Source organism: Falsiphaeobacter marinintestinus (assembly GCF_007923355.1).
Lineage (GTDB): Bacteria > Pseudomonadota > Alphaproteobacteria > Rhodobacterales > Rhodobacteraceae > Phaeobacter_A > Phaeobacter_A marinintestinus.
Map to the genome: position 1 here is coordinate 1 of NZ_VOGO01000007.1, position 115,343 is coordinate 115,343.

Below are 115,343 nucleotides of genomic sequence, written 5' to 3' on the forward strand. Positions count from 1 at the left end.
CTACGACAGATGCCCCAAGGTCTTCCTGTCAGCCTGTGCCCTGGCCGCTGTCGTCATGTTTTGGTTATGAATCCTGACCCTAGGCTTATTCTAACAAGCCTTATTCCTTCTTGGTCTCCGTAGCCTCGGTACCTTAAAACTCTGAGGGCAAGAAGCGTTGACCCTCGCGGAGGTATTTCCGAATCGCATCAAGGTCCAAAGTCATGTGCGTATTGCCGGTGTCCCTCCCCCTTAGAACTGGGCGATTACACTGGCCGCAAGAGGCGGACTGGGCATGGCAAGGAAGCGACACTCAGACGAAGACGTATTGAAGCTGCTGCGTGAGGTCGAACTCAAGCTGGCTTCGGGCGATGAGAGGGCGTTCAATGGGCTGCAGTCGGGGACTCGTCGCTCTTGTCAGAAGGCTGATCAAAGAATGAAGTCTGTCACGCTCAGATCTGAAAGGTTGATATCTTTCAAAGTCACTGTACCGACTTGTAGGAACGTGGCCGGGTTTTCGAATGTGAAACGAACGTCGCTACCAACTTGTTCTGCATCGTCCAGGTGATCCAAAACTGTGCCCGGCAGGGACCCAAAGTCCAGTTTGTCGATACCTGGCTGGAAGTCAGTCACAATATCATCGCCAATGCCACGATCTCCCGATTGCCCCACATATCCATTCTTGAACCTGAACGTATCAGCGCCGCGATCATTGTCAGCGACGTCGCCATCGCCAGTCAGAATGTCGTCGCCTTGTCCGCCATCCAAAAGATCGTCGTGTTCGCCTCCAATTAATTCATCGGCCCCGATGCCACCGTACAAATTATCAGTACCGGCTTCCCCATGCAGGACATTACTTCCGCCGCCACCGTACAGATCGTCATTACCTGCACCGCCGCGCAACACGTTGCCGGTTAGATCCCCAATCATGATATCGTCAAAACGGCTTCCTCGGAATTCCTCGACCGCGATGAACGTATCGCCCTTCGCCTCCCCGGCACTAAGGCTGGGTTGCGCAATAACCAGTGTCACCGCCGTCTGAAACACCGCGATGTCATAGCCTTGTCCACCATCTATCAGGTCGGCACCGCCGCCCCCGGTTAGCGTATCATTACCGTCTCCGCCTAGAAGAGCGTCGTCTCCGGCCTTTCCGGTCAAACTGTCGTCACCAGTGCCGCCGACAAACCGGTCATCGAGGTTCGAGCCAACCAAAGTGTCGTTTCCTCCGTACCCATAGATCTCGGCACCAAAATCGTTCAGCCAGACCTGATCTTTTCCGTCCGTCAACTGCAAGATTTCGATGTCTTGCAATGTGTCCTGACCTCCGCCAGATCTGCGAAGGTCCAGACTAACTGCCGTGCGAAGCAATTCGTAACTAACCGTGTCAGTGCCATTGCCGCCGTCAAAATTGTTCTGGCCAGCACTGCCAAAAAACAGATCGTCGCCGTTACCGCCGAACAGATCGTTCTCACCCATGCCGCCGTCCAGAACGTCATCCCCGTCACCGGCATCAAGTATGTCGTCACCCCCTTCACCCTGCAGCCAGTCATTACCATCATGCCCAAAGATGACGTCATTGCCCGACCCGCCTTTAAGGGTTTCGGTTGGTTCGCCTTCCTCAGCGATTTCGATGCCACTGCCGTGAATGATGTCATCACCGCCACCCGCATTGATTTCGGCAAAGCCCGGACGGTTGAACATCATGTCGTCGCCTCCGGTTCCGCGACGCGCAATCAACGGCTCGATCTCGACGCCGTCGACGATGACTTCGAGGACCTCAATGTCCCAAGCAAGGATCAGACCACCAGCCAGAGAAACAAAGTTGTCGGCCCCCAATTCGGTTGCGGGATTGAAGCTGAGCAGGAAATTCCATGCGTGGGACAATTCGACGGCATTTTCTGGGGTCACGTCGGACGCGCGGAGTTCCAACCGCAGCGTATCTTGCCCGGCGTCGCCAGTAAAGCTGACAATGTTGCCTACGGTTTTCGCAGAGTCCCAGACCATAAGATCATCACCCGCACCGCCCGAAAAACGCACCCCGCCTTGGTGCGCATAAAGCTCGTCGTTACCATGTGACCCAATGAATCTGAGGTCGCCGGTCGATGCGTGAACCACATCATCTCCCAAATAGCCGTAAATAGTTATCAGTCCAGCCAACGGTGCGGCCTCAATTCTGTCGTCCCCACCCCCAAGGGCAATAACGGCATTAACTGTTCCGTCCGGGAACAGCAGCTCGATTGAGTCATCGGCCAGTCCCGTACTTAATACGTATTGCCCATTCCAGTCGGGACCAACCTGAGCGGTTTCAACGATAACGGTAGGTGGATTTGAAAAACCGTTGAGTTCCACTCTGCCACGCTGGTAGTGCGTCCCCCCGATTCCACCTGAATGCGAAAGATTGAAAGGTATGAAGTTCGCAGTCGGCGCAGGAAACCCAAAATCCCATTCAGTTGAGTATTGACCATCCGTAAAGCGGATCGACCCCCCATCGGGCAGTATTGCGTGTACTTCATAACTCCAGACCCCATTCCAATGCGACGGTTCACCATCGTCGTAATGAAGGTATGCTTGGAAACCGGTCTGAACGGCAGTCCAATGAATTTCGTTTAGATTTACCGTCTGCGGGAACTGGAGATTGACAAGTGCTGGTACATTGGACAACGAAACAACATCGTCGCCTCCTTCATATCGAAAGGCTTGTCGGGAAGAGCCCACAAGCTGCACGATATCATTTCCCAATCCTGAGCCTTGATAGCCAAAGAAATTGGTCCAGCCTACCGCGCCTGTTGTCCAGGTGTCCCCATGCTTTGATCCTACAGTTGAGTAGATTGTTGACCCGGAGTAGTCGAGAAATGCGCCACCTCCGTTGATCTCATCGCCGAAGATCAACGAGTGCTCGCTTTCTGAAAAATCGAGATGAATGAATGCCCGATCCCCAGTGATCTTGGGTGCTGTGGCAAGATTTTCGATAGAAAGATCAAAACGAAAAAAAGTGTCTGCGCCAGTCAGCCGGATTTCCTCGACTGACTCGATGATGGTACCTACCTGAAACCCGCTTCCATCATTCGAACCGGAAAGCTGGACGTCCCCATTGGCCAGGATCCTCACATCGCTCACGAAGTCGGGGATTTCCAGAACGTCATACCCGTCGCCTGCGTCAATCTGGTAGTAGTCGGTCGATCCGACAATCTTGATCGTATCGTTGCCACTGCCCAACTCCAAAAGCTCGACATTGTCCATCGTATCAGTGTTGCGTCGGCTATCTTCGACGGTCATGCCTCGGTCGACACTCACGGTCAGCCCGCCGGAAGCAAAGAAATAGTCCGCGTAACTGACCGTGTCGTGACCCAACCCCCCTGCGATAAAGTCGGACCCGCGATCGGCGTGAATGAAATCATTGCCCCGCCCCGCATATATCCAATCGTCCTGGTTCGATCCGTAGATCGTGTTTTCACCATCCCCACCGAAGATCACGTTCTTTGCGTTGGCCTTGGCCCGGATCGTACCGCTGTCACCTTCTCCGATAACCAGCACGGTTTTCCCCCGCACGCGCGGATCTAGACCCAGTTCAAGCTCATGACCGTTCGCCGAGCCGTCTGACCGGAGGATCGCCGAGACTTCATGGTTCAGAGCACCGTCAAGGTCATAGCTAGGTAGAATTATGGTCGGGTCAAAAACCGTTCCGTTTTCGGCCATCCAGAAATAAAGATCATGCAAACCGTCACGCGCGACGAAATGGTCGAAATTGCTCACTTCGTTTTCCGAGGCATTTATCAGCGTCGAATGCGCGACACCTAGCAGGTCCGCGACCTCTTCCAACACGGTCGCATCCTGCACCCGCGCCCAGGTTTTCGTGCGGTTGAATACACCTGCAGGCCCCTCAATGTCAGCTTCCTGGAATTCCGACTGGCTTTGATACAGCAAATGCAGGACGGCTCCGAGTTCTGTCAGATCACCCAGCCCTTCGGCCCAAACCTCACCTTCCACAGGCGTATTGCCGTTGATGGAGAGACCCAAGTTGAACGGAGCGGTTCCAGTGGCCCAGGTAACCCCCAAATCGGCGCCTGCCTCGCCGATGGCCTTGCCTAATGAATACATGCCATAAAGGACCGCCGTGACCAAAGCGGGGGCGGCAGTCGTACTCAGTGCCAGCAAAGCGCCGGTCGTGCCGATACTGCGCACGAAGTAACCTATGCCGATATCGACGAAAACATCTGCCGTAAGCTCCGTCAGGTCCAGCACTCGCCCTCTGTCGAATTGCAGGGTCTGCGCTTGAGCATCATAGGTGGCTTCGACCGACACCGTTTCGGCAACGTAATCGCCGGTCCGGGAGGCTCCGGCACCCAGTAAAACGTTGAACGTTGACTTGAAGATGTAGTCATCAGCGGTGACAAGCGGGAGGTGGCGGCCAACGGACTGCTCGAACAAATATCCCGCTAAGGCCTCCAGAATGAAATCTCTGGCATCGCCAGCTACATCGATTGTGCCATTTCTATAAAGTTCCGGAGAATAGCCAGTTTGATAATACTGAGGCATGTTCGGTCATTTCCAATCGAAGAAAAAATCTCTCTATCACATGAGTAACGTTGCCTTTGAGACGCGGTCAAGCATCCTCCTAAGCACATATGGCCATGATCCGAGTTTCTCCGGAACCGAACAGCCCCCCAAAAAAACGAGATTCCCCACGTATCTAACTAAACCAATCCAAACAGGAGTTTAGTTATGAACACCCTTCGCACCCTCGGCGGTTTCGCCGGGGGGGTTCTTCTAAGCCCGCCCCCAAGAGCTGGTCTTCCCCCACTGAAGTGATCCTCCGCTATGTTTACCGGCGATGATCGCAGTCATGAAGGCGTAAGTGGCCTCGTGTGCCCTGAAAATTGCGCCAAAATATGTCCGATCCGTCTCAGGTCACCACCACGACCCTGCAATCCATCGCGCCCGCCGAAATGACGATCTCACGCCAAAATGGACACAAGCGTCGAAAACGACTGTGGGCATCGCGATCACCGGATTTTCGACACACCATTTCCGTTTAGCGGACCAACGCAATTTGCCGCCCCCCTATTCATTCTTGGTCTCCGGAGCCTCGGTGCTGTAGAAGTCTGAGGGCAAGAAGTCGCTGCCTTCGCGGAGATATTTTCGAATCGTGTTGAGGTCCAAGTTCACGCCTAGCTGATCTAAATCGTTGCGGATCTCTTTAGGGATTGAGCTACGAGTAGTCCTTGGATCATATCTGTACCCAGCTACAGCTAAGCCAATGATGAGGCGCAACATTGTTTTGCGCTCTCGCGGATCAAAGGCTTTACTCTCAGTTGTTCGATTTTTTTTCTGCTTTGACCTCCAGCCTAACCTCTGACCAGCTTCAAGCAGTAGACCTTCCGGGACGTCCAGCTCGATATCACGCATCCAATTGCAAAGAGCTTCAACCTCTTGCTTGCCTTCCCATTGGGGCGCCGCCCAATTGAAATTGTCCTTAATCAGGGCAGTTCGCTTCAGATAAAACTGGACGACGTCTTTTTGACACCCACGCCCATCAATCCCGTCAAAAATGTCACCACAGGGTTCAAAACCAATCGACAAGGCAACAGTTTCGAGCAAACTCCAGCGTTTCATTTTGGTCCAATGCTTGAAGTCAGCCTCTCGGCCAGAAACACTAAATCCCCCTGCAAACCAGACAGGTTCCATTCTGCGAATGCGATCATCAAGTCCTTTAAGAACCTGCTCCGTAAAGCGTGAATCATTGGAATTTGGCCAGCCGGAATGGTCATATTTTTCTTCCAACTCGCTAAGAGAAAGCCTGTTCAATGCTTCGCGAGAGGTTTCCAGCGCTGCTCGAACATTCGCGTTGAATTCATCAAATACGGTGGGATGACTCGGGCCGATACCATTAAGGATTTTTGGTTCTTCCCACTTTCGAAAATCTTGATGTCTGCGTTCGAATACGGATTTGATGATATGTGCTCTTAGGTCGTCCCCCGTGGTCATCTGCAAAACTTCCTTGTTGGTTTTTGCGCTTTACGTTGCCTTTACTTCATCGAGATATCCAGCCCACCACTTTGCAAGCCTGACCCTTTCTTCCCAGTGGTCACCCCTGGCATAAGCCCGCCTTACTTCGTTCTTTTCCACGTGAGCCAGTGCCCGCTCTATCGCATCTGGATGCCATAGCCCGCTTTCGTTAGCCAAGGTAGAGAAAGACGCCCGAAATCCATGCGCCGTCATTTCTTCGCCGGAATAGCCCATTCGCCGCAGCGCCGCGTTCAGCGTGTTTTCTGACATCGGACGTTTCCAAGTGCGCAAAGAGGGAAACAGATACTCGCCGGTGCCGTTCATGCGCCGCAGCTCGTCCAGCAGGGCAATCGCCTGAGCGGGCAGGGGGACCACATGATCTTTCCGCATCTTCATCTTCTCGGCGGGGATCGCCCAGACCTTTGCTACGAAATCAATCTCCGACCATTTCGCATGGCGTATCTCGCCGGGGCGTTGCGCCAGCAGTGCTAGCAGTGTCAGCGCAATGCGGGTGGTGGCTTGGCCGTCAAAGCCGTCGATCTCGTTCATCAGCCTGCCCAGCGCCTTTGGGTCGGTGATCGCGGCACGGTGGACGCGGGTCGGACGGATCAGTGCATCGCGTAGGGCATAGGTTGGATCGATCTCGGCCATTCCACTCGCAACGGCATAGCGGAAGACCGACCCGATTCGGGCGCGCAGGCGGTGAGCGGTCTCATAATTACCTTTGGCTTCGACCTTGCGGAGGGTCTTGAGGATCATAGGGGCAGTGATCTCAGTTATCGGGCGGCGTCCAAAATCTTGGTTTGCGAGTTTGAGGTGATATGCAGTCTTATCAAGCGTGGCCTTTGTCTTGCCTTCCTTGCGTTGCTTGTCGAGAAACGCCTCTCCGATCTTTTCGAATGTCTGGCCAGCCTCTTCGCGCTTCACACGCTTTTCAGTTTGCTTTGCTTCGCTGGGATCAATTTCTGCCGCGACTTTGGCCCTTGCGTCCTCTTTAGCTTTACGTGCTTGAGCCAAGCTGACGTCTGGATAGACGCCTATCGAAAACAGGCGTTCTTTACCGAAGAGGCGATATTTCATCTGCCACAACTTGGAGCCGTTGGGCTTAACCAAGACGAACAACCCTTCGAAGTCAGAAACTTTGTAGGCTTTTTCACGCGGTTTGAGGTTGCGGACCTGAATGTCTGACAGTGGCATCGCTGGGGGTGCTACTTTTCCGATTCAAACTCGATACCCCCAAAAGCACCCCCAAACTGGGGGTATCGTATCAGATGTAGATAGATGACATCGGACAAAGAAGTATCGTAAAACCCATATAACACAGGGATTTTAGGATGTCTTCGGATCATTTTGGATAAGGAAGTGGTGCCCCCACACGGACTCGAACCGCGGACCTACTGATTACAAATCAGTTGCTCTACCAGCTGAGCTATAGGGGCAATCGAGAGGTCGTTTAACCGGTCATGCGGGCGGGTGCAAGACGTTGATTGCGAGTATTTTGCCAAGAATGGAATTGCGACCGGCGGCAGTCAAAACCGGTGGCCCACGGCAAGGACTGCAGGCGGTCCCGTCTCTGACGGACCCGCTTGGGGCCACGAATTTGGCATTGCCACTGACGCGGGATTTTCCCAGAGTAAGGTCAACCAAAACTGCCGGGGGCCTCACCGTGTCATTTCTGAAAGAACCCGTTTTTCACTTTGCTTTGCTGGGTGTTGCGCTGTTTGTCTACTTCAACATGACGGCGGATGAGACCCCGGGTGCGACCGCTGAAAATGAGCTGATCGTGGAAGAGCCGGACGTCGAACAGGTAATCGGTGAATACAGCGCGCTCTGGCGGCGACCTCCAACGGCGGATGAGCTTGATGGGTTGATCAATGCACAGATCCGCGAAGAAGTTCTTGTGCGCGAGGCTCTGGCATTGGGGTTGGATCGCAACGACGCGGTGATCCGGAATCGCTTGCGCCAGAAGATGCAGTTTCTGATGGAATCGGCGGCGCAGTCCATGCAGCCGACTGAAGCCGATCTGCAGGCCTATCTGGACGACAACATTGACCGGTTTCGCAAGGCGGGCAGCGTTGCCTTCCAACAGGTGCTGGTGGAAGACGGCGTGACAGACAGCGATATCGCCGCGACGCTGGATGCCCTGAACAGCGGGGCCTCGCCCATTGAGGTGGGGCAGCGCACGCTATTACCGGCAGCTTTGCCCCTGACGCCGCTGCAACAGACGGATGGCATGTTCGGGCGCGGGTTTTCTGACGGGCTGCGCGTGGCGGAAACCGGCATCTGGTCCGGCCCTGTGGTCTCGGGCTATGGGCAGCATCTGGTGCGGGTGACCGAACGGGTTGAGGCGCGGGTGCCCGAGTTGTCTGAAATCCGCGACAAGGTTGCGTTGGAGTGGAAACAGACCCAGGCCAAGGATCTGGCCGAGGCACAAGTGAAGGCCCTGATGCAGGGGTATGACATCCAGCGCCCGGATGATGCCGCGCTGACCCGGATTCTGACACAATGAAGCGGCTGATCCTATGGCTGGCCTGTTGGGCGCTGCTGGCGATCACACCGATCATGGCCGGTGCCCATGCGCTTGATCCCGGGTATCTGCAGGTACAGCCGCTCAATGGCGACACATGGCGCGTGTTCTGGCGCAAACCGGCTGTGTCCGGCGCTCCGATGGAGATTGATGCGCGGCTGCCAGACAGCTGCACCCCTGACCGGGCCGAGGCCGAATCGACATTCGACGGGCAAGCCTTTGTGACCCAGTGGCTTGCGACATGTCCGGACGGGCTGGCGGGCGGGCAGATCACAATCGCCGGGCTTGAAGCAACGCGCACCGACGCCCTGATCCGGGTGACGCTGGCCGACGGAACCGACCTGACGGCGCGCGTCACACCTGACAATCCGTCCTTTGATATCCCTGCCGAGATGAGCGGCTGGGCCGTGTTCCAAAGCTATGTCGCGCTGGGGTTTGAACATATCCTCGAAGGCTGGGACCATCTGTTGTTCGTCTTTGCGCTGCTGGTGCTGATCCGCAGCCCGGGGCGGCTGGCCGGTGCCATCACGGCCTTTACCCTGGCGCATAGCCTGACACTGGCTTTGGCAACTATGGGGGTGCTTGTCGTGCCATCTCCACCGGTCGAAGCCGCGATTGCGCTGTCTATCGTGCTGCTGGCCGTCGAAATCCTGCGCGGCGGAACATCGGGTGATCAACTGACGGCGCGGTTCCCGTGGATCGTGTCCTTCGCCTTTGGCCTGTTGCACGGGTTGGGCTTTGCTGGCGCGCTGACCGAGATCGGCTTGCCCCAAGGGGACATTCCGCTTGCGCTTCTGGCGTTCAACGTCGGGGTGGAAGCGGGGCAACTGACGTTTGTCTTCGGTGTGCTGGCTTTGTACGGCATTTTGCGCTGGATCTGGCCGCGCATGGTGGATGTGCTGCGCGGTCCCGGCGCCCCGGGCACCGTGATGCTGGGGTATGGCATCGGGATCGTATCGACCTATTGGCTGGCAGAACGCGTGGCGGGCTTCTGACCGGGTCAGCCCAGCAGATAAAGCCACATCCACACGGTCAGGATCGAAGCACCAGTGGCCAGCAAAACCGAGGATGCCGCCACGCGTTTGGCGTGCCCATACATGTTGGCGAAGATATAGACGTTCATCCCCGGTGCCATCGAGGCATTCAGCACGGCCGAGCGGAACAGATCCTGCTGCAGGCCAAAGGATTTGCCGAAGATCCAGACAAGGGTCGGGTGCACCAGAAGCGTCACGCCACAAACAAAGGCAATTGCGCGCAAATCGCCCTCGGGACGGTATTGCATCAACACGCCCCCCAGCGCGAACAACGCGACGGGCAGGGCCGAGCGGATGACAATCGACAAGGCATGATCTGCCGCTTCGGGGATGGCGATGCCCGACAGGTTCACGATGAACCCAAGGCCGATGCCAAGGATCAGCGTGTTCTTGAACATCGCCGTCAGGACGGATCCCATCACATGGCGGCTGCTGCGGCCCCGGTTGCGCACGAACTCCATCACGGTGATGCCGATGCCATAGCAAAACGGCGAATGGAACGCGATGATAGCAAAGTTGCCGGTCAGGTTGTCGGGCCCATAGGCGCGCTCGGTGATCGGCAGGCCCAGCAAGACGGTGTTGGAAAACATGCAGCAAAACCCGATGGCAACGCAGTCTTCCCATTCGCGCTTGAACAGAAGGCGCGCGCCAAACACGCCGATCATGAAGCACAGCAACGCGCCGGTATAGAAACTGGCCAGAAGGGCCGGTTCAAAACTGGCTTCCAGATCCAGCGTCGCAATCGCGCGGAACAAAAGGCAGGGAATTGCAAAATTCTGCGCGAATTTCATCAGCCCGTCTATGTGGTTTTCGGTGAACCACCCGGCCCGGGTCAGGGCATAGCCCGCACCGATCACCAGAAAGACCGGCAGGATGACGTTCAGGAGGGTCTGAAACATGCTGATGTCGCGTTGGTGGTGAAAACAGAATTCGAGTATTTAGAAAGAGAAGAAGCGGGCAGGCCCGCTCACAACGGGACGGTCAGCGTCATTCCGTCATAAGCGGCGGTGATATGCGCGTCGGTTTCGTTGCAGACGGTTTCGTAATCAAGATCGATATGCATATTGGTCAGAACCGCGCGTTTCGGGTTTACCCGGTCGATCCAGCCAAGCGTTTTTTCCAGATGCGCATGTGTCGGGTGCGGCGTGCGGCGCAGGGCGTCGACGATCCAGCACTCCAGGTCCTGCAACGCGTCCCAGGCGTCATCATACATATCGGCGACGTCCGGGAGGTAGGCCAACCCGCCCATCCGGAACCCCAGTGAATCGATAGAGCCGTGGTTGACGCGGAACGGGCGGAACGGGATCGGGCCGCCAGGGCCATCAATTTCGAAGGCGCCGCTGATGGTCTTGAGCTCAAGTATCGCGGGATAGGGCGAGCCTTCGGGTTGCACGAACGCATAGCCAAAGCGGTTAAGAAGTGCATCCTGCGTATCGCCATCGGCCCAGACCGGAACGCGGGCCCGCATGTTGAACACGATCATGCGCAGATCGTCGATCCCGTGCACATGGTCCGCGTGTGAGTGGGTGTAGACCACACCATCCAGCCGCCCGGTTTCAGTATCCAGCAACTGGCTGCGCAGGTCGGGCGAGGTATCGATCAGAACCGTGGTCGTGCCATCCGGCCCATCGCGTTCGACCAGCATCGAACAGCGGCGGCGCGCGTTCTTCGGGTTCGTGGGATCGCAATCGCCCCAATGCCCGCCCAGTCGGGGCACGCCGCCAGAAGACCCGCAGCCAAGGATCGTGAAGCGCAGCTGGTCCATCAGGCGGCCATCCTCCAGGAGGCGGCCTTGGAGAACAGCCGGTCGAAATTGGCCTGCGTCTGAGCGGCGAAATCGGCGTAGTCCATGCCGAAAACCTCGGCTCCGACCCTGGCCGTATGTGCGGTATAGGCCGGTTCGTTGCGCTTGCCGCGATAGGGCGGCGGGGCCAGATAGGGCGCGTCGGTTTCCACCAGTACCCGGTCGACCGGGGCGGCGGCAAAGATATCGCGCAGTTCCTGGCTTTTCGGGAAGGCAGCAATGCCCGACATCGACAGATAAAAGCCCAGATCCAGCGCCGCGCGCGCCAGTTCGGCCGACGAGGAAAAACAATGCATCACGCAGGAATAGGGTGCGTTGCGGTATTCATCGGTCAGGATGCGCGCCATGTCGTCATCGGCGGCGCGGGCATGGATGATCAGGGGCAGGCCGGTCTTTTGGGCGGCTTCGATATGGACCCGCAGCGATGCCTTTTGCACATCGGCGCTGTCGGCCGTGTAATGATAATCCAGCCCGGTTTCGCCAATGCCGACGAATTTCGGATGCGCGTTCAGCGCGACCAACTGGTCGACCGTGGCCATCGGTTCTTCGGCGGCGCTCATCGGGTGGGTGCCCGCGGCATAGAACACTGGGTCATGCGCCTCGGCGATGGCGCGCACGGAGGGTTCGTTCTTCAGCCGGGTGCAGATCGTCACCATCCGGGTGACGCCCGCCGTGGCCGCGCGCGCGACGATCATGTCCAACTGTCCCTCGAAATCGGGAAAGTCGAGGTGGCAATGGCTGTCCGTGATGTCGGGCTGGGTCTGACTGTCGCTCATCGGTTTTCGCTTGGGTCTTGCGCCCGGAGGCGGGCGGCGGGGGTCACCCCGCGGCGGTTTCCTTGATCTTGAAAACCGTATCTAGGACAAGTGCTGCGGGGTCAAGGTTCACCGCCTGCCCGTGGCGGGCGCGGGCGGTGATCGTTGCGGCAGTATCGGCCCAGATGCGCGCCTTTCGGGCATCTCCTGCCAATCGCGTCAACACCTCGGATTCATTCGGGGCGGCTTCGGGCTGGGGCGGCTGGCCCATGGCGCCGGTACGGGCCAATCGGGTCAGGGCCATGTCGGTCAGGGTCAGCAACAGCTCGAACTTGTCGGCGGCATTGCGTTGCGCCGCCGCCTCGGCCAGCGCAAGTGAGCGGGACCGGTCCAGCCGGGGCAGGGTGCCCAATATGGCAATCAGTTCCGCATAGATCCGAAGCCCGTCCAGATTAAGCAGCCGCAGCGCATCGCCCACCGATCCGGCAGCCAGGGCCGCCAGCCGTTCCGGGTGGTCGGGCAGCACGGCCCCGGCCTGCGCCAAGGCAGCCTTCATATCCTCGGGCGACAACGGCGACAGACGCAAGGTGCGGCAGCGCGAGCGTATTGTTGGCAACAGGCGCGAAGGCTGGTGCGAAATCAGCAACAAGGTGGTGCGGGCCGGGGGTTCTTCCAGCATCTTCAGCAAGGCATTCGCCGCGCTCACGTTCATCTCATCCGCAGCATCCACGATCACCACGCGCCGCCCGCCATCGGTGGCCGACAGACCAAAGAACCGGTTCAGCTTGCGAATGTCGTCAACGACGATCTCGTTGCGCAGTTTTCCGGTCTTTTCATTGACCGAACGGGTGATCGGCGCCAAACCCGGCTCGGCCCCGGCGGCCATGTGGCGCGCAACGGCATGCTCTGGGTCGATGTCCAATGTGGTCGGCGGGGGAGGCGCCCCGAACAACCCGTCTTCTTCCACCGGAGGCGTCGCCAGCAGAAACCGCGCGATCCGCCACGCCAAAGTCGCCTTGCCGACACCACGCGGCCCCGTCAGCAGCCAGGCATGATGCAACCGGTCTGATGCGTATGCGGTCAAAAAAGCCTGTTCCGCCGTGTCCTGCCCGATCAGGCGTGCTGTCTCACGCGGATGTGGCGCATCCGGGGCCTGGTCCGGAGCAGCGAGGTCATCGCTCATACCAGTTCAGCCTTGGCTGTCTCCAGCACCCGTTCGGCCACGACGTCCATGTCCGCGGCCCCGTCAATCACGCGGAACCGGTCGGGGTTGGCTGCGGCCAGGTCCAGAAACCCGGCGCGCATCCGGTGTTGCAGGTCGGCTCCGAAGCTTTCGAAGCGTTCTTCGGTACCTTGCCGCCCCAACGCACGCGACAGGCCGATATCGGGATCCATGTCGATCAGGATAGTCAGATCGGGTTCGCGCCCGATCATCAGTATGTGCAATTTGTCGACCAGATCGCGCAGATCGCCGCGCGACAGGCCCTGATACATCCGGGTGCTGTCGGCAAACCGGTCACAGATCACGGTCTTGCCCGCAGCCAGCGCCGGTTCGATTGTGCGTTCCAGGTGGTCGCGGCGCGCGGCGGTGAACAACAGGATCTCGGTCTCAGCCGACCAGCGATCCGGATCGCCTTCCAGCACCAGACGGCGGATTTCTTCCGCGCCGGGCGATCCGCCGGGTTCGCGGGTCAGAACAACCTCAAGCCCCTGCGCCTTCAGCGTTTCGGCAAGACGGCGGGCTTGCGTGGATTTACCCGACCCGTCAATGCCCTCGAATGTGATGAACCGGCCTGGGGCGGTCACAGTGCCCCCTCGGGACCGTTCAGAAACGTCGTAACCAGATCCATCGCGGCGGTCTTAACGCGTACGCCAAACCCGCCTGCCGCAACGTCCTGTGCCGCAACCAGAGGACGGCGCATTTCGGGCAGACCTTCGGGTTTGATGACAAGTTCGCCCAGTTGCTGACCCTTGGTGATCGGCGCACTGATCGGCCCGTTATAGATGACTTCGGCCTTGATCTTGTCGCTTTCCAGCACCGGAACAAGGATCTCAAGATCGCTTTCGGTGACCAGACCTACCGATCGCCCGCGCCCCATCCAGACTTCGGCTTCGGCGATCGGCGCACCGGCTGTGGCGATGGTTTTTTGGGCAAATTGGCGAAACGACCAGTTAACGAAGGCCTCGGCCTCCTCTGCGCGCTGGGCAGCATTGTCGAGCCCCGACAACACGAAAACCACGCGCCGGTCGCCCTGTTTGGCTGATCCGACCAAACCATATCCGGCCTCAGAGGTGTGGCCGGTTTTCAAACCATCCGCGCCAATGCCCAGTTTCAGCAGCGGGTTCCGGTTGCGCGTGTTTGACGGCGCGCGCCCATCAAAGGCAAACTCGGTTTCAGCGAACAGCGGGTAATACTCGGGGAAATCTTCGATCAAACGCTGCGCCAGAATGGCCAGATCCTTGACCGACATCCGATGCCCGGCGGCTGGCCAGCCGTTCGAGTTGGCAAAGTTCGAATTCAGCATGCCCATGTCCTGAGCGCGCCGTGTCATATACCGGGCGAACCCGGCTTCGGTACCATCGGGGCTCAGCGCTTCGGCGATCACGGCGCAGGCGTCATTGCCCGACAACACGATGATCCCGCGGATCAGATCTTCGACCCGGACCCGGTCCTGCGTGTTCAGGAACATGGTTGACCCGCCATAATCCATCGCATGCTGCGATACGGGCAGGCGTTCATCCAGTGTCAGCCGACCGTCCCGGACCGCCTCAAATGCGACATACAGCGTCATCAGCTTTGACATCGATGCGGGCGGCAGGGGCTCATCCGCGTTCTTCGACATCAGCACCGTCCCGGTGGTCTGATCCAGAACATAGGCGGCCCTGGCCTTCGTATCGAAGGCCAGGGCCGTTGAAGTCGATGCACAAAGCAGAAGAACGGCAAGGGTAGAACGAAGTAAGATGTGCACCGGTTAAGGCTCCTGTTAGTTTCTGACCACGTACGCGTCCGAGAACCCGGTGGTCTTGATCTCTTTCAGCAAGGCCGAGCGTTCCGAAGTGGTCTTGGCCGGACCAACCACAACGCGCCAGTACGCTTTGCCGTTGGTGTCTTCCTTGAACACGGTCGGGATCATCCCGGCATTGCGCATCTGATCCGCTGTGCGGTTGGCATTTGCTTCGACGCTGAAGATACCGATCTGGACATAGGGCTTGTCCAGCGACGAACTGATCGGTTTGGCCGGAACCGGGGCGGGGGCCTCGGTCGCGGCGACAATCGCTTCGGTTGTGGCCTGCGGTTCGGGGGCGTCAATCGCGGCTGCGGCCCCGGCAATCGGGTCCAGCGCGGCTTCGCTGATGTCGCCGCCATCGTCCAGCATCGCGACCTTTTCTTCTTCTGGCGGAGTGGTCTTGACGGCTTCGCGGCGCAGTGCTGTCACGTTCAGCTCAACCGGCGCACCGGCCAGCATGCCAAGCGCCACGGCGGCATCCGAAGACGCCTGCACGCGTGGGCCCGGAATATCGCGTTCGCGCCGGAACAGGGCACCAATCACGAACTTGCCGTTTGTTGGATTGCGGATAATGACCCGCTCGGGCTCGGTCACATCCGGATGCGCGACCCAGACGCCGCCCAGCGACGGGCGACCATCCCACAGACCGGACTCGGTCACTTGGAACACATCCGGCGCTTCAACGTCGCGTTCAACCAGCGTCGTGCTGGCCGAAGAACTGGTCGAGGCCTCAGTCTGGCCTTTTGGTTGCAGAAACGCCATTTTCGGCCCTTCTTCGCAAGCGGCCAGCAATCCTGTGGTGGCCAAGACGGCGATCAGACGGGCTGAGCGCGCCGATCTCACTATTGCTCGTGTCATTTTCTGTTCCCTTGCCTGTAAGCGGGACGCCTTGTCTTGTCGGGTATCCCGTTTTGCCGGATTTCCGGTCATTTGCCTCGGTTTGCTGATCAACAGACACTGGTCCTGCCGCCAACAATTGCCGTCATCCTAACCCGTAAGTTGCTGCAATGAAAGTCTGCTGCGCAAGGTCAGGCAATTTTCCCCTTGTTTTGACTTGCCTGTGATGCGGCCAAGCCCTAAACCCTCATTTTAACGGGGAGGTGGCAGAGTGGTCGAATGCGGCGGTCTTGAAAACCGTTGAACGTGAGAGCGTTCCCAGGGTTCGAATCCCTGTCTCCCCGCCACTTGCCCCAGTCTCATCTCAGTAATGTTTCCCGCCACGGATTTGTGACGCAAGTCCCGTGGGTTAGGCCGCAGGTTTCAAAGGCTGTGACAGGGAAATGGCTTGTTTTATTGCAATTTCAGGCGGAAGCCGCTGTTCGGTTAAGTCCAAACAAAGGGTCCGGCTGACCGATCGCTTCAGGCAAAGCTCCGCTGGTTGCTCTCCCCAAGAAGGCTGATTGAGCTCTCAAAGAGACGCCCGCGATCTGCGCGCTGTTTGGATCGGGGTTGGCAAGTGAGTTACCGGCAGCCGTTACGGTTCACCGCGAGGGATGCGCAGATCGAACGACGCAGTGCCCGGCAACACTTTGCACAGATCTGTGACCAGAATGACACGTCCAGGCTTGGGCCATCACTCCAATCCGGCGGTTAACACAATACGTCAAATCCCGGCAAAGTGCCGCGCGCTTAAGCTGCGCGGGCCCCGGGTGGTCGTGCAGGCCGAAGACAGCCGCGCCCAATCCTCCCGAGCGACCCTTCCATGACTTACATGTTGGGGAAATAATCCTCGCAGCCGCCTTCGCGGTACACATCTGCTGTACAGCAATGCAGCCCGCCCCCAAACGCATAGGCATCGCGCAATTCGACCTCGACAACGTTCATGCCCAGCTTGTCCATCTGCTCGGCCTGATAGACTTCCGATTTCTCGACACAAACGGTTTTGGGGTCCAGCACAAGCACGTTCATCGACAGCCATGTGGAAGAATAGCACAACGGCGGCGGCGTGTTATGCGCCGGCTGGGCAGCATCCACGATGTCCCACCCATTGGCCTCGAACATCTTGCGCTGATCGTCGGGCAGGCGGCGTTGCGGGTTGTTCAGGATCAGTCCGGGGCGCAACGGCGTAAACGTTGCGTCGATGTGGATCGGATAGGGGTCCCCCGGGAAATTGACCGTATGCACCCGGTGATCGGGGAAGTGCCGGCGCAACCATTCGATGCCCTTCAGGTTCGTGGTGAACCCATGCTGAACCACCAGATCGCGGCCAAACCGCAGCACATCCGCAGCATCAAACAGCGGTTCTTCTTCCGTGGTGACAAAGAACTTCTCAGCCGTCCACTGCAGGCGCTTTTCAACACCGATTTTGTCGCTCAGATAGTCCGCGTGATAGTCCTTGTCCGTCAGCCGGGGCTTGGGTGCGCTTTCATGGCGAAAGTTCGGATCCTCGTCGAAATACTTCTGCATCAGCGGGCGATAGTTCAGATATTCGAACCAGCGACAGCGGTATGACATCGTCGCTTCCAGCATCTCTGATCCAACGGTCAGCAATACATCGCGCGGCGGCATGCAGCCAAACTGGCTTTCGGTGTGAAAGTCGGGCGTCGTGGCGGGCAGCGCGTGGTCAATCGGCGTGGGCCGGTCAACGCGCACACCGCGCGCCTCAAGCTGGGCGGCAAAGGCATCCAGCAGTTCATTGGCGCGGTCGATCGTCTCTTGCGGGCGGCGTCCCCACTGGCCTCGCATGTCGCTGTCTTCCGGCACTTTCGCTTCCAGCGCGGGCTCTTCGGGGGGGATGTGACAGTCATCGGCACGTCCGACAATGACATGCTTCAGTGGATCCCACTCATTCCAACTGTTCACAATTGTATTCTGCATGCCCGTCTTGCCTCCTCGCGTTTCCACCCGACCTCTTAGGGGCAATGCTAATTGTATTCAAGCGGCTCAAACTTGCGTTTAGGACGGTGATCCTGACACCGCTCCAGCCAGCCAGATTTCGTCAGAACCCGTACAACCGCGCCGGGTTGTCGACCAGGATCTTATGGATGGTGTCAGGATCATCGGTCCAGTCGCTGATCTGATCCAGCAGATAGCCGTCATTCGGCATCGTGCGATAATGCCATGGATGCGGCCAGTCCGATCCCCACAACACCTGATCCGGCGCCGCCCCGATAATGGCCTGCGCCAACGGCACGACATCGTCATAGGGCGGCGCATCCCGTTCGGTCACCCGGTAAGCGCCGGTCATCTTCGACCAGCATTTGCCATCCCGCAGCAGGCTCAGGAAATCCTGAAACCCCGGGTTTTCAACACCGCGCGACGTTTTCATGTACCCCAGATGGCCAAACACAACGTCGGTTTTGACCCGCGCCATCTGCCGCGCCAGATCGTCGAACGCATCGACATGCAACAGGAATTCGACATGCCATCCCAATGGCACCAGCCGCTCTGAAAACGCCACGACCTGATCAAAACTGTCAAACGGCATCCCGCCCTTATCGACCAGATTAAACCGCACCCCCCGCGCACCGGCGTCATGCCAGTCCTGCAACTGACGATCGGTGACATCCCCGCCCACCGCCACAATCGCGCGGTACTTGTCCGGGGCGGTCGCCATCGCATCCATCATCGCCCGGTTGTCGGTGCCGTACACGCTGGGCTGAGTCAGCACGCAACGCTCAATCCCCAACACCCCATGCAACCGCTCCATCGCGGCCAGTGACGCATCGGGAGGCGTATAGCCGCGCCGGGGCGAATAGGGGTAAAGGCGCTCTGGCCCGAACACATGCGTGTGCACGTCACAGGCCAAAGCCTGAACAGCAAACCCCGGTTTGCGCGTATCGGCCACCGGGCCCGGGCAGGCAGGTATGTCATTGGTCTGGGTCATTGCGTCCTCGTCAATCTTCTATGGCCCGCGTCCCCCATGATGTCCGATAGACGGGCAGGGGGCAGGACCACTCAGCAGATAATCAATCAACCTCGGCCAAGGTCAACCACGCAATCAGACCATCATTCTGGTCGCAGGATCGTCGGGGGGCAAAGCAGATGGTCTATGATTTGTGTCGGACGCACACCTTATGAAAGGATCGGGCCAACGAACAGAACGTCACCCCACCCGGCTTTGCGTTCAACGACCCCACAATGAAGACTTGCACCAGATGATCGGGGCGTTTCTACTGCCGTTTGAAACAGCAAAACCAGTGTCAGCATATGAACATCGAAAACCCGCCCAAGACATCACTTTCGACGTGGTTTTTTGCACTCGGAATCATGGCGATTTCAGTTGGTGTCTTGTGGGTCGGACGCGGTTTCCTGATCCCGCTCGCAATTACCGGATTGCTGTTCATCCTGTCTTCTGCACTCGTGGAAAAAATCGAACACACAAATCTCTTTGGATGGTCACCACCCGCCTGGCTGGCCCAACTCCTCAGTGTCATCGTCGTCATCGGAACCCTTATGGTTCTGGGCCTGATCGTTTCCTCCTCGGCGGACGACGTGCAAAATGCGCTGCCAAAATACCAGGAACGGCTGCTGCGCCTGAGCGAAAAACTGGAAGCCTTTTTGGGCCCTCGCATTGTCGCGGCCGTGCAAGAGGCCACAAAAGATATCGATGTCGGGGCATGGGTGGCTGCCGCTCTGGGCCAATTGGGGGGGGCGGCGTCCCTGCTTGGCCTTGTTGCGCTGTATCTTGTTTTCCTGGTGACCGAACGCACCGCCTGGATTGAAAAGCTGCCCCGGCTTGCTGCAACCGAACAGGAAACACGCCGCACCCAAAAGGTTCTGACCCGGATTTCTGACGGCGTGCAGCAGTATATGTGGGTCAATGCCGTGACCAGCGCGATGAGCGGGGTGGTCGCGTTCGCGATTTTCAGCTGGGTTGGCCTCGACTTCGCATCGCTCCTTGCGCTCACTGTGTTCATCGCTGGGTTCATCCCGAACATCGGTGCCTTTATCGCGATTGCCTTGCCTTCACTTGTGGCCATTATCCAGTTTGACAGCCTGACTCCCTTTCTGATCGTACTCTTCGGGTATGGCTGTGCGGATCAGTTCATCGCCAATGTGATCCAGCCGTCCATGCAGGGGCGGTCTTTGAATCTGAGCACATTTATGGTCATGGTTTCGTTGACGTTCTGGGCGACGCTCTGGGGCGGCATTGGGGCTTTTCTTGCGATTCCGATGATGGTTGTCAGCATGGTCATCTTTGCAGAATTTCCTGCCACGCGCTGGATTGCCGTTTTGTTGTCAGGCGACGGTCAGTTGAAAGACTCCAGTGACCTCGATGAACAGGACCAGAATGCGGAACCTGCACAGCCCGGTCGCTCCAAGAACGCCAAACAAGCCGCGTTTGATGCCGAGATGGAACAACTTCGCACCGAATTTGAGCATAGAAACGACTAGCCGCATCGCCCCATCCAGACACACCAATTCGACCGCCCCCATGCATTTCCTGCTGGCCGATCCGGCCAGCTATGGTACTCACCAGATAAGGGTGGGTGGGGGATGATCCGGAGCACCTGAACCCATGTCCAATTCCTACCCCGAAACGTCCCGCCACGGTGGCAAGATCCTTGCCGATCAACTCGCCATCCTCGGCGCGGAAAAGGTCTTCTGCGTCCCCGGCGAAAGCTATCTTGGCTTGCTCGACGGGCTCTATGACCATCAGGACCAGATCGAGGTCATCACTTGCCGCCACGAAGGCGGCGCGGCCAACATGGCCGACGCCTTTGGCAAGCTGACCGGCAAACCCGGCATCTGCGCGGTGACCCGCGGACCCGGGGCCACCAACGCTTCAAACGGCGTGCACACCGCGTTTCAGGACAGCACCCCGATGATCGTGCTGATCGGTCAGGTCGCCACGTCGATGATGGACCGCGAGGCGTTTCAGGAAATCGATTACCGCCGCATGTTCGGTGAAATGGCCAAATGGGTTGCCCAGATCGACGATGTCGCCCGTATCCCCGAATACCTGTCCCGTGCCTGGCACGTCGCCCTGTCCGGGCGTCCCGGCCCGGTGGTTCTGGCGCTGCCCGAAGGCACGCTCAGCGACACCGCCATCGTCGCCGATGCCCGCCCGGCCCATGTCGGCTATGGCGCGCCCGATCCCGCCAGCATGGCCCAACTCGGACAGATGCTGGCCGAGGCGAAGAAACCCATGCTGGTCGTCGGCGGCCCGGATTGGAGCGCCGAGGCCGCAGACCTTGCCGCACAACTTGCCGAGAAATTCGACCTGCCCATCGCCACCACCTTCCGTTGTCAGGATTATGTCGACAACGGCCACCCGAACTATGCCGGGGTCATCGGCATCGCCGCGCTGCCCGAACTGACCCGCAAACTGCGCAACGAGGTCGATCTGCTGATCACCATCGGCAGCCGCTTTGGCGAGATGACGACCCAGGGCTATACCCTGATCGACACGCCCGTTCCGCAGATGCGCTTTGTCCACATCCACCCCGGACCTGAACAACTGGGCCATGTTTATGCACCCGACCTCTCGATCGTGTCCTCGCCGCTGAACTTCCTGCGCGCCGCGCTGGACATGCCTGTGCCAGAAGCCGACCGCAGCAACTGGACCCCCACCTTCCACCCCGATTACGAGGCCTATCGCATTCCGACCGAGGTCCCCGGAGACCTCAATATGGGCCGCGTCATCCGGCATCTGTCCGACACCCTGCCGGACGACACGATCTATACCAATGGCGCGGGCAACTACGCCGTCTGGCTGCACCGCTTTCATGCCCACCGCCGCTACCGCACGCAATTGGCCCCCACCAGCGGGTCGATGGGCTATGGCGTGCCCGCCGCCGTGGCCGCCAAGCTGCAGCACCGTGACCGCACCGTGGTCTGCGTTGCAGGCGATGGCTGTTTCCTGATGACCGCGCAGGAGCTCGCCACCGCCAAACGCTATGGCCTCGCCATCATCTTTCTGGTCGTCAACAACGGCATGTTCGGCACTATCCGCATGCATCAGGAACGACACCACCCCGGCCGTGTGATCTCGACCGATCTCACCAACCCCGATTTCGTCGCCTATGCCGCGTCGTTTGGTATTCCGGGCGAACTGGTGACAAACGACGATCAGATCGCCGACGCCCTGACCCGCGCTCAGGCGTCACCCGACGGCTACCTGATCGAACTTCAGGTCGACCCCGAGGCGCTGACACCCGCGCAATCCCTCTCTGGTGTGCGCAAAGAAGGCGAAGCAGCCCAGACTATTTAAGGGACAGACCCTGCTCCTCAACACGTGCGACCGCTGCCTGAAAATGGCGGTCGCTGACAACGCTGTGCGTCCAAAAAAGAGCAATTAAACCGTATCGTCCGGCAGATCCTGGCGAGCCACGCGAAGTTGCAGATGTTCGGCAAGGTGATGCCAGACCTGTTCCGCGTGGCCGGTCCGGGCTTCTGACAGGCGGACCATCCTGATGATCAGGGTTTGCGCTGGCAGCACGTCGTCCATCCGCACCAGCCTGCCATGTGCCAGGTGATCGGCAACCAAAGATTGCGGCAGCCACGCCATGCCGATCTCGGTCAGCACCAATTGCAGCATGGCCAGTGTCAGGGCCGTTTCGGCAATGGTCGACACGGTGATGTCCTGGGGAAGTCGCGGACTGATCATCCGGGCAAAGACCTGCCCCAGAAAGACCTCGTCGGGGTAACTGATCGACGGAATAACCGGACCCGAAGACGTTTGGCGGATGTTTGGGGTCGAGACCGGGATCAGAACATCCGTGCCCAGCGTCACCGCCTCGAAGGCTTTGCCGGGCGCGGGCGCGTCGTCATCGGGCAGCGCGTACATGATGGCAAAATCGACATCCTTCGAAATCAGGTGCATCAGGCATTCATCCTGATTGCCCGACCGCACCCGCACCGAAGCCCCACCATCTGCCGTCAAAGCCCGCACCACCTGTGGCGACACGGTGGTGGTCAAAGCGTGCTGACAGACGAAACTCAGGGAGGCCCCGGCCTGATCGCTGGCCGTTTTCATACTATGGCGCAGCTTGTGAAGTCGCGCGCTGAGGTCGCGCAATTCGGGCTCAAGCGCCTGAACCCCGGGCGTCAGCGTGACCGGTTTGCGGCGGCGGTCAAACAGCGTGGCGCCGATACTGTCTTCGATAATCCGCACCCGGCGCGTAAAGGCCGACTGGGTCAGCAGACGTTTTTCGGCAGCCCGCGCCAGCGAGCCGCCATCAAGCACCGCCAATATGTCATCAATCCATTCCAGTCGCATGGGTTGCAGATACAGCAATCCACCATAACTTGCAAAATCCGCAATTTAGGTGCCGGATTTCGCAATTGGAACCCGCAATTTAGGCGGGTAAGTTGATGGAAATCAAAATTAGGAGCCGTCCCATGCATCTCGCCCGTTTTCCTCGCCTGCACCTCGCCCACCTGCCGACGCCCTTGGAACCGATGAAACGGCTGTCGAAAGAACTGGGCTGCGAGATCTGGATCAAACGCGACGACTGCACCGGCATGTCGACCGGCGGCAACAAGACCCGCAAGCTTGAGTTCCTGATGGCCGAGGCCGAGGCTCAGGGGGCCGACATGGTGATGACCCAGGGCGCGACGCAGACCAACCACGGTCGCCAGACTGCCGCGTTTGCCGCCAAACTGGGGGTCGATTGTCATATCCTGCTGGAAGATCGAACCGGCTATCAGGATGCGAACTACAACCACAATGGCAACGTGCTGCTGGATCACCTGCATGGCGCCACGACCGAAAAGTTCCCCGGCGGGCACAACATGGTCGAAGAGATGGAAAAGGCCGCCGAAAAGAAGCGCGCTGAAGGGCGTAACGTTTATGTCATTCCGGGCGGCGGATCGAACCCCACCGGCGCACTTGGCTATGTGAATGCTGCATTTGAATTGTTGTCGCAAGCCAACGATGCCGGTTTGCGGATCGACCGTCTTGTCCATGCCACCGGGTCGTCGGGCACGCAGGCCGGGCTGGTGACAGGCATGTGCGCGATGAATTCCCTTGTGCCGGTTCTGGGCATCGGCACGCGCGCGCCGCAGCCCAAGCAGGAACAGATGGTTTATGATCTCGCCTGCAAAACAGCCGAGAAACTGGGCTGCGCGGGCGTGGTCAAGCGCGAAGACGTGATGGCCAACACCGACTACGTTGGCGAAGGCTATGGCCTGCCGACGCAAAGCGGAATTGAGGCGATCCAGATGTTTGCCGAACTGGAAGGCATCCTGCTTGATCCCTGCTATTCCGCCAAGGGTGCCGCAGGTCTGATCGATCTGGCCCGCAAGGGTGAATTCAAAGATCAGCGGATCGTCTTCCTGCACACCGGCGGGGCGGCGGCCTTGGGTGGCTATGACTTTGCTTTTGACAATGCCAACCGCTGGGTCCACCTCTGAACGATGCCCAGGCCGCGCACCATCGGTATTCTTGGGGGCATGGGCCCCGAAGCAACCATCCTCCTCCAGCGCAAGCTGGTCGAGGCGGTGCCGGCGCGCGACGACGGCGATCATATCCCGCTGTTCATTGACATGAACTCGCAGGTGCCGTCGCGGATTGCGCATCTGATCGACGGCACCGGTATTGATCCGGGGCCGACGCTTGCCGCCATGGCGCGTCGGCTTCAGGCCGCTGGCGCCGTGGCGTTGGCCATGCCCTGCAACACCGCGCATCACTATGCGGGGGCGATCACCCAAGCGGTGGATATCCCGCTTCTGAACATGGTCGACCTGGCGGCAGATCATGCGGCCGAAACGCTTGGGGCCGGGGGCTGTGTCGGCATGCTGGCTTCGCCTGCTGTGCGGCGCACGGCTCTGTTTGAAAAGGCGCTTTCCAAACGTGGGCTGTCTGTCGTGTGGCCTGCCCAAGATGCCCCCATGCTGGCCGCGATCCGTGCGATCAAGGTTGATAGCCAAAGCGCGCAAGCCCGTGAAACACTGCTGGCCGCCTCGCACGAACTTCTGGCCGCCGGGGCAGGCCTGCAATTTGTCGCGTGCTCCGAGTTTTCGATCATCGCTGACAGTGTCGCCCCCGACGCCAATGCCGTGGATACGATCGACCTTTTGGTGCGGGCGATCATCGACACCTCCCAGTCAGATCACATCAGGCCCTGAACGGGCCATTCCCTTCCCGGCTCCGGGCGGCTAACTTCCCGGATAACAACCTGCCCAAGGACATCTCATGACCCAGATCGAACGCATGCACAGCACAGGCCGGATGAGCCGGATCGTCATCCACGGCGACACCGTTTATCTGTGCGGACAGGTTGGCGAAGCCGGCGCCAGCGTTGCCGACCAGACCCGGCAGACCCTTGCCAAGATCGAAGACCTGCTGGCCGAAGCGGGCTCGGACAAAACCAAAATCCTGCAGGCGATCATCTGGCTGGCGTCGATGGACGACTTTGCCGAGATGAACGCGGTCTGGGACAATTGGGTTGTGCCCGGCGCTGAACCCGCGCGCGCCTGTGGTGAGGCGGCATTGGCCCGGCCAGACCTGAAGGTCGAGATCATCATTACCGCCGCACGCTAAAAGCATCTGCTCTGGCCGGACCGCGCGGTTACAGCAGGTCCCACAATGTATGCGCCGTCTGATCAAGTGTTGCCGGATTGGACAGCGCGGAAATCGTCAATGTCGTGCACCAGGGGTCATCGCCGATCGGCACCAGCACCCCTGCGGCAAGTTCGGCCGATATGGCGGTTTCGGGCATCCATGCAAACCCGCCACCTTTCAAAAGCCGCCGTTTGATCGTTTCGACCAACCCATCAACATAGATCGTTTCGGCATTCAGCGTTTGCCGCTGTACCGTGTTTTCAACCACCATGCCCAGAAACGACGACCGCTCATAGGCCAGATGCGGGATCGGCGGGCCGTCCGGTCTGGTCAGGTCCCACTGATTGGCGCGTGCCGGTTCGGCGGCAGCCACCGGGATCAGGCGGTCGGTCAGAAGATCCTTTCGGACAAAGGCAGCTTCGTCGATCATCGGCGAAACCGAATGGTGATAGTAACACAGCATGACATCCACAGCGCCCTCGACCAAAAGCTCGCAACAGGTGCTAAGCGAGTCAGACACAACGCTTGTGCGCAATTCGGGAATCTGAAGTTGCAGCTCATCAAGGCGTGGTGCCAAAAAATTAGTCGAAATCGTATGCAGCACCGAAAACCGGATGAACCGGTTGTCGCCACGATCTGCATCGCGCAGCGATTGGCGGGTTTCAGAAAGCTGTGAAATCGCCGTCAGGGCCACGGGCAGGAACTGTTGCCCTGCTTCGGTCAGTTGCACCGGATAGGTGGCTCGGTTGACCAAAGGCAGCCCGACCCAGTTTTCCAAGGCTTTGATTCTTCGACTAAAAGCCGATTGCGTGATGTTTCGCTCGTCCGAGGCTCGGGTGAAACTCAAGGTCCGGGCGAGGCATTCAAAGTCTCGAAGCCAGTTCAAATCCACGCGCGGGGCTCCTGCCTGTTTTTCTCCACCAGCGTAACGCACGCAAAACTATGCGTAAACGGAATGGTTTGATGAAATGTTCGAATTGGCCCGCGTAAAACTCTTTGACTTAGACTTTCATCAGGAATCGGCGGTCTGACCCTGTGTCAGCCCATCGTCCACATCGCCAATCGCGCGGCGGATCGCCTGCGTCACCCGCGCAACGTGGGACCCAAAAGACAAAACAGACCGACGTCGGAACACGGCGCATCCCAACAGAGGAGAAGACCATGAAAACCAAACTGAAAACACTGGGCCTGGCGGCCGCAGTCTGCGTCGGTGCGATGCCGGCGCTGGCTGCCGAAGAGGTCAAGATCGGCGTGCCATCCTGGACCGGCGCCCAAGCCATTGCCCATCTTCTGGGCGCGGTTGTTGAAACGCGCATCGGTGGCCAGGTCGAATACGTGCCCGGCAACAACGCCACGATCTTTCAGGCGATGGATCAGGGCAAGGGCGACATCGATGTCCACCCCGATGTCTGGCTGCCAAACCAGGAAAGCTTCACCAAGAAATATGTCGATGGCGCGGGCACTGTGACACTGTCGTCCAACCCATATGAGGGCAACCAGGGCTTTTGCGTGTCGAAAGACTTTGGCGAGGCCAACAACATCACCGACATCGCCGATCTGGGGCGCCCCGAAGTGGCCGCTCTGATGGACAGCGATGGCAATGGCAAGGGCGAGATGTGGATCGGTGCGCCGGGCTGGGCCTCGGCCAACGTGAACGAAGTCAAAACCCGCGACTACGGTCTGCTTGATTTCATCGAGCCGGTCCGGGCCGAGGAAAGCGTAAAGACCGCGCGCATCAAGGACAGCATCGCCAAAGGCGAAGGCTATGCGTTCTACTGCTACAAACCGCACGCTGTCTGGTACATGTTCGATGTCAAAATGCTGAGCGAACCAACCTTTGACGCCGCCAAATACACGATGATTCAGCCGTCGGATGATCCCGATTGGTACGAAAAATCATCCGTGGCCACCAAAGATGCGCTCAAGAACGTTCAGATCGCTTGGTCGAACTCGCTTGAAGGCCGGTCCCCTGCGATTGCCGAATTCTTTGCAAACTTTGCACTGACGGCGGATGATGTCTCGGGCTTTGCCTATGAAATCAGCGGCAAAGGGCGCGAGCCTGCCGAGGTTGCACGCGAATGGGTCGAAGCCAACCCTGACCGCGTCGACGCGTGGCTGGGCCTGTAAGAAAGCTCACCATTAAGATCAACGCCGGCAGTGGTGCCAATCGGTGCCGGCGTTTCAGCCACCTCCCGCAACATCCGAGCCTTGGGATCCCCTTTATGAGCACCGATACCGTTGTCGAGATTTCGAACGTCTGGAAAATATTCGGCACCAATCCCCAAGCCGCTCTGCAAGCGATCCGCGACAGGGGGCTCAGCAAGGCAGACGTCCTTGCTGAAATGGGGGCCGTGGTCGGCGTGGCCGATGTCAGCCTGTCGGTGAACCGCGGCGAAATCTTTTGTATCATGGGCTTGTCGGGAAGCGGCAAATCCACGTTGGTCCGTCATTTCAATCGATTGCTGGAACCCACTGCGGGGAATATCCGGATCGAAGGTACCGACGTGATGGCGCTGGGGCCAAAACAGCTTCAGGAATTCCGCAACCGCAAGATAGGCATGGTGTTTCAGAATTTTGCCCTGATGCCGCACCGCTCGGTTCTGGACAATGTCGCGATGCCGCTGGAAATCCGCCAGGTCGCCAAGAACGAGCGTATGCGCCAGGCGGCGGCCATTCTCGATATCGTTGAACTTGGCGCATGGGGGGCGAAATTCGCCCATGAACTGTCCGGCGGTATGCAACAGCGCGTTGGCCTGGCCCGCGCGCTTGCGGCCAACCCGGATGTGCTTTTGATGGACGAACCGTTTTCGGCGCTTGACCCGTTGATCCGGCGCCAGTTGCAGGACGAATTCATTCGCCTGTCCAAGATCCTGAAAAAGACCACGATCTTCATCACCCACGACCTTGATGAGGCGGTTCGCATCGGCGACCGCATCGCCATCATGCGCGACGGCAAGATGGTGCAGATGGGCACCGCCGAAGATATCGTCATGCATCCCGCAGATGACTATGTGGCTGATTTCGTCGCGGGCATCTCGCGTCTCAAGGTGGTGCATGCCCATGCCGTGATGCAGCCGCTGAATGCCTATGTCGCCGCCAATGGACCGATCCCAGCCGACGCGCCCCGCGTCGCAGAAAGCGAGACTTTAAGCGTTCTGATCAACATGGCCATCGACGTCGAAAACCCCATCGTTGTGCAGGGAGGCGGTCACGATATCGGAATCATCACGCGCGCCGATCTACTGCGCACCGTGATCGAAGGGACGGAAGTATCATGAGCGACCTTGACGATCTCGGGGTGAACCCGCTGGAAGACACTGAAAGCGAGGCCGCCCTTGCCTATGCCGAAGAGCGGCGCGAAAACATTCGCACCTTCGTGCGCACCAGCCCCGACTATTACATCGCCATGTTCGACAGGATCGGGGCCTCATCCCGGTTTACCGCCACCTTCAACATAATGGCCGGGCTGTTTGGTCCGATCTGGTTTGGCGCACGCGGCCTGTGGTCCTGGGCGCTGCCATTTCTGATCCTTGAAACGATCGGCTTTGTTCAAATCGCCCGCGGTCTGTTTGGCGATCTTGCGGCTGATGCCATGGCGCGCATCGCCTCGATTGAAGGCACGCTGGAACTGCGCCGCAAACAGCTTGCAGCCGCCATCGAGTCCAATTCCGAAAAGATCGACGTCTATCGCCGCACCGTTGACTCGCTCGAAGAAAACATCGGTGGCATCCGCGCCGAGGCCGAAGCTCTGGCCGCCGAAGGCCCGTCCATCGTGTTGACCGGCATCATCCTCCTGCTGATCGCCAAAGCCGTGCAATCCATTGTCGCCAACTGGGCGCTCGAAGCGCGGTTCTCTGACTGGCTGTCGGATCGCTCTATCCGGTCGGGCATGCCGGTCACGCACATCGTGCTCAGCGCAGTTTTCATGGTGCTGATCGTTTCCACGGCGATGATGCACTACAGCTTTCCGGGCCGCTTTTCGCTGCTCAGCCACTTTCCCACAGACCCGGACATCCGCCTGACCGGTATCAAATGGGTCGAAGACTTCATCGCGTGGTGCGTGCGCAACAGCGAGGCCTTCTTTGACGGGCTGACCTTCGGTATCCGCACGCTTCTCGATGCGCTTGAGGTGATTTTGGTACAGACGCCATGGATCGTGATCGCCAGCCTGATCGTGCTGCTGACATGGCTGACAGCGGGCATCCGCGCGGCAATCTATTCGGGGGCCTTTCTGGCCTACATGGGTCTTCTGGGCTTCTGGGAAGCCGCGATGACAACATTGGCCTTGCTGGGAACAGCGGCGTGTTTGTCGATTGCGATCGGCATCCCGCTGGGCATGTTCGCCGCGCGCCGCCCCCGGTTTTACAGGTTCATCCAGCCGATCATGGATTTCATGCAAACCATGCCCGCCTTCGTCTTCATGGTGCCCGTGATCGCGTTTTTCGGTGTGGGCAAACCGGCGGCGGTTGTGGTCACGATGATCTTTGGCGGCACACCTGTGGTGCGGCTGACGGTTCTGGGCCTGCGGGGTGTCCCCGAAAGCGTCCGCGAGGCGGCAATCAGCTTTGGCGCCAACAAGTGGTATCTGCTGACCAAGGTCGACCTGCCATTGGCCGGTCCGTCGATCCGCGCCGGGATCAACCAGACGATCATGTTGTCACTGGCGATGGTGGTCGTGGCCTCTCTGATCGGGGCCAAAGGGCTGGGCGAAGACGTGCTGGAAGCGCTGCAATATGCCAACGTCGGTCAGGGCATTCTGGCCGGGTTCTCGATCCTGTTCTGTGCCATGATCCTTGATCGCATCGTGCAGGGCGGTCGCAAATGACGCCGGTTGTCTTTGTCCATGGGTTTCTGGGCGGCAGCCGACAATGGCAAAAGCAGGCCGAAGCGCTCACGGGCCTCGACATCATCGCCCTGGACTTGCCGGGGTTTGGCGAAAACGCCCATCTCGACGCGCTGGACAGTATTGCGGGCTATGCAGAATGGGCGCTGGAAGAACTCAGCGCGCGTGGTATCGAACGGTTCCACCTGATCGGTCACTCGATGGGCGGGATGGTCGTGCAAGAGATGATCACCCGGGCACCCGAACGGGTCGACCGGCTGGTGCTTTACGCGACCGGCGCAAAAGGCGTGTTGCCGGGTCGGTTCGAAACCATCGCCACCTCGAAACGCCGTGCCACGGCTGACGGGCCAAAGGCCACGGCGCGACGCATTGCGGCGACCTGGTTTCTTGAGCGGGAAAACGCAGACGCCTATGAGGACTGCGCCGAAATTGCCCAGCAATGCAACCTGCACACCATCCTTGCCGGGCTGGATGCGATGCAAGACTGGAGCGGTTCTGATCGACTGCGGGCCATCGAATCCAGAACTCTGGTGATCTGGGGTGATCGCGATCGGACCTATCCTTGGTGTCAGACCGAGCATTTGTGGCAATCCATCAAGGGCGCCAACCTTTCGGTGATCCCCGATTGCGCCCACGCCGCACACCTGGAAAAACCGGTTCTGTTCAACAAGGTCCTCGGGGATTTCTTTGCCACCTGACAGATGGCCCCACAGGACGCACTCCGTCGATACCCAGCCTTTGTGAAATTCCTCAGACCCCACGCTTCGACGGCACGTCCGACCAAAGTGCCGCGATTGATCCGTTCGAACACTGCCTTTCAGAGTGGCTTTGAATAATCCGTTTGTACCGGTGAACCCGGGGCTCACGCCACACGCCTGCCAGATGCATCTAACCAGCTTGCTCGTCCTCGATCACCGGGCGGATATCTTCTGCCAGGCTGCCCAGATGTGTCGAGATCGCTTGCTTCGCCGCCACTTCATCGCGGTTCTCCAATGCCTCCATCAATGCCGAATGATGGGCAACGACCCGATCCCGGTTGCGCCGCCGCCGCGCCGATACAAACCGCGCCCGCCACAATCGCTCCAGATAGGATCGATAGGTGTCGTACAGCGACGGGTTATGCGCGGCTTCGGCAATCGCGCTGTGAAACGCCATGTCGATTTCGAACATGTCCAGCGCGTCCAGCGTGTCATACCGTTCGCGGATCTGCTCGTGGATCGCATTGATCCGCTCCAGATCTTCATCTGTTGCATTGCGGCAGGCCAGTGTCACCGACAGGTCCTCCAACACCAGCAACACAGCCACCGCGTCCGAGATTTCCTTGAAGCTCGGGTTCGCCACAATCGGGCTGCGCGATGGGCGCAGGATCAGCAGACCTTCGCGCGCCAGGATGCGGATCGCCTCGCGCATCGGCGTTCGACTGACCCCCATATCGGCGGCGTTGTCACGCTCTTTTATCGACGCCCCGGGGGGAAACTTGCCGCGCAGGATATCCCGGCGCAGCTGGGTGGCGATGTTCTCGGCAAGGACCTGCTCGGCCATCTGATGTGTTCCTTTGCGCCCCTCGGGGGTTTGGGCTCCTCTGACCGTTTTACCCGGTCAGAGGCGATGTACAAAACGGTCAAAGGACGCAGAAACCGATGTACAAAACGGTCAAATTCGTACAATAACGATTCGTTCAATCCTGTATGACTTTTAGAATAGTGGTTTGTTATCAACTGTTTACTTTGTAGTGTTCGAGTGTACATCAACTGTTTACAGGCAATATATCAGCCGGTTTCGAAGTGTATATCGGCGGTAAATTGTCTATGGAGTGTACACATGGCAACAGTCACAAAATTACCAAGTGGGAAAACAAGAGTCGTCATACGACGAAAGGGCGTCTATCGGTCTGCTTCGTTTGACAAGGTTCGAGAAGCGAAGTCCTGGGCTTTGAAAAATGAAGCAGCTATCGACGCCGACTTTCATGGCATCAAGAAGAAAGTCCAACACGCCCAGCTCGGCGATTTGATCGAAAAGTACAACGACGAAACACCGACTAGGGGCGAGTCAACGATCAAGACTAGGCGCTCTTGGATCCGCAAGTTCGGCTCACAACCGTTGAAGCAGATCGACAAGCCGTTCGGTCGGCGCATCGTCGCTGAGTACACGAAGACTTCCGAAATGCCTCACGCGATACTAAATCTGAAAGGGCTTGCCCGCATCATAAAGTGGGGCAGGACCGTGCTCAATCTCGATATCTCCGAGGCACCGTTGCTGCAGGTGATCGATGACATCAAATTCAGCGGACACAAGATGCATTACGCGCCTCGCAAAACCATCATGACCGAAGAGGAGCTTCAAGCGTTCGTCGAGTTCTTTCGCAATCAGGGCCGCAAAGGCAATTTCGATGAGCTTCTGCTCTTTCTTGCTGACTCTGGGATGCGCATCGGTGAAGCGACCCGAGTCGTAGGCGCAGATGTTTCGCTGGACAACCGGTCGATTGTAATCCGCGACAGAAAACATCCGACAAAAAAGTTGGGCAACCACCAGGAAGTCCCCCTCATCGGTGATGCCTGGGAGATCGCCAAGCGGAAAGTCGAGGCAGGCGAGATGGGCAAGCTGTTCCCGCTAAAGTATCCGAGTCAGCGGTTTGTGAACGCTGGCGTCAAGATCGGCCTGCGGCACTGTAGGCTGCACGACATTCGACGCCTCTTTGTGCAAAGATGCTACGACAAGGGCTTGCAACCCCACATTGTCGCCATTGCGACAGGCCACACAAAGCTTGCCACGCTGATGACCCACTACTCAGACTTAAAAGTAGACGATTTCCACCGTGCACTAGGAGACAAAAAATGAAGACTGAAGATTTGATGCTGGTCGACGATTTCCTGAAACTGACCGAGTGGAGCAAAGACACTTTGCGGCAGTATCGCCACCGGAAAGACGTTGATCTGCCTACCGTGATAGAGGTGGGCAAATTCAAGTACATGAGCAAACCTGATGTGCACGACTGGCTTCAACGCAAGTTCGATGATGCCAAGACAGCCAAGCAGCGGGAGCAGTATGTCGAGTACATGTTCCAAAACCTGGATGTCTTCGGTCCATACCTCAAGGCCGAGATGCCTGACGAACTTCTGCGACGTGCTGGAATGAAAAAGGACGCTTCGACCACGGTCAGCGACGCAGATCGCAAGGCCGAGCTGGACTAAGTGTAGCGGGTGTGTACCGGCTAAGTGTACCAGTTGTGTACCGGTTGTGTAGTGGGTGTGTAAGTTACTGATCTTGATTGCTTTTCCTGTCGTCCATGAGATTGTGGGGGCGGCTCAAACTAGGGAGAACACGTCATGACTGACGACGAAGAAGTCTTTGATCAGTTCGGCAACACAATTTTGACAATTGACGTAACTCAAAACGGGCTTTTTTGCATAAAAGAAGCCCTTGAGCAGTTTATGGACTGCGAGAAGCACGAGCCGTTTCGAGGGATAGTTGCAATGGACCCAAAACAGCGAGCAGACCTGATTCGAGCATACGCAGAAATCTATCAAATCATTTACGAGAACGTACCGAGAGAGGAGAATGCACGGCAGCAAATGCTCAATAGAAAACGTACTTTGTAGTGCCCTGTTTACTGCAACCTAAGGTAGAATTGTCTTAGGACAAAATCCACCGAGGGCTGAATGCTGACCCTCGGTGGACTTGAAGAGTGCAGGATGTAAACTGTGTTGGTCTTCTCGTTAACCTGATCGATGATTGATATATGGTCCTATGGACCGGTTTACGAGAGATCATCAGGGGATTTGCGGCATGCCGGACAGGAAGATCAAAGCCAGCATGCCGCTTGTACACCGAAGTTTGACCGCTGACGCAAGTCGACCTCCGGAGGGCTCCTGTACAGGTTCATAGTACCCCTCATGGTTTCGAACGAACACAAAAACCTTTAGCGCGAGTTAACAAATTTACAATTTTGCGAAGCAGTTTTGTAAATTTGAATACTTTGTAAACAGTGATGAAATTCGTTGTGTCTTTTGTGATTGTCCATGATTACCATGGAAAAGGGCCGCGGCGTCTTCTACACAACCGCGACCCTTAAAATGCAGGTATGAAATCATCATACCAATTTGAGTTTTGCGAGTAAACAGGAATGACGATCAGATTGTCATTTTTTCTGGACCTGACCGGCTTGGTCTTCTTGAATAGCCGGATGGATAGGTCGAAATTCGGCCTGACAGTGGAACGAAGCGAACAAAGAATTCTCGTGGGCGCAATTTCGTTGCAGGCTTCGGCCTGCGCATTTCCACCGTCTATCCGAAAGAACACAAATGAGTAATAGACACGAGCGCCGCAAGCTGAACGCGGCCGAAAAGAAACTGCGCAAAGAGCGCATCAAAAACTGGCATTGCAGGCATATCGGTCTGAGCAAAAAGGACTTTTTGGCGTACGTCAAGAAGCACTCAACTCCGGAACGACCGCTGGTGACAGTCATAACGGCTGGTGACGTAATGGGGCTGGTGCTTAGCGCGAACGAAACCTGCTTTGAGCAGTTGCGCAACGTCGCTGATGGCGAGCGGGACGGTAATCCGCGAGAATGCGCCAAATGCTGCCAGGGGCTGACTGCTGAACCTGGGCAGCGCAACAGTCCTTCGGTTTTGGCGTTGATCACACAGAGCGAGCCGAACGAACTGCCGCAAACCACGCTTGGCACATTTGTCTGCGACACATGCGTTGAGTATTTTGGCGCTGAGTCGATTGCTACGTGGCTTCAAGCAGATTTTCTCAAAGAGTTCGCCGCCGACAACGCCGGCAAGGTCTGTGAGCCAGCCTTCTCCGATAACATCCGGCTGTAAAAGAAGACCCTTCAAACTCACGAGTTTGAAGGGCCAAGTAGGAATTTTAACATGGTAAGTAAGCATACCAACTCAGGCAACGCCGGTACACCCAAAGGGTTCGCATCGGCGTTTGTGTCTGAGCTGCCAACCGAACCTGAGAACGAGTACGACGCCACCGGGTTCATGATGAAAGTGGTTGGAGAACTGCCGGTCGGACATATTGCTGCGCTATGCTCAACATGGATGCCGCCGGGTGGTTCAGATGTCCTCTACCCTGCCCATCGGTGGCGCGGCACCAGCAGCGTTTCGCCAGACATGACGCACTACAGCATCGGCCTGATGGACCCGCAGACCAATGAAAAGTTCAGGCGACGAAACCAGCATTTCCTTGGTGCGCTCGGCGTGCTGCTGGACGATGTGCATGAAAAGGTTTTGGGCGACAAGATCCCAACACTTCAGCCGACGGCCAGGGTTCAGACGAAACCGGGGTCGGAGCAGTGGCTCTATCTGTACGACGAGCCGCTGGCGTCAGCCGGTGAGGCCGAAACCATCATTGCGTCTGTGCATGCCGCCGGTCTTAGCGATCCGGGCAGCAGGGGCCGCATTCGGCTTGGCAGACTGCCTGGGTCGTTGCCGTTGGGCAAGGAGCATAGGGCGAAGCTCTTGGACTTCGCAGGGCCGCGCTACAGGCCACCAGAGCTGCTTGGGCTGCTTGGGGTGCCGGAGGTGCAGTATTCAGGCGGTGTCGATCTCATTCCGGTTGATGCGCGATACTTGTCGGACGATCCGGTGGTGACGTGGCTGACGGAAAATGGGCATGTGCGCAGTGTTCAATCTGACGGCTGGATGAAGGTCGTTTGCCCTTGGGTGCACAAGCACACGGGCCAAGATCCTAGCGGCTCATCGTACAAGCCACCGACGCCGGACGACGCCCAAAGAGTGTTCAACTGCTACCACGGCTGCGGCAACCGCACTCAAGAGTTTCTGACCTGGGTCTACGATCAGGGCGGACCTGCCGTTGGGCAGATCGATCAAGCAGCAATCAATCGACAGACGAAGAAGGAGGCAGGTAATGCCCAATAAGTATAGCGGACAGTCAGATCGGCCAAGCGACTACCCGAGCACGTTGGAAGAGATGAACGACAGATTCATTTATACGGAGCAAGGCGGCAGACCAACAATTTACGACACAGTTGATCGCCGGTTCATGCGAACTGAGACGTTCAAGAGCCACCTGTCAAACATCAACGTCATTACAGCCAATGGGCCGAGGCCGATTGGGGCACAGTGGCTGAAGTGGCCGATGAGGACGTCATACCGCGGCGGCGTGGTTTTTGCGCCGGGGCGGACGCCTGCAGGCAAGTTCAATCTTTGGGAGGGGCTGAGTGTCGAACCCGCAAAAGGGTCGTGCAAGCTGTTTCTGAACCACCTGCGAGAGATCATTTGCGGTGGGGATGAGGCCAGCTACAACTATCTGCTAGATCACTTCGCCTGGGGGTTGCAGAACCTGGAAAAAAAGCAACAGGTCGCCATCGTCATGCGCGGCAAAGAAGGGGCTGGCAAAGGGACGGTGATCGATTGGCTCGAAGCAATCTATGGGGCGCAACACACAATCAGGCTGTCGTCGCCTGAGCACGTCGCTGGGCGCTTTTCGGACCACCTGGCTAGGGTGAACCTACTTTTCTTTGATGAGGCGTTCTGGGCCGGTAAGGTGTCCCTGACGGGCCGTTTGAAGACGATCATCACGGAAGGCCGCATGTCGTCCGAGGGGAAGGGGAAGGATGTCGAGATGATTGACACATTCTTTCGCACTTTCATCGCCAGCAACGAGGAATGGGCCGTGCCAGCGGCCATCGGGTCACGACGGTTCACTGTCTTCGATGTGGCGTCGACCATGATCGGCAACAAGGCGTATTTCGACGCAATAGCCGAAGAGAGGCGAAATGGGGGCGCTGCCGCGTTGTTGCACATGCTGCAACGCCGCGATCTGTCCAACTTCAACGAACGCTTGCCGATCAGCACCGCCGCGCTTCATCATCAGGTTCTGCATGGGCTGCCCACGCAGAAGACGTACTTGTTGGAAGTGCTGATCAACATGGAGTTTCATGCCAAGCCAGAGCGTCTAGAATCGAAGTCAAAAGGTATGGACATCACCACGAAGGAATTTCATAGCGACTACCTGCAGTGGTTTGCGGACAATCGAGTATACGGCAGCAGCGCCACCAGTCGGCAGTTTGGTAAGATGCTGGCAGACATTGGCGTTCTGAGAGTCGGTAAGAAAGACAGAGCACATGTAAGGCGGCTTCCACCGCTGCCTGAATTTCGTGAGTTGTTTGCTGCGCACGTGACCAAAGGCACTGCCACCTGGGATGATTTGGTGACTGGCTGGGACCCATCAACAGACCCAACCACCAGCGACAAGGTGATCCCTTTCGACAAGGCCGCTAAGGATCAGAAAGGCAAAATGACGTAAACACATGAAATTCAGTTGGTTGGTTGGTTATGAAAAGTGTAACAATAATAACCACTTACCAACTGAACCAACAGAACCATATGCTTTTTTATTTTAAAAAACGCATATGGTTCATAACGCATATGTATATATTATTATTTTTTAGTTGGTTTAATTGGTTTAGTTGGTAAGGGGTTGATAAGAAACAATAATTTGAAACCAACCAAACATTTAGTAAACTATTAGGTTGGTTTAGGTTGGTAAGAGCATCCATCATTCGCAGCAGGTGGAGAGGCGGTCGAATGCTGCCCATCATTACCATTATGCCATCATTACCACAATGGTCATCAAACCATCATATTGGTAAACAGTATTTATTCCCTCCTGTACATCATGCAAGCCTGGATAATGGATTATATATCCCATCCTCTTGAGGTACCTCAGATGTCACGACGTTTACTCTGATGGGCCATTAGATGCAGGTTTCATCTCATCAATTCTCAATACTCGTTTGACGCCATCATCAGCCTCACCCTCAACGGTGGCATCGCAGACGTGCGAGCGCAGTCGTGAGCGAGCATTGTGGCATGGCAGGCGCAGCAGACGTGGCAGACTGGCAGGACAAGCAAATAAATTATTCATACAGGCCAACCACTTAATGGGGCCTATATCGAAAACTATGGCGGCTGTTTACCAATCGATGGTTGGATAGTTCTTCTTTTTTGCGTTTCTCCTGCAGGACTGTTTCACCAGATGAAACAAATTACTCCTCAGAAGAAACTATCATGCGTACTGTATCACCAGATGAAACAACTATTCCACATAGTGAACCACTACGCTGCACGCGCTGCGCGTCATGCTCTGTATAATGAAACCAAAAAACAGTTTCTCCGCAATTGTCAGGCCAATTACAATCAATTCAGGAGGTACTACACAATGTCACTAGCAAATACACACGGAAACAGCGTTCACTCAGCCCAAGAGGAAGTGCAGGAACTTTACCAGCCAGATCTTGCGCCCCCGGTGGAATTGACGCCAGAGGAACTTCGATTTTGGCGCATTTTGGTAGATTGTAAGTCGAGAAATTCTTGGTCAGAAACCGATTTGCATGCGCTGGCAGACTTGGCAAAGTTCTACGTGCAATTCGAAAACGAAAAACGAATACTGGCAGAGGAAGGGCACATTATTCAAGGCCCAAAAGGTCCCATGCGAAACCCACGCAGTGCAGTTGTCAGTTCGCTTCGCCGTGAGCAGATGTCGTTGCACCGCTATTTGCAAATCGACCCAACTCAGAACGCGCGGCCAGAGCGGAAATTGGTTAGGGGCATGAAGGAAATCTACAATGAAATAGACGGTGACGAAGACGGCTTGTTGGGCTGAGCGAGGCATACAAATGGTTTCCATGTTTACAACCAAAGGTGGTAAGATCGCATCATGAATGAAGCAGAAAGACGCAGTTATCAAAGACTCTGGCAGACTGCTTTGCAGCACTTAATTGACAACACTTGTGGCATCGGCCCACCAGCAGACGTTGAATACGCACGGCAATTGCTGCTCAATCGCGATTCGCATGTCCGAAAAATGTGCGCCCTCGCTGGCATCGATGAAGACTTCGCAGAAAAGTTCTATGCACTTGCAGAACAGCTTGCCGACGCAGATTGGGACCTCTCAGCGGTCATTAGCCCGCACAAAGAACTGCCAGACGCCTTGAAAAAGCAGATCGAACTGCTGAAAGGCTACTCGGCCAGGGGAAATGTGAAGTACCTGGCTGCAGTCAAGAAGTCTCAAGAAAAGCATGCCGCACAACTCAAACGGCAAGCTGAACGTGCTGAAAAATATGCTGCGTACAAGCGCAAACTGCAACTCAAGCGTGAAGCCGAAAAGCTCGCAAAACTGCAATACGCAGCAATCCGCCCGGTGGAATTGGAGCTTTGCGTGGCATGACGACAAACGACTTCGACACCCAAACGCTGGCTCAAATGCTGACCACTCTGGTCGGTGTCTCCATCGGTTACGGTTGCCAGCTTCAGGCCCGTGCAGACGACGCCACTTTGGCCAAAATCAAACAGCAGACGCAAGATAGAATGAACGAGATCTTGCTGTTTGCGCATTCAGAAAGCCTCGCAAATGAACCTCACTGACAGCTTCTGGTGGCTTCAGCGCCAGACCCAAACAAGAACAATTCAAGACGCGCTGGCCAACGACACTTTCGAATTAAGAGAGAGACTTATGTCTCGCGGACGGGAAATACGAAAACTCAAAACAAAAGTCGAATTGGCAAAAGTCCGTCGACTGTACGGAGTAGACCAATGACGAACGTCAAAAAACTGATGGATGAACTGCCCGAAAACACGGCACGACTGCTGGTTCAGTTGGGCGATGAAAAAAATTCGAAGCTGCTGAAGCTGCTGGTGGACAACAACTTCGCGTTGCAGAAGACGCTGTCGCCGTACAAGGACAGGATTAAGGAGCTGGAGAACATCATCGACAATCAAGACGAGCAGCTATCGCAGTTGTCCGTTTCGGTCGAGGCTCTGGACCTCCTTAGCGGTCAGACTGGTGCGCATGGCCTCAAGACCGGGGCTACCACCCATGCGCACCAGCACGCTAATCCCATCATGAACACGGCTGAGTATGCCAGGTTCCGCAAGTTCTATGATGCGCACAAGCTTGACGTCGCCCCGATGGTGTTCGACCCGCTCAAAAGGGACATGAGTCAAATCCAGTATAAGTCTGGCTCTCAATCGTCAGACGACCCCTATCGGTTCATTATGAGCACTGAGACCGAAGACCGCATGAAAGATCGAGTGGTGGCCGCCGGTTGGCAACTGAAAGAGTTCAGAGCAAATCCGATCGCGCTCTATCAGCACAATGCCTACGAGCCCATCGGTGTGTGGCAAGACGTTAAAGTTGACCGCGAGAAAAAACAGCTGGTCGGAACTTTGGTCCTCGCCAAAAAAGGAACGTCTCCGATTGTCGATCAGGCCCGCAGCCTGCTTGAACAGAAAATTTTACGGTCAGTCAGCGTCGGGTTCAGCGTCGATAAAGCCGAACCCATCGTCGATGACAAAGGCACCCCTACGGGTGGTTATAAGTTCATGCGCACAAATCTGATGGAGTGTTCGGTGGTTTCGATCCCGGCCAATAGTGAAGCTTTGCTTCAGACAGGAGCATAAAATGATCAACGACTACAAAAAGGGACTTCGAAAATGACCTCTTCTGGTTTCATCCATCAAGACAAACATTCCAAACCACAAGCTGTTCAGAATTTGACACTGGCTGAGCGCGTAGCGCGTCTGGAAGATACTCTGGGCATCGTGAATGAGATTTATACGCCACCTCCGGTGACACACCGCCGTTGCGCTGTTTCTGGGCTGAATCTACCGCTCAAGTTCTTCAGTTCTGGCGAGCATCAGGAAAGCCTGTTGGTCACTGCGTTCATCAATGCCCAATTCGACAAGCAGCGCCAAATGGCGCATCCGGCGACGATCAGCCAGGACCGTTTCGAAAAGTACGCCCCTGCTGATGACACACATTTGACCGTGGCCTATCTTCAAGATTTTCTGGTCGACATGGCGCAACGCGGAGCCGGGCGACCAGTCTGCGGCAGGACGTCGATTTCCACGCCTCTGGCGACGATTTGATGGGTGTTGATCTACGAACATCTTTGGTTTCCCTGCCGCGCAGAAAAATGCTGGAATCAGAACTTTAGCCAAAGCCCTTGAATTAGCCCCCTCCCATCAGCGTCAGAAGAGCGGATTCCGAGCGTTCTCTGCACTTCTGACAAAGATCGCATTGCAGGGCCGAACAGTCACTTGGCTCCGTCGGAACGACTGGTGCGTCTGGCCCATAGCGGACGTTGACGTCGGCGATTCGCCCGGCAATGCAGCTTCCCCAACGCGGACTTTGATTGCCAGTCCAGCATTGCCTCATGGGTGACAGATGGGTCCACAAGGCAAAGCCAATTTGTGAAGGTGCCATTTGGCTGTTGAGAAAAAATGGTACCGTGCGCGATTGACGCTCCAATCAATACACGGAAATTTGCGGAGTTCCTTGCAATTCGTGCGCTCCAAGATACAAAGCTGACTTTCAAATTATTGGCGTTCATGTCTACCTAAAAGTACCTAGCAAAGGTTATTTTGTAGTTGGCTCCCCACCTTGAGACTGCCATGCCGGAAAAATAATATTGGCCAAAAAAATAGAGACCTTTTTTTTCGTTGTGTAAGGTGCACCGGTCCCTGAGTAAATCTGCTTGAAGGATGAAAAGTCGTTCTCAATTTTGCTCAACAAAGTAAAGGGAAGTGAAAGATCATCAAAGGTTACTCCCAGAAGGCAATCAGACAGAATCTCTCGGCGTCTTGTTACCAACAAATCACCTGGACTTACCTTTCCGACTCTAGGCAGGACCAGCGAGTTTTTCGGCACAAATTTAAGTTCACCGGCCATTCTTCCACTAGGTAGTTCGTAACGAACCGTAACTTTTGACGACTTAATGCTTGTCGTGTGAATCCAACCGTGAAGGCCTGATTGTTGAACCCGGTTGCCCCGGCGAACGGATATTGACCCGCGCGACACAATCCAAGGAGTAGTTTTTTCTATAGAAACAACAGGATTCTTAAGCGACGCCGGTCGACTCTGCTTCTTGCGAATCCTTATCAGGTAGGTGGAAACATCCAAGCCCGGGAACCGATCGTAACTTGGCGGTGACACAATGTTGCATTTGAAAAACTTCTTCAATTCCTCCCTAGCCTTTGTGTCCCGTTCACTCTTCAGCGTGGAAGTCGGCAATACTCCCAATAGCTCGCCGTGTTCACTGAGATATTCAAGGGCAGTAAAAAGAAATGCAAATGCAACACTGCACCGAGTATTTGCAAAACTCCCCCGAGCACTATGTTCCTGATTCCGGTCGAATGAGAAGGGGGGGTTTAGAAGGATGACGTCGAATTTCTGTAAGGTTTGGCTTCCCCCGAACTTTTCAAAGTCTTCGGTCAGGAAGTCCAGATTTGTCCAATGTGTATTCGGTAGTGCTCCAAGTACGCTGGGATCAATGTCATTCGCGTAAAGGCGCGCACCAGGCCAACGACGACGTGCCGATGCTAACAGTCTCCCCTTGCCCGCACAAAAATCGACAACAGAAACTGGGTTATCCATGCGGGCAGCCGAAACCAACTGATCAGATGTTTCCTCTGAAGTATACTCACGCATCGTCTTGTCTCAAACGCTCCGACCCAAGAAACTTGATACCTTATAGAGATGGCATCGCGCCATACCCTTGGTTCTCCCCTTCCTTCTTACCGGGTGATCATAAAGCAACTCTACGTTTGAGTTGTGCATCGCGAACATCATTGCGCCCAGAGCGTGCGGCTTTGTTCCAATTGTGGCTACCTGTAAATGTCGTCCTGTTGATTTTTTCTGCATCTCTTCCAGATGTGAAAAGAGAGAGAATGGACATGCCGCATCAACGTAACTCACACGTTGCCATGACCACGTTTTACTCAGGACTGCGGCATTTCCTTCATATGTATGAAATGGATATTCAACCTCAAACCCGGGCACACCAACCACCGGAGAAATATCCCTTTCGCTAGGCTCAATTCTCTCAATCAGATGGCGAAACCGGATTCCTTCAAATCCGAGAAGGGGAATCAAAATCGTTTCCTCCGCTCTCTTGGCCGCTAGTCGTGCAAATGTTGGCACCGGAGAAAACCCATGGAATTTTTCGCTCAAGTCGAAAAACTCACCTGGTTTCGGATTAGGGCTGTATGTATAGGACTTAGGCTCAACGTAAATACAATTCGTTTCAACGCCCGCCTCGATACACACCCGTACTACCGGCATCCAAATGTGGTGCGGCAAACCTGTTATATCCACGTAAACCGCATCCGTATTCAGGTGCGAAACAAAATCTGCAAGTTCATTTTGATTTCTTAGGGAAATCCATACGTCTCGAAATCTGGGAATCTTCGCTGAATGGAGATTGTTGTCCGAAAAAACTTCGTAGGTGTTTTCCTCACCAAAAACAGTTAACCAGTCCGAATCGATTTCACTTCGTTGCTCGAAGACACCGTAAAGCAAAACTGATCTTGGCCTGACAGCGATGTCGGTTCGCTTGGCGTGAATTTGTCGTTGAGGAAGGCACTTTTTTACGTTACTTGTAAAAATCATCAAACATACTCATTTGCGCAGGCAGTTCTGCGTCGGCCAGATGTTGGCGGCTTTCTCCAAGGAGTTTTCTGATCACGTCTTGAGGCGTCTTTGACATGCCGACCAAGTCAGCATCCGTTATCCCAGTCTTGCGTTTTCTCCTTGAGCTATAGTTGAAGTACGGGGAGAAAATCGGGTGAGGCGAATAGTCCCAAGCTCGTGTATCAGATTCAGACGAAAGCTTGGTACCGGGGGATCTCACAAGAGCAAGATGCATAATCGCATCGGTTAGCAGCCTAGCTGCTTCTTCCCGCAGTTCGGTTGGAGCTACCTGTCCGGAATCCTTGATGTAGAATTGGTTGTATTCCGGAGCTGCTCCAACTGGATTGGATGCCAAAATCTGAAAAAACCGACCGAAACCAAGGATTAGCTTTGATAGGTGGCTGCCCCTTGCTGTGGCACCCTCGAGTTCACGCAGATAATTCAGGCCAACTCGACGCGCCGCAATAGTCTGATCCCTGCAGTCAATTGGCTGGGCTAGGTTCTTTTCAACCGATATCTGCTGGACAATACTCTCGTGCACTAACTGCATGTAAAACCGCAAGTTTCCATTGGCAATTCTGGAAAACGTGTCGTGTCCGCAATAGTGTTTCGTGATTGACGTTCCTCGATCTGCTATCGAAAACAACAAAGCATGCGCGTAGTTCTGATATTTATTTACTGCAGAGGAGTTACGATTGGCATAGTCCTCTAGGTCGGAAATTGTAGCATCAATGTCTCTTTTGTTGAGCTCGCTGAAGACATAAAGAGCGAAGTCATGTTGGGAGAGCGCGACTCCTTCGTCATCCTGTTTGTTCCTTATCTCCTTGCGAAGCTGACTTACACGTTTTGCTACTCCAAGCCTTTCTGCTTCCTCTAGAGTGGACAGAGTCGGAAGAAGCTCATCAAGCCCAAGATGTTCGCCAATTACCGTTTCATTGCTTTCGAGGCGGGCTTCACATACATTTCTAGCAAAATCACCAAAATCACTGCCGATACGTTCTTCAATGTGGATCAATTCATAGTCGGCAGGGCTAATCAGAGATTCGTTTTCGTTCAAAGTTGTGTGGATACGCCAACCAAGTTCACGGACTCCAATTTTGAAGTAACAATTGTCACCACTATGCTTGATCAACGTGTTCACTATTTGCTGTTGATAGTCTAAAAGGTTTTCGTATTCATCAAATATGATGTGAAATCCAACACTTTCATGCCCGTGAAGGCTTTTTAATTGCTGAAGGAAATGCGCGATTGGTGACTGTAGTTGCGACACCATAGGTCGGTCGCTGCCGAGATTGTTAATATACAGTTCGAGACGAGCAGATGCCTCCGCTATACCCTCCCTCAATTGAGTAAGTCCGCTTACACTTCCAAGGCCAAGCGCCATACCGACACGATCGAAGGATATCCCAGTCAGGTCGCAATTCTCATTTTCGGCGGCGAACCGGGAAACATAGTTCGCAAGTTCCCCACAAACAATGAGATTCAGGAAGTGTCCAAACAGCCTTCTCCACTCATCAACATCTAAATCGGGTCCGTCAAATGCAGTTACAATGTTTGTGTTGACTTTGTAGTAGATGCCAACATGAGATGGAGAGGCCCATATTTGTTGCCCTAAGGCTATTTGCCCCTCGTACGACAAACATCTCAATGCTGTGGTTTTGCCTGATCCACGCCCGCCCACCAGTACACATGATTTGTTTCCTGTAAGATGAGCAAAATAGGCTGGTTCGCTAAAAAGCTTGTAGATATCTTCTCTTAGCCATTCCGCCCGGAAACTGCCAAAAAGATCGTGGATCGCATTCACGTCGGTCATGATCAGCTCCTCTCAATGAGCGGTTTCCAGCCGTTTCGCTGTGAAAAGAAAATAGGGAGGCATGCATCTGGGATGCCATGATTGAAAGCTAAAGCCAAACCGAGTGCATGGAAACCTCTCCAGTCATCTTCGCTGTGATCCTCAGCGGCGTAACCGGCACGTGCGGACGCGATCTGAATGGTTCTTCTAGCAGCCTCAGCATCGAAGCCGGCCCAAACACTCGACTCCGGGTGTGTTACATTGTGGCGATCCTCTAGTTGGTGAGCCGGGAACAGCCGGACGGTTGGAGCGTTTTTAAGGATAGCTGTTTCAGCTGCTTTAGCGGCTATGCAACAGCAATAGGCGAAAGAACGATCTGCACGCTGAGCGAAATCGTTGAAGGAATAACTCGTTCCGTTGAAAATATGATTGCCATTCCATGTCTCAATGAACTGGTTTCCACTTCCCGTGAAATCATCAACAAAAACGAACCGGTGAAAGATCTCCATTTTCGACAACGCGTCTCCCGGACGGAAAATCTGTGTCTCTGGAACTCCAAGGCGGTCGCGCAACTTTCGCGCAAAAATATGGCCACTGTCCGTTGGATTCGGTTTCTCACCCTCACAAATCACAAAAGCAGTTTTCGGCAATAAATCGTTGTATAGTATATCCGCGTTGCCACTATCCTGACCAATAGTCGTAAAAAAATTGTTGACTGAAGCTTCCAACAAGGAATCAGTCATCCTTTCGTTAAAATAGGCAAAATTGGCGAGCAGGCGTTCAGCTACATCCCATTCTTCTGGTAGAAAGTTTGCCATCCACTCCTCTGAGTTGAACTCAGCAAAAACTGGCCAAACAGAGAATTCTCGGAAGTGGTGGTCCTTTTCGCTGAGGCGTATACTTTTGAAACTGGTTTGCATTCGATTCTTTGAGCGTAGCGTGAGTTGTGACTTATCACTACAACTTGGCATTGACCAGAAGTTAAAAAAAATGAACGGAAGAACGGTCGCCGAGGCGTTTTCGTATACCAATCTCGACGCAATCAACCTTCCATGTTGCGAGGTTGGATCTTGTCTTGGTCACTAGGAATGTTTGCTCCGTCGAAGAGAGACCAGCGGCTTCACACTAACGCAGAGTGTCTGGTTTCCGCCCAACAAGTTACGAATGCAGCGATTGAACCTAGCGGTTTTGCGCTCTTTCCTGACGTTTGCTGCAAACTGTTAGAAAGTCGTCGGCAACGGGCCGAGCACGTCGCCAACACGATGGGCTGAGATCGGTCACTCGCTATAGATTGCGCCAAGACCTGCAATGTCCGCCACTACAGATCTTGATGCCTGCATAGCCAGTGTATCCGCTACACTACTTCAACTCGGCTAGCTTGGGCGCAATGGTGTTGTATTTCTCTATGCTTGCCTTGACCCGTGGGCCTGGGTGATACGTGCACACGATCTTGATGTCCCCAATGCGCCGCAATTCCTTGGCTGCTTTCTGGGCTTCGAGCCCCATTAGAATAACTCCTTTCAAATTTGGTAGAAGACCGACCAACCGGCGCAGGTATGCTGTACCCTGTCGAATTTCGTTCGCCGTGGGCTTGGCATTACCACCCGTTGGGTCGGCATACGGACAAATGTTGGAAAAAAGTACTTTGTTCTCGTCCAAGCCCGCTTTGGCAAACAACTCCCGCATATTCCGCGCCGTCAGATCGTCGTTCTTGGTTGGGCTGAGAACGTTCGTCTTAGCGGCTCCTCGTGGGCCAGGCCGGAGAAGTACAGCAAGGTATTCTGCGGTTTCCAACGGACCATCTGGATCGAAGTCCGGCACAGGTTCGCCCGTTTTCTTTCGAAGGTAGTCTGTATAGTCTTGAAGAGTCATTGATAGCTTGTCCCGTTTTAAGTTCTCTGCACCTTTGGCGCATTCTGTGCTTCGCAGAATTGTGACCAGAAGAGAGTGATGTTCGGTTTCCTTCCACAGCCATCCAGCGTCGCAGGGATTATCTGGGGTGACAGTTAGGAAGTTGGTTTCGAATTCGGGCCAATCTTTGGTGAATTCCCGCCAAATTTATTAGGGCTAACCCTTTTGGCCCGAAGTTGAATGGCCTACGCTTTTTCCGAGAGAGTGCCGTATGTGTTCGTAGCTGCAGTTGGCGGCACCGTCTACGGAAGGCCGCATTGGGTCGGCTCGCACCAGCTTCTTTCACCGCAGCGGTTGCATGAAACTCAACCGCATGTCTCGTTGGATCGCAGAGCTTGAAGCCCGCATTGCCAATGGAAACCCAACCACCGGCTGAACAGGCCACCGGTGGTTAGGACGGTGATTATGCTGTTCACGAGGTGTACACAGCCACGTAGGCATGTTGATTTCGATCATACAGGGTTGATCATGGGCGACCTGTTGTATTTACCGGTCAATTCACCGGTGTCAGCAATGCCTTGCCCGCCAGATGCGCACTGACGTTGTCGCGCTGAAGCTGCCCCATCATCTGGCGCGTTTCCACGGTGGCCGATCCCTGATGCGGTTGCAGCACCACGTTGTCCAAAGCCAGGAACCGCGGGTCGATCCTGGGTTCATTCAGGAACACATCCAACCCGGCCCCGGCGATGGTGCGGTTTTCCAGAGCATCCAGAAGCGCGGCTTCATCGATGGTCGATCCGCGCGAAATATTGATCACGATGCCACGGTCGCCAAGGGCTGCAAGTACCTCTTTGGAAACGGTATTTTCGGTTTCTGATCCGCCCACCAGCGCCACAACAAGATAGTCCACGGCGCTTGCCAGCGACACCGGATCGGCGTGATACGTCCAGCCCGGCGTGTCCTTTTCGCTGCGCGATGTATAGTGGATATCCATTTTGAAGGCCGCCAACCGGTCCGCAATCGCACGTCCGATCCGACCCAGCCCGACGATCCCGGCGGTGCCACCGCTGATCTTGCGGTTCAGCCTGTAGGGCCCTTTTTCGCCCCAGTTCCCGGACGTAACCCATTCAGAAGCCTGAATCATTTCCCGTCCCTGAGCGAACAGCATCGCCACCGCAAGGTCCGCAACATCGTCATTCAGAACGTCCGGTGTGTTGGTCACTTTGATGCCGCGCGCATCCGCCGCCGCAACGTCGATCGCATCATATCCCACGCCGTAATTGGCGATCACACCAAGGTTGGGAAACAGGTCCATCTCATCCCCGCCAAGCGGCGCATGCCCCATAAAAGCAAGGGCTTTGACTTGATCGCGCTCGTCTTTGGCCATTGCCGCAAGATCCGCGTTCGAGGTGACAATGGTCGCGCCCAGATCTTTGGTCAGCGCTGCGTGATCACCTTCGGAATAGTGTCCAAGTGCCAGAACTGCAGTCATAAATTGTCCTTCCGGAGTTAGAGGATGTCGCGAATCCGGCGGATCGCTTCGAGGATGTTGTCTGTGCTGTTGGCATAGGAGAACCGCAAATACCCTTCGCCCCAAGCCCCAAACGATGTCCCGGCCACGGTCGCAACGCCAGCCTCGTCCAGGAATTTGTCCTGCGCCTGTTTCGACGAAAGCCCCGTGCCTTCGATGTTCGGGAACGCATAGAACGCCCCCGCCGCATCAGCGCAGCGCACGCCGGGAAGGGCGTTGAGTTCGCGCACGATCACCTCGCGGCGTTTGTCGAATTCGGCCACCATGTCATGTACCGCGTCTTGGGGGCCGTTAAGTGCTGCGATTCCAGCATATTGCGTGGCGGCGTTGACACAGGAATGGTCGTTGATACACAGCCGTGTTACATGATCGACGCAAGAGTCCGGCCAGACCGCATAGCCCAATCGCCAGCCTGTCATCGCATAGGTTTTGGACCAGCCATCCAGCATGATCAGACGGTCGCGGATCTCAGGATACTGCAAAAGCGAGGTGTGTTCGCGCCCGCCATACAGCATGTTTGAATAGATCTCATCCGACATCAGCGCGACGTGCGGGTGGGCGGCAAGCCCTTCAACAAGCTTGTCAATTTCGGCCTTGGGCGTGACGCCACCGGTCGGATTGGCGGGTGAGTTGATGATGATCAGTCGGGTGCGGTCGGTGATCTGGCTCAGGACCTGATCTGCTGAGAACGCAAAGCCATTTTTCTCTTCCAAAGCAATGGGAACTGGGGTTGCGCCGGTATATTTGATCACGGATTCATAAATTGGAAACCCGGGGTTGGGATACATGATCTCGGCACCGGGTTGACCGAACATCAGCACGGCAAAAAACATGGTGGGTTTGCCGCCGGGCACCACAACGACGTTATCCGGGTTCACCTCGACCTTGTGACGACGGTTCAGATCGGCAGCGACGGCTTCGCGCAGGGCCGGGATACCGTTGGCCGGGGTATAACCGTGTTGCCCGTCGCGCAGCGCCTTGATACCGGCCTCGACGATATGGTCGGGGGTGCGGAAATCTGGCTGACCAATGCCAAGGTTGATGATGTCCCGGCCTTGTGCCGCCAACTGTTGCGCGCGTGCCAAAACGATAAACGCGGATTCGGTGCCCAGCCGTGACAGGCTGTCAGAGAAGATCAAGTTGGCGGACATGTTGCTTCCTTGTGGGTTTTGACAAAAGCCGCGCCAGGTAACTCTGGCAAGCCTTTGGGAAGATGGAATGTTCAAACGGCGCCGTAAAGGCCGACTTTTCTGAGCGGCACATCATTCGCCTGCCTCTCCGGGCAGTTTCAAACCGACGGACGCTGCATAGGGTTTGATGATCGCGGCGTCGTCTTGCAACCCCAACCCGGCATTGGCCGCGTCGCGATACAAGGTCAGCGCGGTCTGGGTGATCGGGATCTCCAATCCGGCAGAGCTGGCGATTTCAGCGACAATACCCAGATCTTTTGGCCAGATGTTGACCGATGACCGGGGCGTATAATCAGCGTCGCGGATATGCGGTGCGCGATTTTCGAACATCCACGACGACCCGGCCGAGACCGAGATGACGTCGATCATCCGCTCAACCGTCAGATCCTGGGTCATGCCAAAGGCCAGCGCCTCGCCCATGGCGGCGATGTGCACCCCGGCCAACAATTGGTTGACCGCCTTCATCGCCGAACCCGCGCCGGCTGCCGGGCCAAGATTGTGCACGGTTTCGGCTGTGGCATCGAGGGCGGGCTGCGCCCCGGCGAACGCGGCGTCAGTGCCGCTGGCCATCACCGACAGTTTCCCTTCAGCAGCCCGAACCGATCCGCCCGAGATCGGCGCGTCAAGGTACTGGAGGCCGCGAGCGTGCGCCTCGGCCTCCATGCGTTTGGCGGTTTCGGGCGGGATGGTTGCACAGGATATGATGGTGCCCCCGTCGGTTAGCCGTGCCGCAAAGTCGGGTGCACCATACAAAACGGTTTCCGTCTGCTCGGCATTCAAAACCACTGAAACCAGAATGTCGGCCTTGTCAGTCCCAAGCTTTTCGACGGTTTGGGCGCCTTTGGTGCACAGGGCATCCACCTGATCGCGATTGATGTCCGCGCCAAAAACCGTATGCCCGGCCCTTAAGAGCGACTCGGCAATTCCGAACCCCATCGAACCGAGGCCGATGACCAGTATGCGTTTCTTCTGCATGTTTCCCGCCTAAGTTAGGGTGTCTTATTGCGCCGCGACGACGTCCTGGCGTTGGCGGCCCAGTCCTTCGACCTCCAGCTCCATCACGTCGCCGGGTTTCAGGAATTTCGGGGGCTTCATGCCCAGACCGACGCCAGAGGGTGTCCCTGTCGCAATCACATCGCCGGGACGCAGCGCCATGAACTGCGACATGTGCGAGATGATCTGGGCCACTGTGAAGATCATGTCGGATGTGTTTGAATCCTGTACGGTTTCGCCATTCAGACTCAGGTCCAGGCGCAACGCTTGAGGATCGGGAACGTCGTCCGCTGTCACCAGGTAAGGGCCGGTCGGGCCAAACGTTGGCGCGGATTTGCCTTTGACCCATTGCCCGCCATGATCAAATTGGTAGGCGCGTTCAGACACGTCGTTCAGTGTGCAATAGCCCGCAACATAATCCAGCGCTTCGTCTTCGGTCACGTAACTGGCGTAACGGCCTATCACGACGCCCAGTTCGACCTCCCAATCCGATTTCGTTGATCCGCGCGGGATCACGACCGGGTCGAAAGGACCGGAAAGGCAGGAGGTCGCCTTGGAAAACAAGATCGGTTCGGTCGGCGGCTCAGCGCCGGTTTCTGCCGCGTGTTTGGCATAGTTCATGCCGACACAATGGAAGTTGGGCATATCAGCAAGGCACGCACCGATCCGGTCGGGTGTCACGACGGGCAGGCTTTGAACGTCGATACTACGAATGGCGTCCAGAGCAGCCAGCGAAACGCCTTCGCCCTGCAGATCGGGGATGCGCCCGTCAAGACTGCGAACATTGCCTTCGGCGTCCAGAATGCCGGGAACTTCTTGTCCTTGTGGCCCAAAACGGAGAAGTTTCATGTGTTATTTCCTGTGGTTGGATGAGCTTTGAAAATGCGGTTCGTCATACGGCATCAGGCCCGGCTTGCCCGACACCGGCCGCGCAATGACCGGATGCAACCGCAGCGTGGATCGATCCCGTATTCTGCATGAAAACCCGAAGTTTGTTGTTTCCGACCCTAAGGGTGCAAATTTGGCATACCAAACTTCGGGATGATGGTATACCAAAAATCATGCGCGGATTCGACTGGGTACACGAGCCGATTTCGATCAGCCCTCGCTTGACCAATCCCTCGCGCGCGCACCCGGTGATTGGGCCTTCCGGGGCAGGACACAGGCCACTGAAACGAGGGTGCAACATTGAAAACAGTACGTCTTTCACCTGCTGACAACGTCGTCACGGCAATATCGCAACTGGCAGTCGGAGAGGATGGGGCGACCGCCCTGATCCCCCGGGGGCACAAGATGGCGTCAACCCCGATCGCGTCAGGTGAGGCTGTCTATAAGTACGCTCAGATCATCGGCTATGCGGCGAAAGATATCGCCAAAGGCAGCCATGTTCACACGCATAATGTGGAATTTCGAAATGTTGAGGCCGAGTATGAATTTGGCACCAACCTGCGCAGTGCTGCCGCCATGGAGCTCGCGACGTTCCAGGGGTATCGCCGCGCCAACGGCAAGGTCGGAACGCGCAACTATATCGCGGTGATGGCGAGTGTGAATTGTTCGGCAACGGCCGCCCGGATGATCGCGGATCACTTCACGCCCGAAAAACTGGCCGCCTACCCGAACGTCGACGGGGTTGCCGCGTTTCATCATGGCACCGGATGCGCGATGGCCACCAACAGCGAAGGCTTCGAAGCGCTGCAACGGGTGATGTGGGGCTATGCCCGCAGCGCCAATGTCGGTGGGGTTCTGATGGCTGGGCTAGGCTGCGAAACCAATCAGATCGACTGGCTGGTCGAAGCAATGGGCATCACGCCGGGGCCGCTGTTTCAGACCATGAATATTCAGGATGTCGGTGGCATTCGCAAGACCGTGGAACTGGGCATCAAGAAGGTCGAAGCGATGCTGCCGCTGGTCAATGACATCCAGCGCGAAACCTGTCCCGCGTCCGAGCTGACAGTGGCATTACAGTGCGGCGGGTCAGATGCTTGGTCAGGTATCACCGCGAACCCGGCTTTGGGATATGCCTGCGATATGCTTGTGGCGCAGGGTGGCACCGGGGTTCTGGCCGAAACGCCGGAAATCTATGGCGCAGAACACCTGTTGACCGCGCGCGCTGCCAGCAAAGAGATCGGTGAAAAGCTGATCGGTTTGATCCATTGGTGGGAGGATTATACATCCCGCAACAGTGGCAGCATGGACAACAACCCCAGTCCCGGCAACAAAAAGGGCGGCCTGACCACCATTCTGGAAAAGTCGCTGGGCGCGGCCGCCAAAGGCGGCACCACGCCGTTGACGGGCGTCTATAAATACGCCGAACCCGTCACGGCGCGGGGGTTCACCTTTATGGACAGCCCCGGGTATGATCCGGCGTCGGTCACAGGCCAGATCGCATCAGGGTGCAACATCGTGGTGTTCACAACGGGGCGTGGATCGGCCTTTGGCGCGAAGCCATCTCCGTCGATCAAAGTCGCGACAAATACCGAAATGTATACCCGCATGACCGAGGATATGGATGTGAATGCGGGCCGTATTCTGACCGATGGGGCCAGCGTAGAAGAGGTCGGGCGCGAGATCTTTCAGATGATACTTGATGTCGCGTCGGGCACGCCGTCGAAATCCGAAGCGCAGGGGTTGGGCGACTATGAATTCGTGCCCTGGCAAATCGGCGCGGTGATGTAAGCGATGGCATTACCATTGCTGAAAACCGGTTTGATAGGGCACAACATCAGCCGAACTAGGCTGCCTGCGGCCTTGCGCATAATGTGTGATGACGCGGGTATGACGCTTGAGTTTCAGTTGATCGATACCCAGAACGAACCAGAGTTCGATCTGAACCGATGCTTGTCCAGGGTTCAGGCCGACGGTTGGGCGGGGACATCCGTAACGCATCCGTTCAAGCCCGCTGCCGCCGCCTTTGCCGATGGCCCGGCGCGCGCGTTGGGGGCTGCCAATCTGGTCTTGTTCGACGATCCACCAGTGGCGCTGAACACCGATTATTCGGGCTTTGTGTCGGCTTGGCAAACGGCGTTTGCCGGGATGACACCGGGACGGGTCGTGATGGCTGGTGCCGGGGGCGTCGCGCGTGCTATCGCAACGGCTTTGATCGAATTGGGGGCCGAGACGGTCCAGATCAGCGATCTGAATGCGGAAAAAGCCGCAGCTCTGGCGGATGAGATCGGGGTGGTCGGGCACGTCGTTCCGATTGATCGTCTGGGCGCCGTGGCCGAACAGGCGGACGGTTTGGTGAATGCCACCAACATGGGCATGGCCGGGTATGGCGGATCAGCGTTTCCCTTGCCGTTGCCATCGACGTTCAAATGGGCCTTCGACGCGGTTTATACCCCCGTCGAAACACCATTCATTGAGGCAGCAATGGCGCGCCGGGCCGAAATTTTGACGGGGTTTGATCTGTTCAAGCATATGGCGGTCAATCAGTTCATTGCCCTGACCGGGCTGACCCCTGCGAATGACATTCTGGACCGTTTGAATGCGTTGAAACCGTCCGGGGTGGCCGTGTGACCGCGCGTCTTCCTCTGGCTGTTATCGGGTGCGGTCTGATCGGTTTGCGCCATGCCGAGGTGGCGCAGGATCTTGATCAGATCGACCTGGCCGCGGTGGTTGAACCGAACCCCGACCTTGCCGCAACTCTGAAAGCGCAGGGTCTGCCGGTCGTACAGTCCCTTGAGGACGTGCCACAGCACACCCGCGCCGCCATCGTCGCAACGCCTACGCCTGATCACGCGGCATCGGGGTTGGCCGCCATCGAACAGGGGTGGGGTGTGCTGGTGGAAAAACCGCTGGCGGGAACTCTGGCTGAAGCAGACCAGTTGATTGCGGCCGCGCGGGGCGGTGTGCTTGTCACCGGGCATCACAGGCGCTGTCAGCCTTTTGTGCAAGCCACCCGGCAGAAGCTGGCCCAGATCGGAGATCCGGTGGCCGTGCAGGGAATGTGGTCGCTGCGCAAACACGACACCTATTACGATGTCGACTGGCGTCGCGCGCCGGGGGCTGGGCCGTTGATGACCAATCTCAGCCACGAGATCGATTTGCTGCGGGTGTTTCTTGGCGAGATTGAAGAGGTATCGACCTTGTCATCGAATGCGGCACGCAACCTTGCGATCGAAGATACCTCGGCGATCTCCTTGCGGTTTGCATCTGGTGTGTTGGGGTCTTTCCTCATGTCGGATGCCGGGGTGTCACCGTGGTCGTTCGAGGCCGCGTGCGGCGAAAACCCGTCGATTGCCGCCTCGGGCGAGGACTATGTACGCTTTGTGGGAGCCAAGGGAGCGATGTCGTTTCCCTCGCTCACGGTATGGACCGGACACCCGGGGCAAGTGGTCGATTGGCACGTGCCATTGCAGTGCCAAAGCGGGCTAGCCTTTGACAAGATTGACCCGATCAAGGCCCAGATGGCCGAGTTCGCAGCGTTGATTGACGGCAAGGACAGCGGCATTCTTGCGACCGGCCCAAGTGGTCGGGCGACGCTGGAAATGACCTTGGCGGCGGTGTTGTCCGCGCAAACCGGGCGTCCGGTCAAACGGGGCGACGTGCCCTTGGAGTATAGCGGTGTTTCCGCGTCATAGCAGATTTGGGCCCGGCAGGCCCGGGACATGAAACTAGGAGTGAACAGATGAGCAAACCAAAGATCGGATTTATCGGCCTTGGCCTGATGGGCGCAGCTATGGTCGAATGCCTGCAGAAAGCGGGCTATGACGTCATGGTTCTGGGCAATCGTGACCGCACCGGTATCGAAGCCGCGTTGTCGCGCGGGGCGACCGAAGGCAAGACCGCCCGCGACGTGACCGAAAACTCGGACATCGTGATGTTCTGCATGGGCACGTCGGACCATGTCGAGGGCCGCGTATATGGCGATGACGGTGTGCTGGCCGGTCTGCGCGACGGGCAGGTCGTCATCGACTTTGGCACCTCTCTGCCCGAGTCGACCAAGAAGATCGGTGCGGATATGGCGGCCAAGGGCGCAACCTATCTGGACGCGCCGCTGGGCCGCACACCTGCACATGCGGTGGATGGATTGCTGAACATCATGTGTTCTGGCGACAAGGACGCTTATGACAAGGTCAAGCCCGTGCTTGATGTGTTGGGCGAAAACGTCTTCCATCTTGGTGCGCTGGGGTCCGGGCATACGATCAAGCTGATCAACAATTTCTTCGCGATGACAACGGCCTGCGCCATGTCCGAAGCCTTTGCCGTTGCGGATCGCGCCGGGATCGAACGGCAGTCACTGTATGATGTCATGTCAGCGGGCCCGCTAAAGTCGGGGATGATGGAGTTCATCAAGAACTATGCAACCGATGGCCAGATTGATCTGGCGTTCTCGGTCCAGAACGCAGGCAAGGACGTTGGGTATTACAATCAGATGACTCAGGATCTGGGGGCGCCCTCCAAAATGTCAGGCGCGGCCAACGGCGCATTGAACAGCGCCATCGACGCTGGCAAAGGCGGGATAATGGTGCCGGAAATGGTCGATTTCTTTGCTGAGACGCTGGGGAAATGATCCGACGATAATCAATGCACGCAATGCCCTGCAGGCTCGGATGATCGGTGTGATCGACCGGGTCGCCGAGCAAAGGATCTGACACGTGGCGACCCCCAGCCCCAGAGAGGATCGTCCGGCCGCCGCCGTTCTGATCATGGCCGCGGCGGTGTTCCTGTTCACCCTGATCGATACGTCTGCGAAATGGCTGATAATGGCGGGAATTCCGGCGCTGCAGGTCGTGTTTTCGCGCTATGCCGGGGCCTTTCTGACCGCGCTTGTGGTGTTCATCCCGCAAGGCGGTCTGCGCGAGTTTCATTCCAACCGCCCGTGGATCCAGTTGATCCGCGCGCTTGCTCTTTTGTGTAGTACGATCTTCAACTTTCTGGCTCTGACCTATCTGCCGATTACACTGACGATCGCCCTTTTCTTTGCGATCCCCATTGTAACAACGCTGCTGAGCATTCCCATTCTGGGCGAAAAAGTCGGTTTGCGCCGGTTCATGGCCGTTGTGGCCGGTTTCATTGGGGTTCTGGTGATCGTGCAGCCATGGGGAGCCGAATTTCACTGGGCCATCTTCCTGTCCATTGGGGCGCTATCGGCCGCGTCGATCTATTTCGTGCTGACGCGGCTTTTGGCGGGAACAGACAATAATTCGACCAGTCAGCTTTGGTCCAGTGGGGTCGCAACCCTCGCGCTTGCGCCATTCGCTTTGAATGACACGGTATGGCCTGCGGATGGGCTGACGATGTTCATTTTCCTGTTCATCGGGTTCATTGGCGGGGTCAGCCATATTCTGGCGACCATGGCCTATCGGTTTGCGCCCGCATCGACTGTTGCGCCGGTGGTCTATGTGCAGGTGCTGTACGCCACGGCGGTTGGGTATCTGGTGTTCAACAACCTGCCTACAGTCTGGACCGCGCTGGGCACAGGCATCATCATCGCGTCCGGTATTTACATCTGGCAACGCGAGCGGGTGCGCGGCGTTGCACCCAACTAAGGTGGTCAGGCCCATTGGGGCGACAGCGAACTGTAAATTGATCCGTCGGCGTGCGGACAATCCTCTGATCAATTGATCCGGTAGATAAAGGCCAGCTGTCGGCTCCGGCCACTTGGCGGGCGTGGGAACGGGGCAGCTATGCGAACCTGCTCTTTCGCCGCGCGGTCAATCTGGGTCACACCTGAGCTATCGATGATGTCGACCCAGGCCAGGGTTCCGTCCGGATTGATCAGGAAGTATACCCGCGCGAACCCTCTGCCGGACACCGGGACATTGGGCGCACGATTGAGATGCATCAGAACCTGACCCGCATAGTTGGTGGTGTCGGAATTTCCTGGCCCGCCCAAATTCTGAAATCCGGCCCCGCCCGACAGGACGCCGCCGTTTTGCCGGATCTCCAGATTGCTTTGGCCACGCAGATAAGAGGTGAGCGGCGACTCGATCAGCGGGGGAAACAGCAGTTCGCTGTACTCTTCTGATCCGTCGCGTGTTCCCTGTGGCTCGGTTGAAGGGGGGAGGGGCCGAAGAGGCGGACGTGGAGATGCAGCTACGGCCAAATCCGAGGTATCCGCCTCCTCTTCAGTGGTTTCAGTTGCTGTCTCTTGCGGGGCTGGCTCGACCGTTTCGCTCTGCAGCGGCACAACCGGAACTGTCGCGGGCGCAGGCGAAGGAGTGACCGCCGGCTGTGGTGCGACCAAGGCTGGCAGGGCCGCAAGTTGTTGAGGAGCCGGGGAAACCGGTGTTGTCACTTCCGGTTCGGTGGGTGTCGTTTCCGCATCGGGATTGCCTTTCGGCGTTTCGGCGATTGTGTCCGGCGTCACCTGTGGGGTCACGCTCGGATCCGCCGCTGTTCCATCGTCTCCCCCCGACGGTGTTGTCGTTTCAGGCGCCACGGCTTTGCCGTCCTCGGGGGCTGCCGGACCGGTGGTCTCAGGCTTCACGGGCTGCGACATTCCCTGGTCGGGTGCAGAGACGCGCTGGGGATTGGACGACGCAACACGTGCATCGGACGTCGGCATTTCCTCGGTTTCGGGGTCTGGCGGTGTTTCAACTGGCGGTTCGGGAACCTGAGCGGGCTCGGGTTCCGGTGGCGTTTGGATTGGCGGTTCGGGCGTCTGGGTGGACTCCGGTTCAACCGGGTCTGACGGGGCTTCCGCGACGTCCTCAAAGGCGTTGCCCAAGGTGACAACGTCGGATGTGTCTTCTGCGGCAGGCTGTTCCGATAGATCAGGCAGCGTGAAGCCCAAGCCCAGAAAATGCACCAGCAGCGACACCAGAATGGCCACCGCTGCGATTGCTGTCGATCTTCGGATCATTCCAGAGCCCGTTCGGTGACGAGAATGACAGACGTGGCACCAAGCCGACGCAGGGCACCAGACAGTTCGATCAGGCGTGGGCCGGGGGCATCGCGGTCAGGGACGATCCGCACCGGCCCAGCGTCATGGCCAGACATATACACCTCGGGCGTTGTCGGTTTTCCCCGAAAGCTGAGGGTTCCGTCCGCGCGGAGCACCAGCGCGTCCGGTGGCTCGCGCCCCTCAAGGTCAGCGGTGCTCACAAGCTTGAGATCGGGGTCGAGCGGTGGCGCGATCGTGCCTGCGATCAGGAAGAAGATCAGCATGAGAAAAACGACGTTGATTAACGGGGTGGTCGCATCGCGCGTCCGGCGCAAGGGGGCTGAGCGGATCATGTCCTTACTCCAGAACGGTGACGTTCAGGTCATCACGCCCACGCAACCGAACCAGAAGGTCCACCAGACGTTGTGACGAGGTGTCGGCATCAAGGCTGATCAGAACCTGTCCGGTTTCGACACGTGTGGTTAACTCATCCAGCGTGATCGGAGTGCCATTCATTGCCAGCCGTTCAGACCCAAGCTGCACAAAAAAACGCTCCGACGGCGTGGCCGCTGCGGCGGTCCCGGCGGTTGCCTGGTTCAGTTCGATTTCGCCAAAGCTCGAAAAGGTCGATGTCAGCATAAAGAACATGAGCAGCAAGAAAATAACGTCGATGAGAGGGGTCATCGACATCCTGCGCCGGACGAAGGGCGCCGTGTTACGCATGTGTGAACGCAGGAGAAACCGCGTCGGCCCCCACCGCCGCAGACACGGTCTGACCCGGCACCAGCACGGTGCGAAGGGCTTTGTCCGCAAAAACCCGTTCCCGCGCCGTCCGGCTTTCGAGCCATGCGAGGATCATCGAGGTCGGCATCGCCACCGCGAGCCCGACGGCGGTGGTCAGCAAGGCCACCCAAATTCCGCCCGCCAGCAATGACGGATCCACAGATGACCCGCCCGATTGCAGGCCCTGGAACGCTTCGATCATGCCAAGTACGGTGCCGAACAACCCGAGAAGTGGGGCGAGTTGTGCGACTGTGTCGAGAAGGCGAAAACCGCGCTCAAGCCCGGCAAGCGCCAGTCCGGCTTCAGCATCCAGCCGGTCTCCCAGACCTGGTTGGTCCGGTGCTTCCATCGCCACCTCGACAAGCGGAGCCAGATAGCTGCGGCTCTGTGCAAGCCGCGCGTGCGCCTTTGTTCGGTCACCTGCATCCCACGCCGCGAGCGCCTCGGACAGGACCCGGTGTCGGCCAACACCTGATGCGGTGAACTGCCAGACTTTGTAGATCGTTACCGCGACGGTCAGAACCGACATCACAATCAGGATTGCGACCACCGGACCGCCAAGGTCCAGTACACTGCGCAGCGCGTCCATGGGGTTCATCCAAGCAACTCCACGTCCAGACGGCTGCTAAGCGAAAGTGCCTGATCGCAGGTGCCGCTTTCGGCTCCGTCCACAAGACAGGAGTTGGCCCCGTTGATCAGCACTTGACCCACCGTGTCGCAAGGCATGCCGGACAATTCAAACTCGCGTACGCGCATACGGTCCGCCGGCAGATCGCGGAAATCAAAAAGCGAAAGGTTCACCACGCCGCCCGATACGTCAAAAATCACGGTTTCGAACACGGCCTGCTCGATGGTCGCCCCCGTTCCGTTTCTCGCCAGGAATGTCAATCGGCACGCCGCACCGACATCCCGAACCGCGTTCAGTTCAAGATACAGAGTTGGCTGAGCGTTCTCGGTGGATTGCGCTGACGCTGCAACTGGGGTTGCAACGGCGAGTACTGTGGCAAGAGCAAAGCGACGAAGCGACATGGGCAGGTTCCTAAGTTATGCGACTCCGATCATGGTGGCCTGCAACGAACGGCTGGCCCCATATCCCGGTACAGTGTCTTCCTTATCGCATAGCGCAGCCACTCGAAAGGGTCGCCGATGTCTTGGTAACAACAGCGTCAAGAGCGATTGTTCGCCGGTCGTATTTTACGTTTTCCGCGGTGGTTGCTCAGATGGGAGACACGCGTCCGATTGGGCAGGCAGGCTGCGCAACAGACTGCATGGCCTTCCGGGCGTTCATGCCAGAGCAGATGTTCCAAATTCCTGCACAGGTCAGCGTGTCGGGCCTTCGAGGCCGACACGCTTAATGGTAACAGGGCGACGCTTTTCCCGTGGCTCGTGTCTTTCAGTTGGCTCAGCCGCGTCCGACAAAGGGCATTGTCGTTGCCATCACGTTCATGAACAGAACATTGGCTTCAAGCGGCAGGCTGGCCATGTGCAGCACTGCGTCAGCGACATGTTTGACGTCCATCACTGCCTCGACCTTGATCGACCCGTCGGCCTGCGGCATCCCGGTTGTCATCGATTGCGCCATGTCAGTGAGGGCATTGCCGATATCGATCTGTCCGCAGGCGATGTTGAAGGCGCGGCCATCCAGTGAAATCGTGCGGGTCAGGCCCGTGATCGCGTGTTTCGATGCCGTGTACGCCGCCGAGCCCAAGCGTGGAACATGGGCCGAGATCGACCCGTTGTTGATGATTCGGCCCCCCTGTGGATCCTGGTGGCGCATAAGGCCAAAGGCCGCCCGCGCTGCGATGAACGCCCCGGTCAGGTTGATGTCGATCAGGTTTCGCCAGTCGGCCACGTCGATCTCATCGATCGGCGCGCCTTTGAGGGTGACACCTGCGTTGTTGAACAACGCGTCCAAGTGCCCCCAAGTGTCGTAGGCAGTTTTGAATGCGGCCTCGACCGAGGCCTCGTCGCTGACATCGCAAGGGATCAGTAAGGCGTTAGGGTGGTCTGCGGCGGCCTCTTTCAGCGTTTCAATGCGGCGGCCTGCCAGCCCGACTTTCCAACCGGCGTCCAGAAACGCCTGTGCGGTGGCTTTGCCGACGCCACTGCCAGCGCCGGTGATGATGATGGTGTGTGCCTGTTCAGCCATGGGAGTCCTCAGTGATTGTCGCGCGGCAGGTCTTTACCCACCTTCTGATAGGCCGTGGCCAGTTCAAGGCAACCGCCCTCGGCCAGCTGGCCGACATGGGTGCGATAGATTTCTTGCCACGGGGTTTGATGGTGAAGATCGGGGGCCTCCCACGCGTCGATGCGGGCCCGCCATTCGGAGTCTTCCACCAAGGCGTTCAAGCTGGAGTTGTTGAGATCCAGACGCACGGTGTCGCCGGTGCGAAGATAGGCCAAGCCGCCCCCGACAACGGATTCGGGCGACGCGTTCAGGATCGACGGGCTTTCCGATGTACCCGATTGGCGGCCATCCCCGACCGTGGGCAAATGGTTGATCCCCTGTTTGATGACCGCGTCAGGCGGTTGCATGTTTACGACTTCCGCCGAGCCGGGGTATCCGACACAGCCGACGCCGCGAATGAACAGGATCGAGCGTTCGTCGATGCCCAGATCGGGGCTGTTGATGCGGTCATGATAATCTTCGGGGCCCTCGAACACCACGGCGCGGGCCTCATAAACACCTTCATTTCCGGGTTCAGACAGGAACCGCTGGCGGAAGTCCTCTGAAATCACGCTGGTTTTCATCAGCGCGCTGTCGAACAGGTTCCCGGACAGGACAAGAAAGCCCGCGTTTTCGCGCATTGGTGCGTCGTAGGTCTTGATCACAGCGGTGTCTTCGCTGGAAAGGCCTTCCAGATTGTCGCCCATGGTCTTGCCCGAGGCGGTCATCGCTCCGTCATGGATGCGGTTTGCCTTGCGCAGTTCCGCCATCACGGCAGGGACGCCACCAGCGCGGAAAAAGCTTTCCCCCAGAAACTCGCCAGCGGGCTGCATGTTCAGCAGCAACGGTACGTCAAAGCCGACGGTTTCCCAGTCTTTCACGTTCAGCGGGACGCCTGCATGTCGGGCAATTGCCTGCAGGTGCGGTGGCGCATTGGTGGATCCGCCAATTGCAGCGTTTACGACAATGGCATTTTCGAAGGCTTCGCGGGTCAGGATGTCGGATGGTTTGAGGTCTTCATAAACCATTTCGACGATCCGTTTGCCGGTCTGATAGGCCATGGCCATCCGTTCACGAAACGGCGCAGGGATGGCCGAGTTGCCGGTCAGGCTCATCCCCAAGGCTTCGGCCATTGCGTTCATCGTGCTGGCAGTCCCCATGGTGTTGCAATGACCAAGGCTTGGGGCCGACGCGCAGACCCGGCTCATGAATTCGTCATAATCGATCAGGCCCTCGGCCAGCAGGCGGCGGCTTTGCCAGACGATGGTGCCTGACCCGGCCCGTTCGCCTTTCCACCAGCCATCCAGCATCGGACCGCCGTTCAGGGCGATGGCTGGCAAATCGGCGGTGGCCGCGCCCATCAGCATTGCGGGCGTGGTCTTGTCACATCCGGTGGTCAGAACGACGCCGTCAATCGGGTATCCGTGCAGCACCTCAACAAGGCCCAGATATGCCAGATTTCGGTCCAAAGCCGCTGTCGGGCGTTTGCCGGTTTCCTGAATGGGATGCACCGGGAATTCCATCGGAATGCCGCCACCGTCGCGGATGCCTGCCTTGATCCGGTCCATCAGAAACACGTGGATCTTGTTGCAGGGCGCGATGTCGCTGCCGGTTTGGGCGATCCCGATCACGGGGCGTTCACCCTGAAGCTCGTCCCGGGTGTATTCCTGGTTCTGATAGCGCTCAAGATACAGCGCGGTCATGCCGGGGTTGTTGGGGTTGTCAAACCATTCCTGAGAGCGGAATTTGCGGTGGGCTCTGGTATCGGACATGATTCTTTCCCGCTATTGTTTTTCTTCGTGTCTGACACAGGATTGCAATTTGGTATACCAAATTCAAGGACAACATGCCGCCATGGCAAAACGGTCTGGCTTAGCGAAAAGCGCTTTTGGCTCCACCCGACTGCTGACTTTTAAAGATCGAACTTGCGTCCGGGGCAGGGGGCAACGGGATCGATACCGGGACTTGTTCGATTCGTGGGGTCAGGCAAAGCTGCCCGGTGATCAGGCGCTCATGCAGATCTTCCCACAAGCGTGCCTGCCCAAGCGAATGGATGTACGACCCCGCCCCCAAAAGCGGCCAGGCATCAGCAGCGTGGCATTCATAGAACAGGATCATCCGGGTGCGGTTGCTCATGTTAGGGGCAGAGCCATGCAGAAGCCGCGCATGATGCACGGTCATGTCGCCAGCCTTGCCGGTCAGAGTCACAGCTTTTTCCGGGTGAAACAGTGGGTCATCCGGGTCCACTGCGCCACAAAACACACCATTGGCATGGTGACTAAGGATCGGGCCCTTATGCGTTCCGGGCATCACCTGTAACGGCCCGTTTTCCTCTTCAATGTCTTCCAGCATCAGACCGAACGCCAGCATGTCGTCATTGGTATGTGGGTAGAACGCCCAGTCCTGATGCCATTCGACCGCGGCTCCACCACCCGGGGCCTTGGTGTTCAGTTTCGAGGTCTGAAGCATCGTATCGGGCCCCAGCAGGTCGGTCAGGATGTCGGTGATGGCAGAGTTTCTGAGAAGATCCCAAAAATACGGATGCTGCTTGTGCGGCAGCTTGATCCGGGTCAGCCGAGGCGCGTCGCGGGTATGGCCATCGTCCAAATCGAAGCGGTCGTCGGAGACTGTGATGTCGCGCGACTGGTCGATCAATTCGGCCGTTATCCCGCGCAGCTTGGTCAGTTGATCGACGCTCACGGCACCGGGTACCTTGAGATAACCGTTCTGGGCGAAAAATGCCCGGTCTTGTTCGCTAAGCATGGGCCGTTTCCCCTCTGATCGGACGTGGCCTGCACAAAGCAGGCTTGCAGCCGTTGACAAATGGTATACCATTTCCTGAGGGCCGCAAGGCTTGGCAATCGGAGTTACTGGCATGTCAGGTGTTTCAATGCTGCAATCTGCTCAGCCATGCTGACATTCGCGGCGGCGGTTTTCCTGCTGATCATCACACCGGGGCCAGGGGTTCTGTCGGCGGCCGGGATGGGGTCGGCGTATGGGTTCAGGCCCGGCCTGCGCTATGTGACGGGTCTGTTTCTGGGCAATAACCTCGTGGCCCTGACCGTGATTTCGGGTCTTGCTGCCATCGTTATGAGCGCGCCGGTTGTTCGGACCGTACTGATGATCGCGTCGGTCGGATATCTGCTGTATCTGGCGGGACGCATCGCATTTGCTGGCAGCCGGGTCGCCTTTGTCGAAGCCAAGGCCCCACCCGGTGTTCCAACCGGGTTGATGTTGCAGATCATTAACCCCAAGGCCTATGCGGTGAACACTGCGCTGTTTTCGGGGTTCGCGTTCTATCCTGACAGCCTTTTGGTCGAAACCGTGACAAAACTATTGGTGTTCAACGCGATCTGGATTCCGATCCATCTGGTCTGGCTGTATGCGGGCGTCGTCCTGCATCGACTGGATCTTGGCGAGGCCGCGCATCGTCGTATCAATATGGCCATGGCCCTTGCAATGCTGGGCGTTGTGGTGCTCGCGATCTGGTCCGGTCTGGGAGGACGCGGATGAAACTTATACCCGGTGAGGGGGCTCGCACCCGTCGCACATCGTTCCGACAAGGATCCTGATCAATGACACACTATACCTATTCCGGCATCTGGCCGGTGGCCCCAACGCCGTTTCACCCTGATGGCACTGTGGACGATGCCGGAATGCGCCGCGTGCTGGATTGCATGATCGATCAGGGCGTTGACGGCATTTGTATCCTGGCCAATTTCTCCGAACAGTTCCTGATATCGGATGCCGAGCGGGACCAGTTGACCCGGTTGTCGCTTGAGCATGTCGCGGGCCGGGTTCCGGTTATTGTCACGATCAGCCATTTCGCAACTGAAATCGTACAACCTCGGGCGAAGCAGGCCAAAGCATTGGGTGCAGCGATGGTCATGATGATGCCGCCCTACCACGGCGCACTTCTGAAAGGCACGCCTGAGCAAACGTTCGAGCAGTTTCGCCGGGTTGGTGATGTCGGCATTCCGATCATGTTGCAGGACGCGCCGTTGTCAGGTGTTGACCTGCCAGTGCCACTGTTGGTGCAGATGGCGCAAGAGATCGAAATGCTGAAGTTGTTCAAGATCGAATGCCCGCAGGCTGCCGCCAAATTGCGCGCGCTGGTCGATGCAGGTGGGGCGGCCATCGAAGGTCCATTTGACGGCGAAGAAGCGATTACCCTGATGGCCGACCTCGACGCAGGCGCCAGCGGGACGATGACATCCGCCCTGATCCCGGATCTGATCAAACCGGTGGTGACATCGCATCTGGCCGGCGACCGGGACTCGGCACTGGCGCAATACGCCCGCGTGTTGCCGTTGATCAATCATGAGAACCGGCAATGCGGTTTCCGTGCCGCCAAGGCGGCGATGGTTGAAGGTGGCGTTATCGCGTCCGAGTTCTGCCGCCATCCGATTGCGCCCTTGCACCCGCAAACCCGCGCCACGCTGATTGACCTGATGCGCCCACTGAACCCCGTGGTTCTGCGGTGGGGCAAGTAAACCAACAATCCGACACGATGGAGACCCCGATGCTGCCCCATGACAACCCGTTTGAGAATGCAACGCTTGTCGGTCGCGTTTGGCGCCCCGACGTTGACGGCGCCGCATTGGTGACGCTGCGCGGGGACCGCGTGATTGACGTAACGTGCCGCGACGTGCCCACCATGCGCGACCTGATGGAGCGCGATGACATCTTGGGGTGGCTTGAAAACGCTACTGGCGAAGATCTGGGATCTTTGTCTGACATCACTGCGTACTCCACAGAGACCGGTGATCGAAGCAAGCTACATTTCCTGTCGCCGGCTGATTTGCAGGTGATCAAGGCCAGCGGTGTGACCTTTGCCGAATCCATGGTCGAACGCGTCATCGAAGAGAAGGCCGCCGGAAACGCCGATCTGGCGCAAGAGATCCGCGCTCGGGTCGCCGGGATCATCGGCACGTCCCTGCGCGGTATCGTGCCGGGGTCAGAGCAGGCGATGCAGGTCAAACAGGTCTTGATCAACGAAGGACTGTGGTCGCAATATCTTGAGGTCGGGATCGGCCCGGATGCCGAGGTGTTTACCAAGGCTCAGCCGACGTCGAGCGTGGGGTGGGGGGCCTCGGTGGGGCTGCACCCGATGTCGCATTGGAACAATCCTGAGCCCGAAATCGTTCTGGCGGTCAACAGTCGTGGTGAGATCCGCGGCGCGACCTTGGGCAACGACGTGAACCTTCGCGATGTCGAAGGGCGTTCGGCCCTGCTGCTGGGCAAGGCTAAGGATAACAACGCCTCGTGTTCGATCGGGCCGTTCATCCGGGTGTTCGACGCCACCTATGGCATGGACGACGTTCGCAAGGCCGAGCTGACGCTGACGGTCGAAGGTGAGGACGGGTTTGTCCTGAACGGCAACTCATCGATGACCCAGATCAGCCGTGATCCGGAAAGCATCGTAAATCAAACCATCGGGCGGCATCACCAGTACCCGGACGGGTTCATGTTGTTCCTTGGAACCTTGTTCGCGCCCATTCAGGATCGCGACGTGACGGGGCAGGGCTTCACCCACAAAACGGGTGATGTCGTGACGATTTCTGAACCGCAACTGGGGGCACTTCGCAATACGGTGCGGCTGTCGACAGAATGCCCGGAATGGACCACCGGCATCGCGGCCACCATGCGCAACCTTGCGCAGCGTGGCCTGATCTAAAGGTCGTTCACGGGGTCTGAATCCCTGTCGTGGCGACATAGACGGCATAGACCGCATTCGTCGCCGTGATGAACAGCCGGTTCCGGCGCGGGCCGCCAAAGGTCAAATTCGACACCATGGTCGGGATCTTGATCTTGCCAAGCGCGACGCCGTCGCAGTCAAAGCAGATCACGCCGTCCATACACGAGGTCCAGACGTTTTCGTCGATATCCAACCGGAAGCCATCCGGCACACCGGGATCAACCTCGCAGAACACCCGTCCATTCGACAGGGTGTTGTCGGTGCCGACATCAAATGCCCGGATATGATGCGGGCCGTCGGGGTCGTGGCTGCGGCCACTGTCGGCGATGTACAAGCGGGTCTCTTCGGCGTTGAAGCAGAGGCCGTTGGGTTTGACAAAACTATCTGCAACGATCTTTAACGCACCGGTGTTGGGATCCGCGCAGAAGACATAGCACTTGGCTTGCTCCATGTCGGATTTGTATCCCTCATAGTCCGACATAATCCCATAGCTCGGGTCCGTGAACCAGATCGTTCCGTCCGATTTTACCACCACATCGTTGGGTGAGTTCAGCCGCTTACCGTCATAGCTGTCGGCGATTACCGTGACTGATCCGTCGGGTTCCGTGCGCGTGACCCGGCGGGTGCCGTGTTCGCAGCTGACCAGCCGACCCTGACGATCGCGCGTGTGGCCGTTGGCAAAATCAGACCGTGCGCGGAACACGGATACACCTTGCCCTTCGGTCCAGCGCAGCATCCTTTGGTTGGGAATATCGCTCCACAGCAGGGTTGCGTGATCGTTGAACCACACCGGGCCTTCGGCCCAGCGGCATTGATCATACAGCGTTTCTACCGCAGCGATGGGAACCGTGAGATCATAAAACCGCTTGTCATAATATTCATAGCTATCGCTCACCATTGACATCGTCTTACTCCTATCGTTGCGGTTCATCGCCACCGGCGATGGTGATCACGGCGACAATGATCAGGCCTGTCATGATCAGCCGGATGCCAGCGCTGGCGCCAAAGGTATTCAGCATGGTGACCAAAAGGAACATGAACATGGCCGCGCCCCAGATACCGGCGACGTTGGCCTTACCGCCCGCCACCGACGTGCCGCCGATGACCACAACGGCGATTGAGGCCAGCAAGTATTCCTGCCCCATGTTCAGCGATGCTCCGCCGGAAAACCCCGACAGCAGAAAGCCGCACAAGGCCGCCAGCACGGCGCTGAGCAGGTAGGTGAAAAAGCGGATGCGTTCGACGTTGATCCCGGCCAACCAGGCCGCGCGCATGTTCTGGCCGATGGCCAGAACCGAGCGGCCGTACATGGTCCGGTTCAGAACAACGCCCATAACGGCAGCAAGCAGGATGATAACGATGGCCAGCACCGGAATGCCCATGATTTGCGCGGTGGTAAAGTCTGCCAGCAGCGGCGGTGGTTTGATTTTTAAACCCCGCCCATAGGCGATGGCCGAGGACAGGATTAGGAAACTGGAACTGAGCGTCGCGATGATCGGCGGGATACGCAGCACGCGGATCAGGATGTAATTGAAGATCCCCACGGCCACCCCACAGCCCATCGAAGCCGCGAACCCGATGGCCAGCATCGCGTTTGAACCGTCCATGATCTTCATCGCGACCGCGCCGGAGAGAGAGATCGTCGACGGGATCGACAGATCGACATTGCCAGGCCCCGTGGTGATCACGAACATCTGTCCGATCCCCACGATCACGGTGAACGTGGCAAAGGACAGCGCTGCGGTCAAAACATCTGCGCTGCCCTTGCCGCCCGTGTAGACCGCCGTGGCCAGCCATACTGCGAACATCCCGACGAAGGACCATATCCAGGCTTTCTGCGACAGGGTTTTGACGAATGTCATGCCTCAGCCCTCTCGCCGGTTGATCAGGGCGCGCAGGGCCAGAACCAGGATCAGAATGCCGCCCTGCGCCCCGATCTGCCAGTCAGGAGAGATCCGCAGGAAGGTCAGGAAGGATCCGGTCAACGCCAGCGTTAACGCCCCGATAACCGCTCCAATGGGCGACACGCGCCCGCCGACGAATTCACCACCACCAAGGATCACGCCTGCGATGGCATACAGTGTATACCGGTCCGCGATATGGGCGTCAGCGGCCGACGTCAGCCCGATCAGGGACAGGCCGGACAACACGCCAAAGAACCCGGCGGCGCCGAACATGACCATCTTGGTTTTCAGAAGCGACCAGCCCGCCCGACCGATGGCTTTGGGGTTGCCACCGGCACCGCGCAACACCACGCCATAGCTTGATCGCATCAGAACCACATGCACGACACAGCCGATGACAACTGCGGCCACGATAGGAAACGGCACATACGGCACTTTCAGGGCCATGATCGATTTGACCCAGCCCGGCGCTGTGCCACCCGGTGTCGGCAAGACCAGAACCGCGATCCCGAGCCAGACGAAAGACATCCCTAACGTCACCACGATTGACGGCAAGTTGCGCCAGTGGATCAGCGCCCCCATCGCGGCATAGGCAGCCACGCAGGCGGCCAAGGCCAGCACCCCCAAAACCGGCGTATCGGCAAGCAATGTGGCACCGATGCAGGCGGTCAGACCGACAAAAGCTCCGATAGACAGATCAAGGTCGTTGACGGTGATGATGAACATCTGCGCGATGGTCGCCAGAGCGATCGGTACGGTGTATTGCAGCATCAGGTTCATGCCGAAATAGCTCATTGCGCGGGGCTGCACATAGAAGATGGCCAGCAGCAGGATCGTGAAGCTGGCGGCAGGCAGGGCGGCGCGCAGAAACCGGGGTGAGGTCAGTTTTGCCAACATGATCAGGCGCTTTCCTGAAACGACGATTGCAGGATTTTTTCTTCTGATAAAGCATCGCGGGTCAGATCGGCCACGATGGCCCCATCGCGAAACACATAAGTGTGGTCGCAATTGTAAAGTTCGTCCATTTCCGTTGTGTACCAAAGAAACGTGCGGCCCTGTGCGGCCTCGTCGCGGATCAGGTCATAGACCTCCAGCTTGGTGCCGATATCGACGCCGCGCATCGGGTCGTCCATCAGTATGATGTCGGCGTCGCTGGCCAGTGCCCGGGCAAACAGCGCCTTTTGTTGATTGCCACCCGACAGAGACAGGATGTTATCATCCATATCCGGCGTCTTGATTTTGATCCGCTCTTGCCATTCGCGCCCCAACGCCGCCTCGGCCAGCGGATCGATCAGCCCGCGTTTGACCATTCTGCGCAAGCTGCGCACGCCGACATTGCGCGAAATCGACCACAGGTGAAACACCCCGTCGGTCTGGCGATCTCCGGCAACCAGTGCAACCGGGCCGTCGACCTTTGGCGTGCGCTTGTTGCGCATCGCCGCGTCATAGATTTTGAGCAACATGGTTGTCTGGCCGTGGCTGGCAAGCCCCGCCAGCCCGATGATTTCGCCGCGGTGGGCGACCAGTGGCACACTGTCCAGTGCGGTATCGGACCGGGCTTCGATCACAATCTCAGTCTGGCCCCGTTTGGCTTCAAAGGCCTGATGATCCTTGATCTCTTCGACTTCGACCACGTTGCCCATCGCGGCCACAAGGGTATCTCGTGTGAAATCACTTCCGGGTTTTGAAGCAACGACAAGCCCGTCTTTCATCACCACAATCCGGTCCGCGTAATTCAGAACCTCGCCCAGAACATGCGAGATCAGGATGCAGCTTATCCCCGAGCCAACGACCTTGCGCACAAAGTCGAGCAACTGGCCCGATGTCACCGCATCCAGAGAGGACGTGGGTTCATCAAGGATCACAAGATGCAGCGGAGCGTTGGTCGTGGTGAAGGCGCGGGCAATTTCCACCATCTGGCGTTTGCCGATGGACAGGTCCGCGACCACATCATCAGGGGTAATTCCGTGTCCGGGAAAGATCTCGTCCAGTTTTGCGTGGATCATGTCCCCGGCGCGGCGCTTCCAGCCAAAGCCGGTCAGCGACGGATGAAAGATCCGCGCATTTTCGGCCACCGAAAGGTTGGGGCACAACGACAATTCCTGAAACACACAGCGAATACCGTTTTCACCAGCGGTCGATACGGAATAGCGCCCGGACAGGTCATGCCCGTGTACGCTGATCGTCCCTTTGTCGGCCGACAGCGTGCCCGCCAGAACATTCATCAGGGTCGATTTTCCGGCCCCGTTGTGGCCGACAAGGCCAAGGCACTCTCCGGCGGTCACTGTAAGATCCACGCCATCCAGCGCGCGCACCGCACCGAAGTGCTTTGCGACGTGCGTGAGACTGACGATGGTCTTGTCGGACGCGTTCATGTGCCTTGCCCTTATCGTTAGTTTTGTCGGTTACTTGCCAGCGATTGCGGCCATGGCGTCCTCAAGCGAGTATTCCACATTGGCCACACCACCCGGCTGCGTGCCGGCAAGGCTGTCTTCCAGCGTGTCTTGCGTCACGGTCAGGAACGGCACGGTCAGATCCTGTGGCACGTCTTTGCCATCAAGGATCATCTGAGCCACCCAAAAGGCCAGCGTGCCGACACCCGGAGCGATGGACACCGACATGGTTTCATAGCCGTTGGCGTCTTTCTGTTCTTTCCACCACAGCATTTCATCATACCGGTTGCCCATCACGATCAATGGGGTCGGGCGACCCGCAGCGGCAAATGCCTGCGCTGCGCCATAGCCATCACCACCTTGCGTTACGACCGCCGCGATGTCCGGCAAGGATGGCAGAATACCGGCAACTGCCTTTTGCGCGACGTCCTGCGCCCAGTCTCCGTGCACCGACCCGACGATTTTAAACTGCGAATGCTCGGCCACACCTTCGTGGATCCCGGCGCTGATCTCGTCATCGACAAAAACACCGGCCAGTCCGCGAATTTCCAGCAGATTGCCGCCATCGATGCGGGTTGCAAGGTAATCGACTTCGACCTTGCCCATCGCCTTGAAGTCAACCGCGATACGGTATGCGCAAGGCTCGGTCACGATGCCGTCGAACGATACCACCACGATACCGGCGTCACAGGCTTGCTTGACCGCACCATTCAGAGCGTCAGGGGATGCGGCGTTGATGACGATGGCGTCATAGCCTTGCAGGATCATGTTCTGGATCTGCGCGGCCTGTTCGGTCACCTGGTTTTCAGCGGTGGTAAAGGCTGGTGCTTCGGCCACGACCCCGTCGGTTACGGCTTGTCCAGCCACTTTTTCCCAACTTCCCAGCATGGCCTGACGCCAGGAATTCCCGGCATAGTTATTCGACAATGCGATGCGTTTGCCTGACGTGTCCGCCATGACGGCCCCGGTTGTCAGGGACGTGGCAAGGATCGTCGCTCCTAAAAGAAATTTGTTCAACATAGTCTCCTCCTCTAGCGTTGAATGCAGTCAATTTGGTGAGCGGTTTCCTCCTGCCCGAGTCGATGTGTCGTCCGGATCCGCTTTCTTCAATATTGTGGTTTCGTGGATGTCGTTTTGTAGAACGTCATCAAGATCGGTTCGGGCGCTTGCCAACAGGGTCGTCATGGCGTCGCGCGCCTTGTCCTGATCGCGGTTCTGGATTTGCGCCAGCACTGCGCCATGCAACGGGACAGATTGTTCCCGCGCGCCCGGGCGCAAGGCAGACAACTCAAAGCTGGTCAGTAAAAGGGTTTCCACGACATGGCCCAATGAACTGAGAAGTTCATTTTCCGAAGCCTCAAGAATACTTTTGTGAAAGTCGAAATCGGCCTCGAAGTTTTCGACGGACGACATCTCTGTGTTTGCCATCGTCTCAAACGCGTGGCGGATCTTGTCGATCTTTTCGGGCGATCCCTTTCTGGCGGCCAGACGGGCTGCAGCGGGCTCAATGATCATGCGAAACTCAAACAGGTCATCGACGAATTTCGACGGGGTTTCGATCTCGGACTTCCAGCCCAGAATTTCGGGGTCCAGCATGTTCCATTCAGATTTCTGGCGCACCCGTGTCCCGACTTTGGCGCGGGATTCCAACAGGCCTTTGGCGGACAAAACCTTGATCGCCTCACGATACGCTGTTCGGCTCACGTCCATTTCAGTACTGGCGTTGTCTTCGGTTGGAAGAATGTCTCCGGGGCGTAGAACGCCGGACAGAATACGCACCGCCAGTTCGCGAACGACCTGCTGGTGAATGTTCATTCGTCCTGTCTGGCGTCTTGGTCGCATGGGGATCCGATCTGGTCGGGCGAGCGTCGACAACGCAAATACTCATACAATATTATTTACGAAAAATGGTATACCAAATTGAGTCGAGTCAAGCTATTTGTGCGTTGATTACTTTTGACACAGCGTCCAGAACGGGTCCGGACGCGATATGGAAAGGCAGAAACATGAGCTTCAAGCCCCACGGGAAGCACCTTGTCGCCGGCGCTTGGGTGTCCGGTGAAACGACGTTTTCATCCGAGCCCGCAGAGGGTCCGTCGCACACGTTTTCGGTCGGCACGCCAGCGCTGGTCGATCAGGCCTGTCAGATGGCTGAGCAGGCATTTTTGTCTTTTGGATACTCAACGCGCGCCGATCGCGCCGCGTTTCTGAATGCCATTGCCGACGAGATTGAAAAGCGCGGGGATGCCATCACCGAGATCGGGTGTCAGGAAACCGGGTTGCCTCAAGCCCGGCTTGAGGGTGAACGCGGGCGCACCACGGGTCAGCTGCGTATGTTTGCGTCGCACATCATGGCGGCCGATTATCTTGATCGCCGGCATGACGCAGCCCTGCCTGATCGTCAGCCCTTGCCACGTCCCGACATCAAGATGGTTCAACGCCCGATCGGGCCTGTAGCCGTTTTCGGAGCCTCGAATTTCCCCTTGGCATTCTCAACGGCCGGCGGCGATACGGCCGCGGCTTTGGCTGCAGGATGCCCGGTGGTTGTCAAAGGCCACAGTGCCCATCCCGGCACCGGCGAAATTGTTGCCGAAGCGATCCATGCTGCCATTGTGAGCTGTGGCGTGCATCCGGGCGTGTTCTCACTGATCCAGGGCGGAAAACGTGATGTCGGCACCGCATTGGTGCAGCATCCGCTGATCAATGCGGTTGGGTTCACCGGATCACTGGCCGGTGGGCGCGCTCTGTTCGATCTCTGCGCGCAACGTGAAAACCCCATTCCATTCTTTGGTGAACTCGGGTCTGTCAATCCGATGTTCCTGCTCCCTGCCGCGCTGCGGGATCGCGGCGGCGAGATGGCGGCAGGCTGGGCCGGGTCGCTGACGATGGGGGCGGGACAATTCTGCACCAATCCCGGAATCGCTGTCGTGATGGATGGTCCGGACGCCGATGCCTTTACCGACGCGGCGTTGAAAGCGTTGGAACCGATGGGCGCGCAAACCATGCTGACCGATGGGATTGCTGCCGCCTATCGGGCCGGGCGAGACCGCGTTGCGGGCAGCGCAGGCGTACAGGAAATCCTGACCTCGGTCTGTGACATGCGTAACGCTACACCGTATCTGTACGCGACCACGGGCAAAGACTGGCTGGCCAATGAAGCGCTGGGTGAAGAGGTGTTTGGCCCCCTTGGCCTTATCGTTCGGGTCAAGGACGCGGACGAAATGCGTCAGGTTGCGGCGAGTTTGCAGGGGCAACTGACCTGCACGCTTCATCTGGATGCGGAGGATTCTGAACTGGGGCAGTCCCTGATGCCGATCCTTGAGCGCAAGGCAGGCCGCATTCTGGCCAACGGTTTCCCGACCGGGGTCGAGGTTTGCGACACGATGGTACATGGTGGGCCCTATCCGGCGTCCACCAACTTTGGCCACACGTCAGTTGGCACTTTGTCGATCCGCCGCTTCCTGCGCCCGGTCAGCTATCAAAACATACCTGACGACCTGCTACCGGGCGATTTGCGGCCCTGATCACGGGTTACAACTTGTGCCGTTTCGCAGGGAGGCTTGCTTCATCCCTGCGAGCGGTATCCAAGCCCCGCGATAACACCACGCAATTCGGCCAGCCCGCGCAGGCGCCCGATCAACGGATACCCCGGATGCGTGCCGCTCCCGATATCTGACAACAATTCGTGGCCATGATCCGGACGGAACGGGATCTCGGCATCGGCGCGACCCGCCTGACGGCGTCGGTCTTCTTCATCCAGCAGGGCAGCGACAAGGGCTGGCATGTCCGTGTCACCCTCCAGATGGGCTGCTTCCTGAAAGGATCCGTCCGGATCTTTCGTCACATTGCGAAGATGGGCAAAATGAATGCGGTCCGCGAACTGATGGGCGATGGCGGGCACATCATTGACAGGGTTCGCGCCAAGCGAGCCTGAGCACAGGGTCAGCCCGTTTTCCAGGGCGTCCTGCTGGCCTAGAATCCATTCGATATCATCTGCGTTTGACACCATACGGGGCAAGCCAAGGATATCGCGTGGCGGATCATCCGGATGGACGCACATGCGAATGCCAAGGTCCTGCGCTGTTGGGATGATTTCGGCCAGAAACCGTGCATAATTGGCCCGCAATGTATCCCGGTCAATGCCACGATACCCGTCCAGCGCTAAGCGTAAACTGTCGATGTCATAGCGATCATAGGCGCCTGGAAGACCGGCCATGATGCTGGTCAACAATGTGTCACGGTCTTGTTGTGTTGCCCTGGCGATCCACGCGGACGCCTGCGCGCGCACCTCATCAGAATAATCGGCCTCGGCCCCCTCGCGCTTTAACATGTGAATTTCAAAGGCCGCCATGCGGGCCTGCGAAAACCTGAGCGCCGTCCCGCCTTTGGCCACCGGCGCGGCAAGGTCGGTGCGCGTCCAATCCAGCAGCGGCATGAAGTTGTAACAGATCACCTGCACACCACAGGCCGCGAGATTGGCCATGGATTGCCGGTAGTTGGCGAAAAGCGGGTCCAGATCGCCGTCGCCTTTCTTGATGGCTTCATGGATCGGCAGGCTTTCAACCACGTTCCAGTGCAGGTCCAGATCCGCGGCAATCGCCGCCTGTCGGGCGCGGATCGCCTCGATTGGCCAAACCTTGCCATAGGGGATGTCATGCAGGGCCGTCACTATGCCTGTGGCCCCTGTCTGGGCAATCTCGGGCAGTGTGATCTTGTCGAGATCTCCGTACCAGCGCCAGCTTTCTATCATGACGTAATCCTTTCCACCGCGCCCCTTGCGCCGTGCGTTTCAAGAAGATCGCAGGCGGTGATCAAAGCCTGGCGAAACTCGGCCCGGTTCGCCAGTTCACCAAACACATCGCCTAGGTCCAGATACGCATCGACGCGGGCTTCGGCAGAGGCGTTGCCATCCCACAATCCACGCGTTCGATCGGCCAGCGGATCGCGGACATCAATTGGGTGACCTGTTTCGTCCTGCCCCGAGGCGTATTTCATCCATGCGGCAACGGCCAGCATCAGACCTGCGCAGGGCCGGTTCTGGTCCAGATTGTCAGATATTGTTCCCAACAGGCGTTGCGGCAGTTTTTGCGACCCGTCCATTGCGATCTGCCATGTGGCGTGACGGATGGAAGGGTTGCGATACCGATCAAGCAGCGTCGCAGCATAGGCCGTAAGATCAGTGTCCTGAGGTGGCGTCAAAGTCGGAATGATCTCTGCCTGCCACACCTTGGCGCACAGGGCCGCAAAAACCGGATCGCTGACGGCATCATGGATGGTGGCGTGCCCGGCAAGATAACCCAGATAAGCCAGCGATGAATGCGTGCCGTTCAGGCAGCGCAGCTTCATCTTTTCAAAGGGCGTGACATCATTGACCATCTGCACACCGACAGTTTCCAATGGCGGGCGATCCCCATCGACAAAGTCATCTTCGACGACCCATTGGCAGAACGGTTCATGCATGACTGGGGCCAGATCCAGCCGCCCTGTATCGGCCTCAACCGAGTCAATATCGGCTTGTGTGGTGGCCGGAACGATGCGGTCGACCATGCAGGAGGGAAATCGGACCTCACTGGCGATCCAGTCTGCTAACGCGGGGTCGATGAGCTGCGCGAATTCCTGCACCAAAGCCCGGACCATGTGCCCATTCTCGGGCAGGTTATCGCAACTTAACACGGTAAACGGGCGATGCCCGGCTTTGCGGCGCAGGTCCAGCGCACGAACAAGGAACCCAAGCGCTGTTCGGGGGGCGTTCGGGTTGGTCAGATCGTGGAGTATATCCGGATCATCGGTCCTAAGCAGCCCTGACGCGGGTTCGTGGTGATAGCCTTTTTCCGTCACCGTCAAAGTCACGATCCGGATCGCAGGAACGGCCATTGCTGCCAGCACGTCGGCTGGACTTTCGGGCGCGACCAGCACCTTTGTGACGTCGCCCATCACACGATACTGAGCGCCCTCGGGGCCCAGTTCGGCGGCAGTGTACACATTATCCTGAGCGGCCAGTTTATCTCGGGTCGACGGGCTGCGCAGGCTGACGCCGACCACGCCCCAATTCCCGCCTGACGCATCCATGACATCGGCCAGATACATCGCGACATGCGCCCGAAAGAACGCACCAAGGCCAAGGTGAACCACGCCGTTTTCTGGGCGGGTCTTTCCGGGCAGATCCGCTTGAGACAGCCGCGTCATAAGTTGTATGCCTTGCGAGCCAGACCGCAGGCAAGATCGGCAGCAACCTCATGCGCCTCATCCAGGTCCAGACGCCCGGTCGCCACCAGTTCGGCCAGGTAACTGCTGTCGACCCGCCGCGCCACATCGTGTCGCGCAGGGATCGAACAGAAGGCGCGGGTGTCGTCGTTGAAACCGACCGTGTTATAAAAGCCTGCGGTTTCCGTGACGTGGCGGCGATAGCGCAGCATCCCTTCGACGCTGTCAAAGAACCACCAGGCTGGACCCAGCTTCAACGCAGGGTAAGCTCCGGCCAGTGGAGCCAGTTCGCGGCTATAACTGGTTTCGTCCAGCGTAAACAGGATCAGTGTCAGCTTCGGGTTCATCCCGACCGCTTCCAGCAAAGGTTTCAGATCATGCACGTAATCAGTACGCGACGGGATATCGAACCCCTTGTCGCGCCCATGACGCGCCATAACGATGGGCGAATGATTGCGGAACGATCCGGGGTGCAGCTGCATGACCAGCCCGTCTTCGACACTCATCCGGGCCATTTCGGTCAGCATCTGGGCGCGGAACAGTTCAGCCTCATCTGATGTCGCCTTGCCCGAGATCACTGTTTGAAACAACCTGACCACGTCTTGCGTTGGCAGATCAGCCGTGCGGGCTGTCGGGTGGCCGTGATCGGTGGCAGTCGCGCCCATGGTCTTGAAAAACGCGCGCCGGATCTGGTGCGCTTCCAGATAACCGTGCCAGGTCGTCGCATCGGCGCCGGTCAGCTCACCCAAACGGGCAATGTTGCCAACAAAGCCTTCGTAATCCGGATCGACCACGGCGTCGGGGCGATAGGTTGGAATGACCCTTCCGTGCCATCCATCCTGTTTGATCTGCCGATGCCAGCGAAGATCATCAAGCGCGCTGTCCGTGGTTGACAGAACCTCGATCCCAAACCGTTCAAACAAGGCCCGTGGCCGAAATTCGGGGGACGACAAACTCGCGCTGATCCGGTCAAAAAACGCGTCGGCATTCGAGGCATTCAAGCGCGTCTCAAGGCCAAAGACATCCTGAAATGCATGGTCCAGCCAAAGCCGGCTGGGGGTGCCGCGAAACAGATGGTAGTTTTCGGCGAACAGCCGCCAGATCTTGCGCGGGTCGGTTTCGACCTCTCCGCCGTCGACCCGTGGAACGCCAAGGGCCGTCAGATCGAGGCCAGCTGAACACAACATACGGAATACATAATGATCCGGCGTGACGAATAGCTGTGCGGGATCGGGAAAGGCGGTGTTTTCAGCGAACCATTGCGGATCCGTGTGGCCATGCGGGCAAATCAAAGGCAGGTCGCGAATACCGTCATACAGGTCGGACGCAATCGCCCGCGATTTGGCGTCTGTCGGAAACAGCCGGTGGTCATCCAGAAATGGCATGTTGTTGTCTTTCCTGCCGGGCGCCTGACCCGGATCTGATTAAATGGTATACCAAAGATACGTGAATGCGAGAGACGTACAAGCCCGAACACCGTCTGGCGTGCGGGTTGTTTAAACCTGCTGGGGCTTGCCGTTTGCCCCAGATGCAGACTTTGCGCTTCAATGTCGGAAATGGAGCAGTCTCTGTCCGAACTGAGCCTATGAAAAACTACCAAATCCGGCAGGCTTCTGTCTGAAACGGATGAGGGTGCCATGCGCTATAGTGGATTTCGCGTTATCAAAGAGGCGTTGACCGGGCACAAGGGGTGGACCCCGGCCTGGCGCGACGCATCTCCGCAGGCCGACTATGATTATGTCATAATCGGCGGTGGCGGGCACGGGCTGGCGGCGGCCTATTATCTGGCGGCCCAGTTCGGCGGCAAGCGGATCGCCGTGCTTGAAAAAGGCTGGATCGGCGGTGGCAACGTCGGGCGGAATACGACGATCATCCGATCAAACTATATGCTGGACGGCAACGAGCCGTTTTATGAGTTTTCCCTGAAGCTGTGGGAAGGGCTGGAACAGGAACTGAACTATAACGCGATGGTCAGCCAGCGCGGTATCCTGAACCTTGTTCACTCGGATGCGCAGCGTGATGGGGCCAGGCGGCGCGGCAATGCAATGATCCTGAACGGGTCGGATGCTGAGCTTTTGGACACCGAGGGTGTGCGCAAGCTGTATCCCTTCCTGAACTTTGACAACGCCCGCTTCCCGATCAAGGGCGGCCTGTTGCATCGGCGCGGCGGCACCGTGCGCCATGACGCCGTGGCCTGGGGATATGCGCGCGGGGCGGATCAGCTTGGCGTCGATATCATCCAGAACTGTGAAGTCACCGGGTTTCGGATCGAGAATGGCAAGGTCAAGGGCGTCGAAACCTCGCGTGGGTATATCGGCGCAAAAAAGGTGGCCTCATCCGTGGCCGGGTCATCCAGTCGCGTGATGTCGCTTGCGGGGCTGCGCCTGCCGATTGAAAGCCACGTCTTGCAGGCCTTTGTCTCCGAAGGGCTGAAGCCGACCATCCCCGGCGTCATCACATTCGGGGCCGGGCATTTTTATTGTAGCCAATCTGACAAGGGCGGGCTGGTGTTTGGCGGCGATATCGACGGCTATAACTCCTACGCGCAACGCGGCAACCTGCCCGTGGTCGAAGATGTCGTTGAAAGCGGTGTTGCACTGATCCCGGCCTTGGGGCGCGTCCGGCTACTGCGCGGTTGGGGTGGGATCATGGACATGTCGATGGACGGCACGCCCTTCATCGACCGAACCCCCATTGACGGGCTCTATTTCAACGGGGGCTGGTGTTACGGCGGGTTCAAGGCCACGCCCGCTGCCGGGTGGTGCCTTGCGCATCTTTTGGCGACTGACACCCCGCACGAAACTGCCACGGCCTATCGACTGGACCGGTTCCGCACCGGGCATATCGTCGATGAAAAAGGCCAGGGCGCTCAGCCCAACCTGCATTGAAAAGGGGGACAGGCACATGATTATCAACCATCCATTGCTGGGCCCGCGCGACGCCGCCGAATTCGTGTATCTGGGTGATGCCGGGCTGATCGATCGGCCTGACTGGCAGGCAGATGACGCTGCGCAGGCGTTTCACGACTATATGTATCTGCGAGATAATCCAGCCGGTCTGCATCGCGAGCTGTGGTTCCACGAACAGGGCGACCGGTCCTGGCTGGTGGTGACGCGCAATACGGTGACGCATGAAATCACCAATGTTGAACTGGCCCGCGACGTGGCCATTGCACAGGGGCGCGGGCAATGAGCATCAACCGATTGACCGGCGGCCTGATCGACCACGCCAGCCCACTGCAATTCACCTTTGATGGCAAAACTTTTGAGGGGCGCAAGGGCGACACGCTGGCCTCGGCGCTGCTGGCAAATGATGTGCGCCTGATGGGCCGATCATTCAAATATCATCGCCCGCGGGGCGTGCTGAGTGCGGGATCAGAAGAGCCCAATGCGCTGGTCGAACTGCGCAGCGGGGCACGGCGCGAACCCAACACCCGCGCCACCACGGTTGAGCTGTTTGACGGGCTGACGGCAGACAGCCAGAACCGCCTGGGATCGCTGAAATTCGATGCGCTGGGCGTGAACGACGTGTTCCACCGCTTCTTCGCCGCAGGGTTTTATTACAAGACCTTCATGTGGCCGAAGGCGTTTTGGGAAAAGCTGTACGAACCGATGATCCGCCATGCCGCAGGTCTTGGCAGCATTTCTCTTCAGGACGACCCGGATGTCTATGACAAGGGGTTTCTGCATTGCGATTTGCTGGTGGTCGGGGCTGGTCCTGCCGGACTGGCTGCGGCCCTGACGGCAGGCCGGGCAGGGGCGCGCGTGATCCTGGCGGAAGAGGACTTTCTGCTGGGGGGACGCCTGATCGCAGACACTGGCACACTTACAGATATGTCCGGCGCTGATTGGGTCGGAACGGCGCAAGCTGAACTCGCGACAATGGACAACGTCCGCATCATGCCACGTACAACCGTGGTCGGGGCTTATGACCATGGTGTCTATGGCGCGGTCGAACGGATATCAGATCATCTGGCGGTGCCGGAAGACGGCAAACCGCGTCAGGTTTTCTGGCGGATCTATTCCAAACGCGCGCTGGTCTGTGCCGGAGCAATTGAACGCCCCATCGCGTTTGAAAACAACGACCGCCCTGGTGTCATGCTGGCCGGGGCCGTGCGCGCTTATGCCAACCGCTGGGCGGCCACGCCTGCGCCAAGCGTTGTTGTATTTACCAATAATGACGACGGTCACCGAACGGCAGCCGATCTGGTGGCCAAAGGGGTGTCAGTTCCGACCATCGTGGACACTCGCGATACCGCGCCAGACATGCAAGGCACCGAGGTTCTCGCAGGTGCACAGATCGCCGATACCAAGGGGCGGCTGGGCGTCAAATCCGTGACCGTGAAACTTATCAACGGCCAGACTCGCGTGATCCCATGTGGCGCCGTCGCCGTGTCTGGCGGGTGGAACCCGAACCTGGGCCTGACCTGCCACCAGCGCGGGCGACCGGTCTGGAGCGAAAAGATCCTGAGCTTCGTTCCCGGCGGCGATCTTCCCCAGGGACAGTCCGTCGCAGGCGCCGCAAATGGCGAAACGTCGACCCACAGCGCTTTGGCGTCAGGGGCGCAAGGCGCAGTGGACGCTTTGGAAAGCATCGGTCTCACCGCGCAGGCTGGTGATTTGCCAGCCGCCGAGGATCGGCCAGTTTCAGTGTCGCCATTCTGGTACGTTCAGGGTGCAAAGCGCGCCTGGGTCGATTTCCAGAACGATGTCACCGTCAAGGATATCAAGCTGTCCCATCAGGAGGGCTTTCGCTCGGTCGAGCACCTCAAGCGATACACGACCTTGGGCATGGCCACTGATCAGGGCAAGACGGCCAATCTGACGGGGCTGGCAGTGATGGCCGAACTGACCGGCAAAACCATTCCTGAAACCGGCACCACGATCTTCCGCCCGCCCTATACGCCCGTTGCGATGGGCGCCTTGGCAGGCCGGTCTGTGGGCAAAGCGTTCCACCCGACCCGCCTGACGCCCAGCCATCATTGGGCGGCTGAGCAGGGGGCTGAATTTGTCGAAGTCGGCAACTGGCTGCGCGCGCAGTATTTCCCTCGCCCCGGCGAAACTCACTGGCGGCAGGCGGTTGACCGCGAGGTGCTGGCCACCCGCAGCTCGGTCGGGGTCTGTGATGTGACCACGCTGGGCAAGATCGACGTGCAGGGCGCAGATGCGGCCGCGTTCCTGAACAAGATCTATGCCAACGGGTTTGCCAAACTGGCGGTCGGCAAGGTGCGCTATGGTCTGATGCTGCGCGAAGACGGGATTGCCTATGACGATGGCACCGCGGCGCGTCTGGCCGAAGATCATTTCGTGGTCACCACAACCACTGCCAACGCGGTGCCGGTCTATCGCAACATGGAATTTGCCCGGCAATGCCTGTGGCCGGATCTGGACGTTCAGCTGATTTCAACCACCGAAGCCTGGGCACAATATGCCGTGGCCGGGCCGAACGCCCGCAAGCTGTTGCAAAAGATCGTCGACCCCGAATTTGACATAACCAATGACGCGTTTCCCTTTATGGCCTGTGGCGAGATCACCGTCGGTGGCGGGTTGCGGGCGCGGTTGTTTCGGATCTCGTTCTCAGGTGAACTGGCGTTCGAGATTGCCGTGCCGACCCGCTATGGCGATGCCTTGATCCGCCGTCTGATGGACGAAGGACAGGAATTCGATCTCACGCCTTATGGCACCGAAGCGCTGGGCGTGATGCGCATTGAAAAAGGCCATGCCACCGGAGCCGAACTGAACGGCACCACCACGGCTTTGAACCTTGGTATGGGCCGGATGGTGTCGAAAAAGAAAGACTGTATCGGCAACACCCTGTCGGAACGCGATGGGTTGAACACTGCCGATGCGCTGGCTCTGGTTGGGTTGAAACCGAAAGGCGATGGTCAGATCATGACCGGATCGCATCTTATGGCGGCGTCTGGCCCTGTCGATGCTGCGCATGATCAGGGGTACGTGACCTCGGCGGCGTATTCTCCGATTTTGGAAAGTTCGATCGGGCTGGCGTTTGTGAAAAACGGATCGAACCGATTGGGTGAAACCATGCGGGCCGTGAACCCGCTGGAAGGTGGCGAACTGCTGGTCGAACTGGTGTCCGCCCATTTCGTGGACCCCGAAGGAGGGCGCTTGCGTGACTGATTTGAAACCCATCACCCCGCTGGGCGCTGGCGCCGCGCGCATTCACACAATCGGACAGGTGACGATTTCAGAAAATCCCGACCGTTCCATGGCCTCTCTGACGACCCGCAAAGGCAAGGCCGACGCCGTCCGCCTGGTTGCGAAGACTGCCTTGGGTCTTGACCTGCCGGGCCCCGGGCAAAGCACGATTAGTGGCGATTTCACCGCTTGGTGGACCGGCCCGGATCAGTGGATGATCGACGCAGATCATGCGCAATACGAACTGCTGGCAGCCCACATCGCTCAGGCCATTGGCCCAGTCGCCAGTGTGACGGAACAGACCGATGGCTGGTGCCGTTTTGACCTCACCGGGTCGGGTAGCGTGGCGTTGCTCGAACGTCTGTGTCCGGCTGATGTTCCGACCATGCAGCCGGGGCAGGCGACACGCACGTTGCTGCATCATCTTGGCTGTTTCGTGATCTGTTCAACGGCAGGGTTCAGCGTGCTGGGGCCGCGCTCGTCCGCCGGGTCGTTACATCATGCCTTGATCGAAGCGGCGCATTCAGTCGCCTGAGCAATCAGACCGAAGGCACTGGCCGGTTCTCTTCCACCCGGAACCGGTTGGCCCGGCGGCGTTCGTCCTGAGGTGTCATGCCAAAGGCGCTGCGGTAATGTTTCGACAGCGTCGATGAACTGACATAGCCCACGGCCTGCGCAATTTCGGTCAGGCTTTCGCGCGAATATAGCACCATCTGACGCGCCGCATTCATTCGCAACGTGCGGTAATACTGAAGCGGGCTTTGATCCAACGCCTGGCGAAAACTCCGCTCCATCTGGCGCGGAGAAACGCCGATCTGATCTGCGACATCTCCAATCCCCAGCGGGTCCTCAAGGTTCTTGGAAAACACGTCGATTGCGCGGGCAACCGTGTCGGGCAGATCGCAGGCCAGACCATCGGTTTTAAAGGCCGGGACGCTTTGACTGACACCTTCGGTTCGCACCAGCGGGTGCTGGAACCAGCAGGCGACTTCTGTCATGACAGCACCATCAAGCCGTTGTTCGATCAGGCGCAGCATCAGGTCAAACACAGCCGCAGCGCCAGATGCGGTGAAACAGCCACGATCCACGACGATCACATCGTCGCTGGTATGCAGATCCGGATACTCGGACTGAAAGGCAGACTTGTAACACCAGTGCACAGATCCGATGCGGTCCTGCAGCAGACCCGAAGCTGCCAGCGGAAAGACCCCACCGCTGACAGCGCCGATATCGGTGCCGTGCCGGACCAGATGACGCAGTCGGCCATTGCCGGTCCGCGGGTTGGCAAAGGTGCCTTGCGGACTTGAGAGCAGAAACAGCAGATCCAGGCCTTCGGCGTCCTGCAAGGCCTGATCCGGCTGAAACACAACATCAGCGCTGGCTGTTACAGCGTCACCGGTTTCGGACAGAACACGCCATTCAAACGCATTGGTTTCGGCAATTTCGTTCGCGGCGCGCAAGGGTTCGATTGCCGACGTCAGGCAGGCCATGGGGAAGCCGGGGAAAACCAGAAAACCGACGCGAAAGATGGCGCTCTCAGTCATGAACCCTCCGAAAATCCGGGCTGCCCGACAAGTTTGGACTGATCAGGGTCGTGTCCATTCTCTGCATCATTTGGACCTCAGGTATCAGGCTTGTTCCCTCTGGCGCGCCGGTCTTGTTCGCGTTTCAGTTTGGAGGCGCGCAATTCTTCCAGCTCCCGGGTCATTTCTTCGTCCAGAATCGGAATCGCAGCTTTGTCCGGCACAGGCGGCGTTGGCGCTTCTTCGGTGGTTTCCTCTGGCAGGGCGTCGGTATTTCCGGTCGCAGCCGCGATTTCCGTCCAGATACACACGAACAATCCGGCCAGCACCGGTCCAAAAACCAGACCGACAGCGCCAAATGCCGCGAGGCCGCCCAAGGTGCTGATCAGGATCAGCAAGTCGTGCAACCCAACGTCGCGGCCCACCAGGATCGGTCTGAGAACGTTATCAATCGTCCCGACAACGGCACCGGCCCAGACCGCCAGCCCGATTGCATAAGTCGTTTCGCCCTGAAAGGCCAGATATGCCGCTCCGCAGAACAAAACGACCGGCGCGCCGAGACCGGGAATGACCGCAAGAATCGCCATCACGACGGACCAGAACGCGGCCCCCTCAAGCCCGGTGGCCCAGAACCCAAGCCCACCAAGGCCGCCCTGAACCAGTCCGATGATCAAGGTGCCTTTCAGTGTCGCCCGCGAGATCGAAACCATGCGTTCAAACAACCGGTCCTGCACGGACACCGGCAGGCCGGAAAACCGCAATATGCTGATCAGAATGGATGGGGTCATCTGCAGAAAGAAAAACAGGGCATAGAAAAAGATAAAGAGGTCGAGAAAGAACTTGGCCGCCCCGACAGCCATGGACGAAATTGTGTTCACGAAAAACCCGGCCGCAGTCTGCGCCATTTCTCCGACTTTGGCTGCGACGTTTGTCAGAGCGCTTGTCACTCCGTCGCGAAACGGGACCCAGTCTGGCAGTTCGATATTGGCCGGATCAAAGACCGCGATCTGTTCAGGCAAATCCCCAAGGCCGCCTGCAAGAGCGGCGGCTTGCGTTCCGGCAAGATACATAAGACCGACCAGGGGCCAGATAACGGCACCGGCTAGCAGTATCAGCGTCACGACGGTTCCTGCCCCGGCACGCCCGCCCAAAGCCGCGATGATGCGATTGTTGGTGGTGCGCAAAAGTTCGGCGCAGATTGCCGCCAGCAGCAAGGCAATCAGAAATCCGGAAATCACATCGATGAACAGCGCCGAAATGCCAATTGTGGTCGCCACAAGAGCAAACCAGCGCAGGTTGCCAACTTTGGGAAAGGACGGGTCGGTCATCATGTTGGCTTGCCTTCCTGCAAGAACGAAAGGCAGTGGGCCCGCTGGGCGTCAATCGTAAACGTCATTCTCCGTCCCCTTTGCCGAAAACTTCCGGTGTGCCGTTTTCCACGATGACCGTTTGGGTGTGATAGGCGATATGGGCGTCGTTCTGTGTAACCGCGGCCCGCACGGCTTGGGTCAGACGGCTGCGCACGTCCATGAACTCGCGATACACTTTGGTGTTAGAAAAGCCGTAGATCAAAATTTCAACGGCATTTTCGGACAAGCCTGACACGCAGGCCATCAGCGGAGTCCCGTCTTCGTTAACGAAATCGCCCGACGTGCGCATATAGTCGATGATGTGCTGACAGATCCCCTCAAGCTGTTGCTCGCTGGCGTCCAGCCTAATGGGGAGCATCCAGTAAACCCGCCGATGATCCATACGCGATTTATTCAAGACGATGGCATTGGACAGGTCGCTGTTGGGCACATATCGGGGCACCCGGTCGAACCCCATAACAACGGTAGACCGGACATCGACGTTGATGACGGTGCCTTCGACGATGCCTTCGACACAGATCCAGTCACCGGTCGCGAACCGTTTTTCGCTCATGTTGCTCATGCCGGCGAATAGGTTTCGGATGAAATCCTGCGCGGCAATTGCCAACCCGGCCCCCAGGACGCCGACGCCTGTGAGGGCGCTGGAAATGTCGATGTTCCACACTTTCAAAAGGGCCGTTATGCCGAACAGGATTACCGTGAACTGGCCGATGCGTTCCATCCATGATGTATCAACGCGGACAGCCAGGAACTTTTCCGGGTCTATGATCGCCGTCAATGGCCCGATCACCTGATACCAGCCGGAAAACACCGCAAGGACGAAGACAGACAGAAACATTCGTTCAATAAGTCCGTGTGTTGCGTCTGGCAGCGACAGTGTTTTGGAAAACACATAGACCGACAGAGCGATAACCAGCACCCTCAGGGTACGGTCAATTTCGGACAGGACATCCTGTGTGGGCGTAATGGACAACGCCCGTAACAGGCGTTCCAAAAGATTGGTCAGTCCGGCCGATATCGGTTTGCGAAAGACGATGACCAGCACAACAAGTATCAGCGCGAGACCAAACTGTTCGACGCTGACGGTACCGACCCAGGCCTTGAACGGGGCAACGAGGTTCACAAGGGCGTCGTAAATTTTGGATGTCTCCATTGGTCGTCGTCCGATACGCAGGTCGGTACTCTGAAACGCATCAGCACACCGTATTGTTTTTACAGGTCAACACGTCGTCAAAAAGCTGCCCGGTTTCCTTGGGCTGCACTTTGCGCTCGGCCCGACCTGCTTGCAACTCTTCCTTTTGCCTATGACCCTTGGCGCCTGTTTCGCAAGCGGACACACCAATGGATCAGGTGCAAAGGGTGGGACGACACACCCCCGGTATCGATGGCTCACAGAAACTGCATGTTCACGGCAAAATAGACCTGACGTTTCGGCAGGCCCGATCCGCTGTCGTGCACGGACCACTGCGGCTCAACGAAGATGTTAAAGACCGTGTCGCCGCTTTTGATGACTTTCCCAAGCCGGATGCCTAACGGGACCGAATAGTTGTTGTTGCGGAAGTTGTAGCTCCAGATAGGCGCGCCGCCCGTGTACCAGCCATTTCCCAGCTGGTAGAATGCAAAGGGCTGAAAGGCGCCAAGGCTGGCACGAGGATTGCCATTTGTGTCTCCGATGCCGCCGCGCCACGTCAGCAGATATCCGAACTGGAATTTCGGCGATGTCGCGTTGAAATACACATTTGCCAGTCCCAATTGCCACTGATCCGCCCCTAATCGGTTGTCCGTCGCGGTCGGGGCAACAACCTGCGGGCCAACGGCAAAGCTAATCCCTGGGTTGCCGGTGTTGAACTGATAGGCCGCAAACAGATCCAGATCACCGATGCCGTTGACCTTTGCGCCGCCCGTACCAACCGGAAAGCTGCTATAAGGCAGCGAGGCGCGGATCAGCCAGCTTGAGTTGCCGATGCTGACAGGTTTGGCATAGCGCAGCACGAACTGATTGCCGGTCAGGTTGCCGGGGCCAGTGAATGCGTCGATGTAATAGTTCTGGATGTTAAAGGCGGTGATATCCGCAAGCGGGTTGTTGGCCTGTGCCGCCGCTTCCGCTTCGCTTTCGGCAATGGCCGAATTGGCAAGCCCCAAACCGAGCACCAGCCCAAATAGAGCCTTTTTCAAGTAGTTTCGCGGCATTCGGTTTGCTCCTCGCAGTTGAATCCAACCTATTGAAAGAAATGAAGCAACACAAAGAGGAATCCAGTCCATCTCACCGCAAAGCAGACAAAGACAGCTGCTCACGGCGATCATTCGTTCCGGGGCTTGCCCGTTGAAATTTCAGATGAGTCTGGGGAAGCAGGATCAACTCGGAAAACCGCTCAGGGACTTCAGATGGATCATTTTGTGAACTTCAGCGGCAAATCCAAAGTAAAGCGGTCTCCGGGCAGCTTTTTTGGAGCTTTGGGGAACTTTCCCGCGCTTTTTACGGCCTTCAGCGCCGCCTGATCAAAGGCCGCCACACCGGATGATTTGCTGACACGTACGTCCAGCAAGCGGCCGTCTCGCGAAACGGTCAGTCGGACGGCAACCTGACCCGAACCATTGACCCCCGGCGGAAATCTTTTGCGGCGTTCGATCCGCGAGCGGATTTTGGACCCCCAGATCGCCTTGAGCTTTGCTTGTTGTCCCTTGGACAAGGTCGAGGTTGTCGCAGAGTTGGTCGTCCCGGCCTGCGTGCCGCCCTCGCTGCCCGCTGCTTTTTGCGCCGTACTTTGAGAGCTGTTTTGCTCGGCCTTGGTCGCTGATGTCGGGTTTTTTTGCGTGGGCTTCGCCTTCGCCACCGGCTTGGCTTTCGGCTTGGGTTTTGGTGTCGGCACAGGCGCCGCCGGTGTTGTTTCAATCTCGGGAATCTGGGTTTGAACCGGGCGCATCACGGCCATTTGCGTCGGCTTTTGCGGTGCCTTGGGGCGTTCGACCTGGTTCAGTTCTGGCGCGTTTGGCCGCTTGGGTTGGGACAGTTGCTGGCTGTCCAAAGGATCGACGGTGGTCTTCGGTGTCTGAACCGGGGATGAGGTCGGCTGCGTTTCGACGTCTTCTAGCTGGTCGTCCTCGGGCCGGGTCAGGGCCAGTTGAACTTCGGCACGCGGGGCACGCGCCAAATCCATTGCCGGTGACGTGGGAACGGCGCTTGTCGAGTTATCTGATTGGCTAAGGTCAGCATCTAGAACAGGGTGTGTCTGAACAGGCTGGTCCCAGCGCTTGACCATTTCAAGCACGGTCGGTGGGGCGGCGGCAATCGTGACGATCGTGTCACCGCCCGTGCCACCTGCGTCACTGCCTGACTCTGTGGCCGTCGCGAAGATCGCGATATGTATCGCAACCGCAACGGATGCGAACACCAGCAATTCGGCCCAGTGTTTCATTTCGGGGACACAACCAGTTCAACCCGGCTAAGACCGGCCTCTGCCAGATCGCTCAACAGGCGCGCTGCCACGCCGGAGTCCAGCGCCCCGTCAGCCCGCATTTGGATGATCGAATGGGCGTCGCTTCGTGCAGTCAGCGCCGCCACGGCAGCCTGCCCTTCGTGGTCGTCGAACGACAGCAGGCCGGTCTTGTCCACGTATAAGATCAGTTCTGATTCTGGCTGTTTTTCAGAAACAGCGTCAGGCAGGGTCACGTCAAAGGGGTCGGGTGTGGCCAAATGCGATGTCATCAGAAAGAAGATAAGCAACAGGAAAACCACGTTGATCATCGGGACGATCGATTCCTGGCGGCGGCGGCGAGGGGGCTCTGAAAAATCCACTTTCGTCACTCCACCAGCACGATCGAGGTAAAACCAGCACCCCGAAGCGCTTCGGTTACGGTCACGATACGCTGCAGGTTTGCGCCGTTGCGCCCGCGCAGGATCAGCGTATCCGTCGGGCTTTCCACCAGCGGTTCCAAGGCTTGGGCAAGGTCATCGACCAACATGCCATTGACCGCCGTCGTGTCGGGCGAGATGTCAATCAGACGCGGCGGTCCGCTATAGTCACCGCCGCTGGATGCCAGTGGCAGGTTCAGCACGGCGTCTGACCCAAAACGGGACGCCAGCATGAAAAACACCAGCAACAGGAACACCACATCAATCATCGGTGTCAGGCTGGGTTTTCGCCGGATGCGGGGGGGCGGTGCGAACTCCATCTTGTTACTCGGCAGCAAGCCGCAGATGTTCCGAGCCCTGAGCGATAAACAAACGGGTCGCGCTGTCTTCGATGTCGCGGCGAATCCTGTCGATCACAGACTCAAACCAGGTCAGCGCGGCCGAGGCCGGGATCGCCACCGCCATGCCCGCCGCCGTTGTCAGCAAGGCCTCCCAGATGCCACCTGCCAACAGCGCCGGATCGGCCCTTGATCCCGCAGCCTGCAACGCCTGAAACGCCGCGATCATACCCAGAACCGTGCCCAGCAGACCCAGCAAAGGCGCAATGGTCGAAATCAGCTCCAACGCCCCAAGTCCGACGCGCGCCGACGCAATTTCACGCTTGGCGACTCGGGCCGTTTCTTCGCGCGCGCGATCTTCGGGCAGGGTGGCAATGGCAGTCAGCGCAGTGGCAACCACTTTGGATCGGATGCCGCGCCGCCCGGCCACGATGGCCAGCGCCCCCTTGGGATCTTGCCGTTCAACGGCTGTCACGGCTTGGCCAGCCTTGCCGCGCGACCAGGCACCAATCAAGGCCAGTCGCCAGGTTTTCCACAAGATCAGCGCAAGTGTGACAACCGACAGCGCCGCAATCGCCCAGAGTGCCGGGCCTCCATTGCGAAGGAAGGTCAGCGCTGCCCCGGATGCGTCCTGTGCCATATCCATCAGGTCATCTTCTGCGGGAAGAGGTGGGTTTGCAGAAATGGAACCCGATTGCAAACTGTCACCCACAGGTTTTGTCAACGTGCCTTCCGCATGGCTTTGGGGCATGTCAGGCTCGGGCGTCGCATCACCAACGTCGGGCCTGTCCAAAGGCTGATCGCCACTTGGCGTCGTCGGGGACACATCAGTTTTGTCAGCGATCCCGTCGGTCGTTTCACGCAATGGAGCCTGCGGCGCAGCCAAATCGGCCACCGGTGCGGTCGGCGTTTCGACGCTTTGCGCCAAGCCAAGGGCAGGGGCCAGCAACAGGGCGGCGACCAGAATGTGCTTGGTCATTGATTGCTCCAGTATGCACCGAAACCGGGTGTCAGGCGCTGCGATCCGCCCGCTCGCCTGTTCGGCGAGACGCGCGATGTCTGTGTTTCTAGCCTGACGTCTGGCGTAACAATTAGATTCGACGCAAGATAATAGGCGTCACGTTCACAAAAGCGTGAGTGACGTGCTCGATTTGCAGCGCCCGAAAGCCGGGTTTTGCGGTGCATTCTGTCTTGATTGGATCGTGGGTGTGGATTTTGACGCTGCCAGTTATTGATTAAAAACAAAACTATGCAGGTAAAAGTGGCAGCCCGTAGGGGAATCGAACCCCTCTTTCCAGGTTGAAAACCTGGCGTCCTAACCGATAGACGAACGGGCCACTCTGTGCGTGAGCGGCTAATTAGGCAATCTGCGCAGCGCGCGCAAGCGTAAAAATCACCCATTGGCGCAAAAAATTTTCAGGCCCATCCGGGGCCGTTCTCAGGCGGGGGCTGCGTCGTCCAAACGCAGCTGAACGCTTTGTCGGCCGTTCCACGTGTTGATCTCAAGCCGGCCAGCCATGTGGAACCGCGCACCGCCATGTCCGACCAAAGCCGCCCCTAACCCGGTGTCGAACGCACCAAAGCAAATGGCGTCAATGTTGTGCCCAATTCCGTCTGACAAGGTGAGCTTCAAATGTGATTCTCCCACCGGTCGGGCGTGACGTATTTGCACATCGGGCAGGGCGAACCGAGGGGCGGGGGCGCCGGCACCAAACGGGCCAGCCTGATCGATCTGTTCGATCAGCTGAATGGTCGCAGCGCCCGGCATCAAGGCTCCATCCAGCCGCAAATCTGCCGGGCCGCCCTGACCTGCGCCCTGCTTCGCCAACAACTCGGACAAGCGCGCCATCGCTGGGTCCACCTTGTCCCGGGCAACGGTCAGGCCTGCCGCCATCTTGTGGCCGCCGCCCTTGATCAGCAACCCTTCGGCGACCAGCCTCTGGATGGACGCGCCCAGATCCACGCCGGTGACCGAGCGGCCCGATCCCTTGCCTTCGTCGCCATCCAGCCCGATCACGATCGCAGGCCGGTTGGCCGCGTCCTTGAGTCGTGAAGCGACGATGCCCACGACGCCCGGATGCCAGCCTTCACCAGCGGCCCAGACCAGCGGTGCATCCAGTCCGCGCTCTTCGGCCTGATCAATGGCAGCCGCGCGCACGGCATTCTCGATATCGCGGCGTTCGGTGTTCAGCTCATCAAGCCGTTGTGCCATCGCTTGCGCCTCGACGGCCGAGGTTGTCGACAAAAGCCGGGCGCCCAGATCAGCCTGACCAATGCGGCCGCCTGCGTTCACGCGGGGGCCCAGCATGAACCCCAAGTGATAGGTCGACGGTGCCGAATCCATCCGGCTGACATCGGCAAGCGCCATCAGGCCGGGGCGGTTTCGCCGGGCCATGACCTTCAGACCTTGCCGCACTAATGCCCGGTTGGCGTCGATCAGTGGCGCGACATCGGCCACGGTGGCCAAAGCCACCAGATCCAGCAGCGCCATCAGGTCAGGGCCTGCGCCCATGCCCCGGTCCCGCATCTGGCGGCGGGCTTCGACCAGCATCAGAAACACCACGCCAGCGGCGCAGAAATACCCCAGATCTCCGGTTTCATCCTGTCGGTTCGGGTTCACCACGGCCACAGCCGGGGGAAGCGTTTCGCCTCCCAAATGGTGGTCCAGAACGATCACATCAGCACCCTTGGCAGCCGCAATCGGCTCATGTGAAAGTGTGCCGCAGTCAACGCAGATGATCAGGTCATGATCCTGGGACAGCGCCTGCATTGCAGGGACATTCGGGCCATAGCCTTCGTCGATCCGGTCCGGCACATAAAGCGTCGCCTGAAGACCCATGTCTCTCAGCCAGACCACCAGCAAAGCCGCCGAGCTGCCCCCGTCCACATCATAGTCCGCAAACACGGCGATCTTCTCACGGCGCTGAACCGCATCCAGAAACCTGCTCGCAGCGGGTTCCATATCCTTCATCTTGCGCGGGTCGGGCAGCAGGTCTTTCAACTGGGGGGTCAGAAACGCAGTCGCTTCTTCCTGAGGCACGCCGCGTCGGGCCAGCACCTGGCAGATCGGACGCGGCAGGCCCGTTGCCTGTGCCATGGCCTCGCCAGCCCTGTCTATGTCGATCGATGGGCCAACCCAACGCCGCCCTGTCAAAGAATGCTCGACCTCAAGAAAACTCACGCCTTACCTCCAGGTACAAAAGGCCGGACCCAAACGGACCCGGCCTTTTCTTCTCTTTCAAAATACTCTCGCCGAAGGCAGCGGCGCAAGCCGCTTCCTCCCGTACCGTGATCAAACCGGCGTGCGATACTGCATGCGCCGGACCGACCCGGTTTTTGACCGCATCAGCAGGGTCGTGGTTTCGACCCAGCCGGGCTGGCTGCGGATTCCGGGCAGCAGGGTGCCGCCGGTCACGCCAGTCGCGGCAAAGATAACGTCCTGCGTCACCATTTCGTCGCGCGAATAAATCCGGTTCAGATCGGTGATTCCGGCCTTGGCCGCACGTCCGCGTTCGTCATCGTTGCGGAACAACAGTTTGCCAAAGATCTGACCGCCCATGCATTTCAACGCCGACGCCGCCAGGACACCTTCGGGCGCGCCGCCTGATCCCATATACATATCAATGCCGGTGATTTCGCTTTCGGCGCAGTGCATGACACCTGCCACATCGCCATCGGTGATCAGCCGGATCGCAGCACCGGTGCTGCGCACGGCGGCGATCATGTCCTCGTGGCGCGGACGCTCAAGGATACAGACCGTGACATCGGATGGTTTGCAGCCCTTGGCCGCAGCCAGCGCGTTGACGCGCTCGACCGGCGACATGTCCAGCGTGACAACGCCATCGGCATATCCCGGGCCGATGGCCAGCTTGTCCATGTAAACGTCCGGCGCGTGCAGCATCGATCCGCGCGGCCCCATCGAAATCACGGTCAGCGCGTTCGGCATGTCCTTGGCGGTCAGCGTGGTGCCTTCCAGCGGATCCAGCGCGATATCGACAGCCGGGCCATTCCCCGTGCCGACTTCTTCGCCGATGTACAGCATCGGGGCTTCGTCCCGTTCGCCTTCGCCGATGACGACAACACCGGCGATTTCCAGCAGGTTCAGCTGTTCGCGCATGGCGTTGACGGCGGCCTGATCGGCGGCTTTCTCGTCACCACGTCCGACCAGAGATGCCGAGGCCAGCGCAGCCTGTTCAGCGACGCGCGCCAGACCCAGAGACAACATGCGGTCGTTAAAGATTGTGTCGGTTTCCGAGGCAGCCATAAAAATCGTCCCATAGGTAAATATTGTTTCAGCGGTCACATACCCCGTGCACCATGCACCCGGCAAGGGGGGACGCATCACAGGGTCCAAAGCACGCCTATTTAGCGTGCGAAACGATGACGCAACTGACAAATCCGGGGGTCTCAGGGCAATTCTGACCAACGCCCGGATCAATCCCGCCGCCTGCGTCATGGGCGCTGCGCAACAGCGTTTCGATATGCCTGCGCGCGCCAAGGCGTGCCTGTGTACTGGCATAGGCGGTGTCATTGCGCGCAGTGATCTGCGCCTGCCGCGCGGCCAGGGATGCGCGTGCATAGGCCAGCGCTTGCTCATGCGCCCGGGTGGTCGACAGGATCTGAGCGGTATCTGCAAGAATCAGGTCTCGATCCAGCCCGCCGCCCTGATCGACATGGGCCAAGGCCGCTTCAGCGGCGGCCAGAACTGGCGTGGGGTCGGAGATTTGTCCGTCAATCTGGCTCAGCCGCGCGGTCACGACCGCTGTGTAGAAGGCCGTCATGAGAACCAGATCCCGGTCACCCGCTGCCTCGGCCTTGGCGCGGGTCCGGTCAATCAGGTTCAAAGCCTCCGCACCATTGCCTGACCGGTAACTTAGGCTGGCTTGCAACAACAATAACGTATTGCGACTGTCGGTCGTGACGGCAAATTCCGTCGCTTCCCGCAGCGCGTCGGTTCCGATTTGATCATAGCCCAACGTCAAGGCCCGCGTCGACAGATCGGTCAACAACCGGAACATGATCAGGCGGTCGTCTTGCGTCCACCGCTGCGGCCACCACGCGATCGGCTGCCCGGTTTGCCAGGGCGCGCGAGTCATATGCCCCAAAGCCCGCAACAATGCATTGGCACTGTCGGTCAGGCGACCCAATGCAGCCAGAGACTCGGCGATCTGCATTTCAGCTTCGGTATTGATCGACCGCACATCGGCTTCGGACAGATCTGTTCCCATTGGCAGAATGGCGCTGGCCGCAGCTCCGATGGCGCGACCGAATTCGCCTTTGGCCGAGGCGGCATAGGCGCGGTCCAATGACCGACGGGCCAGGTCTGTTGCCGCCGTATTGAAATCGGATAGTTCCCCGTCCGACCAAAGCTGGATTCGGTCTGCCAGATCCCGGGCATCGTCTTCGCCCCAAGAGGCCGCGAATTCAGGCAAGGCCAATTGCGCAGTCTGCGCAGCGTCCTGAAACCGACCAAGGTCTGCCAGCGCATAAGCCTGACTTACTTTCAATGCCGTGGTAAAGCCCGCCTGTTCCGGATCGCCCGCAATCAGAGCCAAACCGTCCTCAGTCAACTGCAAGGCATAGCTTGGATTGGACTGATCCAGCCGGGCAAAGTCAGCCTGCATCGCATAAAATATCGCCCAGTCGGGTGTCAGCCAGCCCCCAACGCGAGCATCACGCAAGGCGCCGCTCAGCAGCGTATAGGCCGCTTGCGTGTCCCCGGTGGACAATGGTGCTTCCAAAGCGGTCATCACATCGTCAAAGGTTTCCGATGCCCGCGCCGGGAATGGGAGTGTCAGCAACAAACCCAGGGCCAGCGCGCGGATCATCGTCCATCCCCCACGATTACAAATGGCGCCCATGCAGAGGGGTGCGCTAGCGACGGATCACTTTCGTCGGTCAGCATGGATTGCATTGCCAATTGCAGGGCCTTGGCCTTGCTCAGCCCGGACGGGGCGTTGATCAGGTTTTCGAAGGTTCCGGTTGTCAGACGTGCCGCAGCATCGTCCCGGACCGGCCAGTGCGACACCATGATCGACCGCGCCCCGGCAAACAGAAACGCGCGGGCAAGGCCGGACAGACCTTCGGCATCCGGGCGTCCGTCGCTGCCCGCCGTGTTGCAGGCCGACAAGATAACCCAATCCGCATCCAGCGGCAGCGACGAGATTTCCGATGCAGTCAGCAAACCGTCATCCAGCCCACTCGCCTGTTGCGGTGGGCTAAAGACCAGCGCAGGTTCGGCCAGCCCTTTGATATCGCCAGATAACAGGCCGTGGGTGGCAAAGACGATGACATCTGCGGTGCCAAGATCCGCAGATTTGACAGCGCCCTCAGTCGCGGCCTTCCCCAGATACAAGTTGCGCTCGGATGCCCCCAGCGTCCGCGCGATCCGGTTCAGTTCGACCCGCGTGAATGGCAATGGTGCAAGCGCACTGATCCCGTCAGGATCACCGGCCCCGGATCGCATCAGCGCATCGGCCGAGGTCGTCAAAGCGGTGCCCCGGAAATCCGGATCGCCAAAGCCAAGTAACGAAAGTTGGGTTTGTTTGGGCTTGCCAACCGCCTGCCGGATCAGCGGCAAGCTGTCGACCGAGGGCAGGCTGGTCAGCGCATAATCCTGAAACAACCAGCGTGTCTGGCGCATGGTCTCAGGATCGTCATCGTCGCCGGGGATCAGTTCAGACGGTAGAACCGCCAGCGGTAATCCGGACAACGGGCCGTCCATCACCGAATAGATGTGTTTGGTCCCCTCCAGAAACGGGATCAACGGCGCGATCAGTTCGGCATATATCAGGAACGCTTCGGTCCTGTTGAACACAGCAATCCGGGGGCCGTCATCTGCCGTGTCCAACGACATCGCGCCGCGCGTCGCAGCATTTGGGTCCAGTGTTGCGCGAATGTTGGCCACCTGATCGCTTAGCGACGCCCGCCCCAGGCCAATGCGCAGCCAGGCCGCCGTGGTGGGCGTTATCGCCCAGGAATACGTGTCGCGTTCACCGCTATAGATGAACAACAGCGCTTCGTCCGGCTCCAACGCATTCTGCGCCTCGGAAATTGACAACGGACGGGGGTGGGTCAGGCGGTCATGTGCCGGAAAGTCCCGGGCCAACGCGGCATCCACCGTTGCGATCTCGCCCCGGATTGCGTCGATATCACCCGACAACCGCACGGCCAGAGCATCGGTGTTGGCCTTATCATCGCGCCCCAATGTGGCCAGTTCCGCTTCGGCACGTTGCCGCAAACCGGCAAGGCTTTGACGGCGCCGCAACAGGTCAGCCAATGGGCCATCCCCTGCAGCGCGGCGGGCCTGCATCTGCTGAATGGCACTGCCAGCGGACGAATAGAACCCCCATTGGGCAGCCTGAAATGCCTCGTCGATCACCTCGTCAGACGATGTCGCCTCAGGCCGAGGGATCTGGGCCCACACAACCGGTGGGGCAAGGCACGTAAGGCAAAACGCCAGTAATCGCAGGCATGCACATGTCATTGCCGTCAGTTAATCCGACGCAGCAAGCCATAGGCAAGCTGAAAAGGATCAGACCTGTTCGATCCGCAAAGCCACTGGCACGGTCGCGACCACGTCGGTTGTCTTCATTGCGTCCAGCGCCTGATTCAGGGCCGCGCGGGTGGTCTTGTGGGTGACGATCAGAACGGGCGCCGTGGCGTCATCATGGCTGTACTGCCGCATCCGGTCGATGGACACGCCTGCTTCACCCAACACAGCCGCAACCTTGGCCAATGCGCCGGGTTTGTCAGCCAGCGCCATCCGCAAATAGTAAGGAGCGGGCAGGCCGGTGCTGGCAGCGGGCGCGTCTTCCAAAGTCGCGGCCGGTTGGCCAAATGTCGCGATGCGCAAACCGCGTGCCAGATCGCAGATATCGCCCAGCACGGCGCTGGCAGTCGGGCCTTCGCCCGCACCGGGGCCGCGCAGAACAACCTGTTCCACGGCATCGCCTTCGATCACGACCATGTTGGTGCCGCCCTCAAGCTGCCCAAGCGGCGAATTCGCAGGCACCAGACAGGGCTGCATGCGCTGCACCAACCCGCGCGGGCTGCGCTGAGCCACCCCCAACAGTTTGATACGGAACCCCATATCAGCCGCTTGCCGGATGTCTTCGATGGTGACGTTCTGGATGCCTTCAATCTCGATCCCGTCGAAATCGGGTTTGGTGCCGAACGCAATGGCGGACAGGATGGCCAGCTTGTGCCCGGCATCAATCCCACCCACGTCCAGATTGGGATCCGCCTCAAGATACCCCAACGCTGCGGCTTCGTCGAAGACCGTGTTGTACCCCAGCCCGGCACTTTCCATCCGCGTCAGGATATAGTTGCAGGTGCCGTTCATCACGCCCATGACGCGGGTGATTTCGTTTCCGGCCAGCCCTTCGGTCAGGGTCTTGATCACCGGGATGCCACCTGCAACGGCAGCTTCGTACCGGATAACGCGGCCCGCGCTTTCGGCCTGTTCGGCCAAGGCTTGCCCATGAATGGCCAACAGCGCTTTGTTGGCGGTGACCACGTCCTTGCCAGCCGCCAGTGCGGCCTCGGTCGCCAGTTTGGCCGGGCCTTCCGACCCGCCCATCAGTTCGACAAACACATCAACATCGTCGCGCACCGCCAAAGCCACCGGATCGGTCTCCCACGCATAGGACGACAGGTTCACACCGCGATCCTTGCTCTGGTCGCGGGCGCTGACGGCTGTAATCTCGATCCGCTGCCCCGTGCGGGCCTCAAGCAACGCGGCCTGACGGCGGACGATTTTGACAACTCCGGCTCCGACGGTCCCCAGACCGGCGATCCCTAGGCGCAAGGCTGCAGTCATCGTCCGTATTCCTTCATCTTGGTGATCTTTCGACGCGTGGCTTAGCGGTTTCATCGGTGCTGCGCAACGGAGAGCCGGGCGTCAAAGTCACTCTCCGACGGTTTCTCCAAGCCGGGTGCGCGATTCAGCATCAAGAATTGGCTTGCGCAGTGCGGCGGCCCGTTGTTCCAACCGGGCGCGGCGTGCGGCCAGCTCGGCATCAACCTCTTCTGCCGTGCCAGCTTGTGGAGTCCTGATGGCCAGCGCGGTTTCGATCGGAACAAGCGCCGGATAATCCGCATCCCGTAGCCGTTCCGATATTCCCTCATCCAATTCCGGGATATCGACACAGCCAGACAGGCCCGACGCGAGCGCGCAAGCCAGCAACAACAGCCGGGAAACAGGTCGAAACAACATTGGCAGACAATTCAGCAGCAGAACCCCGTTCATGCCCGGTGAATCACTTTGACGCAAGCAGGGGTTTTTTCTGAACAGATGTTCAGATACCGTTATCACATGGCACGCACCGCAGGTTCACATTCAGACATCACCGGCCCACGCATCAACGACGCGGCCCTGCACCTGTTCGCACGTCACGGCTATGCCGCCGTATCCATGCGCCAGATCGCTGGCGAGGTCGGCGTGCAGGCCGGGGCGCTTTACAACTATACGCCCGACAAACAGAGCCTTCTGTTCACGCTGATGAAGGACCATCTTGAGCAACTTCTTGCCGCGCGCCGCACAGCGGAAACGCCGAGCGGTGCAATGGCGCAGCTTGAGGCGTTCACCCGATTCCACATCCGGTTTCACCTTGAGCGCCCCGACGAGATGTTCATCGCCTACATGGAACTGCGCAACCTGACGCCCGAGAATTTCGAAGTGATCGGGGTGCTACGGGGCCAGTATGAAGACGAACTGGAAGGTATCCTTCGAACCGGCGTCACCGAGGGCGTGTTCTCGATCCCCGACACCAAAGTCGCGACTCTGGCCGTGATCGGCATGCTGAATGGCGTGACCACCTGGTATCGGGCGGGCGGTCGATTGTCCCTGGATCAGGTCGAAACGATCTATTGGGACATGGTGCGTAAAGCCATGGCGGCCTAAGCGCGCAACTGCCCGGTGCGATCACCTGATCAGAGGGCTTTCTTGCAGTTGCGGTGCGGCCTCAAGTGCCCCAAACTGATTTGGACCGGCGTTAGCAGACCGTGACCAGGGTGTCCGCATGACCTCAGACACGAGAAACGTGTTCCTGCCACGCCTACTGGATCATTCTGATCAGCGGCCCACTTCGGCGCTGCAAGATCAATCAACCGAAAGGAGCGCCCGATGCTCATTGTCCTAGGTTTGTATTTCGGCATTGTCTGGCTGGTTTTCTCCAAGCTGAAACTGCTTCCCTGGAACGGCCTTTCGAAAGGCGTGGTGTATACAGGCGCGCTGGTGATCGCGCTTGTGGTGATCGGGGCGCTTAATCACACGACGCCATCCGGGCCAGTTTCGGTTCAGGGCACGGCTATCAGCATTGCGCCGAACGTGGCCGGGCCAGTAACCGAAGTGTCTGTCGAGGCAAATCAATCGGTGGCCAAGGGGGATGTTCTGTTCCGCATCGACAACACGACTCAGACGGCCGAGGTCGCGCGATTAAATGCAACGCTCGCATCCGCACAATCGGCAGCGGACCAATTGGCCACTGACTTGCAGGCCGCCGAAGCAGACATTGAATCGTTACAGGCCCAACTGGTCTTTGGCGTGCAGCGGCGGGATGACTTCATGCAGCTGGCTGATCGTGGAGCATCGTCCGAGTTCCAGTTGCAAGAAGCAGTCTCGACTATTGAACAATTGGAGGCGGGGCTTCGCGCCGCCCTGGCGCGCAAGGCGGGCCTTGAGCGGCGCATCGCGGCGCAGATCGATGGGGTTGATGTCGGTATCGTCGAGGTCGAAGAGGCGCTTGTTCAGGCGCAGTGGGCGCTTGATCAGACTGTTGTGCGTGCGCCGGCCGACGGCATTGTGACAGGGCTGTCCCTCAGGCCGGGAAATCGCGTGTCCCCTTTGCAAGGCGCGGTCAATTTTGTCATTCCCGGTGATCGAACGCTTTTTGCCAGCCTGCCACAAAGCAGTTTTCCCAACGTGTCGGTCGGCGATGTCATTCGGGTCGCATTGGGGACTATGCCGGGGCAGGAATTCGAAGCGACCATTCTGACGATCCCGCCCGCCACGAATGAAGGTACGATTGATGCCAGAGGCGGCCTACCGTCCCTGCAAGAGATCGCGGGTGCTTCACAATATGTGGTGATTATTGAAGTTCCCGATAACCTGGCCGCCAACGCCGTGCGCCTGGGGGCATCGGGCACTGCGCTGGTGATCACCGATGGCGCAGGGCCGATCTCGGCATTGGCTGAGATCCTGTTCTGGGTCTCGAAGATGATGAACTACATCTGACGATCATGACGCACTGCAGCCCTCGCTGGTCTGAAGGCCCTGACTCTAATGTGCAGGGCGGATGAACGTGCCGTTGCGCAGATCCTTGAACGCTTGCTGCAACTCGGCCTGCGTGTTCATCACGATTGGCCCGTGCCAGGCCACAGGCTCGTCAATCGGCGCCCCCGAGATCAGCAGAAACCGAACACCCTTCGGCCCGGCCTGAACGGTCACCTCGTCACCGGTGCCGAACCGGACCAGCGTGCGGTCCCCCGACATGTCCCGGATATTCACCTCTTGCCCGGCGATTTCCTTTTCCAGCAGCACGCCAGACGGAGCAGACGCATCAGCGAACGCAGCGTCGCCTTCAAAAATATAGGCAAACGCCCGGCGATATGTGTCGATGCGGAACGTCTTGGTCACACCGGCAGGCACCCGGATGTCCAGATATTGCGGATCGGCGGCGATACCGTCCACCGGACCGGTCTTGCCCCAGAATTCCCCCACGATCACCTTCACACGGGTGCCGTCATCATCAATGATCTCGGGGATATCGCCAGCCGTCACATCCTGATAGCGCGGCGTGGTCATTTTCTGGCTGCCGGGCAGATTGCCCCACAATTGAAACCCATGCATATGGCCGGTCGCACTGGCCCCGGGCATTTCCTGATGCAGGATGCCTGACCCGGCCGTCATCCACTGCACATCGCCAGCACCCAGCGTGCCGGTATTGCCCAGTGAATCCTCATGCTCGACTGACCCTGACAGCACATAGGTGATCGTTTCGATGCCGCGGTGTGGGTGCCAGGGAAAGCCTTGCAAGTAATCCTCGGGGTTGTTGCTTCCGAACTCGTCAAACAACAAAAATGGGTCCAGTTCGGACGGATCCTGAAAGCCGAACGCGCGGTGCAGTTTCACACCGGCCCCTTCCAGCGTCGGTTGGGCGCGGCGGGTTTCAAGTGTTGGGCGAATGGACATATCAGGTCTCCGATGCATTTCCGCAGTTGAAACCCAAGATAGTCTGCGCGCCTGACTTCGCAATCTGGACCAATTCACCAGTCCTGTGCATTTTTGCAATATTCCGGGCTGACCGACCACGCGACATTTCCTAAGGTCAGGCGTCGCAAACAGAAGCGACTGTCGTAATTCTTCCATCAACCTTGTCGGCAAATCAGCGGAGTGCAGATATGCAAATTGGATTTATCGGATTGGGAAATGTCGGCGGCAAGCTGGCGGGAAGCCTCGTGCGCAATGGCGTGGACATTCAGGTCCACGACCTTGATGCCGAACGGGTGGCCGGATTTGTCGCCTTGGGCGCGACAGCAGGCGAAAGCCCTGAGGACATGATGCGCACTTGCGACGCGGTCATCACCTGTCTGCCCAGCCCTGCGGCGTCTGATGCGGTCATGCAGCAGATGCTGGATGAGGTCGGACCCGGCAAGATCTGGATGGAGATGTCCACGACGGACGAGGCCGAAGTCAAACGGCTGGGCGCCGACGTCATCGCGCGCGGTGGTGCGGCCGTGGATTGTCCCGTCTCTGGCGGATGCCACCGCGCCGCCACCGGCAATATCGCGATTTTTGCAGGCTGTGATCGCGCGACGTTCGACCGGATCCTGCCCCTGTTGACCGTCATGGGCCGCCGTGTGCTGCACACCGGAGACCTGGGCAGCGCCAGCGTGCTCAAGGTTGTGACCAACTTTCTGGCCACAGCCAACCTTGTCAGCTGCGCCGAGGCACTAACCGTTTGCAAAGGCGCGGGCATGGACCTGAACACCGCGTTCGAAGCGATCCGGATTTCGTCCGGGAATTCCTTTGTGCACGAAACCGAAAGCCAGGTAATCCTGAACGGCAGCCGCGATATTTCGTTCACCATGGATCTGGTGGCCAAGGATATCGGTCTGTTTCAGGACGTCGCCGACCGGGCCGGGGTGCCGATTGAACTGAACCCGCTGTTGATCTCGATCTTTGCCGATGGGATCGAGCGGTTCGGCCCGCGCGAACTGTCGCCGAACATCATCAGGCGTCTGGAAGAGGTCACAGGGCTTGAGATCCGCGCCCCCGGTTTCCCGTCCGAAATGACTGATGATGAACCCGAAGAACAGGGCGCCGAGGTTGTCATTCACCGCCCGGCAGCAGAATAGGGTTCTCGCCGCCCGCGTTTCCGGGTATGCCCGCCAGCGCAATGGGTGGAGATGCGGACTATGGACGAAGTTTTTGCGACAGTGAGCGCGTCACAGGCCCGACGCTGGACCGGCGTCGGGATGCTGATGATCGTTGGCGCCGTGGTGATCTACGTCGCGATGGCAACGCCGCCAGCGTTTGAATGGCAGGTGTTTCTGATCGGGACCGGACTTGGGGCCTTCTGGATGGCTGATCGCATGCGCCGCGCCACCGAGCACAAACTGGAACTGACCGAAACCGAACTGAAATCGACCGAAGGCATCGTTCTGGCCCGGATCGAAGACATCAAAACGGTTGAACGCGGCGTGTTCGCGTTCAAGCCGTCCAACGGATTCCTGATCACCCTCAAGACGCGGGGCAACCGGGTCTGGCGACCCGGTCTGTGGTGGCGGATGGGGCGGCGCATCGGGATCGGTGGCGTGACGCCGGCGTCCCAGACTAAATTCATGTCAGAAATGCTCGCCGCCCAGCTCATGCAGCGGGATCAGGAATCTGACCACACCACCTGAGGCGCAAAGCGCGGTCTGGTAAAGACGATGTTCTTCAAGTTCTTATCGTCCATGCCGATGTTATAGAGCGGTATGAATTTGTTGGCAGTTTCGACCAGGATGACGCGTTCATCATCCGGCATTGACGGCAACTGATCCCGAATGTGGCTGATGGTTTCATCGGTGCGTTCGGTGCCCAGCCCGCGCGTGGCCGACCAGTCCACATAGTACCTGTTATCTTCCTCGTCCCAGCGGATCACACTGATCCGCATGCGCACCTGCGACCGTGACCGGGTCATGGCTTCCATCAGCTCGACCATGCTGTCGACATAGTCGTCGTTGATCGGTTGCGTCTCGCGCGAGATCAGATCGCTGATCGTATAGGCCGCTTTCACATTCAGGGTACTTTGGCGGAAGCCGTCAAAGAACACATAAGATGCCATGAAGGCCCAGAACAGGAACGGCATCACCATCACGAATTCGATGGTCACATTGCCGTCCGTTCCGGACAGGAACGATTTGGCGTACTGGCGAAATTTTACAAGTTTCATTGGTTTTATCGCGGTTCTTGAACAAAGACCGAAGTCGCTACAAGGGAGTACTGACCATATGAATCCTGGGGCATATTCGCACCCAGACCCGTGGTCGGAAAGATCGGGTCGATTTTCACGCAGGCCCGCAGGATCATCAGCTCGTTGTCCTGGCCGTTTTCAAAGTTACGAACCGGCGATACTTCTTCTGACTGATCGGTGCAGTCAGCATTGGTGTCCAATCCGCTCCAGTTGCGGGGGTCAACCTGGATCATCTCCAGACGCAGGTTGCTGCTGCACCCTTCTATGAAACCGGCACGCGCGCAGATCAGCGATTTGATCTCGTCATGCTGCGGTGCCGTTCCGGTGCCCAGTCGAATGTCGCGGACAGTCATGTCCATGGCGCGCTCAAGCATCGAGTGGTTGAGCGACACAAAGCCAAGCTCGATTCCCGACAGCATGATTGTGATAACGGCCGGAAAGGCGATGGCGAATTCCACGGTCGACTGGCCGCCCTCGGATCGGGCAAAGCGTTTCAGGCGTGATCGGAACCAATGTCTCATTGTGTCAGCCTCAGTTTGCGGATCGAAGACGCGATCGACGAAAACGCATCGGTGATTTCCAGCCCGTCCACGTCAAAGTAATGGGCAGGCGAACTTGCACAGTCTTCCAGAACTTCCTGGCCGCGGGATGGCGCTTCAAAGCCGATGGTAAAGACGATGATGTTCTCATCCTTCGCTTCTTCACAGATCGCCCGGGTGCGCGTGTCCTTGGTGCTGGACCCGACATAGCTGCGAACGGCGTAGTACCAGTCGTTCCATGCGTCGCTGTCATTCATCCATGGCTCGTACAGATCCTCAACGATCCACTCCAGCGTGGTATAGGCATAGAGATCGCCATAGGTCAGAATCTCGGCCTCTCCAGGCTCATCAACGGTGACTGTTGTGGCAACGGTGGCATACCGGCGGCAAGATCCGCTTCTGCGATACGAAATACACTCGTCCGTGTTTTCATAGGTCGTTTCTTCAAAGGTCCCTTCACCATAAGCATGGTCGTTCCACGTGTTGTTGAAGGGCCAGTAGAAAAGCGGCTCCAAAGTGTTGTCATCGTTGTCCTCGTCGTCTGTGTCGAGGCCGACATAAACCGAGTATTCTTCTTCTTGAGTATTCCACCAGATGTTGGAGTCGCCGCGCCGAAAATCGTCCTCGATGTAATACTGGCTGGTGTTCTGGCCGTCCGTCATCAACACGATGACCTTCAGGGTTTCACCGTCGTCGTAGTCATGCGGGCGGGCATCAAAGGCGACATCGATCTTGCCGTCGGCAATCATCCCATCGACCGGGCCTTGCAGGCTTGGATCAAGCAGGGCCGTTCCCCATTTCATCCCGAGATCGATCGAGGTGTTTCCCCGCGCTGTAAGGGCGGTGATATAGTCTTTCAATTCCTGACGGTCCTTGGACAACGGCAGGATCTCGCGGTTCGCCATCGCTTCGCAAACTGGCAACGAGCTATTGTACCCGTCGTCCATACCGATCAGTTCTTCAGGGTCGTTGTCGCGGCCATCCCAGTCGTACCATGGATCGAAATGCATGGTCCGTTCCAGTTCGGCCACTGTACTGACACTGGTCGTGTTGAACGCACTGCCCTCAAAGTTGATGCAGTTCGAATAGCTGTGTTCGTTCGTGACGTTGAACTCATCCATCATATCGTCGGGCAGCGACACCTGCGTGGCATAGGGAACGATCGAAATCGACAGTTTGTCTTCTTCCGAGTTGTCGACCATCTGATCGATAAAGTCCCTGGCGGCGATTTTCAGGTTGTACAGGCGGCTGTTCGAATTCATCGACCCCGACACATCCAGAACCAGCGAAATCTCAACGCCATCAATACGCTCTTCCGCAGTGCTGGCGGCTGGAACGGTCAGCGTTTCGACGCCGGTCATATGCATGAACTGGGTGGACATGTCAGATGACGCGTTCGCCGACACAACCCGGTACCCAAGACCTTCGTTGACGGTCACATCTGCCAGATAATCGCCCAGTCCCGCCTTGTTGAAATAATCCTGAACCACGGACTGGGGATCCAGATCTTGGTCAAGGTCAGCCGCAGCCAGCACGGCGCGGTCCAAGGTGTACTGCAATTCGGCGCGGTCGCGTTCGTACCGCATCAGGTCGATTCCGATGCCTGCGAACATCAGGATGATCAGAAAGACATAGACGCCAAACACCACAAATGTGCCGTCTTCGCGACGAATGAAACCGTCTGCAAAGCGACCCACCCGCTGAGGGATTTGGGACCGCCAGCCGACGTCAGGCCGGGCGGCAAAAGTTTCTGAATCATACATGACGCACCTCTTCCTTACAGCGGAATGTCACGTACTCCGGACACATACCGCCAAGTTGTTAATGCCAAAGGAAGGTGTCCGAATTTAGGCACAAAGGGGTCAGAATTCGGTAGGTTTACGTAAAGGTTAACGACAATACGCATGACTCTCGGACGCTTGTTTCCAATCTGGGAACGATATCGAAGGTTTGATTCGCTATCCGATGCGCAAACGCCTTTTGCAAAACGCACAAAAATGCCGCAACTGTTAACCAAGGCGTAGCGGTTACAGCGCCGTGTAAACAGGGAGGACGTTACATGTTGAAAAGGAACGAGCCAACTTTCCGCGAAAGCGTCGACATGATGTTCAACAGGGCGGTTGCCCTGATGGATCTTTCGCCGGGGCTGGAAGAAAAGATCCGCGTTTGCAACGCGACCTACACGGTCCGTTTTGGCGTCCGCCTGCGGGGCGATATTCAGACCTTCACCGGGTACCGTTCAGTGCACTCCGAACACATGGAACCGGTCAAGGGCGGCATCCGCTATGCGATGTCGGTCAATCAGGACGAAGTCGAAGCGCTGGCAGCGCTGATGACCTATAAATGTGCGCTGGTCGAAACGCCGTTTGGTGGCTCAAAGGGCGGGCTGTGTATCGACCCGCGGCAATACGAAGAACACGAGCTTGAAAGGATCACCCGTCGCTTTGCCTATGAATTGGCAAAGCGCGATTTGATCAACCCCAGCCAGAACGTCCCCGCGCCCGATATGGGCACCGGCGAGCGCGAGATGGCCTGGATCGCCGATCAGTACGCCCGCATGAACACCACCGATATCAACGCGCGCGCCTGCGTCACGGGTAAGCCATTGAATGCAGGCGGTATCTCGGGCCGTGTCGAAGCCACCGGGCGGGGCGTGCAATATGCTTTGCGCGAATTCTTCCGCGACAAGCGCGACGTGGACAAGGCCAACCTCCAGGGGACGCTGGACGGTAAACGTGTGATCGTGCAAGGGCTGGGCAATGTGGGCTATCACGCCGCGAAATTCCTGTCCGCGGAAGACGGGGCAATCATCACCGGGATCATCGAACGCGACGGCGGGCTGTATCATCCCGGCGGCCTCGATGTCGAAGCGGTGCAGCACTGGCTGACCCGTCATGGCGGGGTCTCGGGCTTTCCGGACGCGACCTATTCACCCGAGGGCGCTGCATTGCTGGAAGAAGACTGTGATATCCTGATCCCGGCGGCGCTCGAAGGGGTGATCCACCTTGAAAACGCGGCCCGGATCAAGGCCCCGCTGATCATCGAAGCGGCCAATGGCCCAATCACCGCCAGCGCGGATGAGATTCTGCGCGACAAGGGCACAGTGATCATTCCCGACCTTTATGCCAATGCCGGGGGCGTCACGGTCAGCTATTTTGAATGGGTCAAGAACCTCAGCCATATCCGTTTTGGCCGGATGCAGCGCCGTCAGGAAGAGGCGCGCCACCAGTTGCTGCTGGACGAACTGCAGCGCCTTGACGACTATCTGGGGGACGCATGGTCGATCTCGCCTGACTTCAAACAGAAGTACCTCAAGGGGGCAGGCGAACTTGAACTGGTCCGCTCGGGGCTCGATGACACGATGCGCATCGCCTACCAGTCCATGCGCGAGGTCTGGCATGACCGCGCCGATGTCGGTGACTTGCGCATGGCGGCCTATCTGGTCAGCATCGACAAGGTCGCGGCCAGCTATCGCGCCAAGGGGCTGTAAGCGACGGACGGTCGCGCCAAGCGGCCGTCCGATCCATTGCGGGCGTCAGGTATCTCCTATATCGATATCTGCGGAAATTCCTTTTGGAATGCAGAATAAGGCACCCCGTATTGCTGAATTGCGCTGGTGCCACACGAATTATGGCCGGGGTCCTGCAGTTTTTCCCCAGAAAGCGCAGGGCACTCGTGACTCAGGAGGACGCTCATGGCCGACGCATATATCTGTGACTACATCCGTACCCCAATAGGGCGCTTTGGCGGCAGCCTGTCGACCGTACGCGCCGACGATCTGGGGGCCGTCCCGTTAAGAGCATTGGCCGAGCGCAACGCGAGCCTTGATCTGGCCGCCATCGACGAAGTCATCTTTGGTTGCGCCAATCAGGCGGGCGAAGACAACCGCAATGTGGCCCGCATGTCGTTGTTGCTGGCCGGGTTTCCCGACAGCATTCCGGGCGCGACGGTCAACCGCCTGTGTGGATCTGGCATGGACGCGATCATCACGGCAGCCCGCGCCATCAAGGCAGGCGAAGCCGAATTGATCGTTGCTGGTGGCGTCGAAAGCATGACCCGCGCGCCGTTTGTGATGCCCAAGGCCACAAGCGCCTTTTCCCGCGCGAACGAGGTCCACGACACCACCATCGGCTGGCGCTTCGTCAACCCGCTGATGAAGGCGCAATACGGCGTCGATTCGATGCCCGAAACCGCTGAAAACGTGGCCGAAGATTTTGATATCAGCCGCGAAGCCCAAGATGCTTTCGCCCTGCGCTCGCAGGATAAGGCAGCCGCCGCTATTGCTTCTGGTCGTCTGGCAGAAGAAATCGTTCCGGTCACCATCCCGCAGCGCAAAGGCGATCCGATTGTCTTTGACACCGACGAACACCCCCGCGCAACCTCGTTGGAAAAGCTGGCCAAACTGGCAACCCCCTTCCGCAAGGGCGGATCGGTGACTGCCGGAAACGCATCAGGCGTGAATGATGGCGCTGCGGCCCTGATCATCGCCTCTGAAGCGGCTGCCAAAAAGCACGGACTCACCCCGATTGCGCGTGTTCTGGGTGGAGCGACAGCCGGCGTAGCGCCCCGGATCATGGGCATTGGCCCGCAACCTGCAACCGAACGGTTGTGCACATTGCTGAACATTAAACCAACTGATTTCGATGTGATCGAACTGAACGAGGCCTTCGCGGCCCAGGGGCTCGCCGTTTTGCGCGGTCTTGGCATCGCCGATGACGCAGCCCATGTGAATCCCAATGGCGGGGCCATCGCGCTGGGCCATCCGCTGGGCATGTCGGGGGCGCGGATCACCGGCACCGCGATGCGTGAACTGCAAAAGACCGGCGGCAAACTAGGGCTGGCCACCATGTGCATCGGCGTCGGGCAGGGGATCGCAATCGGGATTGAACGGGTCTGACCCCTCAGCCGCGTTCCTCGACCGGCGCGCCATCTTCCAGCGTGGACGCCGGGAACAGCACAACGCGGCTGCCATCCTCCAACCCATCCAGAACTTCGGCTTCGATACCGTTGTTGCGGCCGATGCTGACCCGTTTCAGGGTCGCGACCCCGTCCGACACTTCGAAGACGGCCCAGTCGCGGCCTTGCCGGAACAAGGCGGCGGACGGCACGATCAAAGCATCGTCGCGCTCCCACACCACGATACGCACCTCGACCCGGTACCCGTGACCCAGATTGGCCCGATCCTGCTTGGCGTCGGTGAAATCGATCCGCGTTTCGACGCGCTGTTCTTCGACCCCAAGCGCCGAAAACTTAGTGTACCCGTAAGGATCGATCCGATCGACCACCCCGTGCAGGTCGCCGGCACCGCCCCAGTTGGTGATGATGACACGATGACCCGGTTGAACCTGCACCGCATCGGATGACAACAGTTCGGCAACCACTTCAAGATCACCGGTCACATCGCCAATCTCAAGGATCGGCTCCCCCGCAAGCAGGGTCTTTTCGCTTTTGGTGATCACCTTCAACACCGTCCCGTCGATGGGCGAGCGCAGCAGGATCGAGTGCACCGGTTTAAGGCTTTCGCCAAGCGCCGAGGCCAACCCCTGATCTTCGAACCCGATCAGCCGGGCACGGGCGTTGTTCAGTTCTGCCTCGCGCTGGGCGATAGCGGCAAGCGCCGTTTCGACCATAGCCTTGGCGACCCGTGCCGTCTGGTTGGCGCGTTGCAAGGCGACGTCGCTGACAATCTGGCGTTCAATCAGTTTCTTGGTGCGCTCCAGTTCCGACACGGCGAAATCGGAATTGGCCCGCGCCGCATTCAGATCCGCCTGTGCAACACGCAGGGCGGCCTCGGCGGCATGCACGGCGGCCTGCGCCTGTTCACGGGTCCTCACGTCCAGGGCTGATGGATTGGTCGGCAACATCCGCGCAACAATGGTCTCGTCCTTCACCACCTTGTCGCCGGGTTGCAATGTCACGCGCTGCAATTCGCCCGCGACCGGCGCGGACACGACATAAGTCTCATGCACCTCGGTGCGGCCTTCTTCGTTGACCGTCATGATCATCGGGCCCGTGACCACGTCGGCAGTGTCGACCAAGGTTGGCTTTGGCCAGAAGGCCACCGTCAACCCGGCTCCGACCAGTATCAGCGATACGGCGATCAGAACCGGGCGGGAATATTTGCGGGTGTGCGCCACGGTGGTTACTCCCTTGTTTTCAAGGCCAGGACCAGCTCGGTCCGGTCTATATCACGTTTCACCAGCCAGGCCGACAGGGCCGATGCGACGATGACGATCAAGATGGCCGTGCCGTAATTGGCCGGGTTCACGATGGGCAGGATCTGGTACAGTTCTGTGCTGAACGCCGCCGCCACCACAAAAGTCAAAAGATACCCCAATCCCGATCCAAGCGGCAGTGCAAGTAACGTCACGATCCCGATTTCCCCCAGCAAAACAAACCCGACTTCGGCCTTGGTGAACCCGATCACCCGCAGGCTTGCCAGATCGCGCGATCGTTCGGCCTGTGCGATCCGGGCCGCATTGTAAACGACTCCAAATGTGATGATGCCCGCGATCAGCGCCATGACATAGCGCATGTTGCCCGGCCCTTCGTCCACCAGTTTGACCAATGCATCGCGGGCATCCGATTTCAGGCTGACCCCGGCCACATTGGGCCGATCCTTCAGCGCGTTATAGATTTGGGAAGATTGATCCGCATCGATCCTGAGATAGGCCCCCGACACGCGTAAAGGCTCTCCAAGCGCGCGGTTCAGCGCCTCGATTTCCATATAGGCGGGTGCCCCCACCAGGCTTTGCGATACGGCGACCACCGGCAGGTCAACCACGGGCTGGCGGCCCTCGCGCACGTCAACAGTCAGGATATCGCCAGCCGAGGCGCCAAGGATGGACGCCAGTCCGGTCGACAGGATGATCCCGTCGCTGCGCATGAACACGGGCCGCTCGTTCGCATCCAGCGCGCGATACAACCGCGAGTCCACGCCCAGCCCCGAGATCCCGCCGCGATAGGTCTTTACCCCGCGGCCAAGAATGGCGGCGACATCGCGCACCGGTTCAACTTCGATCACGCCGGGGATGCGTTCCAGTTCGAACAGGGTGCGGCGCTCCAGCGGGTGGGTGAACGTCACAGTGACATCGCTGCGGTCGATGGCGTTGAACGACACATCCACCATATACTCAAAGTTGGCCAGCAGCGAACTCATGGCCGTTGACAGCGCAAGCCCGGCGGCGATCCCGACAACCGATCCCCCCATGCGAAACGGCTGGCGTGTGAACCGGCGCAGCACCATGCGGGTGGGCTGATCCATGAACCGGGCCGCCGCAGCACCGAACCGCCCGCTGCGGCTATAATCGGGTGGGGCCGCAGGGCGCATGGCGACCGCCGGAGACAATGCAAAGACTTTTCGCAGCACAAACAGCCCCCCGGCAGAGGCTGACAGAATGCTGGCCGTGACGCCAATCACAAACGCCGACGGGTCCAGCCGGAAGACAAGGAAGGGGAACTTGAAGTAATTCAGATAGAGATCGACCATGCCGCGCCCCGCCGCAATGCCCAGCACGCAGCCCAGCAGCGCCCCGCCTGCGGCGATGGTCAGGATAAGCTCAAAGTAGTGCCCGCCAACCTGCCAGTTGGAATATCCAAACGCCTTCATCAACCCGATCTCTTCCCGCTCGGACTGCACCATGCGGGTGATGACAATGTTCAGCAGAAACGCGGCCACAGCCAGAAACACCAAAGGCACGCTGCCACTGGTTCGGCTCAATCCACCAATTTCTTCGGTGATGAACCGGTTTGAAATCAGGTCTGCCACACCATAGGCGCCGCGTCCGCCATACCGGTCGAGGATACGGTCGGCGGCGTCCATCACGGCCGCCGGATCGGTGCCGCGCGTGATTGACATCAACGCCTCGTTGAACGCGCCATCAAGGTCATAAGCCGCTGCCAGCGTTGACCGGGCGGCCCAGATCACCGCGAACCGGCTGTCATCGGATACAAATTCGCCTGGCGCGATCGTATAGAGAAACTCGGGCGACTGGACGAGGCCGACAATATCAAAGGTCCGGCGCGCGCCATTCATCGTGGCCGCCAACGTATCGCCAACCTGCAGCCCATGGGCGTCGCCAAAGCCTTTCAGCAGCAGGATCTCATCGGGTCGTGTTCCGTCCAGCTTGCGGCCATCGGTCAGGTATAGATCGTTCAGCCGGGGGTCGCCAAAGTCGGGTAGGGACACGGCCTGCGCCTGCAGCGGAGCATCGACACCGGGCACATCGACCAAAGCCGATCCCATGATGCGGGTTTCCACCTGCGCCACACCGGGGATCTGGCGCAGGTCCGCGACAATCGGTTCCGGCGCGCGGGTAACATAGGCAAAGATATCGGCCAGCCGATATCGGTCATAATACGCCTGCCGGGTCTCATCCAGTGACGTGACCAACCCCGTCATCATCACCTGCATCAACACGCCCATCGCAATCACCATCGCAATGGCGACGGCCTGAGCCTTGATCCGCCACAGATCCCGGAACAGTTTTCGCGTCAGGGGGGACATGCGCGCCTCACCATTCGATCTCATCCGGCGTGCTTTTGGTTTCGTTCACGATCACTTCCCGCACGTCCCCATCTGCAAAATGCACAACCCGGTCCGCCATCGCGGCCTGACTGGCGGCGTGGGTGACGACCAGAACGGTCGACCCTAACCGCTCGTTCACGTCCTTCAGCACCCGCAACACAGCGCGCCCGGTCGTACTGTCCAGCGCCCCGGTGGGTTCATCGCAGAACAGCACCGTGGGCCGTTTCGCAATCGCCCGCGCAATGGCAACCCGCTGTTGTTCCCCGCCCGACATCTGCGCCGGAAAATGGTCCGAGCGGTGGTCAAGCCCGACCAGATCCAACGCCTCGTCCGGGTCCATCGGGTCGCTCGCGATCTCGGTGACCAGTTCAACGTTTTCGCGCGCGGTCAGAC

103 protein-coding genes and 3 tRNA genes (1 of these 106 running past the window's edge) are annotated in these 115,343 nt (G+C 58.2%); 42 read left to right on the plus strand and 64 right to left on the minus strand.

The genetic code is table 11. From position 1 onward, the window contains the following. Positions 1 to 408 precede the first annotated feature (408 nt). The 4 genes from FOY56_RS15205 to FOY56_RS15220 all read right to left on the minus strand — a co-directional run bounded on the left by FOY56_RS15205 (position 409) and on the right by FOY56_RS15220 (position 7,424). Complete coding sequence (locus FOY56_RS15205) at positions 409 to 4,515, minus strand: calcium-binding protein (protein WP_146346725.1); 4,107 nt, start codon at positions 4,513 to 4,515, stop codon at positions 409 to 411. A 525-nt stretch (positions 4,516 to 5,040) separates the two neighbouring features. Next, entirely contained in the window at positions 5,041 to 5,964 is a 924-nt protein-coding gene (locus FOY56_RS15210) for a hypothetical protein (RefSeq protein WP_146346726.1), read from the minus strand. A 30-nt stretch (positions 5,965 to 5,994) separates the two neighbouring features. Beyond that, the gene (locus tag FOY56_RS15215; RefSeq protein WP_146346727.1) at positions 5,995 to 7,182 is read right to left on the minus strand and encodes a tyrosine-type recombinase/integrase; all 1,188 of its coding nucleotides are present in this window, start codon (positions 7,180 to 7,182) and stop codon (positions 5,995 to 5,997) included. 166 nt (positions 7,183 to 7,348) lie between these two features. Then, positions 7,349 to 7,424, minus strand: a tRNA-Thr gene (locus FOY56_RS15220). Between the two features lie 227 nt (positions 7,425 to 7,651). Here FOY56_RS15220 and FOY56_RS15225 point away from each other — a divergent pair. Both FOY56_RS15225 and FOY56_RS15230 read left to right on the plus strand, forming a co-directional pair. Then, entirely contained in the window at positions 7,652 to 8,494 is an 843-nt protein-coding gene (locus tag FOY56_RS15225; protein ID WP_186766349.1) for a peptidylprolyl isomerase, read from the plus strand. Continuing rightward, entirely contained in the window at positions 8,491 to 9,507 is a 1,017-nt protein-coding gene (locus tag FOY56_RS15230) for a HupE/UreJ family protein (protein ID WP_146346729.1), read from the plus strand. The genes FOY56_RS15225 and FOY56_RS15230 overlap by 4 nt, the downstream gene beginning before the upstream one ends. A 5-nt stretch (positions 9,508 to 9,512) precedes the next feature. Here FOY56_RS15230 and FOY56_RS15235 read toward each other — a convergent pair whose 3' ends face one another. From FOY56_RS15235 to FOY56_RS15265, 7 genes are all read right to left on the minus strand, one after another. Then, on the minus strand, positions 9,513 to 10,445 hold the full coding sequence (locus FOY56_RS15235; RefSeq protein WP_146346730.1) for an AEC family transporter: 933 nt from the start codon (positions 10,443 to 10,445) through the stop codon (positions 9,513 to 9,515). 68 nt (positions 10,446 to 10,513) lie between these two features. Then, positions 10,514 to 11,311: an MBL fold metallo-hydrolase gene (locus FOY56_RS15240; RefSeq protein WP_146346731.1), complete on the minus strand. Its 798-nt coding sequence runs from the start codon at positions 11,309 to 11,311 to the stop codon at positions 10,514 to 10,516. Next, complete coding sequence (locus FOY56_RS15245) at positions 11,311 to 12,126, minus strand: TatD family hydrolase (protein ID WP_146346732.1); 816 nt, start codon at positions 12,124 to 12,126, stop codon at positions 11,311 to 11,313. The genes FOY56_RS15240 and FOY56_RS15245 overlap by 1 nt, the downstream gene beginning before the upstream one ends. Positions 12,127 to 12,169: 43 nt before the next feature. Next, positions 12,170 to 13,288, minus strand: coding sequence for a DNA polymerase III subunit delta' (locus FOY56_RS15250; protein WP_146346733.1), 1,119 nt, complete (start codon positions 13,286 to 13,288; stop codon positions 12,170 to 12,172). Then, complete coding sequence (gene tmk, locus FOY56_RS15255) at positions 13,285 to 13,911, minus strand: dTMP kinase (protein WP_146346734.1); 627 nt, start codon at positions 13,909 to 13,911, stop codon at positions 13,285 to 13,287. The genes FOY56_RS15250 and tmk overlap by 4 nt, the downstream gene beginning before the upstream one ends. Next, the gene (locus FOY56_RS15260; protein WP_246139511.1) at positions 13,908 to 15,068 is read right to left on the minus strand and encodes a D-alanyl-D-alanine carboxypeptidase family protein; all 1,161 of its coding nucleotides are present in this window, start codon (positions 15,066 to 15,068) and stop codon (positions 13,908 to 13,910) included. The genes tmk and FOY56_RS15260 overlap by 4 nt, the downstream gene beginning before the upstream one ends. A 21-nt stretch (positions 15,069 to 15,089) precedes the next feature. Then, positions 15,090 to 15,971: an SPOR domain-containing protein gene (locus FOY56_RS15265; protein WP_146346736.1), complete on the minus strand. Its 882-nt coding sequence runs from the start codon at positions 15,969 to 15,971 to the stop codon at positions 15,090 to 15,092. Positions 15,972 to 16,207: 236 nt separating this feature from the next. Here FOY56_RS15265 and FOY56_RS15270 point away from each other — a divergent pair. Then, positions 16,208 to 16,297, plus strand: a tRNA-Ser gene (locus FOY56_RS15270). Positions 16,298 to 16,820: 523 nt separating this feature from the next. On the opposite strand, the gene FOY56_RS15275 is transcribed toward FOY56_RS15270, so the two are convergent. Beyond that, positions 16,821 to 17,930 (minus strand): serine/threonine protein kinase, encoded by a 1,110-nt coding sequence (locus FOY56_RS15275; RefSeq protein WP_146346737.1) that lies wholly within the window; start codon positions 17,928 to 17,930, stop codon positions 16,821 to 16,823. 121 nt (positions 17,931 to 18,051) lie between these two features. Then, positions 18,052 to 18,939: an amidohydrolase family protein gene (locus FOY56_RS15280; RefSeq protein ID WP_146346738.1), complete on the minus strand. Its 888-nt coding sequence runs from the start codon at positions 18,937 to 18,939 to the stop codon at positions 18,052 to 18,054. Between the two features lie 383 nt (positions 18,940 to 19,322). On the opposite strand from FOY56_RS15280, the gene FOY56_RS15285 reads away from it, so the two are divergent. Beyond that, positions 19,323 to 20,450, plus strand: a complete 1,128-nt coding sequence (locus tag FOY56_RS15285; RefSeq protein WP_186766350.1) for an AI-2E family transporter — start codon at positions 19,323 to 19,325, stop codon at positions 20,448 to 20,450. Positions 20,451 to 20,574: 124 nt separating this feature from the next. Further along, on the plus strand, positions 20,575 to 22,269 hold the full coding sequence (locus FOY56_RS15290; RefSeq protein WP_146346740.1) for a thiamine pyrophosphate-binding protein: 1,695 nt from the start codon (positions 20,575 to 20,577) through the stop codon (positions 22,267 to 22,269). Between the two features lie 84 nt (positions 22,270 to 22,353). On the opposite strand, the gene FOY56_RS15295 is transcribed toward FOY56_RS15290, so the two are convergent. Next, complete coding sequence (locus FOY56_RS15295) at positions 22,354 to 23,277, minus strand: LysR family transcriptional regulator (RefSeq protein WP_146346741.1); 924 nt, start codon at positions 23,275 to 23,277, stop codon at positions 22,354 to 22,356. A gap of 122 nt (positions 23,278 to 23,399) precedes the next feature. On the opposite strand from FOY56_RS15295, the gene cuyA reads away from it, so the two are divergent. From cuyA to FOY56_RS15310, 3 genes are all read left to right on the plus strand, one after another. Continuing rightward, positions 23,400 to 24,413 (plus strand): D-cysteate sulfo-lyase, encoded by a 1,014-nt coding sequence (cuyA, locus tag FOY56_RS15300; RefSeq protein WP_146346742.1) that lies wholly within the window; start codon positions 23,400 to 23,402, stop codon positions 24,411 to 24,413. 3 nt (positions 24,414 to 24,416) lie between these two features. Then, the gene (gene cuyB / locus FOY56_RS15305; protein ID WP_146346743.1) at positions 24,417 to 25,127 is read left to right on the plus strand and encodes a cysteate racemase; all 711 of its coding nucleotides are present in this window, start codon (positions 24,417 to 24,419) and stop codon (positions 25,125 to 25,127) included. Between the two features lie 67 nt (positions 25,128 to 25,194). Further along, a complete protein-coding gene (locus FOY56_RS15310; protein ID WP_146346744.1) occupies positions 25,195 to 25,542 on the plus strand; it encodes a RidA family protein in 348 nt (115 codons plus the stop codon). Positions 25,543 to 25,570: 28 nt separating this feature from the next. Here the strand turns inward: FOY56_RS15310 and FOY56_RS15315 are convergent, their stop codons facing one another. Continuing rightward, positions 25,571 to 26,455, minus strand: coding sequence for a LysR family transcriptional regulator (locus tag FOY56_RS15315; RefSeq protein ID WP_146346745.1), 885 nt, complete (start codon positions 26,453 to 26,455; stop codon positions 25,571 to 25,573). 269 nt (positions 26,456 to 26,724) lie between these two features. Here FOY56_RS15315 and FOY56_RS15320 point away from each other — a divergent pair, with 269 nt between their 5' ends. From FOY56_RS15320 to FOY56_RS15335, 4 genes are all read left to right on the plus strand, one after another. Next, the gene (locus FOY56_RS15320; RefSeq protein WP_146346746.1) at positions 26,725 to 27,690 is read left to right on the plus strand and encodes an ABC transporter substrate-binding protein; all 966 of its coding nucleotides are present in this window, start codon (positions 26,725 to 26,727) and stop codon (positions 27,688 to 27,690) included. Positions 27,691 to 27,785: 95 nt separating this feature from the next. Further along, on the plus strand, positions 27,786 to 28,841 hold the full coding sequence (locus tag FOY56_RS15325; RefSeq protein ID WP_146346747.1) for a quaternary amine ABC transporter ATP-binding protein: 1,056 nt from the start codon (positions 27,786 to 27,788) through the stop codon (positions 28,839 to 28,841). Beyond that, positions 28,838 to 30,388: an ABC transporter permease gene (locus FOY56_RS15330; RefSeq protein WP_146346748.1), complete on the plus strand. Its 1,551-nt coding sequence runs from the start codon at positions 28,838 to 28,840 to the stop codon at positions 30,386 to 30,388. Before FOY56_RS15325 ends, FOY56_RS15330 begins: the two co-directional genes overlap by 4 nt. Then, positions 30,385 to 31,104 (plus strand): alpha/beta fold hydrolase, encoded by a 720-nt coding sequence (locus FOY56_RS15335; protein ID WP_146346749.1) that lies wholly within the window; start codon positions 30,385 to 30,387, stop codon positions 31,102 to 31,104. The genes FOY56_RS15330 and FOY56_RS15335 overlap by 4 nt, the downstream gene beginning before the upstream one ends. 190 nt (positions 31,105 to 31,294) lie before the next feature. Here the strand turns inward: FOY56_RS15335 and FOY56_RS15340 are convergent, their stop codons facing one another. Beyond that, on the minus strand, positions 31,295 to 31,948 hold the full coding sequence (locus FOY56_RS15340) for a GntR family transcriptional regulator (protein ID WP_146346750.1): 654 nt from the start codon (positions 31,946 to 31,948) through the stop codon (positions 31,295 to 31,297). A 279-nt stretch (positions 31,949 to 32,227) separates the two neighbouring features. On the opposite strand from FOY56_RS15340, the gene FOY56_RS15345 reads away from it, so the two are divergent. From FOY56_RS15345 to FOY56_RS15395, 11 genes are all read left to right on the plus strand, one after another. Next, positions 32,228 to 33,244 (plus strand): tyrosine-type recombinase/integrase, encoded by a 1,017-nt coding sequence (locus FOY56_RS15345; protein WP_146346751.1) that lies wholly within the window; start codon positions 32,228 to 32,230, stop codon positions 33,242 to 33,244. Continuing rightward, positions 33,241 to 33,597 carry a hypothetical protein gene (locus tag FOY56_RS15350; RefSeq protein ID WP_146346752.1) on the plus strand — a complete coding sequence of 119 codons (357 nt, stop codon included), beginning with the start codon at positions 33,241 to 33,243 and terminating at the stop codon, positions 33,595 to 33,597. The genes FOY56_RS15345 and FOY56_RS15350 overlap by 4 nt, the downstream gene beginning before the upstream one ends. A 135-nt stretch (positions 33,598 to 33,732) precedes the next feature. Continuing rightward, the gene (locus tag FOY56_RS15355; protein WP_146346753.1) at positions 33,733 to 34,005 is read left to right on the plus strand and encodes a hypothetical protein; all 273 of its coding nucleotides are present in this window, start codon (positions 33,733 to 33,735) and stop codon (positions 34,003 to 34,005) included. A gap of 702 nt (positions 34,006 to 34,707) precedes the next feature. Further along, a complete protein-coding gene (locus FOY56_RS15360) occupies positions 34,708 to 35,232 on the plus strand; it encodes a hypothetical protein (protein ID WP_146346754.1) in 525 nt (174 codons plus the stop codon). A 51-nt stretch (positions 35,233 to 35,283) separates the two neighbouring features. Next, complete coding sequence (locus FOY56_RS15365) at positions 35,284 to 36,297, plus strand: hypothetical protein (RefSeq protein WP_146346755.1); 1,014 nt, start codon at positions 35,284 to 35,286, stop codon at positions 36,295 to 36,297. Then, positions 36,233 to 37,687 carry a primase-helicase family protein gene (locus FOY56_RS15370; RefSeq protein WP_146346756.1) on the plus strand — a complete coding sequence of 485 codons (1,455 nt, stop codon included), beginning with the start codon at positions 36,233 to 36,235 and terminating at the stop codon, positions 37,685 to 37,687. The genes FOY56_RS15365 and FOY56_RS15370 overlap by 65 nt, the downstream gene beginning before the upstream one ends. 732 nt (positions 37,688 to 38,419) lie before the next feature. Next, a complete protein-coding gene (locus FOY56_RS15375) occupies positions 38,420 to 39,046 on the plus strand; it encodes a phage terminase small subunit, hendrixvirinae-type (protein WP_146346757.1) in 627 nt (208 codons plus the stop codon). Between the two features lie 54 nt (positions 39,047 to 39,100). Continuing rightward, positions 39,101 to 39,610, plus strand: coding sequence for a hypothetical protein (locus tag FOY56_RS15380; RefSeq protein ID WP_146346758.1), 510 nt, complete (start codon positions 39,101 to 39,103; stop codon positions 39,608 to 39,610). Next, complete coding sequence (locus FOY56_RS15385) at positions 39,607 to 39,807, plus strand: hypothetical protein (protein ID WP_146346759.1); 201 nt, start codon at positions 39,607 to 39,609, stop codon at positions 39,805 to 39,807. The genes FOY56_RS15380 and FOY56_RS15385 overlap by 4 nt, the downstream gene beginning before the upstream one ends. A gap of 168 nt (positions 39,808 to 39,975) precedes the next feature. Next, positions 39,976 to 40,842 (plus strand): HK97 family phage prohead protease, encoded by an 867-nt coding sequence (locus FOY56_RS15390; protein WP_146346760.1) that lies wholly within the window; start codon positions 39,976 to 39,978, stop codon positions 40,840 to 40,842. A gap of 33 nt (positions 40,843 to 40,875) precedes the next feature. Next, positions 40,876 to 41,310 carry a hypothetical protein gene (locus FOY56_RS15395; RefSeq protein WP_146346761.1) on the plus strand — a complete coding sequence of 145 codons (435 nt, stop codon included), beginning with the start codon at positions 40,876 to 40,878 and terminating at the stop codon, positions 41,308 to 41,310. A 490-nt stretch (positions 41,311 to 41,800) separates the two neighbouring features. On the opposite strand, the gene FOY56_RS15400 is transcribed toward FOY56_RS15395, so the two are convergent. The 9 genes from FOY56_RS15400 to FOY56_RS15440 form a co-directional block, all read right to left on the minus strand. Further along, positions 41,801 to 42,871 carry a methyltransferase gene (locus FOY56_RS15400; RefSeq protein WP_146346762.1) on the minus strand — a complete coding sequence of 357 codons (1,071 nt, stop codon included), beginning with the start codon at positions 42,869 to 42,871 and terminating at the stop codon, positions 41,801 to 41,803. A 9-nt stretch (positions 42,872 to 42,880) separates the two neighbouring features. Next, positions 42,881 to 43,831: a hypothetical protein gene (locus FOY56_RS15405; protein WP_146346763.1), complete on the minus strand. Its 951-nt coding sequence runs from the start codon at positions 43,829 to 43,831 to the stop codon at positions 42,881 to 42,883. After that, the gene (locus tag FOY56_RS15410) at positions 43,815 to 45,665 is read right to left on the minus strand and encodes an ORC-CDC6 family AAA ATPase (protein ID WP_146346764.1); all 1,851 of its coding nucleotides are present in this window, start codon (positions 45,663 to 45,665) and stop codon (positions 43,815 to 43,817) included. Before FOY56_RS15410 ends, FOY56_RS15405 begins: the two co-directional genes overlap by 17 nt. A gap of 2 nt (positions 45,666 to 45,667) precedes the next feature. After that, positions 45,668 to 46,564 (minus strand): phosphoribosyltransferase-like protein, encoded by an 897-nt coding sequence (locus FOY56_RS15415; RefSeq protein WP_146346765.1) that lies wholly within the window; start codon positions 46,562 to 46,564, stop codon positions 45,668 to 45,670. A gap of 439 nt (positions 46,565 to 47,003) precedes the next feature. Beyond that, entirely contained in the window at positions 47,004 to 47,516 is a 513-nt protein-coding gene (locus tag FOY56_RS15420; protein WP_146346766.1) for a uracil-DNA glycosylase family protein, read from the minus strand. Between the two features lie 532 nt (positions 47,517 to 48,048). After that, a complete protein-coding gene (locus FOY56_RS15425; RefSeq protein WP_146346767.1) occupies positions 48,049 to 48,987 on the minus strand; it encodes a 2-hydroxyacid dehydrogenase in 939 nt (312 codons plus the stop codon). Positions 48,988 to 49,004: 17 nt separating this feature from the next. Then, positions 49,005 to 50,177, minus strand: a complete 1,173-nt coding sequence (locus FOY56_RS15430) for a pyridoxal phosphate-dependent aminotransferase (RefSeq protein ID WP_146346768.1) — start codon at positions 50,175 to 50,177, stop codon at positions 49,005 to 49,007. Positions 50,178 to 50,288: 111 nt separating this feature from the next. Next, positions 50,289 to 51,191, minus strand: coding sequence for an L-threonate dehydrogenase (ltnD, locus tag FOY56_RS15435; protein WP_146346769.1), 903 nt, complete (start codon positions 51,189 to 51,191; stop codon positions 50,289 to 50,291). A 24-nt stretch (positions 51,192 to 51,215) separates the two neighbouring features. After that, on the minus strand, positions 51,216 to 52,058 hold the full coding sequence (locus tag FOY56_RS15440) for a fumarylacetoacetate hydrolase family protein (RefSeq protein ID WP_146346770.1): 843 nt from the start codon (positions 52,056 to 52,058) through the stop codon (positions 51,216 to 51,218). Positions 52,059 to 52,397: 339 nt separating this feature from the next. Here FOY56_RS15440 and FOY56_RS15445 point away from each other — a divergent pair, with 339 nt between their 5' ends. The 5 genes from FOY56_RS15445 to FOY56_RS15465 all read left to right on the plus strand — a co-directional run bounded on the left by FOY56_RS15445 (position 52,398) and on the right by FOY56_RS15465 (position 57,700). Next, the gene (locus FOY56_RS15445) at positions 52,398 to 53,885 is read left to right on the plus strand and encodes a UxaA family hydrolase (RefSeq protein WP_146346771.1); all 1,488 of its coding nucleotides are present in this window, start codon (positions 52,398 to 52,400) and stop codon (positions 53,883 to 53,885) included. 3 nt (positions 53,886 to 53,888) lie between these two features. Next, a complete protein-coding gene (locus tag FOY56_RS15450; RefSeq protein WP_146346772.1) occupies positions 53,889 to 54,725 on the plus strand; it encodes a shikimate dehydrogenase family protein in 837 nt (278 codons plus the stop codon). Continuing rightward, positions 54,722 to 55,789, plus strand: coding sequence for a Gfo/Idh/MocA family protein (locus tag FOY56_RS15455; protein ID WP_146346773.1), 1,068 nt, complete (start codon positions 54,722 to 54,724; stop codon positions 55,787 to 55,789). The genes FOY56_RS15450 and FOY56_RS15455 overlap by 4 nt, the downstream gene beginning before the upstream one ends. 47 nt (positions 55,790 to 55,836) lie before the next feature. Continuing rightward, the gene (locus tag FOY56_RS15460) at positions 55,837 to 56,721 is read left to right on the plus strand and encodes an NAD(P)-dependent oxidoreductase (protein ID WP_146346774.1); all 885 of its coding nucleotides are present in this window, start codon (positions 55,837 to 55,839) and stop codon (positions 56,719 to 56,721) included. 85 nt (positions 56,722 to 56,806) lie between these two features. Continuing rightward, complete coding sequence (locus FOY56_RS15465; protein ID WP_246139503.1) at positions 56,807 to 57,700, plus strand: DMT family transporter; 894 nt, start codon at positions 56,807 to 56,809, stop codon at positions 57,698 to 57,700. A gap of 68 nt (positions 57,701 to 57,768) precedes the next feature. Here FOY56_RS15465 and FOY56_RS15470 read toward each other — a convergent pair whose 3' ends face one another. From FOY56_RS15470 to FOY56_RS15505, 8 genes are all read right to left on the minus strand, one after another. Then, a complete protein-coding gene (locus FOY56_RS15470; RefSeq protein WP_146346775.1) occupies positions 57,769 to 59,016 on the minus strand; it encodes an energy transducer TonB family protein in 1,248 nt (415 codons plus the stop codon). Beyond that, on the minus strand, positions 59,013 to 59,390 hold the full coding sequence (locus FOY56_RS15475) for an ExbD/TolR family protein (RefSeq protein ID WP_146346776.1): 378 nt from the start codon (positions 59,388 to 59,390) through the stop codon (positions 59,013 to 59,015). The genes FOY56_RS15470 and FOY56_RS15475 overlap by 4 nt, the downstream gene beginning before the upstream one ends. A gap of 4 nt (positions 59,391 to 59,394) precedes the next feature. Next, positions 59,395 to 59,721 carry an ExbD/TolR family protein gene (locus tag FOY56_RS15480; RefSeq protein WP_146346777.1) on the minus strand — a complete coding sequence of 109 codons (327 nt, stop codon included), beginning with the start codon at positions 59,719 to 59,721 and terminating at the stop codon, positions 59,395 to 59,397. 31 nt (positions 59,722 to 59,752) lie between these two features. Continuing rightward, entirely contained in the window at positions 59,753 to 60,418 is a 666-nt protein-coding gene (locus FOY56_RS15485) for a MotA/TolQ/ExbB proton channel family protein (RefSeq protein ID WP_146346778.1), read from the minus strand. After that, positions 60,415 to 60,849 (minus strand): hypothetical protein, encoded by a 435-nt coding sequence (locus FOY56_RS15490; protein WP_146346779.1) that lies wholly within the window; start codon positions 60,847 to 60,849, stop codon positions 60,415 to 60,417. Before FOY56_RS15490 ends, FOY56_RS15485 begins: the two co-directional genes overlap by 4 nt. 373 nt (positions 60,850 to 61,222) lie before the next feature. Then, entirely contained in the window at positions 61,223 to 61,969 is a 747-nt protein-coding gene (locus tag FOY56_RS15495; protein WP_146346780.1) for an SDR family oxidoreductase, read from the minus strand. 8 nt (positions 61,970 to 61,977) lie between these two features. After that, complete coding sequence (locus tag FOY56_RS15500; protein ID WP_146346781.1) at positions 61,978 to 63,759, minus strand: IlvD/Edd family dehydratase; 1,782 nt, start codon at positions 63,757 to 63,759, stop codon at positions 61,978 to 61,980. A 100-nt stretch (positions 63,760 to 63,859) separates the two neighbouring features. Continuing rightward, the gene (locus FOY56_RS15505) at positions 63,860 to 64,750 is read right to left on the minus strand and encodes a phytanoyl-CoA dioxygenase family protein (protein WP_146346782.1); all 891 of its coding nucleotides are present in this window, start codon (positions 64,748 to 64,750) and stop codon (positions 63,860 to 63,862) included. A gap of 147 nt (positions 64,751 to 64,897) precedes the next feature. On the opposite strand from FOY56_RS15505, the gene FOY56_RS15510 reads away from it, so the two are divergent. The 3 genes from FOY56_RS15510 to FOY56_RS15520 all read left to right on the plus strand — a co-directional run bounded on the left by FOY56_RS15510 (position 64,898) and on the right by FOY56_RS15520 (position 67,664). Next, positions 64,898 to 65,500: a LysE family translocator gene (locus tag FOY56_RS15510; RefSeq protein ID WP_146346783.1), complete on the plus strand. Its 603-nt coding sequence runs from the start codon at positions 64,898 to 64,900 to the stop codon at positions 65,498 to 65,500. A 62-nt stretch (positions 65,501 to 65,562) separates the two neighbouring features. Beyond that, on the plus strand, positions 65,563 to 66,480 hold the full coding sequence (locus tag FOY56_RS15515) for a dihydrodipicolinate synthase family protein (protein ID WP_146346784.1): 918 nt from the start codon (positions 65,563 to 65,565) through the stop codon (positions 66,478 to 66,480). A 29-nt stretch (positions 66,481 to 66,509) separates the two neighbouring features. Continuing rightward, a complete protein-coding gene (locus FOY56_RS15520) occupies positions 66,510 to 67,664 on the plus strand; it encodes a fumarylacetoacetate hydrolase family protein (protein WP_146346785.1) in 1,155 nt (384 codons plus the stop codon). 7 nt (positions 67,665 to 67,671) lie between these two features. Here FOY56_RS15520 and FOY56_RS15525 read toward each other — a convergent pair whose 3' ends face one another. Genes FOY56_RS15525 through FOY56_RS15550 form a run of 6 tightly spaced genes read right to left on the minus strand, consistent with a single transcriptional unit; the run spans position 67,672 to position 73,797 of the window. Continuing rightward, positions 67,672 to 68,589, minus strand: coding sequence for an SMP-30/gluconolactonase/LRE family protein (locus FOY56_RS15525; RefSeq protein WP_222434998.1), 918 nt, complete (start codon positions 68,587 to 68,589; stop codon positions 67,672 to 67,674). A gap of 10 nt (positions 68,590 to 68,599) precedes the next feature. Continuing rightward, entirely contained in the window at positions 68,600 to 69,547 is a 948-nt protein-coding gene (locus FOY56_RS15530) for an ABC transporter permease (RefSeq protein WP_146346786.1), read from the minus strand. A 3-nt stretch (positions 69,548 to 69,550) separates the two neighbouring features. Then, positions 69,551 to 70,486 carry an ABC transporter permease gene (locus FOY56_RS15535; RefSeq protein WP_146346787.1) on the minus strand — a complete coding sequence of 312 codons (936 nt, stop codon included), beginning with the start codon at positions 70,484 to 70,486 and terminating at the stop codon, positions 69,551 to 69,553. A gap of 2 nt (positions 70,487 to 70,488) precedes the next feature. After that, a complete protein-coding gene (locus tag FOY56_RS15540) occupies positions 70,489 to 71,964 on the minus strand; it encodes a sugar ABC transporter ATP-binding protein (protein ID WP_146346788.1) in 1,476 nt (491 codons plus the stop codon). Positions 71,965 to 71,994: 30 nt separating this feature from the next. Beyond that, positions 71,995 to 73,002, minus strand: a complete 1,008-nt coding sequence (locus FOY56_RS15545; RefSeq protein WP_146346789.1) for an ABC transporter substrate-binding protein — start codon at positions 73,000 to 73,002, stop codon at positions 71,995 to 71,997. A gap of 27 nt (positions 73,003 to 73,029) precedes the next feature. After that, the gene (locus tag FOY56_RS15550; protein WP_186766351.1) at positions 73,030 to 73,797 is read right to left on the minus strand and encodes a FadR/GntR family transcriptional regulator; all 768 of its coding nucleotides are present in this window, start codon (positions 73,795 to 73,797) and stop codon (positions 73,030 to 73,032) included. Positions 73,798 to 73,988: 191 nt separating this feature from the next. On the opposite strand from FOY56_RS15550, the gene FOY56_RS15555 reads away from it, so the two are divergent. Continuing rightward, positions 73,989 to 75,506, plus strand: coding sequence for an aldehyde dehydrogenase (NADP(+)) (locus tag FOY56_RS15555; RefSeq protein ID WP_146346791.1), 1,518 nt, complete (start codon positions 73,989 to 73,991; stop codon positions 75,504 to 75,506). A 41-nt stretch (positions 75,507 to 75,547) separates the two neighbouring features. Here the strand turns inward: FOY56_RS15555 and uxuA are convergent, their stop codons facing one another. From uxuA to uxaC, 3 genes are read right to left on the minus strand one after another with little or no spacing between them, the layout of a single operon-like run. Further along, positions 75,548 to 76,732 (minus strand): mannonate dehydratase, encoded by a 1,185-nt coding sequence (gene uxuA, locus FOY56_RS15560; RefSeq protein ID WP_146346792.1) that lies wholly within the window; start codon positions 76,730 to 76,732, stop codon positions 75,548 to 75,550. Beyond that, complete coding sequence (locus tag FOY56_RS15565; RefSeq protein ID WP_146346793.1) at positions 76,729 to 78,168, minus strand: mannitol dehydrogenase family protein; 1,440 nt, start codon at positions 78,166 to 78,168, stop codon at positions 76,729 to 76,731. Before FOY56_RS15565 ends, uxuA begins: the two co-directional genes overlap by 4 nt. Beyond that, a complete protein-coding gene (gene uxaC / locus FOY56_RS15570; RefSeq protein WP_146346794.1) occupies positions 78,165 to 79,571 on the minus strand; it encodes a glucuronate isomerase in 1,407 nt (468 codons plus the stop codon). The genes FOY56_RS15565 and uxaC overlap by 4 nt, the downstream gene beginning before the upstream one ends. A 252-nt stretch (positions 79,572 to 79,823) precedes the next feature. Here uxaC and FOY56_RS15575 point away from each other — a divergent pair, with 252 nt between their 5' ends. The 4 genes from FOY56_RS15575 to FOY56_RS15590 are packed head-to-tail and all read left to right on the plus strand — an operon-like array spanning position 79,824 to position 84,876. Then, a complete protein-coding gene (locus FOY56_RS15575; RefSeq protein WP_146346795.1) occupies positions 79,824 to 81,074 on the plus strand; it encodes a sarcosine oxidase subunit beta family protein in 1,251 nt (416 codons plus the stop codon). 16 nt (positions 81,075 to 81,090) lie between these two features. Then, positions 81,091 to 81,378, plus strand: coding sequence for a sarcosine oxidase subunit delta (locus tag FOY56_RS15580; RefSeq protein ID WP_146346796.1), 288 nt, complete (start codon positions 81,091 to 81,093; stop codon positions 81,376 to 81,378). After that, positions 81,375 to 84,323, plus strand: coding sequence for a sarcosine oxidase subunit alpha family protein (locus tag FOY56_RS15585; protein WP_146346797.1), 2,949 nt, complete (start codon positions 81,375 to 81,377; stop codon positions 84,321 to 84,323). The genes FOY56_RS15580 and FOY56_RS15585 overlap by 4 nt, the downstream gene beginning before the upstream one ends. After that, positions 84,316 to 84,876, plus strand: a complete 561-nt coding sequence (locus FOY56_RS15590) for a sarcosine oxidase subunit gamma (RefSeq protein ID WP_146346798.1) — start codon at positions 84,316 to 84,318, stop codon at positions 84,874 to 84,876. Before FOY56_RS15585 ends, FOY56_RS15590 begins: the two co-directional genes overlap by 8 nt. A 4-nt stretch (positions 84,877 to 84,880) precedes the next feature. Here the strand turns inward: FOY56_RS15590 and FOY56_RS15595 are convergent, their stop codons facing one another. The 15 genes from FOY56_RS15595 to FOY56_RS15670 form a co-directional block, all read right to left on the minus strand. Further along, positions 84,881 to 85,885, minus strand: coding sequence for a GlxA family transcriptional regulator (locus FOY56_RS15595; RefSeq protein ID WP_146346799.1), 1,005 nt, complete (start codon positions 85,883 to 85,885; stop codon positions 84,881 to 84,883). Positions 85,886 to 85,962: 77 nt separating this feature from the next. Further along, entirely contained in the window at positions 85,963 to 87,195 is a 1,233-nt protein-coding gene (locus FOY56_RS15600) for an AI-2E family transporter (RefSeq protein WP_146346800.1), read from the minus strand. A 61-nt stretch (positions 87,196 to 87,256) separates the two neighbouring features. Further along, positions 87,257 to 88,387, minus strand: a complete 1,131-nt coding sequence (locus FOY56_RS15605; protein ID WP_146346801.1) for a mechanosensitive ion channel family protein — start codon at positions 88,385 to 88,387, stop codon at positions 87,257 to 87,259. Between the two features lie 236 nt (positions 88,388 to 88,623). Further along, a complete protein-coding gene (locus FOY56_RS15610) occupies positions 88,624 to 89,424 on the minus strand; it encodes a hypothetical protein (RefSeq protein ID WP_222434999.1) in 801 nt (266 codons plus the stop codon). Positions 89,425 to 89,624: 200 nt separating this feature from the next. Beyond that, positions 89,625 to 90,650: a cell envelope integrity protein TolA gene (tolA, locus tag FOY56_RS15615; RefSeq protein WP_246139504.1), complete on the minus strand. Its 1,026-nt coding sequence runs from the start codon at positions 90,648 to 90,650 to the stop codon at positions 89,625 to 89,627. Next, positions 90,647 to 91,030, minus strand: a complete 384-nt coding sequence (locus FOY56_RS15625) for an ExbD/TolR family protein (protein WP_146346804.1) — start codon at positions 91,028 to 91,030, stop codon at positions 90,647 to 90,649. Before FOY56_RS15625 ends, tolA begins: the two co-directional genes overlap by 4 nt. Positions 91,031 to 91,035: 5 nt before the next feature. After that, entirely contained in the window at positions 91,036 to 91,407 is a 372-nt protein-coding gene (locus FOY56_RS15630) for an ExbD/TolR family protein (RefSeq protein ID WP_146346805.1), read from the minus strand. Positions 91,408 to 91,411: 4 nt separating this feature from the next. Next, the gene (locus tag FOY56_RS15635; RefSeq protein ID WP_146346806.1) at positions 91,412 to 92,404 is read right to left on the minus strand and encodes a MotA/TolQ/ExbB proton channel family protein; all 993 of its coding nucleotides are present in this window, start codon (positions 92,402 to 92,404) and stop codon (positions 91,412 to 91,414) included. A gap of 283 nt (positions 92,405 to 92,687) precedes the next feature. Beyond that, positions 92,688 to 92,762: transfer RNA gene (locus FOY56_RS15640), tRNA-Glu, on the minus strand. A 101-nt stretch (positions 92,763 to 92,863) separates the two neighbouring features. Further along, entirely contained in the window at positions 92,864 to 94,606 is a 1,743-nt protein-coding gene (gene recJ / locus FOY56_RS15645) for a single-stranded-DNA-specific exonuclease RecJ (protein WP_146346807.1), read from the minus strand. 111 nt (positions 94,607 to 94,717) lie between these two features. Continuing rightward, positions 94,718 to 95,689, minus strand: a complete 972-nt coding sequence (gene glpX / locus FOY56_RS15650) for a class II fructose-bisphosphatase (protein WP_146346808.1) — start codon at positions 95,687 to 95,689, stop codon at positions 94,718 to 94,720. 97 nt (positions 95,690 to 95,786) lie between these two features. Continuing rightward, entirely contained in the window at positions 95,787 to 97,253 is a 1,467-nt protein-coding gene (locus tag FOY56_RS15655; protein WP_146346809.1) for a hypothetical protein, read from the minus strand. Continuing rightward, positions 97,250 to 98,911 carry a CHAT domain-containing protein gene (locus FOY56_RS15660; protein WP_146346810.1) on the minus strand — a complete coding sequence of 554 codons (1,662 nt, stop codon included), beginning with the start codon at positions 98,909 to 98,911 and terminating at the stop codon, positions 97,250 to 97,252. The genes FOY56_RS15655 and FOY56_RS15660 overlap by 4 nt, the downstream gene beginning before the upstream one ends. 48 nt (positions 98,912 to 98,959) lie before the next feature. Then, entirely contained in the window at positions 98,960 to 100,246 is a 1,287-nt protein-coding gene (locus tag FOY56_RS15665; protein ID WP_146346811.1) for a homoserine dehydrogenase, read from the minus strand. An 87-nt stretch (positions 100,247 to 100,333) separates the two neighbouring features. Beyond that, positions 100,334 to 100,675 (minus strand): hypothetical protein, encoded by a 342-nt coding sequence (locus tag FOY56_RS15670; protein ID WP_146346812.1) that lies wholly within the window; start codon positions 100,673 to 100,675, stop codon positions 100,334 to 100,336. Between the two features lie 66 nt (positions 100,676 to 100,741). Between FOY56_RS15670 and FOY56_RS15675 the strand changes: the two genes are divergently transcribed. Together FOY56_RS15675 and FOY56_RS15680 are read left to right on the plus strand one after the other, a co-directional pair. Then, the gene (locus FOY56_RS15675) at positions 100,742 to 101,329 is read left to right on the plus strand and encodes a TetR/AcrR family transcriptional regulator (protein WP_146346813.1); all 588 of its coding nucleotides are present in this window, start codon (positions 100,742 to 100,744) and stop codon (positions 101,327 to 101,329) included. A gap of 222 nt (positions 101,330 to 101,551) precedes the next feature. After that, the gene (locus FOY56_RS15680) at positions 101,552 to 102,661 is read left to right on the plus strand and encodes an HlyD family secretion protein (protein ID WP_146346814.1); all 1,110 of its coding nucleotides are present in this window, start codon (positions 101,552 to 101,554) and stop codon (positions 102,659 to 102,661) included. A gap of 45 nt (positions 102,662 to 102,706) precedes the next feature. Here FOY56_RS15680 and FOY56_RS15685 read toward each other — a convergent pair whose 3' ends face one another. Next, positions 102,707 to 103,618: a pirin family protein gene (locus FOY56_RS15685; protein ID WP_146346815.1), complete on the minus strand. Its 912-nt coding sequence runs from the start codon at positions 103,616 to 103,618 to the stop codon at positions 102,707 to 102,709. A gap of 209 nt (positions 103,619 to 103,827) precedes the next feature. Between FOY56_RS15685 and FOY56_RS15690 the strand changes: the two genes are divergently transcribed. Together FOY56_RS15690 and FOY56_RS15695 are read left to right on the plus strand one after the other, a co-directional pair. Further along, positions 103,828 to 104,784, plus strand: a complete 957-nt coding sequence (locus tag FOY56_RS15690) for an NAD(P)-dependent oxidoreductase (protein ID WP_146346816.1) — start codon at positions 103,828 to 103,830, stop codon at positions 104,782 to 104,784. A gap of 60 nt (positions 104,785 to 104,844) precedes the next feature. Further along, positions 104,845 to 105,333, plus strand: coding sequence for a hypothetical protein (locus tag FOY56_RS15695; RefSeq protein WP_246139505.1), 489 nt, complete (start codon positions 104,845 to 104,847; stop codon positions 105,331 to 105,333). Here FOY56_RS15695 and FOY56_RS15700 read toward each other — a convergent pair. Genes FOY56_RS15700 through FOY56_RS15710 form a run of 3 tightly spaced genes read right to left on the minus strand, consistent with a single transcriptional unit; the run spans position 105,309 to position 108,186 of the window. Continuing rightward, complete coding sequence (locus tag FOY56_RS15700; protein ID WP_146346818.1) at positions 105,309 to 105,863, minus strand: TadE/TadG family type IV pilus assembly protein; 555 nt, start codon at positions 105,861 to 105,863, stop codon at positions 105,309 to 105,311. The two genes, FOY56_RS15695 and FOY56_RS15700, sit on opposite strands and share 25 nt — an antisense overlap. 5 nt (positions 105,864 to 105,868) lie before the next feature. Then, complete coding sequence (locus FOY56_RS15705) at positions 105,869 to 106,405, minus strand: TadE/TadG family type IV pilus assembly protein (RefSeq protein WP_146346819.1); 537 nt, start codon at positions 106,403 to 106,405, stop codon at positions 105,869 to 105,871. Beyond that, on the minus strand, positions 106,402 to 108,186 hold the full coding sequence (locus tag FOY56_RS15710; protein WP_146346820.1) for a pilus assembly protein: 1,785 nt from the start codon (positions 108,184 to 108,186) through the stop codon (positions 106,402 to 106,404). The genes FOY56_RS15705 and FOY56_RS15710 overlap by 4 nt, the downstream gene beginning before the upstream one ends. 296 nt (positions 108,187 to 108,482) lie before the next feature. Between FOY56_RS15710 and FOY56_RS15715 the strand changes: the two genes are divergently transcribed. Then, positions 108,483 to 109,913, plus strand: coding sequence for a Glu/Leu/Phe/Val family dehydrogenase (locus FOY56_RS15715; protein WP_146346821.1), 1,431 nt, complete (start codon positions 108,483 to 108,485; stop codon positions 109,911 to 109,913). 204 nt (positions 109,914 to 110,117) lie between these two features. Beyond that, entirely contained in the window at positions 110,118 to 111,320 is a 1,203-nt protein-coding gene (gene pcaF / locus FOY56_RS15720) for a 3-oxoadipyl-CoA thiolase (RefSeq protein ID WP_146346822.1), read from the plus strand. A gap of 4 nt (positions 111,321 to 111,324) precedes the next feature. On the opposite strand, the gene FOY56_RS15725 is transcribed toward pcaF, so the two are convergent. The 3 genes in view from FOY56_RS15725 to FOY56_RS15735 are tightly spaced (at most 7 nt apart) and all read right to left on the minus strand, a layout consistent with a single transcriptional unit that may run on beyond the window. Beyond that, entirely contained in the window at positions 111,325 to 112,560 is a 1,236-nt protein-coding gene (locus tag FOY56_RS15725; RefSeq protein WP_146346823.1) for an efflux RND transporter periplasmic adaptor subunit, read from the minus strand. Between the two features lie 5 nt (positions 112,561 to 112,565). Then, the gene (locus tag FOY56_RS15730; protein WP_146346824.1) at positions 112,566 to 114,929 is read right to left on the minus strand and encodes an ABC transporter permease; all 2,364 of its coding nucleotides are present in this window, start codon (positions 114,927 to 114,929) and stop codon (positions 112,566 to 112,568) included. A 7-nt stretch (positions 114,930 to 114,936) separates the two neighbouring features. Next, positions 114,937 to 115,343, minus strand: partial view of an ABC transporter ATP-binding protein gene (locus tag FOY56_RS15735; RefSeq protein ID WP_146346825.1) — the 3' portion only. 301 nt of this gene lie beyond the right edge of the window; the window shows 407 of its 708 coding nt (coding positions 302-708); its start codon lies beyond the right edge, outside the window — the gene reads right to left on this strand; it ends in the stop codon at positions 114,937 to 114,939.

Excerpts from the sequence above, each read along its gene's own strand:
- FOY56_RS15205 (WP_146346725.1), bottom strand. The coding sequence starts at position 4,515 with ATGCCTCAGTATTATCAAACTGGCTATTCTCCGGAACTTTATAGAAAT.
- FOY56_RS15210 (WP_146346726.1), bottom strand. The coding sequence starts at position 5,964 with ATGACCACGGGGGACGACCTAAGAGCACATATCATCAAATCCGTATTC.
- FOY56_RS15215 (WP_146346727.1), bottom strand. The coding sequence starts at position 7,182 with ATGCCACTGTCAGACATTCAGGTCCGCAACCTCAAACCGCGTGAAAAA.
- FOY56_RS15230 (WP_146346729.1), top strand. The coding sequence starts at position 8,491 with ATGAAGCGGCTGATCCTATGGCTGGCCTGTTGGGCGCTGCTGGCGATC.
- FOY56_RS15235 (WP_146346730.1), bottom strand. The coding sequence starts at position 10,445 with ATGTTTCAGACCCTCCTGAACGTCATCCTGCCGGTCTTTCTGGTGATC.
- FOY56_RS15240 (WP_146346731.1), bottom strand. The coding sequence starts at position 11,311 with ATGGACCAGCTGCGCTTCACGATCCTTGGCTGCGGGTCTTCTGGCGGC.
- FOY56_RS15245 (WP_146346732.1), bottom strand. The coding sequence starts at position 12,126 with ATGAGCGACAGTCAGACCCAGCCCGACATCACGGACAGCCATTGCCAC.
- FOY56_RS15250 (WP_146346733.1), bottom strand. The coding sequence starts at position 13,288 with ATGAGCGATGACCTCGCTGCTCCGGACCAGGCCCCGGATGCGCCACAT.
- FOY56_RS15265 (WP_146346736.1), bottom strand. The coding sequence starts at position 15,971 with ATGACACGAGCAATAGTGAGATCGGCGCGCTCAGCCCGTCTGATCGCC.
- FOY56_RS15275 (WP_146346737.1), bottom strand. The coding sequence starts at position 17,930 with ATGCAGAATACAATTGTGAACAGTTGGAATGAGTGGGATCCACTGAAG.
- FOY56_RS15280 (WP_146346738.1), bottom strand. The coding sequence starts at position 18,939 with ATGACCCAGACCAATGACATACCTGCCTGCCCGGGCCCGGTGGCCGAT.
- FOY56_RS15285 (WP_186766350.1), top strand. The coding sequence starts at position 19,323 with ATGGCGATTTCAGTTGGTGTCTTGTGGGTCGGACGCGGTTTCCTGATC.
- FOY56_RS15290 (WP_146346740.1), top strand. The coding sequence starts at position 20,575 with ATGTCCAATTCCTACCCCGAAACGTCCCGCCACGGTGGCAAGATCCTT.
- FOY56_RS15295 (WP_146346741.1), bottom strand. The coding sequence starts at position 23,277 with ATGCGACTGGAATGGATTGATGACATATTGGCGGTGCTTGATGGCGGC.
- cuyA (WP_146346742.1), top strand. The coding sequence starts at position 23,400 with ATGCATCTCGCCCGTTTTCCTCGCCTGCACCTCGCCCACCTGCCGACG.
- cuyB (WP_146346743.1), top strand. The coding sequence starts at position 24,417 with ATGCCCAGGCCGCGCACCATCGGTATTCTTGGGGGCATGGGCCCCGAA.
- FOY56_RS15310 (WP_146346744.1), top strand. The coding sequence starts at position 25,195 with ATGACCCAGATCGAACGCATGCACAGCACAGGCCGGATGAGCCGGATC.
- FOY56_RS15320 (WP_146346746.1), top strand. The coding sequence starts at position 26,725 with ATGAAAACCAAACTGAAAACACTGGGCCTGGCGGCCGCAGTCTGCGTC.
- FOY56_RS15325 (WP_146346747.1), top strand. The coding sequence starts at position 27,786 with ATGAGCACCGATACCGTTGTCGAGATTTCGAACGTCTGGAAAATATTC.
- FOY56_RS15330 (WP_146346748.1), top strand. The coding sequence starts at position 28,838 with ATGAGCGACCTTGACGATCTCGGGGTGAACCCGCTGGAAGACACTGAA.
- FOY56_RS15335 (WP_146346749.1), top strand. The coding sequence starts at position 30,385 with ATGACGCCGGTTGTCTTTGTCCATGGGTTTCTGGGCGGCAGCCGACAA.
- FOY56_RS15340 (WP_146346750.1), bottom strand. The coding sequence starts at position 31,948 with ATGGCCGAGCAGGTCCTTGCCGAGAACATCGCCACCCAGCTGCGCCGG.
- FOY56_RS15345 (WP_146346751.1), top strand. The coding sequence starts at position 32,228 with ATGGCAACAGTCACAAAATTACCAAGTGGGAAAACAAGAGTCGTCATA.
- FOY56_RS15350 (WP_146346752.1), top strand. The coding sequence starts at position 33,241 with ATGAAGACTGAAGATTTGATGCTGGTCGACGATTTCCTGAAACTGACC.
- FOY56_RS15355 (WP_146346753.1), top strand. The coding sequence starts at position 33,733 with ATGACTGACGACGAAGAAGTCTTTGATCAGTTCGGCAACACAATTTTG.
- FOY56_RS15360 (WP_146346754.1), top strand. The coding sequence starts at position 34,708 with ATGAGTAATAGACACGAGCGCCGCAAGCTGAACGCGGCCGAAAAGAAA.
- FOY56_RS15365 (WP_146346755.1), top strand. The coding sequence starts at position 35,284 with ATGGTAAGTAAGCATACCAACTCAGGCAACGCCGGTACACCCAAAGGG.
- FOY56_RS15375 (WP_146346757.1), top strand. The coding sequence starts at position 38,420 with ATGAAACAAATTACTCCTCAGAAGAAACTATCATGCGTACTGTATCAC.
- FOY56_RS15380 (WP_146346758.1), top strand. The coding sequence starts at position 39,101 with ATGAATGAAGCAGAAAGACGCAGTTATCAAAGACTCTGGCAGACTGCT.
- FOY56_RS15385 (WP_146346759.1), top strand. The coding sequence starts at position 39,607 with ATGACGACAAACGACTTCGACACCCAAACGCTGGCTCAAATGCTGACC.
- FOY56_RS15390 (WP_146346760.1), top strand. The coding sequence starts at position 39,976 with ATGACGAACGTCAAAAAACTGATGGATGAACTGCCCGAAAACACGGCA.
- FOY56_RS15395 (WP_146346761.1), top strand. The coding sequence starts at position 40,876 with ATGACCTCTTCTGGTTTCATCCATCAAGACAAACATTCCAAACCACAA.
- FOY56_RS15400 (WP_146346762.1), bottom strand. The coding sequence starts at position 42,871 with ATGCGTGAGTATACTTCAGAGGAAACATCTGATCAGTTGGTTTCGGCT.
- FOY56_RS15405 (WP_146346763.1), bottom strand. The coding sequence starts at position 43,831 with ATGATTTTTACAAGTAACGTAAAAAAGTGCCTTCCTCAACGACAAATT.
- FOY56_RS15410 (WP_146346764.1), bottom strand. The coding sequence starts at position 45,665 with ATGACCGACGTGAATGCGATCCACGATCTTTTTGGCAGTTTCCGGGCG.
- FOY56_RS15415 (WP_146346765.1), bottom strand. The coding sequence starts at position 46,564 with ATGCAAACCAGTTTCAAAAGTATACGCCTCAGCGAAAAGGACCACCAC.
- FOY56_RS15420 (WP_146346766.1), bottom strand. The coding sequence starts at position 47,516 with ATGACTCTTCAAGACTATACAGACTACCTTCGAAAGAAAACGGGCGAA.
- FOY56_RS15425 (WP_146346767.1), bottom strand. The coding sequence starts at position 48,987 with ATGACTGCAGTTCTGGCACTTGGACACTATTCCGAAGGTGATCACGCA.
- FOY56_RS15430 (WP_146346768.1), bottom strand. The coding sequence starts at position 50,177 with ATGTCCGCCAACTTGATCTTCTCTGACAGCCTGTCACGGCTGGGCACC.
- ltnD (WP_146346769.1), bottom strand. The coding sequence starts at position 51,191 with ATGCAGAAGAAACGCATACTGGTCATCGGCCTCGGTTCGATGGGGTTC.
- FOY56_RS15440 (WP_146346770.1), bottom strand. The coding sequence starts at position 52,058 with ATGAAACTTCTCCGTTTTGGGCCACAAGGACAAGAAGTTCCCGGCATT.
- FOY56_RS15450 (WP_146346772.1), top strand. The coding sequence starts at position 53,889 with ATGGCATTACCATTGCTGAAAACCGGTTTGATAGGGCACAACATCAGC.
- FOY56_RS15460 (WP_146346774.1), top strand. The coding sequence starts at position 55,837 with ATGAGCAAACCAAAGATCGGATTTATCGGCCTTGGCCTGATGGGCGCA.
- FOY56_RS15470 (WP_146346775.1), bottom strand. The coding sequence starts at position 59,016 with ATGATCCGAAGATCGACAGCAATCGCAGCGGTGGCCATTCTGGTGTCG.
- FOY56_RS15475 (WP_146346776.1), bottom strand. The coding sequence starts at position 59,390 with ATGATCCGCTCAGCCCCCTTGCGCCGGACGCGCGATGCGACCACCCCG.
- FOY56_RS15480 (WP_146346777.1), bottom strand. The coding sequence starts at position 59,721 with ATGACCCCTCTCATCGACGTTATTTTCTTGCTGCTCATGTTCTTTATG.
- FOY56_RS15485 (WP_146346778.1), bottom strand. The coding sequence starts at position 60,418 with ATGAACCCCATGGACGCGCTGCGCAGTGTACTGGACCTTGGCGGTCCG.
- FOY56_RS15490 (WP_146346779.1), bottom strand. The coding sequence starts at position 60,849 with ATGTCGCTTCGTCGCTTTGCTCTTGCCACAGTACTCGCCGTTGCAACC.
- FOY56_RS15495 (WP_146346780.1), bottom strand. The coding sequence starts at position 61,969 with ATGGCTGAACAGGCACACACCATCATCATCACCGGCGCTGGCAGTGGC.
- FOY56_RS15500 (WP_146346781.1), bottom strand. The coding sequence starts at position 63,759 with ATGTCCGATACCAGAGCCCACCGCAAATTCCGCTCTCAGGAATGGTTT.
- FOY56_RS15505 (WP_146346782.1), bottom strand. The coding sequence starts at position 64,750 with ATGCTTAGCGAACAAGACCGGGCATTTTTCGCCCAGAACGGTTATCTC.
- FOY56_RS15510 (WP_146346783.1), top strand. The coding sequence starts at position 64,898 with ATGCTGACATTCGCGGCGGCGGTTTTCCTGCTGATCATCACACCGGGG.
- FOY56_RS15515 (WP_146346784.1), top strand. The coding sequence starts at position 65,563 with ATGACACACTATACCTATTCCGGCATCTGGCCGGTGGCCCCAACGCCG.
- FOY56_RS15520 (WP_146346785.1), top strand. The coding sequence starts at position 66,510 with ATGCTGCCCCATGACAACCCGTTTGAGAATGCAACGCTTGTCGGTCGC.
- FOY56_RS15525 (WP_222434998.1), bottom strand. The coding sequence starts at position 68,589 with ATGTCAATGGTGAGCGATAGCTATGAATATTATGACAAGCGGTTTTAT.
- FOY56_RS15530 (WP_146346786.1), bottom strand. The coding sequence starts at position 69,547 with ATGACATTCGTCAAAACCCTGTCGCAGAAAGCCTGGATATGGTCCTTC.
- FOY56_RS15535 (WP_146346787.1), bottom strand. The coding sequence starts at position 70,486 with ATGTTGGCAAAACTGACCTCACCCCGGTTTCTGCGCGCCGCCCTGCCT.
- FOY56_RS15540 (WP_146346788.1), bottom strand. The coding sequence starts at position 71,964 with ATGAACGCGTCCGACAAGACCATCGTCAGTCTCACGCACGTCGCAAAG.
- FOY56_RS15545 (WP_146346789.1), bottom strand. The coding sequence starts at position 73,002 with ATGTTGAACAAATTTCTTTTAGGAGCGACGATCCTTGCCACGTCCCTG.
- FOY56_RS15550 (WP_186766351.1), bottom strand. The coding sequence starts at position 73,797 with ATGAACATTCACCAGCAGGTCGTTCGCGAACTGGCGGTGCGTATTCTG.
- FOY56_RS15555 (WP_146346791.1), top strand. The coding sequence starts at position 73,989 with ATGAGCTTCAAGCCCCACGGGAAGCACCTTGTCGCCGGCGCTTGGGTG.
- uxuA (WP_146346792.1), bottom strand. The coding sequence starts at position 76,732 with ATGATAGAAAGCTGGCGCTGGTACGGAGATCTCGACAAGATCACACTG.
- FOY56_RS15565 (WP_146346793.1), bottom strand. The coding sequence starts at position 78,168 with ATGACGCGGCTGTCTCAAGCGGATCTGCCCGGAAAGACCCGCCCAGAA.
- uxaC (WP_146346794.1), bottom strand. The coding sequence starts at position 79,571 with ATGCCATTTCTGGATGACCACCGGCTGTTTCCGACAGACGCCAAATCG.
- FOY56_RS15575 (WP_146346795.1), top strand. The coding sequence starts at position 79,824 with ATGCGCTATAGTGGATTTCGCGTTATCAAAGAGGCGTTGACCGGGCAC.
- FOY56_RS15580 (WP_146346796.1), top strand. The coding sequence starts at position 81,091 with ATGATTATCAACCATCCATTGCTGGGCCCGCGCGACGCCGCCGAATTC.
- FOY56_RS15585 (WP_146346797.1), top strand. The coding sequence starts at position 81,375 with ATGAGCATCAACCGATTGACCGGCGGCCTGATCGACCACGCCAGCCCA.
- FOY56_RS15595 (WP_146346799.1), bottom strand. The coding sequence starts at position 85,885 with ATGACTGAGAGCGCCATCTTTCGCGTCGGTTTTCTGGTTTTCCCCGGC.
- FOY56_RS15600 (WP_146346800.1), bottom strand. The coding sequence starts at position 87,195 with ATGATGACCGACCCGTCCTTTCCCAAAGTTGGCAACCTGCGCTGGTTT.
- FOY56_RS15605 (WP_146346801.1), bottom strand. The coding sequence starts at position 88,387 with ATGGAGACATCCAAAATTTACGACGCCCTTGTGAACCTCGTTGCCCCG.
- FOY56_RS15610 (WP_222434999.1), bottom strand. The coding sequence starts at position 89,424 with ATGCCGCGAAACTACTTGAAAAAGGCTCTATTTGGGCTGGTGCTCGGT.
- tolA (WP_246139504.1), bottom strand. The coding sequence starts at position 90,650 with ATGAAACACTGGGCCGAATTGCTGGTGTTCGCATCCGTTGCGGTTGCG.
- FOY56_RS15630 (WP_146346805.1), bottom strand. The coding sequence starts at position 91,407 with ATGGAGTTCGCACCGCCCCCCCGCATCCGGCGAAAACCCAGCCTGACA.
- FOY56_RS15635 (WP_146346806.1), bottom strand. The coding sequence starts at position 92,404 with ATGACCAAGCACATTCTGGTCGCCGCCCTGTTGCTGGCCCCTGCCCTT.
- glpX (WP_146346808.1), bottom strand. The coding sequence starts at position 95,689 with ATGGCTGCCTCGGAAACCGACACAATCTTTAACGACCGCATGTTGTCT.
- FOY56_RS15655 (WP_146346809.1), bottom strand. The coding sequence starts at position 97,253 with ATGATCCGCGCGCTGGCCCTGGGTTTGTTGCTGACACTCCCATTCCCG.
- FOY56_RS15660 (WP_146346810.1), bottom strand. The coding sequence starts at position 98,911 with ATGACATGTGCATGCCTGCGATTACTGGCGTTTTGCCTTACGTGCCTT.
- FOY56_RS15665 (WP_146346811.1), bottom strand. The coding sequence starts at position 100,246 with ATGACTGCAGCCTTGCGCCTAGGGATCGCCGGTCTGGGGACCGTCGGA.
- FOY56_RS15670 (WP_146346812.1), bottom strand. The coding sequence starts at position 100,675 with ATGAACGGGGTTCTGCTGCTGAATTGTCTGCCAATGTTGTTTCGACCT.
- FOY56_RS15675 (WP_146346813.1), top strand. The coding sequence starts at position 100,742 with ATGGCACGCACCGCAGGTTCACATTCAGACATCACCGGCCCACGCATC.
- FOY56_RS15680 (WP_146346814.1), top strand. The coding sequence starts at position 101,552 with ATGCTCATTGTCCTAGGTTTGTATTTCGGCATTGTCTGGCTGGTTTTC.
- FOY56_RS15685 (WP_146346815.1), bottom strand. The coding sequence starts at position 103,618 with ATGTCCATTCGCCCAACACTTGAAACCCGCCGCGCCCAACCGACGCTG.
- FOY56_RS15690 (WP_146346816.1), top strand. The coding sequence starts at position 103,828 with ATGCAAATTGGATTTATCGGATTGGGAAATGTCGGCGGCAAGCTGGCG.
- FOY56_RS15695 (WP_246139505.1), top strand. The coding sequence starts at position 104,845 with ATGGACGAAGTTTTTGCGACAGTGAGCGCGTCACAGGCCCGACGCTGG.
- FOY56_RS15700 (WP_146346818.1), bottom strand. The coding sequence starts at position 105,863 with ATGAAACTTGTAAAATTTCGCCAGTACGCCAAATCGTTCCTGTCCGGA.
- FOY56_RS15705 (WP_146346819.1), bottom strand. The coding sequence starts at position 106,405 with ATGAGACATTGGTTCCGATCACGCCTGAAACGCTTTGCCCGATCCGAG.
- FOY56_RS15710 (WP_146346820.1), bottom strand. The coding sequence starts at position 108,186 with ATGTATGATTCAGAAACTTTTGCCGCCCGGCCTGACGTCGGCTGGCGG.
- FOY56_RS15715 (WP_146346821.1), top strand. The coding sequence starts at position 108,483 with ATGTTGAAAAGGAACGAGCCAACTTTCCGCGAAAGCGTCGACATGATG.
- pcaF (WP_146346822.1), top strand. The coding sequence starts at position 110,118 with ATGGCCGACGCATATATCTGTGACTACATCCGTACCCCAATAGGGCGC.
- FOY56_RS15730 (WP_146346824.1), bottom strand. The coding sequence starts at position 114,929 with ATGTCCCCCCTGACGCGAAAACTGTTCCGGGATCTGTGGCGGATCAAG.